Genomic DNA, 115,343 nt, shown 5'->3' with positions numbered 1-115,343 from the left:
GCTTTATAGTCGTAGTGCCATAAGCGATCACCACCACATCATCAAGAGATCCTGCTGTCTCATTCAAGATGATCTCAAGTGTTAATTTCGGTCCAAAGGGGATATTCGCAGTCTGGTAACCGACACTGCTTATCGTAAGGATTCCATTAAGTTTGTCAACCGTGAGGCTGAACTTCCCATCTTTATCCGTATAGGTTATCCTTTCTTTTTCAGCGGTTTTTATGGTTACGCCAGGAATAGGCTTCCCGGCTTTATCCCTTACGGTGCCGGAGAGTTTTATCGGAACAGTTTGTGCAGCAGCCCAAAAATTTAGGCATAGCAAAGCCATTACGACTATGTTTATCGTTTTTTTCATGAATTTAGTTTGTTGATTTAAGAAGAAATAATTCCGAAAGGATAAGCAAAAGTGAAGGCAGGGCACATTATAAAGAACCTATTTTACCATTATTACTTCCCGCCTTGATGAACAAAGCTATTCTGGTGCGCAGATCACCAAGGAAATAAGGTGATTGAAAAGGGTAGTTGATTTAAAATTCATGCTCGTATGGGCTTATACGAGTCTTGTTTAGATTGCTAATACCTGTGGGGGCCGCAAACCATCACCACTTAAAAGTTTCTGAGGCCTTATGTTGAAATGGAATTACAGCAGTCCCCACAGTTATTTCAATGTACAAATATAGTACATCCAAAACAAGCTGTGGGTATTAATCTGCTGTCTTGCTTCAACGGCCTCAGATTTTGTGGTTGCAAGACTCTTATTAATACCTAATTATAATAAACAAATATATTATTTTGACGTCAAAAAACAAATAATTATTTAATTATTGTCTCCAAAGTTATAATCTTTTTTGCTCTTAATGGACAATAAAGAATACACTTTGATTAAAAAGCAATTGACTTCCTTAATGGATCAATCAGATTTAACGATAAATGGCTTAGCAGAGGGAACAAACTTGTCATCAATGACTATCCGTAAAATATTGTTGCAACAAACGAAACCTTCAGTTCAAACTTTAGAAAAAATAACTGCGTTTTTTGAAATTACAATAGCACAGCTCTTTTCGGAAAAATTAATAAATATAAAACGGATTGAAGATATTGAAGCTTTAAAAGATTTTTATGAAGACAATAAGTCAAATCCAGAATATTTTAGTTCGCGTTCAAAAGAGGGAATTGCTACTTATTTTTTAAGGAATGTATTAATAAAGGACCAGTATTTTTCGGAACCTAGACGAGCAAAGGAGATTCATGTATATATAAAAGAAAACCCAAAGTACTCCAAAAATTTTAATCCAAAAGTTATTGCTAAAGTATTAGACAGGATGTATAATGAAGGAATTCTAAAACGAATGGATAAAACAGGTAAAAAATCGGTGTTTTATTATAGCGTTAATAGTTGAAATATCGATCAATAAAATGCCAATTATATTAACGATGCTTTTCATAAAGCATTCATATTGGATGACGCGATTGCTAACGCTCCTTAATCACAGTCTCACTTAGTGGATCACTAGCTAGCGATCCGATGAGTTTCGCTACATCCATGACGCCTTTTTACCGGTTAGAGAGGGCATAAGTGATATTAGCTTTTTAGCTCCTCTAAATCGTTCAAAAAATCCTGCTGATCTTAATGGAAGAGATAATGCCAATTCTGTTATGTTTGGTGCAAAACGGAAGTGAGTGAGATGGCGCTTTGAAACGAAGATTTCCGAGAGATAAATTTTTCGACCTTCTTCTTTTTTTGAGGGCTGCGGAATTTATTTCCGGGCAAAATCACTTTAGCATATCGTTATAAATCTTACAGACGACTTCCATCTTTGGAAGACAAAAAGAAAAAAATGCCAAGAGACGAATTTTCAAACACAACTAAAATTGCCCTCGCTCAGCGGGCTGGCTACCAATGCTCGATTTGTGGGCTGATCACTGTCGGACCTTCCCGGGAGGGACTGCAAGCTGTCAACCTGATTGGTGTAGCCGCCCACATTACGGCTGCTTCCAAGGGAGGTCGTCGTTACGATGAATCGATGAGCCCTGCCCAACGTTCAGGTATTGAAAACGGGATATGGTTGTGCAATAACCACGCGGATTATATTGATGGCGACAAAGATACATTTTCAGTGGCTGAACTTCAGAGCTTGAAGCGGGACCATGAGGAAAAGGTGCGGCTTCAGCAATCGGGTATCCGAACAGCCAATGGGGCGATTACCAGGATCGAGGTCAACAACGTTGGCTGGATATTGAACTCTTTTGATCTGAATTTGGCGGAACGGAACGTTATCATCGGCGAAAATGGGGCCGGCAAAACGCTGATCTGTGAATTCATCGCTTCGTTATCCAACCGGAAATACCTCAAACGCTGGGCCAGAAAGAACAGGCAAGGCCTGAGCGCATTTTGCAACATTTGGTTCTTTAAAAACCAGGCTGAAAAGTTTTCGATCCGGATAGATCCAAAGGGCATAATATCTTATGCATTAAACGACTTTACCATTCCCGTATTATTTCCGGCGATAAATGTATTTTACATGGATACCTTTTTCTGGGACTTTGTGAACTCGATGAAAGAAGAAAAGCGCGAAAAGAGTTCCAATGTAGAATTACTGGCTGGCTATTTCCGACTGACCAGGCATGAATTTATTTCGATTGTATCGAGCATCAACACGGACAGAAAATTTTTTGTCAATGACCTATCCTTCAGCGCTGACCAGAAAGATCTTCTGACGAAAGTAAGTGATTCCCCAACTGTGCCCAAAAGAAGGTTTAATGCATTATCAGGTGGGGAGCAGGATCGCGTAATGGTCGAAATTATGCTGAAGATCGCCACTTATTACGCTAAATTCAATTTTACCATTCTACTTCTGGAATACCATACTTTCAAAAGCATGGATGTAGCGGGAGTAAACAGGTTACTGGAGGTCATCAAAGAAGAAAACTTTGGATTCCAGACTATTTTCACCTCTACCGAGAATCCAAATTTGATCATTGAAGGTTACAAAGTCCATCAGCTGGAACTGAGGACCGGAAAAGCAACACAATGAACAGATTCAATTACGGTCCCTATAAATATCGTTATATTACCACCATAAACGCACCTCACATGATCTATAAAATTTTTATTTCCAGTAGGAACAATGATACCCTGAAACTGGATAAATCCCCTAGTTCCACACTGACGCAGCTCAGGTTGTTTTTAAAAGCAGAGCTTGAAAAAGAGCAGTTTCGGGGAAAGGATTTCCTGGAAATTTCCATCAACGAGAAATTTGTGACCGATGGCAGCGAAGACAGTTATAACCATTGCCTCAAGGAGATCCAAGATTCAGATCACTCCATTGCCTTTGTTTGGAGGAAGTTCCGGTTGGGCACCCTATAACATCGGTATCTGCCATGCGGAAGTTGCCCACGCACTGGAAATCAGCCAGCGGCAGGTCACTATTGTGGACATCTTTGAATTTGTATTATATCCTAGCCCCGTGCCGCTGCAAGCGGCCAGGGATGTAAATTTCAACAGCTACCTGTTGGAGCAGAACCGTTTTAACCATCCTTTTAAGCTGTATGATGTATTTGAATAAATTTATATTAGGATGTGACGTTCAAATAAATTACACCACAAAAGATGATCAAAAAAAAATATTTTAGCACAAGTCAGGAGTTCCTCAATGTAAATGCAAAAATAATTGACAAGAACTACTTTGCTTTTTATAGTAGTCTTATGAACATGCTAGCATCAAAACAATTGTTTCAGCTATGGGACATATATGATCGTGGGCAAGAAACCGCTTACTGTATGTGGTTTGACGAGAACATTGTAGTACACTCTTTTGGCTGGACGGATGAGACTTTGGAAGCAATTGAGAGGGATCTTGATTTCCCTACCCTAACAGGATATACGCTTTCAGGACAGCGAATTGTAATCACAGATCTTTTGGAGTTTAATGATGTTCCTTACGAAGTGATTAAAGACCGCATCGTATATTCCATTGATAATGTAAGTCCACAAGAATTTCCTGATCAGCAAATACAAAAGGCTTTTGTAGAAGATAAGTTGGAAATAGCTGAAATGTCCCATCAATATTATATGGAAGAATATCAGGGTAAAGGCCCTAGAACAGCAGAATACTTCTATGATATTACTAAGTCAGGCATCGAAAATGGCAATATATATAAATTGACAATTGACGGAAATATTTGTAGCATTGCTCAAGTTATCAGTGAAGAGAAATTTTATCCTCTCATTGGGCAATTCTTCACTAAATCTAAACTTCGTGGTAAAGGATATGGCTATTCACTATTAACTCAGCTCAGTTCACTCCTATTATCTAAGGGACACCTTAAGGTCGGTCTCCTTGCTGACAGGGCAAATCCTAGGTCAATTAAAATATTTGAGAGAGTTGGATATCTTCCTGTCTACGATCACCTAGCAGTGCTAATTAAATAGTTACAACACTAACTTTCGGAATGTTCTACAACATCAATTTGCATTATCCACATAAAATGCGGGAGCAAATTTTAATATTTCATTTTCAACAAATGCTATTCCTTCTTCTGTTAGCTGGCCAACTTTTTCAAAAGGTCGCCACTCAAGGCTCTTAAAAAGTGGATTCCCTACAATAAGGCTTCTATCAAAGTAAACCTTATAGTTCTTTCCATTAGCATCACTTTTTTCAAAATGATTTTCCTCTAATTCAATATTATTAAACCCTTTGGCATGCGTTATCATTGCTCCTACAAAATAATGAGCATCGTGTGGCTTAATAAAAACCATATAATGAGCTCTTCTACCACTTTTGTTTAGGTTATTGTCGCTCCAAAGAATATTTCCCTTTTGCGCTTCTTTATTTGGGTCATTCATAACATTAAAGTTATCTATATAAAACTAAAAGCCATAACAAATTATTTCATCATGGCTTAAGTAATCAAAATCATAAACTAGCCCTTTGGTGGATAAAGATCGTTACCATATGAATTACGGTCTCTAATCTGTCCATTAGGTCTATGGATTATAACTTCAGACCTTTGATTAATCGCAATCCCTCTAGCTATTTCCTGTGCTTGAGATTGTGTTGCGGCTATTCTGGTGACTCTTTCGTTCCCTGCACCGCGCACTGCCCAACTCCCGTTGTGCGGCACTACATGTTGATTTTTACTCATTTTCTTTTCGATTTTTTAACTGTTTGAACGTATGTTGTTTTTGGACTGCGCTTAACTTGTGCATTTGACACAAATCTTCCTGTAATAGCACTCTTATTAACCCTTACTGTTATCTTGCTCATTTAAAATACCTCCTTTCATATTTTTAGTTCTACTTAAATCCGAGAAATGAAAAAAAAGATTTCAAACTCCATTTTTTTGTTTTTCTATTTAGTTTAGTTCCAGGTTTTTCAAATTTAGGCTCTTGTGACTTTTCATCGTAGAAGCTTTTCTTGTTCATTTTATCTGCATCTCTTCCTTGTTGAACCTCTCTATCGTTCCAACTTTCGGCATGTTCAATCCGATTTCTAGTAATCCAATAATGAGACCTACATTTAAAACTCCAGCTCCCTATTGATGGATATATAGAAACACTATCTCCATAGAATCTTAAATGCCAATCTGTAGGAGAGAATGGAGTAATTACTTCATTTCCACATCCACAAACACACATATGAACTGCGGTTCTATATTCCATTGTGATATACAAAATGCCTTCATCCAGTACTTCAGGAATAAATTCCACGAACCTATGCTGTAGTGTCTCCATTTAAAAGTTGTGCTACGTTAATTGAATAAGTGGTTTGATGTTCTTCTACAAGATCTTGATAAAATGCACTGAGTTTTTTCCATTTAATCACTGCCATGATTGCGTTAAGTGTATTTAGGTCAGCAATTTGTATGTTTGTACGATACTCATTCCCTTCAGTTTCTTCAATAGGAATTCTTTTGGTTAAATGATCATTTTTTAAATCCGTTCCCGTTGTAGTTCTTACGATACCTATTAATTGATCATCTACCAATGTAACGCCGAGCCCTACATCGATGAAAGAAACCTTTAACTTAAGTAGCTCATCGATGATGCATTTCCTCGCGGAGTTGTTATCTATGCAAATGAAAACATAAGATGCATCTTTTAATAGCTGAACATTTTCTACCGTAATATATTCAACATGAGGAATAACACCTTTATGCATCTTCGAGTATATATCCGCAAAATATTCCGCTTTGCTTTTTTTCAAGTCCAATTCCTCGATAGAAGGAGCACCAGGTGAACGAAATGCATTGTGCTGAGAGAAAACATCAGCATCATATAAATGTATCTCCGCTACTGGAGTTTTAGCAACTTGGTCAAGAATATAAGAACCTGTACCGCCCAGGCCGATAATCACTATTTTCTGCCCACTCAGTTTGGCATTCACCTGAACTATGTTCGCCCTACTTGCGTTGGTATCAAAGTAATTGAAAGAACTATCTTCTATATCATCCCTGAAAGGATTAAATGGAGTTTCAGTTGCAGTCCCATCAATTGATTTTGCTGGTGCAGATATTAGGCTTGCATACCTCGTCAATTTATCATAAAAGTCATCATAATAACCACATGCAGGCTTGCTAGATAAGTAGTGATTACCTATATAGCCATCAACTAAGGGAGTCACTTGGCTATTATTTACAATGGATGTGTATGGGACACCATCTTTATGGCACGGCATTTCCCCCATAAAATATGCCGTATGGTCAGCAGGCTTGGAAATCGAAGTAGGAGAAGTTATGCTAAGGGCGCATATAAGCTTACCATATTTCACTTGCATTTCTGCATTAACATAAGGGATGTGGTGGATACAGACGTATCCACCTTTCACCTCTAGATCGTAACCCTCATCCCTGAGGCGTTTCAGATCGGGACTATGATTTATCAGTTGGTGTTGCATTGAAGATCATTTTATCGGTTACAAAAACAATATCACCTTTAGCCATTTCTCCCTCAGGATTCTGTTTTGGGCCCTTAAGGTACGTAACGGTGTAGGCTTTCTGCTCGTTATTGGCATTACCTTCCGCAAGGGAGACAACTTCCTCAAAAGAGATTTTTCTCTTGTTCCAAGTTCTTGGTTTACCATTCACAATGATTACTACTTCCCGATCAACCTCCTTTGAAAAAAAATGCTCAATCCCTGGTCTGGCAAGATCAACACTCGTCTCGTTCTCCACCAGCTCATTTTCCCAGGGCTTTTTAATACTCAAATAAAGCGCATCTTCTATTGGTATCTGTGCCAGAACCTTTAACTGTTTACCAGTGATATACTGTTCATACCATTTGTACTTTTTGTCGTTGATGGTAAGTAGAAGTATATCCTTAAAGAAAAACTTCTCAATTCCTGGTCTAGCCAAGTCAACCTTATCCTCATCAAGGATTAACTCATCTTCCCACGGCTTTTTGATAGCTAAGAAAAGTTCAACTTCCTCGGAGGCATTCACAAGGTCTCTTACTTGCCTGCCCGTAATGTACTGTTTACCCCAGTCGAAACTTTTAGTCCCAATGATTAGCGGTAAGCTCTTAATGGCAGTTGTAAGGTCTGCCCCCTTTTCTGTATCTTTCATAACTATATGATTTAATGATACAAACATACACAATATTGCTTGCTTGAGCAAGCAATGCTTGATAATAATTAAATATATTTATCAAGTGCTTGATAATGTGCTTGATAATTTTTATCTTGCTATACATACGCTTACTGAAATTAGCATTTGCTAATTAGAATAAGTCTACTTAACTTTGTACTGCTATGGAAACTGTAAACAAATCACTAGGAAAAATCCTAAAAGATGCACGAGAGCTAAAACAAATCTCATTAAGAGAGCTCGAAATTCAGTCAGGCATATCTAATGCCTATTTAAGTCAGTTAGAAAACGATAAGATAAAGAAGCCTTCTGCAAATACCTTATATAGATTATCAGAGCTGTTCAACATGAATTTTGATGATTTAATGGTTACTGCCGGAATAGTAGAAAAGAAAAAAGATTCAACTGTACAAACAGGAAGTTTTGCATTTTCTTCGGCAATGGGAGATTTGACAGATGAAGAAAGGGACAAAATTATTGAATACCTAAAATTTTTACGACATCAAACTAAAAAATGATAAGTGACAAGAAGAAATCGGACATTGAGAACATCGCGTTAGATGCTTTGTACAAAAGTAATTCACTGGGTGTTTTTCCCACGCCCGTGGATAAAATTCTTAAATATGCAGAATTGCGAGTTGATTCTTCTGTAGATTTAAGTAAAGCTCCGTCAAATTTCTTTTTGAAAAAAGGCCTAGCCCTAAAAAGTGGTTGGGCAAAGATAAGAGGGGTATTAGATCGCACTGAAAAGGTGATTTACCTAGATTTAAACCAACACGCTTCAAAGCAAAAATTTGTAAAATTGCATGAAGTTGGACATGAGCTTTGCGGATGGCAAAGCAATATGTTGAAATATTTGGATGATGATGAAACCTTAGATCCTGATATCAACGATATGTTTGAATCCGAGGCAAACTATTTTGCTTCTTCTGCATTATTTCAAGTGCAAATCTTCAATGAAAAAGTCGGCGAATATCCCCTTGAACTAGCAACTTGCCTTCAATTACAGAAATTATTCGGTGGTTCATTTCATGCTACAATAAGGAGATATGTTGAGCATTCAAAGAAAAGATGCGCTCTTCTAGTACTGAATAAGGAATCTAAATCACCATTTTCAACCGTAAATCTTTCACTGAGAAATTATTTTCAATCACCTTCTTTTACTAAGGAATTGGGACAAATTGAATGGGAAACAACCTTTGATTACGATGTGCCATTCGTACAAAACTACCTATCAAATAGGAGAATGATGAAAAGTGAACTTGTAATTGAATCGGGGGGAGGAGAAATTCCCTGCGATTATCATTACTTTGATAATAGCTATAATATATTTGTCTTCATGTTTCCAAAAGGTGAGCTCATAAAATCACGCACAAGCTTTGTGCTAACAAACTGAAACGGCTAAGCTGCCTTACCCTTACTTCTCACGATTTCGTATTTATTACCAAATTCCTTAAGGGTTTCTTTATATACATCTACTATATTATTTGAGTCTATGACTTCAATTATTACGGCGAAATCCTGCAAATACTTATTAGTTAAAATACCTCTGGTAAACAACCTTAATCTAAGTTCCCAATATCCACATGAAAACCCCCTGGTGAATTCTTTCTCGAATTGAAGAATTGGATTCCAAGGTAAATTATACTTTTGATCAGCATCCACGCTTATTTCCTTGAACTCTGTTCCCTGAGCTTTAAATAGGCTGGCACTTATCCTTGCCATACTATACTCTAGGTCGTTTACTGGATTTACAGATGGGTCAAAAACAACTGTTACCTTAACCTTTAGCTTAGTTGATGGGTTAGTCTTAAAAATACTCGGAATATGAAATCCGACATATTGATATTTTGTTTGATCAACCGAACCTTCAAAAAAGTAGCTAAATGCGTTTGGAGCGGAAGAAAGTGATTGTTCAATATCTGGTTCGCCGAAGCCCGTGTAGAAATTATGTGGGTTAATAATAGTGCTAGGTATCGAGCGTTTCTGAGCAAAATGATATAGTAATGCCTTTATGAGATTCATAGTTACTTCGGGAAATGCATCTATTAGGCGAATAACATATTGTGAAACAAGAGGTGCAGAAAAGCTGGTTCCAACATCTATTGCAAGTTCATTTCCAGTATTGTTAATTCCGTAACTCGAAGTACGAGCAGTTGCTTTGTATTTCTTATCTAAATTGCCACCATGCGTTACAATTTCAGGCTTCAAACCACCATCGGCACCTGGACCAATTCTAGAAAACGGCGAAATTTCATTTTTGATAGCTAAACAGTTCAAATTATCATATTTTGCAATGGATCCTACAGTAATTGCCAGTAAAGATTCAGCGGGCGAACCCAGCCTTGACCCATTATTCCCAAAATGATCATGTGGATAGACTCCTAATGGCACATCGATGTTGCCTGAGGCTATAATAAAAATTACGCCGTATGTTTTTGACAAGTAGTCAATTTGCTTAGCAACTTCTGAATAGTCAAAATCTTTTATAGGTTCAGGCTTACCCAAGGACAGATTATAAACTTTGATTTCTTTGTGATGTTTTTTGACAACTTCTCCGATTATATTCATAAGTGAAAAATCATCTGGACCTACGCTTTTCCCCAGTTTATCTTTGCCAAATACAGTTACATCCATAACTTTGCAATATGGTGTAAGAATATTGGAACTTAAACAACTATCAATTTCATCACCATACAGACATCGACTTGCCACGAAAGTCCCATGATCTTGATCAACATCAACTGCGGATTTTGGAAGATATCTTAAATTGGTGGTTACTAAGCTTCGAAAAGGAACAGAAGAAGATTCAATCCCCGAATCAATAATTGCTACAATGGAATTAGAAATAGGTGGATTTACTATCAGCATCGCTGGTAATTTGGAGGCTGGCAACGATCTTTTGATGTAAAATGAAGAGTTTAATTCGACCTTGTTAACAGTTGAATAAGATTTTATAACATGCTCGAGGACAGCATAGTCTGCTTTGCAAGATATGGCAGTAGTACCATTCGCAAAAACTTGGCTTTCGGTATCTATTGATAGTTTTTGAAATTCGGATTCTAGGTGATTTAATATAACAAATCTTTCTTTTTGGCTAAGTGAGTTATAAAGGTATATGATTACCGTCAAATCGTTTTGTAATTTCGCTAGACCAGAAAGCTTTTCCTCTGCCCCAACCTCCTCGATATCATCTAAAATTGCCAGATTGCTCTTCCCAGGATTGCCAATCTCGTTCGCATATCGTTGGATTTTATTTTCTAGTGCGTCAAAATTATCTTTTGAGATTTTCGCAAGACATACATTTTTATGAAATCTGTTTAAGCTTATTATCTCAAACCCCAACGCTTTTAACTTTGTCTTTTCACTTTTAATTACTGTAGACTGAGGGGATTTAATATTGAGATATAAGTGTTTACTCCAATTATAATCATCTTTTTGAGTAAGAGATGTTCTAACAAGCGAACTTCTCTCCAACAAATAATTTGCATGATCGGCATAGTCATTTCTTTTAAAAGACCGCCCTCCCTTAGGAGGCACAACTGCTTCAAAACGGACATTTTCATCCGGAATTCTATAGTGTTTTTTGGGAGTTTCGAGATCCAAGCGTAATTTGGTTTAAACGAATATAATTGTTTTTCCGAAGAATCTCATTATTAGTAATAATATAAAATAACTTATGCTTCCGCCACTACTTCACCTATGTACATTTTCGCAAAAGTTAATGCCCGCAAGGGCCTCCCGATATTTCTGTAATATCAGGCAACCCCTGCCAATGTTAAAATAATCGCTTAATTTAGCCCATTTACAACAATCCTCGCAAAATCACAGCACAAATCAATATAGCTTGTGCCTTTCCCGACATAATTGATATGAATTCTGTTCTTGTGGTCTGCGATATACAAAGCTCGAACCAGAAATAAGGCTATAAAATTCTCAATAACAGCAAGTTGGGTGTAATTTTCAGATTTGATTTTTCTTTGCACCGTCAGGGTACGCATACAGGGCTCGAAACCAAAATCCGTCCTTATCTATGTTATTCAACGATTTGAAAATAAGCTAAATTAAAAAAGCCCTCTAAGATATCTTAAAGGGCTAACGGGTCGCTGATGGGGCTCGACCCTTTCAGTGATCGTTCGCGCTTTTCCTTTTTTGGAGACTAGTTTTTCAACTATAACTTACTTAAATGTATAAATTAACAATGAATTTCTTTTGTATTATTAACCTGATTTCTTAAATTTGAGAGCTTACATTTGAGCTGTAAAAGGGTCATTTTGACAGTTAGTGAGTCGAAATTGTGTTTTTCAAGTATTTGATAGTCAGAAAGTTATTTAAATAAAACTTGTTCTGGTTTCGTCGGATTTTTCCATAAATTATTGATTTTCAGTTAATTGATGTCTTTATCTAAACAAAAAGATGATGTCATTTGTTTTGGTATAATGGCAAACTCTCCAATTGCTACATTTAGCTATAAATTATTTCTATAGTTATTAGTAAGATTATAGATGGCCTATTTTCAATTGTTAAAACATTTAATAAACATGACCTTTCAATACGCATCTGATTTACATTTAGAATTCCCTGAAAATTATGATTATCTGAATAAATTCCCAATTCAACCTAAGGCTGATGTATTGATTTTGGCTGGCGATATTGTAACTTTTAGCCAGCTTGAAAAACGCATGGATTTCTTCAATTATGTTTCAGATAATTTTGAGCAGGTATATTGGATCCCAGGTAATCATGAATACTATTACGGTGATATCGCCAGATGTACTGGCCCCCATCAAGAGCAGATCAAAAATAATGTTGAATTGGTCAACAACATTACGATCAAGGCTACAGATTACGATTTAATCTTTTCAACAATGTGGTCTCGCATTAGTCCTCCAAATGAGAGACAGATATTTGATGGGATGTCTGATTTTTACGTGATCCGGAATAACGGGCAAGTTTTCAGGCCAACTGATTACAATAGACTACATCAGGAAAGTTTAGACTTTATTCAGAGAGAAATATCAAATGAAAATGGACAGCAAAAGATTGTAGTTACTCATCATGTACCAACTTTAATGAACTATCCTTCCAGGTTTTTGGGAAGTATACTGAATGAAGCATTTGCTGTAGAATTAACTGAGATGATAGAAAAATATAATCCTCTTTATTGGATATATGGTCACCATCACCAAAACACCTCACCTTTTAAAATCGGTGAAACAATAATGCTTACCAACCAGCTTGGTTACGTAAGATCAGGAGAGCATACAAAGTTTGATTCAGCTAAATTACTCGATATTCTAGACTAGATTTTAAAGATCTGCTTGATTATGGGGCAGGAAATACTTGTATTTAGTGTATGAACTATTGTCCCGAGATAATCAGATAATTGTTCTTCAAGATTGTCTTTCCTGATTACAAGCCTTTCCAAATGTTTTAGAGATTAAGCCTAAAATTTAGTCAATTTTAAATCTTTGAAAAATTCGTGTAAACTTGCTAATCTAGATTTGTGTTTTGAACCAGGTTAGGTAATTCTCGATTTGAGATACCAGATAATAAGGGAGATTCAATAGTTTGTATTTCTTGCCACCGGGGGTAACGGCATCAGTAATGTGCAGCGAGCCTGCATAAAATCGGATGGCCATATTATGTGGGGACAGATCCATAAACATATGCAGAGATTTTAATTTACCTTCAGCTCCTGATTTCACTTCTACCGGAATTAGTTGCCCTTCAAAAGGTACAACGTAGTCCACCTCCGCACTTGAAGTAGTCTTCTCCCGTACCCAAAAATGGAGTGCACTTAAAGATTTAAACTGTGTGGCTAATAACTCTTGACCAACCAAGTGCTCAATTAAGGTCCCTTGATAGACTTTATTTAAATCATCGGTTCCTAAAATCTCGGTCTGTATACCAGCAAAATAATTAAGCATTCCAGTATCCAGCACCTGAAGCCTTGGAGATTTCCGATAGTCTGGCAGCAAAGGCAGTTTTACATCACTTGACGGGTAAATGAGCTCAATTAACAGGGCCTTTTCCAGCGTTCTTAATGCTTCTCCCATATCCCTGGACCGGTAGGGCGAATTTCCGAAACCTTCAAATTTAATACGCTGACCGGCCTGTCCAAATGATGCCCTTATTGCATGACCTATATGTAATGCCTGTGCATTTGTGCCAGCATATTTCTCAACATCGTCCATATATGCCGTAATCAACGAATCGAAGATTGCTGACAACTCCAGTAGATCTTTATTTTTACTATACTCTTTAATAACTTCTGGCATTCCCCCTATAAGTGCATAGGTATGAAATAGCTGCATGAGTTTATCATGTGTAAAGGTTGGTGCGGGTACCTGTTGTAAATAATTTATCGCTTCCCGCTCATCCATAGCACTCAAAAACTCGGGAAAAGAAACAGGTCTTAAAACCATATATTCCACTCTACCAACCGGAAAGCTAATGTTTTTATCAAATAAAGTTTCGAGCATACTGCCCGCGGCTATTACTGCAATCCCTGGTTGGTCTTCATAAAAATAACGTAGAATGTTTAAAGCCTCAGGCACTTCCTGTATTTCATCAATAAACAAAAGCGTATCGTTTCTTTGGGTAAGTGACTGATTTTTAATAAAAAACAAAGACTGCACGAGTAGTTCGATCGTTGTGAACTCTTCAAAAGGCTTTCTGTCAACAGCAAGCTCGAGATTGAGATAGATGTACTGCTTAAATTTTTTTGAAAATTGCCCAACAACGGTCGTCTTACCCACCTGTCTAGCGCCTCTTATCACTAATGGCTTACGATTTGATTTGGTAAGCCATTTTTCTAACTCTGTAAATATTATCCTATCGAACATTTAACAAACTTTAATTCCTAAACTACTTGTTGTTACAAAATTAGGGTTAATTAATTACTTTTCTGTCACAGAATTAGGGTGAATTTTATCAGTAATTGTAATAGAATTAGGGTAAATGCATGTGTTGTTGTTACTGAATGTTCGCGAAAATCATTTATTAATTTTCTTAATATTTTGTAGCTGGTTGTATTTAGATGATTTTTCTTGTGTTAAACGAATTCATTTCGTAAATTTGAGTGATAACATTTGAGCCCAATAACAGTCATTTTGGATCGTTAGTGAGTCGTAATCGTGTTTTGCAAGTAATTGTTAGTCAGTAGGTTGTTTAAATAAAGCTTGTTCTGGCTTCGTCGGGACCACAAAAATGACTTTCCAAATGTTAATTATGGGATAGAAATTGAAAAGCCTTTAGATGAAGATTTAAAGGCTTTTGTTATTTTGTGGAGTCCTAAAAAGGTTGATCAAATCTCAAAAAAGACTTCAAAAACTGCAGCTTCATTTCTTCGATAGCAACAATAAAATGCATGGCCTATTCAATTTTTCTCTGTGTTAATAAGCAATGGCCAATAATTTTAACTTGCTTATTCAAAATTGAATTTTACTTTTCTTACCACTTTCCAAACCTTTTTTATTTTTATTGGTTTATCTCCCAATATCTGGCTAAATATTGTCTTGTTAGTGCATGCGCTGCTTTCAACAGGCTTAGGTAGGTGCATTAAAATATCCCATAATACATTCGGCTTGGAAAAACAACAAAAATATGTATCGGAGAAAAGATCGCTTTTATCGAGATTGATGCTCATCCTTGCCCTAGGATTGCTGCTTTGTGCAGAGGGTTATTTTGGTTTTAGATTGCATCAGCTTTCTGATCAGCAGGAGCGTATAAAGGAGGATTACTCCAATATCAACAATATTACTTTCGGACTTTTTTCTGTGCAGCAATGGAAAGATAACGTTGCGAAAATAGTGCACCATCAGGTTGGAAATCTCAAGATGAGCCGCAAGCAGAAAAAAGTGCTACAGCACGAAGTAGAACAGGTTATTCTTGCTCTTATCAATAAGGCAGAGGCTTTGGTAAATAAACCTAAGAAGACTATCAGTGGGAAAATCCAGAAGTTTGCCATTCGAAACTTTGTTAATTCTGACAGCATTAGGGCGCAAGTTCCTGGCTTTGCCAAACAAATAATTGCCGAGGTAGACGATCCAAAAAATAAGCGGCAACTCAGCAAAATGGCCATTGGCGAGTTTAATGAGTTGGCTGCCGAAGAAAAAACAGACAGTGCTTTTTTGGCAAATAGTGGTGCCGTAAAGGCCATGTATGCCAAATATCAGGTGTCTTCTACTGAAGATCTTAATAGAAAGCTTAGGGCATCACTTGCAGAGATCCGTACGCAAACGTACAACTATTGTTTTGGAATGCTCGGCTGCGTAGTGGTTGTACTTGGCTTTTGGTGGGGGCTTCGTAAACGTCGTGATCTACATGTATCCCTCTTTGTTATGTCGTTACTTTTCGCTTTTATTCTTTTAGCCGTTGGGCTTACAGCTTCCATGATTGAGGTAGATGCCCGCATTCGCTCGCTCGATTTTGTACTGCTTGGTGAGCATGTGGTGTTTAAGGATCAGGTATTATTCTTTCAAAGCAAAAGTATCATGGATGTAGTAAGGGTGCTAATCAGTCAACCAGGAATTGATTCCATTTTGGTAGGGGCGTTGATTCTTGTATTCAGTATTTTATTTCCAGTGGTAAAACTAAGCTCAACAGGCTTTCACCTATTGGGCAATAAAAAATTAGCCGAGAACAGAGTGATTAAATACTTTGCATTTCAATCGGGAAAATGGAGTATGGCTGATGTAATCGTAATTGCCATTTTAATGGCTTTCATTGGGCTTAATGGATTGCTAGAGGGTCAACTTCAGGCACTAAATATCAAAAATGATTCGTTAACGATTCTCACTACCAATAATACCTCCTTGCAACCAGGTTATATCATCTTCATTAGTTTTGTGCTTTACGGCCTCATTCTTTCTACCATACTGAAGTTTATTACACCACATGATGCACACTAATCTTTTAGATTGAATTTATGGCAACTACAATAAATCATCCACACAATACATCAGTAGAAAAGAACAGATTCGCACCTACCGCATTGATTATTGGTCTTTCAATACTTCTATTGGTGGCTGCATATTTTGGATACAGCTTCCGTCAGCTTGCTTATGAGCAAAAGCGGATCAAGGAAGATTATAGCCTATCAAACAACATTACTTTTGGTATATTCTCAGTTGATAAATGGGGTGAAAAGATCTCTTCCGTGGTAGATCGTAGGGTGAAAGGCTTTAATTTAACGGCGAAGCAAAAGACCGAAATGCGCAAGCAGGTAGAAAAGGAATTGCATGGCTTGGTAAACAAGGCTGTAGCGGAAGTTACTAAACCACAGAAAAGCCTTGTTGGAAAGCTGAAGAAATTTGCCTTTAAAAGCTTTGTAGATGTGAGTGAACTGCATGCTCAAGTGCCATCATTTGCCAAAACTATTATTTTGAAGATAACCAGCCCAACCAGTTTAAAAAAAATTAAGGGCATTGCCTCTAGCAAGGTAGATGAGTTGGAGGCGCAGACTTACGATCGTACAGATACTACAATTACCACCGTAGAACGTAATATTTACCGAAAATATCATGTAGATAATGAAGCAAGTTTTGATCGAGTAGTGCAGGCAAGACTTGCAAAGATTAAAAAAGCAAGCCTTTCTTATGCATTGGGTATGCTTGGTTGTGTAACTATTGCATTAGTATTGTGGTTGTTTTTGAGAAAACAGGTTCAACTGCATGTAACGCTATTTATCATGTCAATACTATTTGCCATTATATTGCTTATTGTTGGGGTAACCTCACCAATTATAGAGGTTGATGCCCGTATGCAGTCGCTCGAATTTGCATTTTTAGGTGATAAAATCGCCTTTACCAACCAAGTTCTTTTCTTTCAGAGCAAAAGTATATTGGGTATTATTGGCACTTTGATTGAGCAACCTAAGCCTGATGCTGTGTTGGTAGGTGTATTACTGCTGATTTTTGTGGTTATACTGCCCTTACTTCGCTTAGTGGCGAGAGGGATTCATGTTTCTTGTAGTCACCTTTTTGGGAGTAGGACAGTGCTGCGGTTTATGGCCTTTGATTTGGGTAAATGGGATATGGCCGATGTAATGGTGGTTGGCATTGCCATGACCTATATCGGGTTGAATGGCATTTTAAAAAGCCAACTTTCTGGGCTGAATATGGAAAATGATACCTTAAAAACAGTTACGGCCAATAATTCTGCCCTGCAATTGGGGTTTTTTATATTTGTGATCTATGTGGTTTATTCCATCGTGCTCTCTTATATCTTAAAAAGAATTGATGAAAGGAATGGGCCATGTTAGGTATAAGATGACCTGATTTTGGCTGGATTACTGTGATCTTTGTAAACTATTTGTGAAGCTTGATACACTTTACTTCGAAGCCAAATTTATACCACTTTCTTAATTGGGTAGATGCAAAAAACCAAGTACACGGATTTGGTTTTTTAGATTTTTTTCTACCCTTAACTATGTCCCGTACCGCTAAAATTATCAGTTAATTCATTCGCAGCATTTATTTTTGGTACAGTTTCATGATAGGAAATTGAAACAAGTTCAAGGTATTCTTTCAGCTTGGCAAGCTTTTCATTTACAATACTTTGATCTTCAATACTGTGCTCTGGAGCACCATCCATCGATTTAATTACATCAAGGGCGTAATCCATAAAATCTTTTACATTTTCTGATAGGAGAGGTTTGGGAGTAATCATATTTTTTCAATAGTTAAATTTGTAAATAAGCAACAATATATAGGAACTAAAGTTTTGGGTTGATAAATAAAAGCAATTTATATATTGGCTATGAAACGGTAGGGTAGATTTCTTTACAGATGGTGGAACTAATCCTGCAGATACAAATTTAAGATTGTGGCCCTCATTGGTTTATATGCTTGATAAATACGGACACTTAGTAAATTAATTGCAATTTTAACTTTAACCTTCGTTATTCCGGTTGTTGATATTTAGATCGGTCGATTAAATCGTGGATGGTTTCTTTTTCAGCCTCACGATCGCCTAATTCCGTTTCATCGGCAATAGAATTTTGATCTTTGTTTTTTCGTTGATAAAACCTTTCCTGATCAAAGTGATGGTGACTATAAAATTGTGCCTGATCAAACTCGACAATGGTTTCTTCCATCCGCAAAGCAGCAGGACTGCCAATTACCGCCCAAACCTCTTCTTCTAAAGCTTGATTTACTGCCTCTAAGCTGTAATGTGGCAATTGCTTAAATTGGTCAATATGGATATTTGGTAAAATTACCTCATCTCTTTCATCGTGAAGGTGTGCTAAGCCAATTGGAATCATGACTATTTTGTTCGCTAAATCGACACCTAACTCATCAAGTACAATAAGTAAATATCTTACTGCGTTATTTGATGAATCGAACAATAACTCTTTAACTGTTCCAATTGCGGCATCAGCTTCATTTTTTACCGGCCAGCCAATAATATTTGCTTCCCCAGCAGTGAGCTTATATTCGCTATTCGATAGTTCCTGTAGGTTGCGATAAGTATTTCCTGCTTCTGTCATGTTGTTGCCAATTTTGATCTATATACTAAACAACAGAAACACAAGAACAATAGTTTTGAAAACGTTTTAAGCAATTTGTCCTGATTTTAAGTTAACGCTCCAGGTTACCTTTTTGAATTAAGAGTTTTAATTGTGAATTTTATTGAATCTCCTTACCTACAATTTTATTAATACCCTGCAGTTCAAATTCTATATTTTGACCCATTGAATTCATGGTTCCAACCAATTCAATACGTAAGTGACTATTTAAGATTAAGCCAGTTTTGATGTCAAGCTCAGCATCTCCAGAATTTGTACCAGTTAAATTGGTTTCCATTTTGTTTCCCATGGTTTCAAAATTGCCTTTAGAAATCAAGGTGCCACTTACACCTAAGTAAGCAATGCCATCCCTTACCTCCTTTAAGGTGTATTTCGTTATGGTTTCGATTGGCATAGTCATTTGCATTTTAGTATCAACAGTCCAACTATCACCAATTTTAACGGGTTTATCTGGATAGATTTTTAATGAAGATTCCATGGTTTGCTTCATCCCCTCCGAATTGAATTGCTTACTCAGCGATGCTTTAATATTTTGCATCATAACAGAATCCTTAGCCATTTTAGAAGCCATGTTAGTCAACATTTGTTCTATTCCAGTTAAAGATTTAATTGTGCCATTTGGCTCCATTACCATATTGAAGGTTGCGCCTTTTAAACCTTTAAATGGGTTCTGTTTGGTCGTATCCTGATCATCCGAATCCATCGTCATGGTATTTCCGCCAACTACAGATTTCATGTATATTCGGTTGTAAACTACTTCAATATCTTTTTCCAAATTATCGCCATTGCGGATTGCAAACGTATAATCAGTTCCAATATTTTGGGTGAGGTTAATTTTTTGCCCTCCTATTTTTTGGTTGATAATCTGGTCAGATATCATGGAAAAACCATACTTTTTTCCTATCGGCAGATTTTGCTTTAATACATAGCTTTTCTGTGCAAAAGTGCCAATCGAAATTAAGCAGGTGGTTAGGAGTAGAGTTATTTTTATTGATTTCATTGTTGAATGCAAAGTTGATTGTTGAATTTTGGTTATTAATATTTTGATTATTTCGATTTTGGGTATTCTTATCCCGCGGGTTGTTGAGAAAAAATCCGGCTCAATTGCTGATATAGATCTGGGTGTTTATCTTTTAACAGTTCTGGTTTCTCAAAAAAGTATTCTGATACTACGGCAAAAAACTCTGCTTGGTTGGTAATGGCATAAGGATTAATATCAGATTTATTATCCTCGATTTTTTCCATTTCTTCATGCATCATTTTAATCCAAGGTAAAGTGTATTCATGTGCCATTAAGTTCTCTGGAACGCCATCTGTTGCACCATCCGATTTATCTAGTAGATGTACAAACTCATGAATAGCCGTGTTTTCCTTACCTGCACTTTTCGAAAAACCAAGGCGCAAGGCAGATTGAGACAAGATCATTTGTCCGTTCATGTAACCACTTCCAACCATTCCCATAATATTTCTTTCGCCACCCTCAAATTGAAAATCCTTATTAAAAGTATCAGGGTACAAGAGTACGCTGGTAAGGTTTTTATATTGCCAATCGCCAAATCCAAAAATTGGAATCACAGCACTCGATGCAATAAGTAATTCATCCAAAGTGGTCATTTCCAGTCCCACAGGTTCAATTTTAACTGTACTAAAAAACTCGGCTACCTTATTTTCGAATTTCAGTTTATCAGTAGAATCTAAATTATGATAGTAGCCAACATAATCATCCAATATTTTCTTATCAGTATCTGTTAAAGGCTCTATTACTGGTTTCTTTTTCTTAAGAATAAGGTAAATAGCAATTAGAAAGATAGGGATAAGGTAAGCGAATGGTAATGCGTTCATAGATTATTAGTTAATGGTTTATCTTTGGTTAATTGGCAGATGGATTACAATATGGATTTAGATTATGAGACAAATTAATATTTGCCAAATCCCATATACCAATGGCCTAACTTTCCAAAATCTCTAACTGGGTTATAACATCTTCTCTTTTAACAGGATAAGGTTTTTTATCGATTAAGGCATCGTAAACGGCATCAAACAGCGGCAAATAACTTCCATTTTCGGATGAAATAATTTCTTCGCTTTTATTTCCATCTGTATCTATTGTAGTTAGCAGACCTTGTTTTCCATCAGGCTCAATTCCGTAGCCATTATCGGTTAACTTCATTCCTGCTAGTAATTGCTCCTCTTGAATATCTGCTCGTTGCTTAATGAAACTTCCATCAATACCATGTAATACAAATGCGGCTTGCGGATTTACCACCAACATGCTCGAGGTTACAAATACATTAATGCTATCGGGATAACTTAGCTGAATAGTGAAGTAGTCATCTACTTCTGTTCCTTTTCTATTTTTACCTAAAACTTTGTGAAAGCTTAGTGGCTTACCAAATAAGCTAATTACCTGATCTAAAAGGTGAGGACCTAAATCATACAAAAGGCCGCTTGCCTCAATTGCTTTTTCCTTAAAAGCCTTTGGCCCGATAACATTTCTATAGCGATCGTAACGCAAGTGCATTTCAATTAACTTACCAAGCTTACCATTAGCAAGCACTTTCTTAACCGATGTAAAATCACTATCCCAACGGCGGTTTTGATAGAAAAATATTTGCTTCCCAACTTCATCGGCCAGTTCGAAAAGTTCTTTGGCTTGTGAAGATGTGGCTGTAAATGGTTTCTCTACCAAGATATTTTTACCTTTATTTAAGGCTGCTTTTGAGTGCTCGTAGTGGAGGTTATTTGGTGTATTAATAACTACTAGCTCAATTTCGTTATCGTTTAAAAGTTCATCAACACTGTTATAGCTGATAATATTCGGGTAATCTTTTACAGCGTTTTTATTGCTACGTTCTACAACGGCCTTAAAATTAAATCCATCATGTGTATTTAAAAAAGGAGCGTGAAAAACCTTTCCAGACATTCCGTACGCCAGTAAACCTGCAATAAATATTTTATTCGAATTCGTATCCATAGATTATAAATGTAACCAAAAACACCTTTTGTGAAGCACTAAAAACAGCGAACATTTTATTTTTACCTTTTACAGTCAAAGTTTTTACATTCAGCTTTGATCTTTCAGCTTGATTCTTTTTAACACTATCTTTGCCGCATGAAACCGTCAGAGATTAACGCCAAGTGGAAAGTTTTACAGGAACGAATTGCAAAGGAATTTGACTCAGATTTTCCTGATCTGAAAGTGATGCTTTTTTTGATTGGCGTTCAGGAGTTAGGTAAAGGGGCTAAAAAATACAGCAAACGCCAGAAAGAAGAATTAATGCATATTGCAACTTGCAGACTTTTAAGTGAAATGGATTTTTACGAACTAGAGGGGGTAGACCAAGATGGTTGGCCACACTGGAAGTTGATTAAAGCGATACCACCTTATACCATGCTTGAACAGGAAATGTTAATGAAATCGTTGGTGGTTAGTTATTTTGAGGATATTTATTCTTGATATTTAAACACGAGAAGCAAAAATGATCTCAGAGCGTTCATAAATTCTGAACGGTTATTGTTGCTGACGACTGCATAGCCCATCAACAAGATTAAACCTTTGTTTTTTCTTGGCAAGTTGATAGTGTGCAATCGTTCCCGACATCGTTTGCGATGTTTATTGTTTACTTTTCTTCTTTCTGATGGATTTTAATGTTTAAAATTGTTCATCATATATTTTAAAACACGGCTGCGCTATAAAGTTTTATACTTTTGCGTGGCCGATTTTAATTTAAGCCTAACCAAATTGATATGAAAGCGATTATCTTATTCCTGCTCGTTGCATTTTCATTAACCGTAAATGCAATAGATGTTAAACCCGATTTTATTGTTGCTGCCGATGGAAGTGGAAACTTTAAAACCGTTCAGGAAGCGATTCATGCCGTACCCGATTTCAGGAACAAAACAACTACCATTTTCATCAAAAAAGGAATTTATAAAGAAAAATTGGTTTTAGCCGCATCAAAAAAGAATGTAAAGTTTATTGGCGAAAGCTTAAACGAAACCATTTTAACTTATGATGATTGGGCACAAAAGAAAAACACTTTTGGCGAGGAGAAAGGCACTTCAGGATCATCAAGTTTCTATATTTATGGTGAGGGATTTTCTGCGGAAAACATCACTTTCGAAAATTCATCAGGTCCGGTTGGGCAAGCTGTAGCCGTTTGGGCGGGTGGCGACAAACTAACTTTTACCAATTGCCGCTTTTTAGGTTTTCAGGATACACTTTATACTTACGGGGCAAGCAATCGCCAATATTACAAAAACTGTTATGTGGAAGGAACTGTCGATTTTATCTTCGGCGCATCTACCGCATGGTTCGAAAACTGCACTATCTTTTGTAAAAAGGCAGGTTACATCACGGCAGCATCAACTCCCGATACCACAAAATTTGGCTACGTTTTTAATAAATGTAAAATTATAGGCGATGCTCCTGCAAATAGCTTTTACCTCGGTCGACCATGGCGTCCATACGCAAAGGTTGTCTATTTAAACTGTAGTTTACCAGATCTGATTAAACCAGAGGGATGGAATAACTGGAGCAAGGAAAGTAATGAAAAAACAGCTTACTATGCTGAATACAAAAGTACCGGAAAGGGTGCTAATCCTCAAGATCGGGTAAAATGGTCACACCAACTCAGTGATGAAGAGTATAAAAGTTACATTTTGGAAAACGTTTTCCATGGATGGAATCCTGAGGGGAAATAAATCGGTCAAACACCTTAATATCAATCACTAAACACCCAAAACAGGTAGTTTTTTTTGGATTATTTCCGGCAACGTTTGCATAGATTTCTCTTCTCTTTTAGCGCCAAACAACGTACACTTGTTATTACAATAACCAAGTATAATTTAACAGCACAAATAATGAAACAAATTTCTGGTCGTTTATGCCGTATCAAATTAGCCCTCACATGTATCTTTTTAGCTTCTGCGGGTTCAATTATGGCTCAACAAAAGCAAACCTTACCCGTTATTCAGCAGGTTAAATTTAAAAAAGATACCACAAGCATCATCAGCTTTGGCGCAAAAGGCGATGGCGTAACTTTAAATACACAAAGCATTAATAAAGTAATTGCTGCTGTTAGTCAAAAAGGTGGTGGAGTAGTTTTAATTCCATCCGGATTATGGCTTACCGGTCCTATTGAGTTAAAAAGCAATGTAAATCTTCATTTAAAAAGAGATGCAATTCTTCAGTTTACTGATGATTTTAATCAATACAAATTAGTAGAGGGAAATTGGGAAGGACAGCCCGCTTGGCGAAATCAAAGTCCTATTTCTGGCTTAAACCTAGAGAATATTGCCATCACCGGAACAGGAATTATCGATGGAAATGGTGGTGCTTGGCGCATGGTTAAAAAAGATAAGCTCACCGAAACTCAGTGGAAAAAGTTAACGTCTTTTGGCGGCTTGGTTAGTGAAGATGGCAAAATGTGGTATCCATCAGAAAAAACGGTTAAAGGTTCGAAAACGAAAAATGCAGGTGTAATTGTAGCTGGAAAAACGGCTGCAGATTATGAGGATATTAAAGATTTTCTTCGTCCGAATTTATTGGTTTTAACCAATTGCAAGAAAATACTTCTAGAGGGTGTTACTTTTCAAAACTCAGCGGCATGGAATTTACATCCCTTGCTTTGCCAGGATTTAACTTTGAGAAATCTGCAGGTTAAAAACCCTTGGTTTGCACAAAATGGCGATGGTGTTGATGTAGAATCTTGCAAGAACGTACTCATTGAAGGCAGCACTTTCGATGTAGGTGATGATGGTATCTGCATCAAATCTGGTAGAGACGAGGCTGGTCGCAAACGTGGCGTTCCAACGGAAAATGTAATCATCAGAAATAATGTAGTTTACCATGCTCATGGTGGTTTTGTAATTGGCAGTGAAATGAGCGGTGGCGCTAAAAACATCTGGGTTTACGATTGCTCTTTCATTGGTACGGATATCGGTTTGCGTTTCAAAACCACTCGAGGTCGTGGTGGCATTGTAGAAAATATTTACATCAATAACATCAACATGATCGATATTCCTGGTGAAGCGATTTTGTTCGATATGTATTACGCCGCAGTTGATCCGGTTCCTTTAGCGGGCGAAAAACGTGACGCCATAAATACCATAACAGTGCCCGTTACGGAAGCTACACCGCAATTTAAAAATTTTTATATTAAAAATGTTGTAGCAAATGGCGCTGATAAAGCCATTTTCTTTAGGGGCTTACCAGAGATGAACATTAAGGATATCTACTTGGAAAATGTAACCATTCAAGCTAAAAAAGGAATAGAAATTATCGAGGCATCGGGCATTTTCCTTAAAAACGTAAATGTAATTACCGAGGATACCTCAACAATTGTAAACATCCAAAATAGCTCAAACATCAACATTAGCAACCTTACCTACCCCAATAATAGTCAGGTTTTATTTAACATTTCGGGAGAGAAAACAAAGGCTTTAAAAGTGAGTGGAACTGATGTTTCGAAAGCCAAGAAAACCTCGGCATTTAGCGAAGAAGTAAATAAATCAGTTTTAGAGATTTCAAAATAATGAGCATGAAGAAATCAATATTATATACAACCGCATTGCTCATCTGCCTTACGCTTTTATCGCAAAGCGGATTTGCGCAGAAGAAACTTTCAGAACAGTTAACCTTAACTGCGATGGAAAAATTATTTCAGGATACTATAGTTTTAAAAGGTGCCAAAGGACCAAAATGGAGCTACGACATGGGTGTTGTGCTCGAAGGTGCTGCAGCAGTGTGGCGCAACACTGGCGATGGAAAATATTTCAAATATATCCAAAGTTCTATGGATGCCTATTTAGATAAGGAGGGAAACATTACCACTTACAAAGGCGAAGATTACAATATCGACAATGTAAAAAATGGTCGTGCGCTCTTGCTTTTGTACAAAGTTACTGGTCAGCAGAAATATTTGTTAGCCGCAACCAAACTGTACGATCAATTGCAAAAACAACCTCGTACGGCTGAGGGTGGCTTTTGGCACAAGAAAATCTATCCAAACCAAATGTGGCTTGATGGTCTGTACATGGGCGAGCCGTTTTATGCAGAATACGCAAAGCTGATGAAAAAAGATGCGGCCTTTAATGATATCACAAAGCAATTTATCCTAATGGAAAAATATGCTCGTGATGCAAAAACTGGACTTCTTTATCACGGCTACGATGAAAGTAAAACTGAAAAATGGGCTGATAAAACCACCGGACGATCACCAAATTTTTGGGGTAGGGCAATGGGTTGGTACATGATGGCCTTGGTTGATGTGTTGGATAACTTTCCAGAAAATCATCCTCAACGAAAAGAATTACTGGCAATTTTAAATCGCACGGCAACGGCAACGGTAAAATACCAGGATGCAAAATCGGGTGTTTGGTTCGATATTATGGATATGCCGACCAGAAAAGGCAATTATCTAGAAAGTTCTGCATCGAGCATGTTTGTTTATGGCTTGGCCAAAGGCGTTCGCAAGGGTTGGTTGCCTCAATCTTTTAGGGCTGCTGCAAACAAAGGTTATGCTGGCTTAAAGAAAGAATTTATAGAATCTGCTGGCGATGAAAGGGTAAACCTCACTAAAACGGTTTCTGTTTCTGGCTTAGGTGGCAAGCCAAAATATCGCGATGGCAGTTTCGACTACTACATCAGTGAAAAAGTAATTACCAACGACCCAAAAGGGATGGGCGCATTTGTTTGTGCCGCTGCCGAAATGGAAATTGCAGCCTTACCAAAAGCAGGAAAAGGATTAACCGTTACTGTAGATAATTTCTTTAATAACGAATATATTGCTGGCCCAACTGGCGATAAAATTCCTTTCCATTATGTTTGGGAGGAAGATGATAACAATGGGTTTTCATTGTTGGGCAAGGTATTTAATGATGCTGGCGTGAAAACTGCCACATTAAAAACGGCTCCAACTGCAGCGAATTTAAAAGGTTCGAATATTTACATCATTGTAGATCCAGATACTGAAAAGGAAACGGCTAACCCCAATTTCATGACCGCTGAACACGCTAAGCAAGTGAGCGAGTGGGTGAAAAGCGGTGGTGTTTTGGTGCTGTTGTTAAATGATGTTGGCAATTGTGAACTCACCAAGTTTAACGTGTTGCCAGAAAGTTTCGGCATCCATTTTAATGAGGATAGTCGCAACAAGGTTCAAGGATCAAACTTTGAGCAAGGTGCGATAAAAATCCCCGATGGAAATTCAATTTTTAAAACAGCAAAGAAAGTTTACATCAAAGAGATTTCTACAATTGTAGCTAAAAGCCCAGCGGTTTCTGCATTAACAGATAAAAGCGATGTAGTTATCGCTACAGCAAAATATGGTAAGGGAACGGTTTTCGCAGTTGGCGATCCTTGGTTTTACAACGAATATATAGACGGCAGAAAGTTACCTTCAGAATTTGAAAATTACAAGGCCACGAATGATTTAGTGAACTGGTTGATTAAGCAGGTTCCGGGTAAGAAATAAAATTAACCACAGATAAACAGGATGAACACAGATAAAAAAAGATAAATGTTCCTTCTAATCGCCTCGGTTCGTGTCCTCACGAATCGAAAAAGTAAAAATGGTTCGTGAGACACAAACCATGGCTGTAGAATTTGAAAATTACAAGGCCACGAATGATTTAGTGAACTGGTTGATTAAGCAGGTTCCGGGTAAGAAATAAAATTAACCACAGATAAACAGGATGAACACAGATAAAAAAAGATAAATGTTCCTTCTAATCGCCTCGGTTCGTGTCCTCACGAATCGAAAAAGTAAAAATGGTTCGTGAGACACGAACCATGGCTGTATTAAAAACAATAATCAAGTGGAAAAATAAACATCCTAATCTGTGTTTATCGGTGTCCATCTGTGGTTAATTAAATTAGCAAACATGATGAAAATTAAAATATTATTATCAACCATCTGCAGCATTTTGCTAGCGTCTTGTTATGCACAAATGCCAACAGATTCTACAGCAGATAAAATGTTGGTTTACCAATTGGGCAATGGTGGTTGGCCAAAGCAACTGGAAGATAAAAGCGTAGTTAATTACGGTGCTACTTTAACGCCAGAACTGCTTGCAAAAATCAAAGCCACTAAAGATTTACATGCCACTTTCGATAATAAGGCAACGAGCAGGGAAGTGGTTTATTTGGTTAGCGCATACAAAAAAACGAAGAATAAAACTTATTTGACAGCGGCAGAAAAAGGCTTGGATTATATTTTAAGTGCTCAATATGCAAATGGTGGCTGGCCACAATATTACCCAGACAAATCATCTTATCGTTCAGAAATTACCTACAACGATGATGCAATGATTAACGTATTGAACATTTTGCTAGATATCGCTACGCAGAAAAATGATTTCGAGGTTGTAAATCCCGTTTATATTAAAAAAGCAGAAAATGCTATTACAAAAGGAACTGATTGTATTTTAAAAACGCAGGTAAAGCAAAAAGGGGAGCTAACCATTTGGGCGGCACAATATGATAAGGATTCGATGTTACCAGCAAAAGCAAGGGCATTTGAACCGGCTTCCTTGGCAACAAGTGAATCAGCAGGAATTGTTCGCTTCTTGATGAAGATTAAAAACCCATCTCCAGAAATTAAAACATCAATTTCATCAGCTTTAAAATGGTTCGATGCAAATAAAATAGCAGGTTATCGTTTCGATAGAGAGAAAGGTAAAACGGCAGCTTTGGTAGCCGATGAAACCAATATGTCTTGGGCTCGTTTTTACGATATCGACAAGAATGCGCCAATTTTTGGAGATCGAGATAATACCATCAAATCCAAATTGGAAGAGTTAAGTCCGGAAAGAAGAAACGGTTATGCTTGGTATGGCAACTGGGGGCAAAAATTAATAGAAAAAGAATATCCAAAGTGGTTAGCCACAGTTGGGAAGTAAATAATTATAAATCACACTTTGTGCCTCTGTGCCTTGGTGGTTAAATCTCACTAACATGATTTTAAACAAAGAAAACTTAAAGAACATTAGCGGTGAAAAGGTGGTAAAACCAACCGCCGAAATGCTGGAATTACCAGAAAAGGTAATTCAATTTGGAACAGGCGTTTTATTACGTGGTTTGCCAGATTATTTTATTGATAAAGCAAATCATCAAGGGATTTTCAATGGCAGAATCGTTGTGGTAAAAACTACTTCTAAAGCTGGCGTTGATGATTTTGCCGATCAGGACAATTTATACACACTTTGTGTAAAAGGAATTGAAGATGGTGTAACGGTTGAGGAAAATATGATAAATTCTTCAATCAGTCGTGTTTTATCAGCAACATCAGAATGGGCAGAGATTTTAAAAACAGCTCAGCAGCCAGAAATGAAAGTGGTAATTTCTAACACCACAGAAGTTGGCATTGTAAAAAGTGAGGATAAAATCACCGATAATCCACCACAATCATATCCAGGGAAATTATTGGCCTTTTTACATGAGCGTTATAAGGCTTTCAATGGTTCGGCAGAAAGTGGAATGGTTATCGTACCAACCGAATTAATTAGCGATAATGCCGATAAGTTAAAGGAAATCGTACTAGATCTTGCTGTACAAAATAAACTAGGCTGGGATTTCGAAAACTGGTTAAGAACGGCCAATTATTTTTGCAAAACCTTGGTCGATAGAATTGTGCCTGGAAGACTTCCAGCTACAGCTCAAAAATCAATTGAAGATGAGTTGGGGTACAGCGATGGCTTAATGATTATGGCAGAACCTTTCAGACTTTGGGCCATAGAATCGGCAAGTGAAAAAGTAAAAGAAGTTTTATCTTTTGCTAACGCCGATAAAGGAGTTTTCATCGTGCCATCTATCGAGAAATTTAAGGAATTAAAACTTCGTTTATTAAACGGTACACATACCATTAGCTGCGGATTAGCAATTTTAGCTGGCTTTCATACCGTTAAAGAAGCAATGGCAAACGAGGAATTTTCTAATCATGTTTTAAAACTGATGAAAGAGGAAATTGCGCCAGTAGTTGAGAACGAAGACATCACCAAAGATGAGGCCATTGCATTTGCCAAAAGTGTGATCGATCGTTTCAGCAATCCATCTTTAGAGCACCAATGGCATGCCATTACATTGAACTATACCCAAAAATTGCAGATGCGCAATATGCCTTTAATTAGAAAATATTACGCGTTGAAAAACGAAGTTCCGCAACTTACCGCTTTGGGTGTTGCCGCTTATATCGTTTTCATGAATACCACAAAAGATGGCGACAATTACATTTCACATGTAAACGGTAAGGATTTCCCTGCTCAAGATGAATTTGCTGAAGTGCTTCACAATTATTGGAAAAACCCCGAAACGGTTGTAGATAATACGCTAGGCGATAGACGCCTTTGGGATAAGAACCTGAACAATTATCCAGGTTTTAATGCCGCAGTAAAATCTTATGTCGAATCTTTACAAAACAAAGGTGCAAGGGAAACTTTGAGTAACTTGCACTCAGAAAGAACAAATTAAAATGGTTACTAGAATCTTAAAAATCCATCCGAATGATAATGTGCTTGTTGCCTTACAAAATTTGGCAAAAGGCGAAACCATTATCCATGATGGACACGAGTATGTTTTACAGGACGATATTACAGCCAAGCATAAGTTTTTTATGCAGGATATGAACGAAGGTGATCATATCATTATGTACGGTGTATTGGTTGGAAAAGCACAACATTTTATCCTAAAAGGTGGCTTGATGGATACTGAAAACACTAAACATGCTTCAGATCCTTATGAATTTAGGCCTTACCATTACGAATGGACTGCGCCAGATGTTTCGAAATTTGAAGGCAGAACTTTTAATGGTTACATTAGAAATGATGGACGTGTAGGAACGGCAAATTATTGGTTGTTCATCCCAACAGTTTTCTGTGAAAATCGTAACCTCGATGTCATCCGCGAAGCTTTGCACAATGAATTGGGCTATGCTGTAACCGATAAATATAAATCGTATGCGCACCATTTGGTAGAGGCTTATAAAAATGGAGAAATCCTTGCAGAGGCAGATCCAAGTTCAATCGGATTAGCAAATCCAGCTGCAAACCGTGTTTTCAAAAATGTGGATGGCATTAAATTTTTAAACCATCAGGGTGGATGTGGCGGTACCCGTCAAGATGCAGCAGTGTTGAGCAAACTTTTAGCGGCTTATGCCGATCATCCAAATGTTGCGGGTGTTACGGTTTTAAGTTTAGGCTGCCAGAATTTACAGGTTAAGGATTTTGTTGATGATTTGAAGCTTCGTTCACCAAACTTCGATAAACCTTTATTCATTTTTGAGCAACAACAATCGCAAAGCGAAGAGCAATTGGTTAAAGAAGCCATCAGAAAAACTTTTATTGGTTTAACCGAAATCAACAAATTCGAGCGTCAGCCTGCACCTTTAAGCAAACTGGTTTTAGGGGTTAAATGTGGCGGTAGCGATGGTTTTAGTGGTATCAGTGCAAACCCAGCGGTTGGTTATACTTCCGATTTATTAGTGGCTTTGGGCGGAACAGTTTTATTGGCCGAATTCCCTGAACTTTGTGGCGCCGAACAACAGTTAATCGACCGTACAAAAGATGAAACTGCAGCCCGTAAGTTTATCCAATTGATGACGGCTTACAACCAAGCGGCAGAAAATGTAGGATCTGGATTTTTCATGAATCCATCTCCAGGAAACATTAAGGATGGTTTAATTACCGATGCCATAAAAAGTACTGGTGCAGCTAAAAAAGGCGGAACATCGCCAGTGGAAGATGTTTTAGATTATACTGAACCTGCAACGAAGCCTGGTTTAAATTTAGTTTGTACTCCTGGTAATGATGTAGAAGCGACTACTGGAAAAGCAGCATCGGGCGCTACTTTAATTTTATTTACCACTGGTTTGGGTACACCAACAGGAAATCCGGTTTGCCCAACAATTAAGGTTTCTACAAACAATGCGTTAACAAAACGCATGGGCGATATCATCGATATTAACTGCGGACCAGTAATCGAAGGTGAAAAAACCATCGAACAAATGGGCGAAGACATTTTGGAATATTGCATTAAAGCGGCCAGCGGCGAAGTAATCCCGAAAGCTGTTTTACTGAATCAAGATGATTTTATTCCTTGGAAACGAGGGGTGAGTCTTTAAGTCTTGAGTTCGGAGTCAAGAGTCTTGAGTCTTGGGAGCAAAACTTAGCATGGCCTTAACGTAAGTCCAAGGTTGGTGGCGCACCAACCTTTAAAAACAAAAATCCGTGGTTTGTGTCCTCACAGACCACAATTAAAAATATGATATAAAAGATAGGCGTTTTGAAAAATCTCTTATCTAATGTCTCAAATCTCATTAAAATGAAACCTTTTTTAGACGAAAACTTTCTTTTGCAAACCAAAACAGCTGAAAAGTTGTACCACAATTTTGCGAAATCGTTACCAATTATTGATTACCACAATCACTTAATTCCAGAGCAAATTGCCAACAATACGCAGTTCGCAAATATTACTCAAGTTTGGTTAGCAGGCGACCACTACAAATGGAGAGCCATGCGTGCCAACGGTGTCGATGAAAAGTACATCACCGGATCTGCTTCTGATTTTGAAAAATTTGAGAAATGGGCCGAAACCGTTCCTTTTACTTTACGCAATCCCCTTTACCATTGGACGCACCTAGAATTACAGCGATATTTCGGTATTACCGAATTGCTTTCTGGCAAAACGGCACGTAAAATCTACGATGAATGTTCGGCAAAGCTGCAAACGCCAGAATATTCTGTTCGTGGTTTATTGGCAAAAATGAATGTGGAAGCTGTTTGCACCACTGATGATCCTTTGGATAGCTTAAACTTTCATCAACAATTGGCAAGAGAAGGAGCAAATTTGAAAATGTTGCCAGCTTTTCGTCCAGATAAGGCAATGAACAGCGATGATATTGCAGGATTAAACGAATACATTGATAAATTGGAAACTGTTGCTGCTAAAACAATTATCAGTTTTCAAGATTATATTGATGCTTTAAAAAGCCGTCACGATTACTTTGCCGAGAACGGGTGTTCAGTTTCCGATCACGGTTTAGAGCAAATTTATGCTGAAGATTATACCGATCAGGAAATCTCATCAATCTTTGATAAAATTCGCAGTAAGCAAAATATTTCTTACGAGGAAAACCTAAAATTCAAGTCAGCCATGCTGATCCATTTTGCGGAATGGGATCATGAAAAAGGTTGGGTTCAACAATATCATTTGGGTGCTTTGCGTAACAACAATGCCCGTATGTTGCGCCAATTAGGGCCTGATACAGGTTGGGATTCGATTGGTGATTTTAGTCAGGCGAGAATGCTTTCCAAATTCTTAAATCGATTAGATAATCAAGATCAATTGGCTAAAACCATCATCTACAATTTAAATCCTGCCGATAATGAGTTAATCGCAACGATGATTGGAAACTTCAATGATGGCTCAATTGCAGGAAAAGTTCAATTTGGTTCTGCTTGGTGGTTCTTAGATCAAAAAGACGGTATGATCAAACAGTTAAATGCATTATCAAACATGGGGCTTTTAAGTCGTTTGGTTGGTATGTTAACCGATTCACGCAGCTTCCTTTCTTTCCCTCGCCATGAGTATTTCCGCAGAATAGTTTGTAATCTTTTTGGAGATGATATTGAGAACGGAGAATTACCTAACGATTTGGAATGGGTAGGAAAAATAGTACAGGATATTTCGTATTTTAACGCAAAAAATTACTTTAAATTTTAATTCAGCACCTCGGTCTGTGTTCTCACAGACCGTAAATTGATTTAGATAAATGGTCTGTGAGGACACAGACCATGGAAAGAAAAAAAATAATGAGTGATCAGATATCATCCTTATCAAAAAAAGGAGAAAAAATTTTAAGTTTTGGAGAAATCCTTTTACGCATTTGTCCGGATATGGATGGGCAATGGCTTAAAGAAAGCAAGCTACCTTTTTATGTTGGTGGGGCAGAACTCAATGTGGCAACAGCTTTGGCACTTTGGAATGTGCCATCGGCTTATCTTTCGGCAATGCCAGATAATTCGGTCACCAGAGAAATTGAGGATTATTTAAAAGTTAGAAATATCGATACGTCGCCGATGGTTTTTCACGGCGATCGTTTGGGTTTATACTATCTTCCTAAAGGAAAAGATTTAAAAAATGCTGGTGTAATTTACGATAGGGCAAATTCATCTTATGCTGATTTAAAAGTTGGTCAGATTAATTGGGATGAAGTTTTTGATGGCGTAACCTGGTTTCATTTTAGTGCCATTTGCCCTGCGATTAATCAATCTATTGCCGATGTTTGCTTGGAAGCCTTGAAAGCAGCGCAAGTTAAAAACATTACCATTTCTCTGGATTTAAACTATAGAGCTAAGCTTTGGAAATATGGTAAAGATCCGATAGATATTCTACCTGAACTGGCTAAATATTGCACCTTAATTATGGGTAATGTTTGGGCCGCAAATAAAATGTTGGGTACAACGATTCATGAAGATTTACTACCAACTGAGGGCTATGCAAAGGAAACGTTACTGCAACAAGCATCCGATACCTCTAAAGAAATCTTAAGTTTGTTTCCAGCGTGTAAGGCTGTTGCCAATACTTTCAGGTTCGATCATGGAAAGGGAATTAGGTATTATACTGCAATTTACACTGAAGATAAGCTAACCGTATCTGAAGAATATGTTTCACAAGAAATTTTGGATAAGGTAGGTAGCGGAGATTGTTTCATGGCAGGATTGATTTACGGTTTTTATAACCATTTATCAGTTTCAGAAACCTTGAATTTTGCAACTGCAGCAGCTTATGATAAATTATACATTCCAAGCGATGCAACAACAAGCACCGTATCAGATATAGAAAAAAGAATTATACACCATGATTAGTAACAAGCACAAAATTTTAGATGCCATTTTAGAGCAAGGTATGTTGCCTCTTTTTTATCAAGATAGTGAAGAAGGTAGTGTAGAAATATTACGCACTTTGTACAAAGCTGGTGTTCGCGTTTTCGAATACACCAATCGTGGTAAATCGGCTTTGCCAAATTTCAAAAAGCTAAAAGAAGTTCGCGATGCAGAAATGCCCGATCTTTATTTGGGTATTGGAACCATCAAAACGCCTGCAGATGCTAATGCTTTTATCGAAGCTGGAACTGATTTTATTGTGGCGCCAATTGTTAATCCTGCTGTAGCAGAAATTGCCAATAAAATTGGTATGCTTTGGATCCCTGGTTGTATGACGCCAACCGAAATTAGCATCGCACAAGAGCACAAAGCAATGTTAATTAAGATTTTTCCAGCCAATATATTAGGTCCAGAATTTATTTCTTCAATTAAGGATTTATTTGCAGGCCAACTATTTATGCCAACAGGCGGTGTAGAGATTAATGCAGAAAATTTAAAAACTTGGTTTAAATCTGGCGTTTGTGCTGTTGGGATGGGAAGTAAATTAATTAGTAAGGATGTAATGAGCAAAGGTCTTTACGAGGAGTTATTCGATAACACAAAATTGGCGCTTGATTTAATTCAGCAAAGCAAATAAAACATAACACACCCTAACCAAAATGAACCAACCAAAAACAAGCAAATACAGATGGACGATATGTTTACTGCTGTTTCTTGCCACAACCATAAACTATTTAGATAGGCAGGTACTTTCCCTAACTTGGACCGATTTTATCAAACCAGAGTTCCATTGGGATAACAATGACTACGGAAATATTACGGCCTTATTCTCTATTTTCTACGCTGTATCCATGCTTTTTGCTGGAAGATTGGTTGATAAGTTAGATACCAAAAAAGGATTTTTATGGGCTATTGGCGTTTGGTCTGTTGGTGCATGTTTACATGCCTTTTGCGGTATTGCAACCTCAGGAATTATTTCTGGAAACTGGTTTGTAAACTTTGAGGGCGCTAAAGAAATCATCGAAAGAGTAAACGATACCGGAATGGTCGTTTCGGTCAGCGTAACCTTATTTATTTTCGCTCGTTTTGTTTTAGCCGTTGGAGAGGCGGGAAATTTTCCTGCAGCAATTAAAGCTACAGCAGAGTATTTCCCTAAAAAGGACAGGGCTTTTGCGACCAGTATTTTCAATGCTGGTGCAACTGTTGGGGCACTTGCTGCACCGATTACGATTCCTTTCATTGCGAGAGCTTATGGCTGGGAAATGTCTTTTATCATCATTGGCGCACTTGGTTTTGTATGGATGGGGCTTTGGATTTTTGTGTATAACAAACCAGAATCGCATAAAAGAGTGAGTGCTGAAGAATTAGCCTACATTCAACAAGATGTGATTAACGATCGAAAACTGGCAGATTACGTGGAAGAAACTAAAGAAAAAGTTTCTTTTATCGATTGCTTTAAATACAAACAAACCTGGGCTTTTGCTTTTGGTAAATTTATGACTGATGGTGTTTGGTGGTTTTTCTTATTCTGGACCCCAGCCTACCTAAAATCTGTTTATGGAATGGATTCTACGCAAAGTGCATTCCCCTTATTTGTACTTTATATGATCACTTTACTTTCCATCATTGGTGGTTGGTTGCCAACTTATTTTGTGGAGAAGAAAGGTATGAATCCTTATGAAGGTAGAATGAGGGCCATGTTAATTTTTGCATTTTTCCCGCTTTTGGCTTTAGCAGCCCAACCTTTAGGTCACATTACTTATTGGATTCCCGTAATTATTATCGGTATTGCAGGAGCAGCCCACCAAGCATGGTCGGCCAATATATTTTCTACCGTTGGCGATATGTTTCCTAAAAAAGCGATTGCCACCATTACCGGTATCGGCGGTATGGCTGGTGGTATTGGCTCTTTTTTCATCAATAAAGGATCAGGATTATTGTTCGATTATACGGGAAAGAATAAGGTCGTTTTTATGGGTTTTAAAGGAGAAGAAGCAGGTTATTTCATCATCTTTTCATTGTGTGCGGTTTGCTATTTAATTGGCTGGACGGTAATGAAAACCCTTGTTCCAAAATATAAAGTTATCGAACTAGCATAATCAATGCTGAAGCCGTTGAAACTGCTTCGGTTATTAAAACCATGGTTAATCTATACTTAAACCATAGATTAACAAATTATAAACCCTAACAAACAACCAAATTGAGCACAACTTTAAACCTCGAAAGTATTTTCGTTGAAGAAAGCCAGATTCCAGATGAATTTAGGCTCAAAGAAGAAATCAATCAAAAGGAGTTTCTTTCTAATGGAGAAATGAAACCTTGGAATGGACCATTTAACGAGGTTTTTTCTCCAGTATGCGTAAAAACGCCCGAAGGCTATAAAAGAAAACGCATTGGTAGTTTTCCTGTTTGTACAGAAAAGGAATCTACTGAAGCTTTGGATGCAGCCGTAGAAGCTTATGATAATGGCCGCGGACAATGGCCAACCATGAGTGTTGCCGATCGCATTACCTGCGTAGAAAACTTCACCCATAAAATGATTGAGCAAAAGGAAATTGTTGCAAAATTAATTATGTGGGAAATCGGTAAATCTTATGCCGATTCGGTCAAGGAATTCGATCGTACGGTTGAATATATTTACGCCACTATTGATGCCTTGAAAGATATCGACAGACAATCGTCTCGCTTTGAAATAGAGCAGGGAATTGTAGCACAGGTGCGTCGTTCTCCGCTTGGCGTTGTACTTTGTATGGGTCCGTTTAACTACCCTTTAAACGAAACTTTTACGACTTTAATTCCTGCCCTAATTATGGGCAACACGCTTTTGTTCAAACCTCCGAAACACGGTACTTTATTACATTATCCTTTGCTTGAGGCTTTCCGCTCGAGTTTTCCAAAAGGCGTAGTCAATACAATTTATGGACGAGGAAACACGATTGTACCAGGCTTAATGAAATCTGGAAAGATTAATGTGCTTACTTTAATTGGTTCGAGTAAGGTTGCTAATGAACTGAAAAAACTGCATCCAAAGGTAAATAGACTCAGGGCAATTTTAGGTCTAGATGCTAAGAATGCGGCAATTATTACCAAGGATGCCAATTTAGATTTAGCGGTTTCTGAAACTGTTTTGGGCTCATTATCTTTCAACGGACAACGTTGTACGGCGATAAAAATCGTTTATGTACACCGCAGCTTGGCGCAAGAATTCTTAAAACGTTTATCTGCAGAAGTAGAGAAATTAAAATTCGGTATGCCTTGGGAAAAAGGCGTTAACCTTACGCCACTTCCCGAGCTAAACAAACCAGAATATTTAAAGGAATGCATTGATGATGCGATTACTCACGGCGCAAAAGTGATCAACAAAAACGGCGGACAAACATTCGAAACTTTTGTTTACCCTGCCATTGTTTATCCCGTAAACAGCAACATGAAATTGTATCGTGAAGAGCAATTCGGCCCAATTGTTCCGGTTGTTCCCTTTGATGATTTGGAAGAGCCAATTGAGTACTTGATCGGTTCGCCACACGGACAACAAGTAAGTATTTTCAGCACCAATGCCGCTGTAATTTCTTCTTTAATCGATCCATTGGTTAATCAGGTAAGTCGTGTAAACATTAACTGCCAATGCCAACGCGGACCAGATGCTTTTCCTTTCACCGGACGTAAGGATAGTGCTGAAGGAACGCTCTCGGTTGTAGATGCGTTACGTTCATTCTCCATCCGTTCGTTAGTGGCGACTAAATTTACAGATGATAACAAGAAATTGTTAAATGAGATTGTTAATGGAAATGATTCTAATTTCTTAAGTACGAAGTATATTTTCTAGGACCAATTCAGTTTTAACAACTTTAATAAGCAATAAGCCTTAAAAGTTGTCAAAGCTTTTAAGCCGCAGATTCGCAGATTTTTATTCTGAGGATTTGCGGCTTTTTTGTTGGCATGTGTTAAATTTAAATCGGTCGTCTTTGCGAGGAACGAAGCAATCTTAATGCTTTGGGTTCTTAGCGATCGTTGTAAGTTTGCTTCGTGCCTCGCAATGACGTATTCGCTAAAATCTGCGGCCAAACCCTATTTCAATTTCTTTGCCAAACCCAAATTCGTTTCCTTAATTCCCTGCGCCACCAAACCTGCAATCTGCTTTGCGCCATCCGGACTTAAATGCGTATCATCTTTCTTTCCTTTCGGATAATTAACATTTCCAGAATCGACGTGATTAAAAAGTCTTATTGATTCTACATCGCCCAAACGGGTAAGTAAACTTTCGGTTTTAGCCAACATATCAATTAAAGGAACTTTTAAGGAATCAGCAACTTGTCTTGTAATGCGAGGGTAATCTCCATGAGAATCAACTAAAATTCCGTTTTTAAAACTTCTTCTAGAGATCGGTGTAAGCAGAATGGGAATTGCTTTTTTACTTCTCGTTTCATTAACATAATTAATCAGATTAATCTTAAAATCGGCTAAAGAAACGCCCACTGTTGGTTTATCAATTTTCTCGTCGTTATGCCCAAATTCGATAAAAACATAATCGCCAGCCTTTAAATTATCAAAAATTGGTTGCCACCGTTTTTCAGCACGAAAGGATTTCGTGCTTCTTCCATTTAAAGCTCTATTATCAACTTTAATATCTGCTTTGAAGAAAGATTGAAGTTCCATTCCCCAACCTGTTTCTGGATAAGCTTTCGCCTCTTTGTTCGCCGCTGTAGAATCGCCAATAATATAAAGTGTCGTTTGCTTTTGAATTATGGTAAATGCACTTAAAATAATTAAAATCCCGATAGGTAAAACCTTATAAAAATTTGTTCTCATATATTAATTTGTTTCCAACGGATTCCAATTATCGTTTCCGCCGAGGATATTTTTAATGGTATAATTCTTTGCCTCTTTATCAGTTAGCTGCTTACTCCAAGGTAATCTTGCTTTTGGTGAAGCACCGATCCCTACATTTTTATATTCAGCATACAAAACCGTTCTTTCCTTATCTGGAAACATTAAATCGCCTTTCCAAGGGTTCCATCCAACAGGTAAAATATGCTTACCTAAATCACAATTCAGGAAAACAGTTTTTGCATACGGACGCCATGGCCTGCCAAGAAATGCTTTTGTAATAGATGAATCGGCAATGAGTTTGCAATGTAAAAACACGAAGCCAAATTTTTGATTTTTAGAGGTGGAAGCAGCAGTGGTGTAAGAATCTGATAAGTTTTTAATGGTACAATTTTGAAATAAGGCGGTTGCAGTTCCGAAGATAAAATCTGTCGTTCCCTCAATTTCACAATGCTGATAAAACTGTCGACTGCTTTCTGTTGCCGCGTAAAGTGTATCTTGGTTACCCTTAAAATTACAATTTCTAGCTTGAAATCGATCTCCCTGTACATGTAAAGCAACGGCCTGTCCTACTCTTCCCGCAGCATTAACGATGGTTAAATTTTCTAATATAATGTCGTTTGCTTCAACTAATACAGTATAAGAAGTATAGGTGCTGAACTTTAAGTTTCCAAAAGCATCTTTTCCTGCAGGATTTAATTTTCCAGAATAATCATCGAAAGTGATCATCGTATTTTCCTTATTTTCTCCAATCAATTTAATCTTTGTTTTCCAAGATGGGATAATCAACTTCTCCTTGTAAACGCCATTTTTAATTAAGATTTTAACTTCCTTTTCACCCAAATCTCGAACTGCATTTACAGCTTCTTGAATGGTTTGATAATTCCCGCTTCCATCTTTAGCCACAGTTATTTCCGATGGATATTTTGGATCCTGAGCCTGAACAGTTAAAAAAGTAATCGAGGCTAAAAAAGTCAATAAAAATTTAAGGATGGATGATTTTGTCATTTACTAAAAATTAAAATCTATCGTATAAATTTCAACAAAAAAGGGCAGATAAAACTGCCCTTTTGAAAAAATTAACGGGAATTAGTATGTCCACCTTGGATCGCCAATAGGCCCTCCAGTAGTTCCTGCTGTTCTCAATGGAGAACCAACAGGCAAGGTGAAATTTGTTTCGGTTGCTGTCCAACCTAAATTTATAGTTTGATTACTGGTTAATGCTGCCGTTCCAAAAGTCAGTGCAGTTCCTGCGCTTAATGCGCTCGATAAATTAAAGTAGTTACTATTTGAAATGGTTAAAGTATTACCAGCAGCGGTAGCCCTTATTGCTGCAGCATTTACAGTTCCCGATTTTGGAGTATTCGCTAAAATACTGTTTTGAATCACAAATTTAATTGGATTGGCATTTGCATCCAATAATGCGTATTTCGCATTTCCGCCAAATCCATTAAATGTAGAATTTGTTACTGAAACAGATGGCACCACATCGCCCGCATAGGTTGTGCTTGCAGTAACTAAGCCCGGACCTGCATTGTAAAATGTAGATTTAGATACTGTAATTGTGTTAAACTGCATTTTGTTGACATGAAAAGTATAGTATGCAGAAGAACCATTTAAACCCATATCATAAACAACTGAATTATTAACGGTGATGTTGGTAATTTTAAAATCTCTTGCAGCAGCCCCCCTGTCTCCTCGTAGAAATGCTGTTGTAGATCCGTGGACGATACAATTATCAACCACAATATTAGTAAAAGTTGCTGCCGATCCATTAGCGGCTTGCGATCCAATAAAATTTAAGAAATAAAGTGATGCACCCGCTGTTCCATCAAACTCAATGCCTGATAAAGTTACGCCAGCGCCTGTTCCCTCAAGATCAATTTCTTTATAATTCACTTTTGTATCACTTGGATTACCCGATGTCGATTTAATCGTAATGGTTTTCTGTGTGATGAATGAGGTTGCTGCAAGCGTATAAGTTCCTGGGTTTAATCCGATAATGGCGCCATTGGCTGCACCGGTAATTGCAGTGGCTAAATCATCGCCTGGGTTTAATTTTACAGTAAAGGTAGTTAGTGAAAGGGTTGTAAAGGTTACGATTCCCTTACTCTTTGTTCCCTCGAAAAGTTCGGCTGTGTATAATGTGCCAGCTGTTAATCCTGTAATTGCCTTTAATCCCAATGTTGCATCTGCAGCACTAAGCGAAGTGGTAATTGCAGTACCTGCTGCTGGCGTTAAAACGATTGAACTTGAGCCAACAGTGGGCGTATAACGCAATGAAATACTGGTTTCTTTAATATCGTTATCTCTAACCGCTAAAAATAACTGTATGCCTGTTAGCTGAAATACGCTACTGCGAACATATTTAGATTCTGGCTGATCGGCAGTTGCATTTGCTTTAACCCTTGCATAATATTTTGTTCTAACTGCCAAGTTATCCTCTGTAACGGTTACTCCAGCAGTATCAGAAGTTGTTGTGTATTTTATTGTTGAAAACAACGAATCTGTAGAGAAATCGATACTATACTTTAGTGCCCTACTCGCAGCCATTAAGGGAACTCCCCAAGTAAGTTTCGCCTTGGTTTCACCAGCAGAAATTTTAACATCGCTTGGTTTAAATATTCTTGCGGGTTCTTCTGGTAAATCTTCTGATTTTTTACAAGCTGTTATTACCATAGCAATCAAAGCCAGCATAGCTAATTTTGAGCTTATTTGATATATAATTCTTTTCATTATTGATAAATCTATGGGTTAATAACCAAAATTTTGTACCATGTTCGTGTTTTCGATCAATGCCGTTTTCGGATATGGGAAAAGCTCTTTTTTGTTGGCCTCAAAGTAGTAAGCAATGCCTGTAGATGTACTAGTGATTGAATTTTCTTCTGTCACTGCTTTTCTCCAGTTTTTAGTAGTGTAACCCGATGGTGCGGTAGATACACCTAAGCCAGGTGAAACAAAAACATTGTTTGGCGTTCCGCCATATAGATCTAAAGTAGCAACCTCGTTTACGCTTGTACCCAAAAGGTAAGTTCCTTCTTTGGCGTAAATATAATCTGGAACACCAGCATAGGCACCAGTTCCTGCGATTAATGCCCTTATTTTAGTGCGTGTTTCATCAAATTTACTTCCCAATAAGTTCCATCTAATCAAATCATATTTTCTAATGGCTTCGCCCCCAAATTCTAATAATCGTTCTTTAACAATTGCATTAAAAAACCCAGTCTTATCAGCTGGAGCAACAGGAATTTGAGCCTCGAAACCAACGTATGCACGTTTTTGAACTTCTTGCAAAGCAGTTACAGCGGCTGCAGTTGGCGCACCATTTATTTCATTGCTGGCTTCTGCATACATTAACAAAACATCAGAGAAACGAAGTAGGGGCCAATTTACACCGAAAGTTTGTGCAGCTGAAGATCCGTTAAAGGTTGTCCATGATTTTCGGAATTTTCCATCAGTCATGTTGAATAGTGTATTGATGATTTTTTTCGATGTTCCAGTAATTTCAAACACACCAATGGTTACATCTCTGCGGCAATCTTTAGTTACATCGAAATCGTAAAAATAAGTAGGAATGGCATTCATACCACCACCACCTGTACCGAATGTAGATGCAGCATTGAAACGGATTCCATTGTAATACCCTAGCTTACTATCTGTTGATGCGTTGCTACCGAATGAGGCAACCTCAAAAATTAATTCATGAGCATCATCCAAACGTGGCCCATGCAATGTTTTAAATACATTTTCAAAGCTAGGATTTAAGTTATGTTCAGCCCTATTATTCATAATATCTAAACATTCATCCATCGCAATTTTATAGTAGGTTAAATAGTCGCTACTCCGAGTGGTTTGGCTTCCCTTTAAATAGTAACCGCCTCTTGCCAATGCAAGTCGAGCTCTCAAACCTTTAATTGCACCCTTGGTAAAACGAAAACTGCCATATTCAGTAATTCCACTTCTCCAGGGAACTAAATCTTCTGCAATTTTTAAATCAGCAATAATTCTATCGTAGGTTTTATTACGATCTACGTTTGGCCCATAAAGAGTTTCGGCATCTGCTGATGGAACAAAGGATGCTGGAACATCGCCCCAATTGCGAATTAGCTCATGAAGAAATTGTGCCCTCAGCGTTAATGCCTCACCATAATAACGTTTCATGATCGTCTTTTGATCCTCTGAGCCCTCATTGTATAATTTTGATGCTGGGATATATTTGATACAGATATTTGCCCGTTCTACCCCTTGGTACAGCTGAAGAAATGGGTTGATTAAATCTGTATTATCAGAACTTGCACCGTACATACTAATTCCACGACGATCTGATGAGCTATAACTTCCAGATGTTTTAAAATCATCAGCAGTTATACCAAACAAGGTAGAGATACGGCTACCATAACCGTTATCGCCACAAAGCCGATTATAAACACCAATTAAAGCGGCATTTGTATTTTCAGTGCTTTCAAAAACAACATCGGGCGATGATGTTGATGGCGACTGCACATCCAAATATTTTTTACAAGAACTTGTTATACTTAATGCTCCAACAGCAATTACCATCAAAGCCGATTTTATAAATTTATTGTTCATTTTCCTTAATGTTGATGTTAAAATACCATATTAATTCCAGCAAGAATGTATCTGCTACGTGGGTAAGCAGCATAATCTATACCTGGGGTAAGTGGATTTGATCTACGTGTATTTGCCTCTGGATCGTAACCGGTATAACCTGTAATTGTATAAAGATTATTCACCGTTCCGTAAACCCTCAGCTTTGAAATAAAACCCGTTTTTTTGATTAAGGTTTGTGGCAAGGTATAACCTAAGGTTACATTGCTTATTCTCAGGAATGAACCATTTTCTATAGCATACGAAGTTAGTGCATAATTACCAACACTAGGCGTCCACAGGGTTGTGTTTGCATTCATAGCTGTTAAAAGATTTGGATCGGTAACCTTAACACCATTGTCATTAAAGTTTTTCCAGCGATCGTTCATCGCCGAAAGTAAATTATTGTCTTTTACATTATACTGTGAAGTGAACTCAATTTTATTGGCATTGTAAACCTTGCTTCCAACACTAAAATTTACGAAAACAGTTAGGTCGAAGTTTTTGTAGGCAAACTGATTGTTAAAACCGCCAGTAAATTTGGGCTGTGAGGTTCCTAAAACAGTTCTATCATCATCTCCAATCATCATGCTGTTTGATGAAGAAAGTTTTCTAACTTTCATATCGCCTGGCTGAGGCTCGCGGTTTCCTAAAAGCACTCTGCTATTGGCTACCGTAGGTTTTAATGTGTAGCTATAAGCTCCTGTAGTTGTATTCTGAACGTAGGTAAAATCATCAACGGTATAGCGTCCATCAGAAATAAAGCCGTAAAACTGTCCTACAGGTTGGCCAACCTCCACTTTAAAATCGCCTAAGCTATTTACCCACCCCGATTGCGTTACATAAGAGTTTACACCATTTTGCAGCTCGACAATTTTATTATTATTAAATGAAATATTAAAGCTTGTGTTGTAGCTGAAATCCTTTGTTTTAACTGCCTGATAATTTAACTGCACCTCAAAACCTGTATTTTGCGTTTTACCAACATTTTGTTGCTGTGTAGCATAGCCGGTAGTTTGAGGAACGTTCGCATTCAAAAGCAAGTTCTTTGTTCGGTTATCGTAATAATCTAAATTAAGCGAAAGTTTACTTTTGAAAAGATCTATATCGAAACCAATATTTTTCGAAAGGTTGGTTTCCCAGGTAATGTTCGGGTTTGATAAAATATTTCCTGTTGCAGTACCAGAAATTAACCCAGGAACCACAACATTATCACCAGCTGCATAACCACCGCTTGTTGCCGTAGTATAAAATAGGGTCCTAAATAAATCCTGACCAATTCGGTTATTACCTGCAGCGCCATAACTTGCCCTAATTTTAAAATTACTGAGCCAACTTAAATCTAAATCCTTAACAAATTGCTCTTCAGTTACTCTCCACGCAAATTGAGCTGATGGAAAATATCCCCACTGTTTGCCTGCTGCAAATAAGGATGAAGCATCAGTTCTAAAGTTAAACGTTGCTAAATACTTGTTTTTAAAACCATAAGAAACCCTGCTGAATAAGGAAAATTGTCTGGTTCCCGATATTAATGATGTTGGCCTATCCTGAATAGTATTTGCTGGCGCTGGGCTATTAAAGGCTTCATCAGCAGAAATATTTACGGGGAAAAACTTTAGAGTTGTAGATCTTGCATCAATATCAACCATATTAATTTCTTGGCCAACTAAAATATCCAAATTATGGTCTTTACCAAGGTTAGGTTTGTAAGAGATGGTGTTGGTATTAATGAAAGATTTTTGCGAAACCGTATCTAATTGAGTCGCTGGTAAACCTGCATTATTCCTAGCTACGTTACTTACCGGGCCATTGAATGTATTAGTATGTCTGCTTAAACGATTATAGCCAACTGTACTTTTAATGGTAAGGTTTTTCAGAATTGAATACTGTACATAAGCACTGCTGATGAGATCATTTCTGTAATCGTATTTTAACTCTTGGTTGGCTAGGGTAATTGGATTTGATAAACCAGTAGTTAAGAAATCGGCATCAAATAAATCGCCAGCTTCTGTACCGCCAGAATAGGGTTGAAAACGGACAGCATTTCTTAAACGGTTTGTTCCCTGAGAACCTGTAGAGGTAGTACCAACACCGTCAACACGCTGACGACTGTAACGTAAATTTAATCCAGCTCTTAATTTATCGGTAAACTTATGGTCTAACCTCGTAGAAGCAAAAGTTCTTCTAAAGCCAGAGTTAAGCATAATTCCATCTTCCTTGGTATTATTTAAGGAAAAATTATATGTTGTTTTTTTGCTGCCGCCAGAGAGATTTAAAACTTCGGTATTGCTAAAAGCCTGGCGACCAAAAACCTTATCTTGCCAATCAATATTTTGAATGTTTTTATAAATATCTAAATCCTCAAAAGTGCCATATCTCTTGGTAAAGGTATCTTTCACATCTTGTGCGGTATTGTTATTGTATAGCTCGTATTGATATTTTACAAACTCGTAAGGATTCATTACATCAAGCTCGTTTACAATTTGTCTCACACCGGCATAAGCATCAAAGGAGATAACCATTTTACCAGGTTTGCCACTTTTTGTAGTAATGATAACAACACCATTTGCTCCACGGCTACCGTAGATAGAAGTTGATGCCACATCTTTTAACACATCTATCGACTGAATCTCATTTGGAGATAAAATTGACAAGGCATTTTCTACCTGAATTCCATCAACGATATAAAGTGGGGAATTGTCGCCAGTTAATGAACTGCCACCACGAACCTTAATCACAACCTCTGCACCTGGGCTTCCTTCGGTTGTAGTAACCGATACACCTGCAAGCTTTCCAGCAAGTGCCTGTGCGGCTGTACTCACAGGGAATTGATCTATATCTTTTCCTGTTATCGAAGATACGGAGCCTGTTAACGCTTCTTTTCTTACCGATCCATATCCAATATTTACCGTTACTTCCTGTAAGGTATTGGCGTCTTCTTCTAAAGTTACATCGAATTTCGATTGATCTGTAACACCTATACTTTTGGTTTTATATCCAATATAGGTAAATGTTAGGGTTGCACCCTTTGCCGGAATACTAATTTTGTAAACACCATTTGCATCGGTACTTGCTCCCATTTTAGAATCTTTAACCGTAACGCTAACGCCCACAAGAGGTTGGCCGTCAGCCTTATCTTTTACAGTTCCGGTAAGCTGCCTGGTTTGTGCCTGTGCTACGGATGATCCAAAAAAAGAGAGAAATGCAAAAAAGAGTAAAACTCTGCTCATAATTATTATTTATTTGAAAGTGATTTGGTTTTTCTGAGACTATGCAATCGCTTGCATGTAGAATATAATTCTATTTCGAAATGTTATTGTTTATTAATATTTGGTTACGTTGATCTAACAATTTTACAAACTAAAAATGGTATGAAACTAGTTTTAACTAAAAAAGTGTGCAAACGTTCCCAAAAACGTGTTTTAGACGTTTATTAATCGGATGTGCTAAACCCCTCGAAAGAGATATTTTTCGTAACTTGTTCGCAATACGAAAAATGAGATTTGAACCTTCTACCATAAAAGATATTGCTAAGGCTTTGGGCCTGTCCACTTCGACGGTTTCTAGGGCTTTAAGAGACCGTTACGAAATTAGTGAAGAGACTAAAAAACTTGTTTTAGCTTATGCTGAAAAGGTTAATTATCGTGCTAATCCCATTGCCAGAAGCTTAAAAGAACGCCGAAGTTATTCTATTGGTATTATTGTTAGCGAGATTGCAAACAACTTTTTCTCACAGGTAATTAATGGCATAGAATCGATTGCTTATGATAGAGATTACCATGTTATTATTTCCCAAAGCCATGAATCTTACAAGCAGGAAAAACTCAACGTAGAACATTTGGCCTCAAGATCTATCGATGGCTTGTTGATAGCACTTTCCTCAGAAACCCAAGATATTAGTTACCTCAGGGATTTATATTCCAAAGGCTTGCCAATAGTATTTTTCGATCGTGTTCCCGATGATTTTGAAACCCATAAGGTAATTGCCAATAATTTTAAAGGCGCTTTTGATGCTACTGAACATTTAATCTTATCAGGTAAAAAAGTAATAGCGCACTTAACAAATTCGGAGAATCTATCCATTACCAAAGAAAGACTAAAAGGTTATCAAGCAGCCTTGGCAAAATACCATATCGAGTTTAAACCAGAATTGGTAAAGTATTGCCAACATGGCGGTATGCACAGTGCAGAATTAGAACAAGCTGTGAAAGAACTTTTACCCTTAAAGCCCGACGGAATTTTTATTTCGAGCGATAGATTAACCACCGGCTGCATCATGGCCCTGAAAAAAACAAATCCAGAGGTTGCGCACAAAATTGCAATAGCCGGTTTTACAAACTCCAATTTGGTCGAGTTGTTCTCTCCATCGCTAACCTCTGTTAAGCAGCCAGCTTTCGAAATGGGCCAAGTTGCCACCGAATTATTAATTTCGATGATCGAAGCCAAGCGACCGATAACAGAATTTGAGACCAAGGTTTTAGATACCGAGCTGGTTAAGATGCAGAAAACAGTCGGTAACCGGTTTTTGTAGTTTACACAATAGGGAAAACGCATTAAAATTAAATTGATGTGGGTTGATAAAATTAAAATATGGGTGATTTTTTTGAAAATGAACGTTCGGCTTTTAATGGCAGCCAGCAGTCCCGCTCATAGCCCATAGTCCTCCCCGAAAAAACCTGTGAAACTGGCAAGCATACAATTAAAATAATAAACTGCAATGCTTAAATCGGGTCCGGGCTATTTGGCAATATCGGGTTTATTAAACACCGTTTCCTCCCATCTTAAGCATTAGCAGCCCCTCTATACAAAGCATCAGCCTAGGTTTATAAACCCGACATGCGTGTAAATCCTTTTTTGTTACGATTGATTCAATTACATTAAAAAGCCCCAAAAAAGATTGGAACATTGGCGGGACTGCAGAAGTTTTCGTTGCTTTCCTTTCATTTCCAAAACGAGATTACCTTAAAAGGGTAGTGTTTTTTGAGTTTTTAACTGTAGAAATAATGAAAATCGGGGGGGCTTTATTGGAAAAATAAACTGATTTTAATGCGTTTGCCATTGTTTACTCAATACTCACGACTTCAGACTCACGACTAATTTATTACCTTTGCACCATGGTAGAAATCTTCTTAAAAAAGGGCAAAGAGAAAGCGGCATTACAAAGGCACCCATGGGTATTTTCTGGAGCTTTAGAAAAAGTTAACGGAAAACCAGAAGATGGGGATGTTGTTAAGGTTTTTGCTTTTGATAAGGAATTTCTAGCTTACGGATATTACAACAGCAATTCTCGTGTAGCTGTTCGCCTTTTAGAGTGGGATGAAACACAAACCATAGACAAAAGTTGGTACGAAAACAGATTGAAACAAGCAATTGCTTCTCGCCAATTTATACTGAGTGATAAAACCAATACTTGCCGTTTAGTTTTCAGCGAGGCTGATTTTTTACCTGGATTAATCGTAGATAAATATGCTGATTTTCTTTCTCTACAGATCTTAAGTTCTGGAATTGAAAAGGTAAAAGATGATATCGTTGAAATATTAAAGGCAGAACTTCAGCCCAAAGGTATTTTTGATAAAAGCGATGCAACAGCTCGTACACACGAGGGTTTGCCTATTGAAAACGGATTACTTTGGGGCGAAAATCCTCCAGAATTTTTAGAGGTTAAAGAAAACGGGATTGCTTATAACATCAACATTGCCGAAGGACAGAAATCAGGCTTCTATTGCGACCAACGAGACAACAGGCATATCCTAGCTTCTTATACAAAAGGTAAAAAAGTTTTAGATTGCTTTAGCTATAGTGGAGGTTTTAGCCTAAACAGTTTGGCAAATGATGCCGCAACAATTACAAGCGTAGATAGTTCTAACTTGGCCATTGAAACCCTCAAGCAGAATGTAGTTTTGAATAAATTCGATGTGAAGAAAGTTACCACAATTCAATCCGACGTTAATAAGCAATTAAGAGTATTTAAGGAATCTGGAGAATTGTTCGATGTAATTATTCTTGATCCACCAAAATATGCACCATCTCGTTCTGCCTTAGACAGAGCGGCAAGAGCTTACAAGGACTTAAACCGCTTGGCGATGTTGTTGTTAGAAAAAGGCGGTTTATTGGCTACGTTTTCTTGTTCTGGCGCTGTTGATATCGAAACCTTTAAGCAAATTGTTGCATGGGCTGCACTAGATGCAGGTAAGGAAGTTCAAATTATTAAACAATTCTGCCAACCTGAAGATCATCCAGTTAGGATTTCTTTTCCTGAAGGCGAATATTTGAAAGGGTTATTGTTGCGGGTTTTATAGCGGTTCTTTGGCTATATTTATTTAAGTTTCTAATTGCCTATTCAGTGCTCAGGTTTTCTACACTTCTTGGAGGTATGGCTTTCTGCATCCTTTCATTATTATTAATCATCGATTGATTTTTAATTGATCCAAGACAATGGCAGATAGCTCGCTATCTAACTTTCTTAAATAGCAACTGCTTTTAATATTAAATACTGCCCGAAACCATTCAAATACTTAGTTAAAAGTTTCATTTACTAATTTGGTATTTTGTAAGCCAGCTTTTAAGCGGAGGTTTATGAAAAATTAAACATTATGAAAAAGATAATCTTCATATTTCTCAACTTAGTTATCGCTATATCTACAGTAACTGCACAAAAAGGCATAGATTTCAATAAAATATACCCCAGTGGCGGCAAACTACTTATGTGTGTAGATAGTTCAGCTAAAAACGTCTATTATTCCAATGTATTCCCCAATCAACCAAATACATCCTTTAGTTATTTGCCCGAAGTAAACAATATTAGTTTTCAAATTAATTTTAGAAAGAATATCAATATTGAGCATTATCGATACACCATTTTAGTGGACGATAAATCGATTGTGGTAAACAAGTCTATCAACAAAGCGCAACTAAAAGACACTCATGCGGGTGGAGATGACGAAGTATTCAGATCTACAACACTTGGTATTTTCCCAATAAAAGGCAAAATAATTACAATATTAGTTTATAGCATCCAAACACCCCTTGATATTTACAAATCTGTTTTTTATGGAAAATCTATTCCCAAAGCTAAAATCAAAGCCATTGGAAAGCGTTCTACAATTGAAAAGGGTGTTGACTACAGCTATATAATCGACCCAAAAGAAAAAATAAAACTTAATCTCACTAAAAAAGATGACGAACTAACCATTGTAAAAGACCGAACAGATATTGATTACATATATTACACCTCGATAAAAGACAAGCAAACAAATAAAATCATTTCCGAATCAACTTCCTGGCAATACGGTAGCCACATTGATGAAACACATCAGTTTTCACCATATTTAAAATTTGATAAAAGCATTTTCAAAAAATCGGGCGATTATGAAGTTATTATTCAGCCATCAGCATTTGGTAGATATAAAATGCTACCAAATGAGATGGAAAAATATACAGCCAGATATACGCTTTCTATAACTTTAGATGAAGTTAGGTTTACCAACCGCCAAATGCTGATTTTCGGAATCATTACTGCTCTGTTATTAGGTGCTATTTTCGGTGCCGCAGTTACCTATATCAAAAGGAAAGCATCCAAAAAACTTGCTCAACAATCTAAACAAAAAGAAATCGCTCAACTTCAACTCAATTCAGTCCGCTCTCAACTCAATCCGCACTTTTTATTTAATGCTCTGGCTGGCATCCAAAACCTGATGAACAAAAATGAAATAGATAACGCCAACCGATACCTCAGTAAGTTTGCCCGCCTCACACGAAATGTTTTAGATAGCAAAGAGCTCATCAGTTTAACTAAAGAAAAAACTTTGTTGGATGATTACCTGCAAATGGAGCAGTTACGTTTTGGCTTTCAATACAATTTAAGCGCTTCATCTGATTTGGATACAGAAAATATAGAAATCCCCTCAATGTTATTACAACCATTTGTAGAAAATGCGGTTAAACATGGCATTGCCGAAAAAGGAAAAGATGGTAAAATCACCGTTAGCTTTGAAAAGCAGACATCGAATTTAATTTTGAGCATTCAAGACAACGGTAAAGGCTTCGACACCACTCAAACATACAATGGTTTAGGTTTGGCGCTCAGCAAAAATCGAATATCTTTACTGAATACGATTTATAAAAACACACCTTTTGTTTTAGATATCCAATCTAATACAAACGGAACTGCGGTTACAATTACATTAACAGAATGGCTATAAAATGAGGGCGGTTTTAGTAGATGATGAGCTGGCAAATTTAGAAAACCTGCAGGTTTTGTTGGCCAAAAACTGCCCCGAGGTTAAGGTTGTGGCCATTGCCAGCAACATTGATGATGCCTTTGAGAAAGTGAATCTGCACCGCCCTGATTTACTTTTTCTCGATATTCAGATGGGAAAAACCACTGGTTTCGATTTGTTAAATAAGCTCTCCAAAAAATCTTTTGAAGTTATTTTTGTAACTGCTTACGATAATTACGGCATTCAGGCAGTAAAGTTTGCGGCCTTGGATTACCTGCTTAAACCAGTCGACCCTGATGAATTAATAACTGCTGTTTCGAAAGCGGAAGAACGAATTAAAGGCAAGATTAATGGTGAGCAATTAAATTTTTTGCTTAATCAAATTAAACAAACAGAGCCAAGCATTCCAAAAATCGCACTGCCCCAGCAACATGAAATACGCTATGTTTCGGTTGATGATATTGTGCGTTGCATGGCCGATAATACCTACACCTTTTTCTATTTATCAAGTGGAGAAAAAATCTTAATCTCTAAGCCATTAAAAGAATATTCAGATTTGTTGAAACCACAAGGTTTCGTTCGAGCACACCAAAGTCATTTGGTTAACCCGAAGTTCGTTAAAAGCTGGCTCAAGGAAGATGGCGGGATGTTGTTGATGAATAATGGCGATAAAATTCCCGTTTCGAAACCGAACAGAGAAATGGTAAAGTTGGTATTGGGGAAGTAGCACCATGCAAATTCGTTTTCATGGGGATAGTGATTCTCATTAATCTTCCGTTAATCCTCAGCGTAAGCCTCTACATACTCATTTGTTATTTCAAGTAATGTGGACTGCAGCTATTTTTACTGAATATTAAATGTTAGTATTATTATGAAAAAATTGCTACTCACTTTATTCTTCATTGTTTTTTATTCTGCGCAGGCATGTTTTGCTATGTCTATTGGTTTACCTGAAATATTTTTACTTGGTCTTGCCAGCTTTGTAGCAATAGGCTTTATTCTAGCATTAATTTATCTATGTTTATACCTATTAAAAAGATCTAAAACTTCTAGAAATGAGAAATAAAATCGTGGTGGGATTAATTTTCATAATAGCTTTCAATATTCAAATCGCAAACGCAGCTTTTATTGGCACTCCTGAACTCATTATTCTTTTAATCGTTGGCGTTTTTACCTTAGCTTTTTTTATTGGAATTCCCTTATTAATTTACACATTAGTAAAGCATAGAGGTATTAACCCTAATTCAGTAAAAATTAATATTACTCAACCAATTCCTTACAAAGAAACTTTTTCGACCACAGATACCGAATTTAGAAAAACGGATCAACAAAGTGCTAAAATTGCACTTCCTCTTCAATATGAGATTCGGTATGTTTCTGCAGATGAAATAATCAGATGTGAAGCCAATGATAATTACACAAATTTCCATCTAATTGACAGTGAGAAAATCTTAATCTCTAAGCCATTAAAAGAATATTCAGATTTGTTGAAACCACAAGGTTTCGTTCGGGCACACCAAAGTCATTTGGTTAACCCGAAGTTTGTTAAAAGCTCGCTCAAGGAAGATGGCGGGATGTTGTTGATGAATAACGGAGATAAAATTCCCGTTTCGAAACCGAACAGAGAAATGGTTAAGGCCGTTTTGGGAAAGTGATTTAAAGGAAGCCTGCATCAAGGCATTGGGAAATTATTGAAAATTGAACAAACGTTTGACTTAAATTCGTATTCTTTATTTTCATATTTTGCTGTGTTTAAACTTCTTCAATCACTCAAAATGAAAAATTGCTGTAAACTTTTTATTCTTCTATTGTTCCTAATTTGTAACCAGCAAATCAGCTTCGCTCAATTAAATATTATTCCCTTACCGGTAAATATTAAAGAAAACGGCAATAAATTTAAAATTGTTTCCGGTACAAAAATCTTCTACCAAAAAGGATTAAAAGAGCAGGCTTTATTACTTGCTTCCGCATTAAGTCCGGCAACAGGTTTCGATTTTGAAGTGAAAGAATCTGTAAATGCTGTAGCGGGAATCTTCCTGCATCTTGGCAAAAAAGATGGAAACAGAGAAAGGTATCAACTCACAGTAAATTCATCAAAAGTCAACATTAGCGGAAAAACCGGTGCCGGTGTTTTTTATGGCATACAAACCTTGTTGCAAATGCTGCCGCCAGAAATTTATAGTCAACAACGTAAAAGGAATAAGATTTGGGAATTGCCTGGTGTAGAAATTAGAGATGAACCATCTTATGTTTGGCGTGGAATGATGCTGGATGTTTCGAGATATTTTTTTAGTAAGGAATACGTATTGAGGTATATTGATATGATGGCAATGTATAAAATGAATACACTACATTTTCATTTAATTGATGATTCTGGCTGGAGATTGGAAATTAAAAAATACCCAAAATTAACATCAGTTGGCGCCTGGAGGGGTGAGGGAGCTGAACGTACAGGCGGCTATTACACACAAGAAGACATTAAGGAAATGGTGGCCTATGCTGCTTTGCGAAACGTAGAAATTATTCCCGAAATTGAGTTGCCCGCACACACCTTATCCGCATTGGCCGCTTACCCATATTTGGGCTGCATTGGTAAAAACTACGAAGTACAAACTCAACACTCCATAAGTAAAGAATTGTATTGTGTTGGGAAAGAAAGCACTTTCGAATTTTTAGAAGATGTATTTAAGGAAGCTGCAGCACTTTTCCCATCAAAATATGTCCATATTGGAGGAGACGAAGCCGTTTATACGCGTTGGGAAGCCTGCCCGTTCTGCCAAAAACGTAAGGCAGATTTAAAACTCGAAAAAGAAAGCCAACTGCAGGTTTACTTTAATAAAAGAGTACAAAAAATGCTGAATAAATACGGTAAAACTATTGTTGGCTGGGATGAAATTATTGATGACGGGCTCACTGAAAAGTCCGTGGGAATGATTTGGGCCAAGCCCGAAAGAACGCTTAAAGCAGTAGCGGCAGGGCACGATGTGGTCATATCCCTAACAAAATTTTTGTACTTCGATATGCCTGAGGCTTTTTTACCCGGCGAAGTTCAGGCAGCAAGCTGGGTGGGTGCTGTGCCCATGGAAAAAGTTTACCAGCTTAATCCTTTGGTAAATAATTTGGATGAAAAATATAGGTCGCAGATTTTGGGGGCATCAGGAACCATGTGGGCCGACCAGTTTATACACGGAACCAAATTGCCAGAAATGGCGCCTTTGAATGAAAATCGCTCGGAAAAATATTTTGATTATTTAACATTACCTCGTTTAAGTGCCTTGGCAGAAGTAGTTTGGACGCCTGCTGAAAAACAAAATTGGAACGACTTTCAAAACCGGATGCGTAGCCAATATAATAAATACCAGCAAGCAGGCTTTGGTTTCCGATTGCCTCAACCCAAAGTGATTAGTCAGCAAAAAATGGATGATGGTTATTTAGTTAAGGTAGAGAATTTGGTTGATGGAGCACAAATAAGATACACTAGTGATGGAACTTATCCAAATGCGTATTCTAATATTTACAGCGAAGCAGTTAAGGTTAAAAACTTGAGCGATTTTTATGCCATCACGGTTCTTAATCGTGACCAATATTCACTGCCCCTATTTTTCCCCGAAAATTACGACCGTTTTAAAAATCTGGGCTTATTGCTAACCGAGTGGAAATCAAACAAAATCGTAACGAATGAATCTGTTGTGCTGGATATGAATGCAACCGGTAAAATTGACCAAAATGGAAAATATACCATCACATTTCAACCTGTTTCTGGGAACTCATCACTTGAAATTCAGTCTGTTGCTATTTATAAAAACGGGATTAAAATTTCTGAAGACAATACAAAAAGTAGCGCAGGATTGCAGAAAACCTCATCTTATCATTTTCAAATTGATAATTACGAAACAGGAGCAGAATTCAGAATTAAGGTTGGCTTAAAAGGTATTGATGGCAACGATACTAATGGCGCTGTTTTTATTAGAAGAGAATAATGATTCGTTTTTTTGTTATCTGTTCTGTTTTCGTCATTGCAATTACGACCGCTTTTATCTTTGTGCTCTTCGTGTCTTGGTGGTAAAACATCTCTGTGGTTAATAAACCTTTTTGTACTTTTGCGGCTATGTCAGTTATTAAACCCTCATTAGCAAAAGGTACACGCGATTTTACGCCTGTTGAAATGGTGAAACGCAACTTTATTTACGATACCATTAAATCGGTTTTCAGGAAATATGGTTATGCAGAAATTCAAACACCAAGTTTTGAAAACCTTTCTACCTTAACGGGAAAGTATGGTGATGAGGGCGATAAATTGATTTTCAAAATTTTGAATAGTGGGGAATATTTGAAAGACGCTAAAAAGAAATCTTTCGACTTTGCTGAGGAAGAAAACAGTAATAAACTAATTCCATTAATCTCTGAAAAAGCCCTCCGCTACGACCTAACCGTTCCTTTCGCTCGTTACGTAGTCATGCACCAAAACGAAATCACTTTGCCTTTTAAGCGTTTCCAGGTTCAGCCAGTATGGAGAGCCGACAGACCGCAGAAAGGTAGATACCGTGAGTTTTACCAATGCGATGTTGATGTGGTAGGTTCAGCAAGTTTATTAAATGAGGCAGAATTTATCCTGATTTACAATGAAGCTTTGGCCAAATTGGGTTTAAAAGATTTCACTGTAAAAATTAATAATAGAAAAATTCTATCGGGCATCGCCGAGATTATAGGTAAACCTGATTTGATTATTGACATGACTGTTGCCATCGATAAATTGGATAAAATTGGTTTGGACGGCGTGAGTAAAGAATTATTAGATCGTGGTTTTACAGAGGATGATTTAGAAAAACTTCGTCCTGTAATTTTGTTGGAGGGAACCAATGAAGAAAAACTGGCAAGCTTAAAAGAAGTTTTAACAACATCAGAAACTGGTTTAAAAGGCATTGCCGAAATTGAGCAGGTTTTCGAATATGTAGAAAGTTTGATTTCCTACGGTTTACCACTTACAGCAAAACTCGAGTTAGATATCACACTGGCTCGCGGCTTAAACTATTACACAGGTTGTATTTTTGAAGTTAAAACCAATGAAGTTGCGATGGGCAGCATCGGCGGCGGCGGTCGTTATGATGATTTAACAGGCATGTTCGGCTTAAAAGATTTAACAGGAGTAGGTGTTTCTTTTGGAGCAGATCGTATTTACGATGTGCTGGAAGAACTGAATCTTTTCCCTTCATCAGCAGAAATCGGAACGAAAGTTTTAATCAGTAATTTCGATGCGGATGCAGAAAAATATGCATTACCAATCTTGCAGCAATTCAGAAATGCAGGCATTGCAGCAGAGCTTTATCCATCATCAGCGAAGCTGAAAAAGCAAATGGCTTATGCCGATGCGAAGAATATTCCTTATGTAATTTTAATCGGCGACGATGAAATTGCAACCGGCGAACTAACATTAAAAGATATGCAAAGCGGCGAGCAGAAAAAACTGACGGTTTTAGGTATTCTGGATTTGTTGAAATAATATTAACCGCAAAGAGCGCCAAGTTTTTCGCAAAGAAACGCAAAGCTGGGAGCATTAATTAAGCACCTAACTTTGCGTTTCTTTGCGGTTTTTCTTCTTTTCCTTTGCGGTTAAACCCTACTTCCCAATCCGTAACAAAATCGGGAAGTGCACATCCTTAACTGCATCATCTCCCCAAGCTTCTTTCAGTTCCGTAAACATATATTCAAGTGGGTTTCTATCATTCGCTTTTTTATAATGTTGCAATGATGACCAGGTATTCAAATAGCCAATCATCTGGTTGAAACTCCACGAAGTTTTAATCTGGAAATGCGGTGCAATAATTTCCTCAAAAGGAAAAGGAATCGTTTTATAGCCCTCTTCGATATACCTGCGTTCGCTGTCCCAGTATTTCCCAAGGATATCTTCGTATAATTTATGAATCGCCTTATCTACCTTTTTATCAATAAACATTACACCGTAACCAATAACTGCCAAAATTCCATCAGGCTTTAAAGTTCTTTTTACTTCAGCATAAAAAGCATCGAAGTTAAACCAATGGATGGCTTGGGCAACTGTAATTAAATCAAAACTATTATTTGGAACATTGGCTTTATCTGAAGATTCTACCTGATAAACTACATTTGGCAGTTTCAGCGCTTGGCTTAATTGTTTCTCGCTGATATCGGTCGCGTAAACACTTTGAAAATGTTGCGCTAAAACTCTTGCAACTTGTCCGTTTCCTGTAGCGCAATCCCAGGCCGCCTCCTTATTTTTAACCAATGTGAAAAGGTAATCATAAAGTTCTTGCGGATAGGTTGGGCGATAAATTGCGTATTCGGCTGCCTGGGTAGAGAAATTATCTTTCATGTTCTAATGACTGAGTTTTGAATGAGAGAATGAGTGATTTTTCATTATGTTCTTGTAAATTCCCAATTCACCCACTATATTACAATCAACCAATTTAAATATTTTAAACAATACAAGGGCGATTTGTTTTGATTCATTCATTCAAAATTCACTCAACCAAGCATCTCATTTATCATGAATCAATCCGCAAACGATTTTACGCCAAAAGAAATAGATGAAGTAAAGTACAGGCTCAAATCTATTTTTGGCGGTTCGGTTGGTAATCTTGTAGAATGGTACGATTGGTACACTTATTCGGCTTTTGCTTTATATTTCTCGCCAGCTTTTTTCCCGAACAGTAATCCCACAGCCCAGCTTTTGGATACCGCAGGGATTTTTGCTGTAGGCTTTTTAATGCGCCCGATTGGCGGTTGGCTTTTTGGAAGCATTGCTGATAAAATGGGAAGAAAAAAATCGATGACACTTTCCGTTTTGATTATGGCGATTGGTTCGCTAATTATTGGTTTAACGCCAGGATATAACCAAATTGGTGTTTTTGCACCACTGCTATTGGTTTTTGCTCGATTAATTCAGGGTTTGAGTACAGGAGGTGAGTACGGAACTTCGGCCACTTATCTGAGTGAAATGGCAACCAAAAAACATCGTGGTTTTTATTCGAGCTTTCAATATGTAACCTTAATCGGCGGACAATTACTGGCGCTTGGCATTCAGTTAATTTTACAAAACTGGCTTTTAACACCAGCCGAACTTCACGATTGGGGTTGGCGAATTCCATTTTTTATTGGTGCAATTCTTTCCTTTATTGCCCTTTATTTACGAAGACATATCGATGAAACCGCTGCATTTAAGAGTAAAAATAAGGATGAAAAAAAGGGAGGAATTAAAGTACTGCTAACCTATCCAAAAGAGGTTTTTACTGTTGTAGGTTTAACTTTGGGTGGAACAATTGCTTTTTACACTTTCAGTACCTACATGCAAAAGTTTCTGGTAAATACGGTTCACCTCAGCAAAGAAACCTCAACAACATTATCTTTTATTTCACTTTTGGTTTTCGCAATTATGCAGCCTTTATTTGGTTTATTATCTGATAAAATTGGAAGAAAACCCTTGTTAATTGGCTTTGGTGTTTTAGGAACTTTATGTACGGTTCCAATTCTAACAGGCTTGGCGAGCGAAACGAATACCACGATTATTTTCTTGTTGATGATTGGCGCACTCATCATCGTTAGTGGTTACACAAGTATTAATGCTGTGGTTAAAGCGGAGCTATTTCCAGCAGAAATCAGGGCTCTGGGAGTGGGTTTGCCTTACGCTTTAACTGTTGCCATTTTCGGCGGAACTGCAGAATATTTAGCATTGTGGTTTAAGAATATCGGTCACGAAAATTACTTTTATTGGTATGTTACAGCTTGTATTTTGATTTCACTCGTTTTATATACTACAATGAAAGACACGAAACACCATTCGAAAATAGAGGACTAACCTAGCTAGATTTTTGCTCTTAGGTTATGCGATATATAATTCCCCTCTTTTAGAGGGGTGTCCGCAGGACGGGGTGTTTATTTGTCCTGGCCTGACAGCTTTTTCTTTTGACAACAAAAGACATACGAAGCAAGCTTGAACACCGCTGAAAAAATATAAGCAAGTGAAAACACAAAATTGCCTGCTTAAATTTTTTGTATTTAAGTCAGTGGATTGGATTAGATAATGCAACCCAAAAAATTTGTTAGGCAGGGATTGAGCTGAACGAAGATTTAGTACTAGGGCTTAGCTGGATGAAAATGCGTAGAGCAATAAATTTTGATTAGCAGTCAGTTACAAATAATTACTTACCTCAATCAAATTGCAATCAGGGTCGCGGAGGTAAACAGAAACAATCTTGCCGTTTGCACCTGTTCGTTCAACAGGGCCCTGTTCAATTTCAATTCCGTTTTGGTTTAATTCATTAATAACATCCTTAATCGGAAAATCCGTAATAAAGCATAAATCGGCCGTGCCTGGCATAGGCTTGTATGCTTTAGGTTCAATTTCATTTCCAAATTGATGCAGATTGATTTTTTGATTACCAAACTTCAATGCTTTTCGGTTTTCGCCAAATCCGATTATTTCCATGCCCAGCGCATTTTTATAAAATTTGCAGGTGTTTTCAATATTTGCAACAGTAAGTACAAGGTGGTCTAAATTTTTAATTTCCATAGCTTTATAGAACTAAGCTTTTAACTAATTGTTTTAGTTTGGATTATTGTTCGAAATTGAGTTTTCGATATTTGGTTAGTATCAACAATCTTCCTCCAAAATAACCATTTTTTATATATTTACCATTATGCAAAACCAAGCACCATTAGCCGAAAGAATGCGCCCCCAAAATTTAGATGAATATGTGGGGCAAAAACATTTGGTTGGTGTGGGGGCGGTGTTGCGCAAGGCGATAGAAAGCAGTCAGCTGCCATCGATGATTTTCTGGGGACCGCCAGGTGTTGGAAAAACTACATTGGCGTACATTATTTCTCAAACTTTAGACAGACCCTTTTTTAACTTGAGCGCCATTAACAGCGGCGTAAAAGATATCCGTGAGGTAATTGATAAGGCTGCGGCTTTAAAAGATAGTTTCTTGGGTTTGCCCATTTTGTTTATTGATGAGATTCACCGTTTCAGTAAATCGCAGCAAGATAGTTTGCTTGGTGCGGTAGAACGTGGTTTGGTAACGCTCATTGGTGCCACTACAGAAAATCCATCATTCGAAGTGATTTCCGCTTTACTTTCCCGTTGCCAGGTTTATATTTTAAAATCTCTAACCGAACAAGAGCTTGCGGGTTTATTAAAAACGGCGATTAAAAAAGATGCAGTCCTTGCTGAAAAAAATATCACCATTAAAGAACACGAAGCTTTAATCCGCCTTTCAGGAGGCGATGCCCGCAAACTTTTGAATGTTTTAGAAATTGCGGTTAACGGAATTGGTGGCGAAAAAATCACTTTGACCAATGAGAACGTTCTCGCTCATGCACAGCAAAATTTAGCACTTTACGACAAGGCTGGCGAGCAACACTACGATATTATTTCTGCTTTTATTAAATCCATCCGCGGTAGCGACCCAAATGCTGCGGTTTATTGGCTGGCCAGAATGATAGAGGGTGGCGAAGACCCTTTATTTATTGCCCGAAGACTATTGATTTTATCATCTGAGGATATTGGGAATGCCAATCCAAATGCGCTGCTGCTTGCCAACAATTGTTTTACCGCAGTTAATGTAATCGGTTATCCTGAAGCACGGATTATTCTATCGCAATGCGTAACTTACTTGGCGAGTTCAGCAAAAAGCAACGCGTCTTACGAAGCCATAAATCAAGCACAGGCTTTAGTAAAGCAGACAGGAAACTTGCCCGTGCCATTGCACATTCGTAATGCGCCAACAAAGTTGATGAAGAATATTGGTTACGGAAAAGATTATAAATATTCGCATGGTTATGAGGGGAATTTCGAGGCGCAAGAGTATTTTCCCGATGAGTTGAGCGGAACCAAACTTTACGACCCTGGTAAAAATCCTGCAGAGGAAAAGCTTCGTGAAAAATTAAAACAAAATTGGAAAGATAAATACAATTATTAGTGTAACAATTCATCCCCACTGGCAACTAATTAAAAGAACTAAAACCTAAAACTACATATGCTGAGTACATTTTTAAGCCATCAAAGGAAATCTTTTTGGCGATCGCGAAACAGAGGTGGTAGCATTGCTGCCCAGGTTGTGCTGGGTTTTTTCATGCTTTATTTCTTAGCTGTTGCTGTTGGAGTTGGTTTTGGAATGACCATTTTCCTGCCAAAGATCTTTCCAAATCAAGATATTCTTAAAAGCTTCAACGGAATTATCCTTTATTATTTTGCACTCGATTTTTTAATGCGATTGCAACTGCAAGAATTGCCAACGCTAAGTGTTATCCCATATTTGCATTTAAGGATTCCCAAAAGTAAAATCATCAACTTCTTAAACGTTAAGGCACTTTTTTCTGCATTTAACCTTTGGCCGTTTTTCTTATTTTTTCCTTTCATTTTTATCGAAATTGCAGATGAGTATGGTGCCTTTGCCACAATAATGTACGTCGTTTCTATACTTTCCATAACCGTTTTTAACAACTATTTAATTCTTTACATCAAAAGGAAATCGATAACCAATGTACTTTACAGTTTAGGTGGCCTAATCCTAATTGCAGTTTTTGCTGCGTTAGAATATTATAAGATTATTTCGTTAATGTCTGCTTCTGATTATGTTTTCAGGGCCATTGCCGAGCGACCATATTTGGGTTTTGGTTTCACTTTGGCAACGGTGGCAGTATTTTATATTAACTCAAATTTTTTAACTAGCAATTTATATATTGAGGAGCTTGGATCTAAACAAGAGAAAAAAGTGAGTACAGACTACGCTTTTTTAAATCGTTTTGGAAAAGTTGGAGAGCTTGCCGCCTTGGAATTAAAGTTGATTATTCGCCACAAACGACCACGAAACTCGGTTTTAATGGGTTTTATCTTCCTTTTTTATGGCTTCCTTTTTTACAAGCAGCCAATGATAGATTCTGATTCTTTTGGAAGAATGATTTTTGCAGCGATTTTCATGACGGGAATTTCAATTATTACTTATGGACAGTTTATGTTTGGGTGGCAAAGTGCGCATTTCGATGGGTTGTTAACCAATAAAATAAACCCCAAGGATTTTATAAAAGCAAAGTTTCTGCTCTTTACCATTGCCTCAATTGTAATCACTTTATTGGCGAGTTTCTATGGTTTTATGAGTCCGAAGTTGCTGCTATTGCACTTGGCGGCCTTTTTGTACAACATTGGTTTTGGAACAGTGATGGTTTTATACTTCGCTACTTTAAATTATAAACGGTTGGAGATCAACAAAAGCGCCAGCTTTAACTGGCAAGGTGTGGGCGCAACACAATGGATCTTGGGTTTTCCTTTCATTCTGCTTCCAATTTTAGTTTACGTGCCTTTTGGTATTATGGATAAACCATACTGGGGCTTATTTGCCGTTGGATTATTTGGTTTGATAAACTTACTGATGCGTGGTTTCTGGGTTAATTTCATCACAAAAAGATTTGAACAACAACGTTATAAAATAGCCGAAGGCTTTAGAGAATAATTATGATTTTAGAAGTAAAAAATTTGAAAAAGGTTTATGGCGACAAAACTGTTGTAAACATTGAGCACATCCAAATAGAGCAAGGCGAAACCATTGGTTTAGTTGGTAATAATGGCGCTGGTAAAACCACGTTCTTTCGTATGATTTTAGATTTAATTCGCCCAACAGAGGGTGAGATTTTATCCAAGGGAGAGAATGTAATGCAAAGTGATAATTGGAAAAATTATACTGCATCATTTTTGGATGAGGGTTTTTTGATTGATTATTTAACACCGGAGGAATATTTCACCTTTATTGGAAGCTTAAATAATTTAGGTGTTGCAGATGTTGCTAATTATTTAACCCAATATGGGGAATTTTTTAATGGGGAAATTTTAACTAGTGGAAAATATATCCGGGATTTTAGTAAGGGAAACCAGAATAAGGTTGGTATAGCTGCAGCGCTGATGCAAAAACCAGAGTTATTAATATTAGATGAGCCATTTGCCAACCTCGATCCAACTACTCAAATTCGTTTGAAAAAACTTTTAAAGGAATTTCCTGGCAACATGACCACTTTTATCTCAAGTCACGATTTAAACCATGTTACCGATGTTTGTAGTCGCATTATTTTGGTGGAAAAGGGAAAAGTAATTAAGGATTTCAAGACCGATGAAAATACACTAAAAGAGTTGGAGAGTTACTTCTCAGCCTAGTTTTTGTACTAAGAATGATACATTTAAAGCGCTCGGTTTTCTCTGAGCGCTTTTTTTTTGATCAAAAAATATTCTTTTTAGCGCTAAACAGTGAAAATTTCAAGAAAATCGTTTTTCAATCTTTTTTGGCATCGTGTTTGAATACGAACGGTAGAATTATAAATCTAGATTATTATGAGTATTTCAAAAGTAAGAATAGCAACATTAAGTATAGGATTAGCGGTAGGTTCAATGGCATTCCAAAGTTGTGATAGTTTAACTAAAACACAAAAAGGTGCTGGTATTGGTGCTGCTGCCGGTGGTGTAATTGGTGCATTAATTGGCAAAAAAGCTGGTAACACAGCAGTTGGTGCTTTAATTGGTGGCGCTATTGGTGGTACGGCTGGAGCTTTTATTGGTCGTAGGATGGATAGACAAGCAGCCGAAATTCAGAAAGCAATTCCAAATGCAGAGGTTATTCGTGAGGGTGAAGGTATTATTGTAAAATTTGATAGTGGTATTTTATTCGATTTCGATAAAACCGCATTGAAAGATGCCGCTAAAACAAACGTTCAGAGTTTAGCTTCATCATTAAACCAATATCCAGATACAGATATCAAGATTATTGGTCATACTGATAGCCGTGGTACAGAACAATATAATATGGGTTTATCTGAAAGAAGAGCAGCAGCTGTTAAAGCTTATGCGGTTTCTCAAGGTGTACCAGCATCAAGATTGGTAACTATTGGTAAAGGTTTTGCCGAGCCAATTGCAGATAACGAAACTGACGCAGGTCGTACAGCTAACCGTCGTGTAGAAATTGTAATTGTTGCTAACGATGCATTAAAAGCTTCAGCACAAAAACAAGGATAGTATTCACAAATTCCCTCTACCTATGAGGTCATTATATGTCCAACCCCGATGCGAAACATCGGGGTTTTTTGGTTATATTTCCATTGCAATGGCGGGTAGGCTATTCCAAGCAAATATTATATAAAAATGAAATTTATATTCCATTCTATTCTCGTCTGTAGCCTTTGCCTAAACAGCTTTGCTCAAGCGCCAAAAACAAATTATATATCTAAGGTTTGGGTTGCCGATCAAGGCAATGGAACTTATAAAAACCCAATAATTAATGCCGATTATTCAGATCCTGATGCCATTCGTGTAGGCGATGATTTTTATATGATTGCATCCAGTTTCGATGCCATTCCAGGCTTGCCAATTCTGCATTCAAAAGATTTAGTGAACTGGAAAATAATCGGTCATGCGTTAAAACGTCAGCCACCATTTGATCATTTTGAGAAAACACAACATGGAAATGGCGTTTGGGCACCCTCAATCCGTTACCGAAACGGTGAGTTTTATATTTATTATCCAGATCCTGATTTCGGAATTTACCTTACCAAAGCAAAAACAATTACTGGCGAATGGTCTGCACCGAAATTAGTTGCGGCAGGCAAAGGCTTAATTGATCCTTGTCCGTTTTGGGATGAGGATGGAAAAGCTTATTTGGCTTATGCTTACGCTGGTAGCAGGGCTGGAATTAAAAGTGTTTTGGCCGTTATGCCACTTACAGCTGATGGTTCGAGAGCGACTGAAACGGGAAGAATAGTTTATGATGGCCATGAATTAGACCCAACAATTGAGGGGCCAAAAGTATATAAGCGAAATGGTTATTATTATCTATTTGCGCCAGCGGGAGGAGTTTCTACAGGCTGGCAACTGATATTAAGAAGTAAGAATATTTACGGCCCTTATGAAAGAAAAGTGGCGATGGATCAGGGGAAATCGACTATAAACGGGCCTCATCAAGGCGCTTGGGTAAACACACAAAATGGCGAAGATTGGTTTTTGCACTTTCAAGATAAGGATGCTTATGGAAGAGTGGTGCATTTGCAGCCAATGAAGTGGATAAACAATTGGCCAGTTATTGGCATTGATAAAGATGGCGATGGCATCGGCGAACCCGTTATCACTTTTAAAAAACCGAATGTTGGCAAGGTTTATCCGATAGAGACAGCTGTTGAAAGTGACGAATTTGGAGCTGCTGATTTAGGTTTGCAATGGCAATGGCAAGCAAATCCGCAACCCACGTGGCTATTTACAGATGCCAATAAAAGCGTATTAAAACTTTATACCACCAAAATGCCCGACGATGCTAAAAACCTGTGGGATGTACAGAATCTATTGATGCAAAAATTTCCTGATGATGAATTTACGGCGACAACCAAGGTTACTTTTAAGCCTAATCCTAAATTAGAAAATGAGCAAATAGGTTTGGTGGTGATGGGTAGGAGTTATGCGAAAATCAGTATCAAAAGTAAAAAGGACGGATTGTATATTGTTTATGGGGTTTGCCAAGGTGCCGACAAAGGCAAAGCGGAAAATGAGAAAGAGATCAATAAGCTTAAATCAGGAACCATTCAATTGAGGGTTAAGGTTTCCGAAGGTGCAAAATGCCAATTCAGTTTTAGTGAGGATGGAATAAATTTCACCAATGTAGGCGATGAATTTCAAGCTACAGCGGGGCAATGGATTGGTGCAAAAGTCGGGATTTTCGCAATAAGAGATACGCAAACCAATGATTCTGGTATTGCAGAATATGATTGGTTTAGAATTGACAAATAATTTTTTCTATTAGGTTATAAATTAAACCTATCGGTTGGTGTCTCAGCGACCGAAACTATAATACATTATCAAGACCAGAATAACATAAACTTGGTTGGTGAGACACCAACCAATAGAAATAAATTATGAAAAAACACAAATTTACTATCGCAATATTTGGCATCGCTATATTATTGATGTCATTCATCTTCAAACCAAAACCAGTTAACGTTTACCTTATTGGCGATTCTACGGTTGCAGATTACACTCTCGAAAAGGATTACATGCAAAAGAAATATCCTATTACAGGCTGGGGACAGGTTTTTCAACAATTTCTAAAAAAGGAAAATCTTAAAAATCTGCATAAACTTATAAAAAGCGATAGTGCTTTAGTGATCGATAAAGCAAAAGGAGGTAGAAGTACGCGGTCTTTTTTTGAGGAAGGAAGATGGAAAGAGGTTTTGGAAACATTAACGAAAAATGATTTGGTGCTGATCCAATTCGGGCATAATGATGCCGCAAAAGATAAACCCGAGCGTTATGTTGACATTCCTGGTTATAAAGATTTTTTAAGGATGTACGTTAAGGAAACTAGGGCAAAAGGTGCTATCCCGATTTTGATTACACCTGTAACCAGAAATTATCCTTGGAAAGATGGGAAATTGGGCAGTGCGCATGGTGAATATCCACAGGCAGTTAAAGATGTAGCCAAAGAAATGAGTGTTCCAATTATTGATTTGACATCGCTTTCTGCAGCATTCTTTACCTCAAAAGGAAATGAATTCGTTACTAAAAATTATTTCATGAATTTAGATTCTGCTAAATACGAAGCTTATCCCAAAGGACAAAAAGACAACACTCATTTCCAGCCAGACGGCGCTAAGGAAGTCGCGAGAATAATTTACGACGAGTTAAAGAAAATCAACAAGTCATATTAAAAATAACAAAGGCACTAATTTATTCTTGGCGATCTTAGTGCCTTTATGATCAAGTTTATCCAACCATTACTTTTGCGGTAATTGCAAGTCTGTTCCAAGCATTAATGGTTACAATAGCCATAATAATTTGTGATAATTCCTGTTCATTGAAAAAGCTCGACGCTGTTTTATAAGTCGCATCAGAAACATGGTTTGTAATTTGGGTTACTTCTTCTGTTAATGCTAAAATGGCTTTCTCTTCTTCTGTAAATAAGGTTGTTTCTCTCCATGCATTTAAAAGGTAAAGACGTTGTTCCGTTTCACCCATTTTACGGGCGTCAGTTGAGTGCATGTTTAGGCAAAAGGCACAGCCGTTAATCTGTGAGGCTCGCATTTTTATTAGCTCTAAAAGGATTGGATCTACCTTACTAGTCGAAAGATATTTTTCTAAACCATACATGGCTTGATAAGCTGCAGGTTCTACTTTTTGAATGTTAATTCTACTTTCCATGTTATTGTTTTTTGATTACGATATAAAGGTCGGGATACGATGGAGCAAAAAACTTAATGTAGATTAAGAAAAGGTTTTAACTGTTAATGTTTTTGGGCACCTTGCTGTATAAGGCGATCGTCATTGCGAGAAACTATTCTTCATAGTTTCGTGGCAACCTCATTGCGGCTATCATTGTTTACAAATAGGAGGTTGCCACAATCATTACCGATGAAAGATCGGAGAATGATTTCGCAATGACGACCGACTTATTGCAATTGTAAACTTGTATGTGTGTAAAATTTGATGTTCTATTTCTTCGCCCTAATCTTACTCAGAAACTCTGGCGTAAAACCCAAATACGAAGCAAGCATATATTGCGGAATCCGTTGCACAAACTCTGGAAATAAACTATTAAAATGGCGGTATCTTTCCTCAGCAGTAAAGCTGTACAAAAACATAATTCTCCGTTGCGAAGCTTGATGGTTTTTTTGTAAAATCAATCGGAAATATTTTTCAATTTTTGGGAGCCTCTCAAACATTTCGTCATAGCGGTGTTGCTCAATGGCAATCACTCGCGTGTCTTCTGCAGCTTGCACAAAAAAATCTGACGGCTTTTGAAATAGGAAACTTGTAAGATCGGTTATCCACCAATTTTCAATGGCAAATTGAGTAGTTTGTTCTACGCCTTTAATATCGATAAAGTATAGCCTTAAACAGCCTTTAACAACAAAATAATTGGATCGGCAAATCTGCCCTTGTTCTAATAAAAAAGCTTTCTTCTTAAATAAAAAAGATTTGAGCATCGATGCAAGAATTTCTCGTTCATCGTTACTCAAATCTACAAATGTATTAATGTGGTTGTAAAGTGCGGTATACATTCAAATTTTATAACTAAGCTAAATTAAGCATAATTATAATAATGAAATGGTTACAAGGAAAATGCTTTAAAAATTGGATGTGCATATTCTCCCCAGTTTTTCATTGCCGAAAGAAGGATCGCTTTTAAACCTTTATTATCTGTCGGTTTTCCTTTAATTGGAGCTGCTAAATCTTTTTCTGGCACTGTAGTTTCGGTTACCTTTGTAGCGAACCAAGTCACATTTTCGTGCGGTAGCGCCACGCCTAAAATCATTCCGGGCAAACCCGTGAAAGATTCCGGACCACCTGAAATGGCAATTTGATTGGAGTAATAGGCAACCACATAAACCGAATCCATAATAATGGCATTTGCCCTGCGGCATTCGTAACCAGCAATATCACGGGTTTCGTCGGTTATTTTCCAATTTATTTTGCGTACGCTATCCTTAACCAGATAGGTATCTTCATAAACATTTTTTTGGGTAACACTACTTTGCGTATCGAAATTAGTTGCAATAGTATTTTTTAAGTCTCCTAAAACATCGGTACTTAACCAATTGTTGCTCATAGTTTCCTCAACAGTTGGCCATTTATATAAACTTTTATCTTGATTAAAATTCAAGGTACTTTTGGATACTTTAAACTGTGGATTATTTTTCTTGTACTGATCAAAAGCCTGATTCATGTAAGTTTCATTATCCTTATTGATCTTTTTCTTAATCAAGGCATACATGTTTGATCTTTTTTCAAATTCGATAACACCATTTTGTATGAAGTGAACGTTTTGCGCTTGCAAGCTTTTGCTGATGAAAATAACAGCAAATAGGGTAATATATTTAAATGTAGTTTTCATGATCATTATTTTGAAGTTTTAAGTCCGCCGCCCATTTTGTTAAAATCCCAAATTACCGAGAACATAAAGTAGCGCATAATTGTGGTGTAGCTACTTTGCGTGATATTTCCGTTGTATGCTGTCCGATCGAAACCAACATTTTGATTTAAAATATCATTTACCGTGAGCATGAGTTTAAGGTTGTCTGATTTTAAAAACTTTTTTGTTAACGATGTATTCCAAAGCAAACGTTCAAAAGTTTCGTTAAAGGTTTGCGTTTTCCCTCTAAATTCGTATTGGGCGTCAGTTGATAGCGAGAATTTACCAGGAAGTTGAACATTTCCAGAAGCATAACCATTCCAACCCCAGCCATCACTATTACCAAAGTTACCAATACTCGCCCTTGAAACATTATAGGTTGGGCCAGAATTGATGTAGAAGCTGTATTTTTTCTCCACGTATTTATTTAAATCTATACCAAGATTATAGCTATAGTTTTTGGTATTATTTAATTCGTTGTTGATATAATTGTATGATGAATTACCATTGGTGCTCAAATTAAGACCTGCATTTAAATCAATAACATTTATCTTTCTGCTGGATTGTGCATATACAGAGAAGCTTTTAGCCATCCTGTCGTTAATGTTCACTGATTTATAACTGCTTCTGCCGGTTGAAGCATCGGTGATTACATCACTCACAATCGGATTGGCTGTAAAACTATATGATCCACTCAACCAGATGGATTGATTCGTTAATACTTTGTATGAATTGTAGTTCGCGTTGAAATTACTTCTGAATGATGGTCTTAAATCTGGATTACCCAATGAAATATTCAATGGATCTGTATTTACTCGAATCGGTTGAACTTGATCTAATGATGGTTGATTTGTATTGCCATTATAACTGATTCTAAAAGATTTTTGTTGAGAGAATCGATATTGATACGAAGCCTGTGGCATATAATTCACAAATTTTCGGTCGTAGGTTTTGTTATTGTACAAATCGGTTTGTTTGAAATTTACGCCGCTAAATTTTGAACCGAAATTGATCACGGTTTTGCCTTTTTTATAGTTAAAAATAGCTCCACCCTGATTGATAACCTGATCCAATTCATAATCATTACTAAATTCTCTATCTAAAATATCGTAGTTTCCATTCGCTGATTTATTAAATGATTTACGATCTGATTTGCCATTCATCAAACTCAGGCCGTAGTTTACAATAACGGTCATTGTTTTGGTTAATGGTTCAGTATAAGCCAAATTTGATTTAAAAGCGTTGTTGGTAATATCATTAACTTTATATTGATTGATTAAACTATCTCTTCTGCCTGTCGTTTCATAAAAGCTGTTCTCTGAATTTAAATAGCCATCACTATTACTTTTTGTAATGGCCTGATTTAGGTTTAAAGATAAAGTACGGCCTTTTTTCTGAAATCTCTTGCTAAGCAAAGCATTCGCATTAAACATTTGTTCATCCACTTTATTAATTAGCGTTCTTTTGGTGGTATTTAATAAGCTATCACGTCCATCTTTACTTGAGGTAGTATAGTCATTAAATGTATTGCTATTTTTCAAGGTTCCATCAACATTTACTTTTAAGGTAAGTGTCGAATCTAGTTTTACTTCATAAGTAGCATCCAACTTTTGCCTAAACATATCATTATCATTATACTGATCAGATACGTTATTGATTACGCCAGAACTCAAGTTGTTTTGGCTGATGGTATTTCGATCGCCTTTAACCCTAATAGAACCTATTTTATAATTGGTGTTTAGCGATTCTTTGTCTTTATTCCATTTGCTGTCGAAATGTAAACCACCAGTTCGGGCAACAGGAATTCCTTGACCGTTGTATTGACCATCATAACTATCGAAATCATCGGAGCCACTATTGCTGAAATACATTCCGCCATCGTCCGTCATGGTCATGTTACCAGAACCACCGTATTTATCTCTATCATCCCAACCTAAACCTACGGTTCCGTTATTGCCTAAGATGCCATAAGCAGAGAATTTTTTCTTGCCCCAAAATTTGTTGAACATGAATTGGCCGTTATAATAATCGTCAGTTCCATAACCGCCTTGCGCTTTTCCGAAATAGCCGTTCTTTTTATCTTCTTTTAATTTTACGTTAAGGGTTTTGGTTTTTTCGCCATCATCAATCCCGGTAAAACTCGCCTGATCGCTTGCTTTATCGTAAAGCTGAACAGATTCTACCATATCAGCACGTAGGTTTTTGGTTACCAAAGTTGGATCATCTCCAAAAAATTCCTCTCCATCAACCAATACCTTTTGCACAGCTTTGCCCTGTGCAGTAATTTTTCCATCTTTATCCACTTGGATACCCGGAAACTGCTTAATTAAATCTTCCACTTTTGAGTTGGGCTCAATATTAAAAGCTTTCGGATCAAATTCAGTAGTGTCGCCTTTAATTTTGATAGCATTTCGGTTTCCTTTGACGATAACATCGGCAAGGATTTTTGCCATTCCAGTTAAGTTAACCTTTCCAAAATCCTTAACCTGAGTGGTAGAATCTAAAGTAAAATGATCAACAAAATCCGCATATTTTGGATAGGAAACCAACAAGATGTATTTTCCATTTTTAATTCCATTAATCTCAAAAGCTCCATTTTCTGCAGCTCTGGTGAACTTTACCAACGTAGAATCTTTTGCATTTAAAACAGCAATAGAAGTTCCCGCCAACAGGGTTGTAGAAGTGGTATCTATCGTTCTACCTTTAATAATATGCGGTGTTTGCGCCTTCACGTTAGCCGAGATGAAGATTAGAAAGCACACTGAGAGTAGTAGTCTTTTCATGAAATAGGATTTGGTTTTGTTTGCCTCTAATATAAAACTAATATTTTAGTTGCTTAAGGTTTTAACTTTATTTAACAAAATTGTTATGTTCAGGTACAAACTTGATTATGTAAAAAAAGCCTATATATTTAAGAAAAAATACGCTTATGAAGCTACCATCAGTACAGCATCTTTACCAAGGATTAATCACCGTAATTAAGCGCTTTCCGGTTCAATCGATATTTATTCTTTTAGCAACTTTATCTTGGGGTTATTACATTAATATCAGCGATTACGATGATAATATCAATAACCAAAGCCTTCAGGATTTGCTGATTAAGATTGTGGTTATCTGTAACCTGGGCTTAACTTTAACGCTGGCTTTAGATTTGTTAGCAGAAAAACGCGGATTTAAAACCTCTAAAAAGTGGATAATGAGATTGCTGTCGGTATTTTTTTGCCTATTGCTTTTCTTCCTACTTAACCCAACCGAATACTTTTCAGATGCGGTAAAAATTGCCTTGCTTGCTTTTGCCTTTCATTTATTTGTGGCCTTTTCTCCATTTATGGATCATGGGAATGTGAATGGGTTTTGGCAATTTAATAAGGTTTTATTTTTACGGTTTTTAACCGCGGCACTTTATTCAGTTGCCTTGTATGCTGGTTTGGCCATTGCTTTGGTAGCTATTGATGGTTTATTCGGGGTAGAAATTCGTTGGAAAGTTTACGTAACGGTGTTCGCTGTTATTGCTGCAGGTTTTAGTCCGATATTCTTTTTGGCAGGCGTACCAGCAAACTTTGTTCAACTCGAAGAAGATTCGACTTATCCGAAAGGGTTAAAAATATTTACCCAGTTTGTGCTCATTCCATTAATGACCATCTACCTGGCCATTTTATTATTTTATGAGGTTAAAATCATCGCCATTTGGTCGCTTCCAAAAGGCCTGGTCTCGAGCCTAATTATTGGTTATTCGGTGTTCGGCATTTTATCATTGCTGCTAATCTACCCCATGAAAGAAAAGGAGGGAAATAGCTGGATAAAATTATTTTCACGGTTTTTCTACATCATGCTTTTCCCCTTAATCGCATTACTTTTATTGGCTGTTTGGAAACGTATTGGCCCTTATGGAATAACAGAAAGCAGGTATATATTAGTTGTAGTAGCACTTTGGCTGTTGGGAATAACCTGTTATTTTCTAATCAGTAAAAAACAGAACATTAAAATTATCCCGATTAGTTTGGCCATTTTATCATTGCTTGCAGTTTATGGTCCACAAAGTGCATCGACTGTTTCTAAATATTCGCAATTAGCAAGATTAAAGAAGGTTTTTAATTCTAAGAAAGTAGAAGACTTGAAAGAAAAACCATTAATCGTTAGGTATTTGGTATCTAGACATGGACTAAAAACGCTTCAAGGTTTTACAAACAGAGATTTAAAAATGGTGGAGTTAAACATCAACAGTAAGAAGAATCTCTATCGATATTCAAGAAATGAAGCAAAAGTAGATTCTGCACTTTCCATTTTAAAAGTTAAAGAAAATGGCGACTATCAAAGAGAGGTTCAATATACTTTTGTTACATCGAACGGTGAACTGGTCAATATAAAAGGATATGATTTTTTGCTAGCGCTTAATGGATATGAAAGCCTTACCGAGCAAACATTCGAAGGAATAAAGATTAAGATTGAAAAGATTGAGGACAACAAAAATATTGCAATTAACATCGATAATAAAAATGTAATCAAAATTGATATAGTACAGGCTTTCGATGAAATGGTAATCCTGGCAAAAGCCAATAAATTAAAAACTTCATCAAAAAATAATGAATATGTTTTGCCTGAGAATAAGCTCTCTTTCTCTAAAACTATAGGTAAATATGAATTTACCTACTTGGCAAATCGAATCACTGGTAATGATAAAAGAACGGAATCACGCTATAGATGGCTAAATGCAGATGGTTTTTTACTAATTAGAAAGCTTTAATTGCTAATTTTTTACACAATATGGAGGATGTTTTCGAAAGAGAACATCCTTTTTTTATGGAGTTACAAAATATGAAACATTTTTGGTCTAGATTAAATTGGCGTTCGTCTAGCATAATCTTGGTATGGTATAATACAGCGTTTTCCGCTGAAACGTTTTTGATGTCTTATCGTCTTAATTACAAAACAACCTAATAATTAGGGATTTAAAAAAAAGATTTATAAAACATAAAATATTAAGATCATGAAAAATTCTATCAAAAATTTATTCGCAGCAGCATTAGTAATGGTTACTTTAAGCAGCGCAACAGCAGTAGCAAATGCATCAGAAAACAATGCAAGCTATACCACTTTAACTCAAGTTAAAAACATCAATAAAATTGTAGTTAGTGGAAATGTTAAACTTATCTTGGTTCAAGATGCAAAGGAAAGTGTTGAGGTTTATAATGCCTACTACGCCAAAAATGCTTTGGTGCAACAACAAGGTTCGGAGCTTCGCATCAGTTCTTATGATAAAAACACTTTAACAGTAATTGCTCACGTGAATAATATCTCAAATATAGAAGCTTCAAATACCGCAACCGTTACAACAGCTGGAAACTTTAATCTTTTAAACTTAAACGTGGTTTTGAACGATCAAGCATCAGCAGATATTAAAGCAAATACAGTTAATTTATTTGCCAGTGTAAACGATTCTGCAAGCTTAAATTTAGCTGGAACAACAGAAAGCCACACCGCTATAGTGGGAAGTCAATCTAAAATGAAAATGGGTGATTTCACTGCTAAAGAAAGCAACATTAAAACTGCTGCCAAAACAGTTTTAGCTAGCAATAATAAATCTCGTTACGATGATTTAAACTCCGACTTATTAGAGAAACTTTTCTAATAATCCACTATATATCTTTCCTAATTCATATAGAGTTACCAACTTTTAAAAAGTTAGTAACTCTTTTTTATTTATGGATTGGTCGACCAAAGGCCGGCATCTTTTACAAAAACCCTACGGCTTAATTTTAATTGAGAAACAATCAAATCTGCCAAATCTTCGGGTTGCATTACCTTATCAGGATTACCATCCGTCAATTTTAATTCGATTGCCATATCGGTGGCCGTAGTGCTTGGTGTTAGTGAAGTAACGCGAATATTGTGTTTGCGCATTTCCTGCATCAACGAGGTTGATAAAGCAATTAAGCCCGCTTTTGATGCAGAATATGCACTGGTTACCGCCGCAGGACTAAGCGCCGAAGAACTCGAAATGTTAATAATATCACCTGTTTGTTTTTCGATCATTTGCGGCACAACCGCTCGAGTAACATAATACGGTCCGAGGAGATTAATCTTGATAATTTCTTCCCAAGATGCTGGTTCCATCTCTAAAAACTTGGCAAACTTCCCTATACCTGCATTATTAATTAAAATGTCTATAAAGCCAAGTTCTGCCTGAACAGTTGCAACGGCTTTATTTACCGATTCAATATCGCTCACATCAACAGTAGTTACCGAAATTTTAACATTAAATTGCTTGAGTTCTTCTGCAAGTTTTTCTAAATCGCTTTGTGTTCTGGCCACCAAACCAACATTTACGCCCTCTTTTGCCAAAGCAATGGCGATTGCCTTTCCAATACCTTTACCTGCACCTGTGATGAGTGCGTTTTTTCCTGATATATTTTCCATTGTTTGCTATTACTTTTACCACAAAGACACGGAGGACACAAAGAACGATCTTGGGGTACTTTGTGTGTTTGTGGTTGTTAATTTCTTACAAATCAAACTTTATTCCTTGCGCCAATGGCAAGGTGTTCGAATAATTAATCGTGTTGGTTTGCCTGCGCATGTATGCTCTCCAAGCATCAGAACCACTTTCTCTACCGCCACCGGTTTCTTTCTCGCCACCAAAAGCACCACCAATCTCTGCTCCAGATGTACCGATATTTACGTTGGCGATGCCACAATCAGAACCTTTTACAGATAAGAAATGCTCTGCTTCTCTCAAATTCAAAGTCATGATTGCTGATGATAAACCTTGAGGGACACCGTTTTGCAAAGCGATGGCTTCTTCCAAAGTTTTGTATTTGATTAGATATAAAATTGGTGCAAAAGTTTCATGCTGTACAATTGCAAATTCATTTTTAACCTCGGCAATGCAGGGTTTAACATAACATCCGCTTGAATATTCATCGCCAGATAAAACGCCACCCTCAACCACAAAATTTCCGCCCTCAGCCTTACATTTTTCTATGGAATCTAAGTAAGCCGCAACTGCATCTTGATCAATCAGTGGCCCAACATGGTTGTTTTGATCCAATGGATCGCCAATACCCAGCTGACCATAAGCCTTAACCAATTTTGCAGTAAATGCATCATAAACATTTTCATGAATAATCAATCTTCTGGTCGATGTACAACGTTGTCCGGCGGTACCAACAGCACCAAAAACAGCACCGATTAAGCTCATATCTAAATCTGCATGTTCTGAAATGATGATGGCATTATTTCCACCCAATTCTAACAAGCTTTTTCCTAAACGAGCACCAACTGCGGCACCTACAGCCTTACCCATTCGGGTAGATCCTGTTGCAGAAATTAAAGCAACCCGACTGTCATTCGTCATCAATTCTCCAACTGTTCTGTCGCCTAAAATTAAATTACAAACCCCTTCGGCAACATCGTTGGCTTTAAAAACCGTTGCAATAATATGCTGACAAGCAATTGCTGTTAAAGGTGTTTTCTCAGATGGTTTCCAAATGCAAACATTTCCACAAACCAGAGCCAATGCAGTATTCCAAGCCCAAACCGCAACCGGGAAATTAAAGGCAGAAATAATGCCTACAATTCCTAACGGATGCCATTGCTCGTACATTCGGTGGTTTGGACGTTCGCTGTGCATCGTTAAACCGTAAAGCTGTCGAGATAATCCCACGGCAAAATCGCAGATATCGATCATTTCCTGCACTTCACCAAAACCCTCTTGCAAGCTTTTGCCCATCTCATAAGAAACCAAAGTGCCAAGAGCATCTTTATTTTCACGCAAAGCATCACCAAACTGACGAACAATATCGCCTCTTTTTGGTGCAGGAATCGTGCGCCATTCTGTAAAAGCAGCTTGTGCTTTCGCGATTACATGATCGTAATCTGAAGCGCTTGCAACTTTGGTGGCAGCTATTAATTTTCCATCAACAGGCGAAAAACTTTCTAACCTTTCGGAGTTCAATTCGCCACCCCAAACGCTACCTGTACTAAAAGCCGCATTGATTGCCTTTACCCCTAATTTATTTAAAATGGATTGAATATCTGTGTTCATATATCTAACGATTTACACAAAAAAACAAAAAATTAACAGAAAGCAGGTTACATTTGGGTCTTTACTTTATCACAATTCTCAATATGTTGTTTTAAAGTTATCTGGCTTATTAAATCTTAAAAAATGAATAAAAAATTTCTGACTTGTAGCTTGGTTGTGGCAGCTGTTTTTACAGCAAGCACAATTTTTGCTCAAGAAAAAATCGAGGAAAAATCTCCTAATCTTTCTGTTTATCACGTCACTGCGCCAAAAATAAACGACCTTATTCATACCAAGCTCGATGTATCTTTTGATTATGCAAAGCGATATTTGTATGGCAAGGAATGGGTTACCTTAAAGCCTCATTTTTACGCTACAGACTCCTTAACCTTGGATGCGCAAGGGATGGATATAAAAACTGTTGCTTTGGTTGGCGTAAAGGGAAATACGCCTTTGAAATATGTTTACAACGATAATAAGTTGTACATCACCCTAAATAAAAAATATACTAACACAGAAAAATATACCGTTTATATTGCTTACACGGCAAAGCCGGATGAATTGAAAGTAAAGGGCAGCGCTGCGATAACCGATGCAAAAGGCTTGTATTTTATTAATCCAGATGGAACGGATAAAAACAAACCGACACAAATTTGGACTCAAGGTGAAACCGAATCTTCATCGGCTTGGTTTCCAACAATAGACAAACCAGATCAGAAAACAACCGAAGAAATTTCGATGACGGTTCAGTCGAAATATACCACCCTTTCTAACGGAAAATTGATCAGTCAGAAAGCCAATGCCAACGGAACCAGAACCGATACTTGGAAAATGGATTTACCACATTCGCCATATTTATTTATGATGGCGGTTGGCGATTTCAAGATCACTAAAGATACTTACAAAGGCAAGGAAGTAAATTATTATCTAGAGCCGAAATTTGCACCTTATGCCAAACAAATTTTTGGCAAAACACCAGATATGATTAAATTCTACAGTGATCTTTTAGGTGTTGATTATCCTTGGAACAAATATTCGCAAGTGGTTGCCAGAGATTACGTTTCTGGAGCAATGGAAAATACCACAGCTACTTTACATGGCGAGCAAGTTCAAAAAACAGATCGTGAATTGTTAGATGGAAACGAAGAGGGCGTAATTGCTCACGAGCTTTTTCACCAATGGTTTGGCGATTATGTTACGGCAGAATCATGGTCTAACATTACCATGAACGAATCTTTTGCCACTTTTGGTGAAGTGGTTTGGCATGGCCATGATGCAGGAAAAGATGCTGAAGATAAATCTCGTTTCGAGAAATTGCAATCCTATATCAGCTCTACAAAAAATGGCGAAAGTCCGATTTTAGCTCGTTTTTATTATAACGACAAAGAAGATTTATTTGATAACATCAGCTATGCAAAAGGATCGGTTATTTTATATGCGATGAAAAACCAAATGGGCGATGCTGCATTTTATAAAGGTTTGAACAAGTATTTAGCCACTAACGCTTTTAAAAACGGCGAAACTCACCAATTGCGTTTGGCCATGGAAGAAGTTACGGGTCAAGATTGGAGTCCGTATTTTAACCAATGGTATTACAGTGGTGGGCATCCGATTCTAGCTGTTGATTATGGTTACGAAAACGGAAAGGCAATCATAAAAGTAAAACAAACTCAAGATTCAAGTGTACAAACTTTTATCCTACCGGTTAAGGTTGATATCTATGCTGGCGGGAAGAAAATTAGTAAGGAAATATTAATCAATAGTCGCGAGCAGCGTTTTAGTTTTGATGTAGCGCCTAAGCCAGATTTAATCGATTTTGATGTAGATAAAATTATTGTTGGTGAAACGAATGACAATAAAACGGCAGAGAATTATTATTTCCAATATAAGAATGCGCCAAGTTACGCGAATAGAATTGAGGCTTTACAATTCATTATGCAAAGTAAGGCAAAGAGCGGTCAGCAGGTTTTATTAGATGGATTAAAAGATAAATCGGGAGATTTGCGTGCTTTAAGTATTGAGGGTTTAAACCTCGAAGATGCTCAAATCAAAGCTGCGGCTTTACCGGTTTTATTTCAATTGGCAAAAACTGATAAGGATACAGAAGTGAGGTCTGCTGCAATTTCTAAGTTGGCAGAAACTGGCGATCAAACTTATAAAACATTGTTAATGGATGGTGTTAAAGATAGATCGTATAAAGTAATTGCTGCCTCTGTTGCTGGATTAACTAAACTTGCGCCACAAGATGGTTTAACAGCGCTTTCTGGTTTGGATCAAGATACGAAAGATCATATTGCTTCATCTATTGCAGAGCTTTATATTAGCGACCCGAAAGATGAGCATCAAGCATTTTATGAAAATATTATGGTTAACGGTGATAGGAATAAAATCTTTTCTGTTATCGGTCAATATTTTCAATATTTAAGAGCGAATACAAATCCATCAATTACAGAAAAAGGCATTAAAAATATTAGCGATGCAATTGAAAGATTGAAGTTGCAGTCTTTTTTAAATAAGCAATTATCGAGCGCTTACACGGCGACTGCCCAAGGTAAATCTAAACAGGCATCGTCTGCAAGTGGAACGGTTAAGACAAACTTAAATAAGCAAGCCGAAATATTCACAAAAGCAGCAGCAGATTTAGGAAAGGAATAAAGGTTCAGTTATAATATTGAGGGCATCACGGATTTATAATTTGTGGTGCCTTTTTTATGGATGGTGATAAAGACACAAAACGTTCCTACGGAACGAAAAAAGATGACCAATTGTTTTTTTACCCATGAGTCGTCCCGCTGGGACGAGAGTATAAATAAATGTGATAAGATTGTGCACCAAGTTTGGGAAGATGCTCATTCCATGGTCTGTGGCTCACAGACCATTAGTGCTATTTTGATCAAAGCACAAAAAGAAGTTAAATTTCCAATTCGTCCCATCGGGACGATTAATGGGTAGCAAAAATAATTTATTTTGGCAATTCGTTGATTGGGAACGTTTCATGATAGGATAATTGCCAAGAAATAATCGTAACAAGCTCTATAATGGCTAATCTTTTCATGACTTCTTAATTACGTTACTAATATAAATTTATATTATTTTTGTAAAAGGAGGGAAAAGGAACCGCGGTGTTGAAAAAATCATCTGATTATCCACAGGTAATATTCACAACAATAAGCTTTATATTCAGGTATTTACATCGTTATTAACAGTTGATGTTAATAATTTTTTTAAAAACGAATAATATAATATTGTAAACTTATAATGTGTTTTCTGCTTATTTGCACGGTTCTTTAATTTTATAAGATATGGAAGAAGAATTCTTTTTTGAATCCAATGAAGACGCACAACGCTCTGTAGAACGTTATGAAGAGATGCTCCGTAATCAGGATCAATATTTCTTCGATGCTGGCGCATTCGAATACATTGTAGATTTTTACATCGAGAAAAATGATCCAGTTAAGGCTTTACAGGTGGTTGATTTTGCCGTTAGCCAACATCCTTACGCAACGGTTTTTCTAATAAAACAGGCTCATCTTTACATTTTAACCAACAACAATGAACAAGCTTTTATATCACTTCAAAAGGCAGAATTGTTGGAGCCATCAGAACCAGATATTTATTTATTGAGGGGAAATATTTTTCAAAATACCGAGCGTTTTAGCGAGGCCCTGGAAAATTATGAGAAAGCATTGGGATTGGCAGAAACAACTGATGAAGTTTTATTACAGATGGCTTATGTTTACCAAAGCATGTCTGATTATGAAAGTGCCATCACCTACATTAAGTTAAGTTTAGAACAGAATATGGAAAACCAAGACGGCTTGTATGAGTTGGCTTTCTGTTATGATGTTTTGGACAAGCAAGAGGAAAGCATCAAATTTTATCAGCAATACATCGATACTGATCCTTACTCTTATGCGGCTTGGTATAACTTGGGCAATAGTTTTCATAAATTAAATCTTTTTGAGAAAGCTATCGATGCTTATGATTATGCTATTCTAATTAAGGAGGATTTCAGCTCTGCATACTTCAATAAAGGAAATGCCTTGGTGCAACTAGATAAGTATGATGAGGCCATCGAGGTGTACAAACATACTTTTGAGTACGAGCAACCAAATGCCGATACTTATTGTGCTATTGGAGAATGTTATGAGAAGTTGGAGAAAATGGATGAGGCACGTTCTTACTATAAAAAGTCGGTAAAAATGGACCCTAAAATGGGTGATGCCTGGTTTGGGATTGGCGTAACCTTAAACCATGAGGAACGTTATTTTGAATCCTTACATTTTTATAAAAAGGCAATTGATCTAGAGGCTGAAAATCCTGATTTCTGGTTCGCTATGGCCGATGCTTATTACAAGCTAGGGCAAATTGATGAATCGATTGAAGCTTACGAGAAAGTTTTGGAATACAATCCGCTAGATATTGAAGCTTGGTTGGATTTTAGTACAGTGCTTTACGAGCAGGGAAAACTGCTAGAGGCATCAGAAACTATGGCCGAAGCCATTAAGAATAATCCCGAAGCTGCAGAATTGTATTACCGAATGGTTGCTTATCTGTTTGCCTTGGGAAGTCATGCCGATGCACTTGGTTATTTGGAAACGGCTTTAACAACTGATCCAGAAAAGCATTATATATTATTCGAATATTTGCCGCAGTTGCAAGATAACAGCGCCATTATCAACGTTATAAACAAATATATTAGGTAAGAGCCTTGTGAGAAAAATTTAACAAATAATTCTCAAAATTTTTTTCACTTTTGTACCCATATGAATTACCCATTATTAAACGTTCCTGAACGTCCAGCTAAACCACGCCAAAGCGGTTATACCATGGTTATGGATAAGGGATTAAGCCTACGCCAGGTTGAAGATTTTATTGAAGTTGCTGGCGTATATACAGACATCGTAAAATTAGGTTGGGCAACATCACACGTTACCCCAAATCTTAAAGAAAAATTAGCCTTATATAAAAGTGCAGGCATTCCAACTTATTTTGGTGGAACCTTATTTGAAGCATTCATTATACGTAACCAATTTTCCGATTACCAACGCATTTTAGACCAATACGGAATGGAATATGCTGAAGTTTCTGATGGGTCTATCGAGATTGAACACGACTTAAAGTGTGGTTTTATTAGAGAGTTATCTAAACAGGTAACTGTAATTTCTGAAGTTGGAAGTAAGGATGCAGCGAAAATTTTCGCTCCTTATAAATGGATCAAATTAATGAAAGCCGAGATCGAAGCTGGTTCTTGGAAAGTAATTGCCGAGGCTCGTGAAGGTGGAAATGTTGGTATTTACCGTGGCAGTGGAGAAGTTCGCGAGGGATTAGTTGATGAAATTTTAACACAAATACCAGAAGAAACCATTATTTGGGAAGCTCCACAAAAGGAACAACAAGTTTGGTTTATCAAATTAATTGGAACCAATGTAAATCTTGGTAACATTGCGCCTGCTGAAGTTATTCCTTTAGAAACCATTCGTTTAGGTTTACGTGGAGATACTTTTGATTATTTCCTGAATCAATCTAAATAAATTACATCGTCATTGCGAGACACGAAGCAATCTATTCTTGTAGATAATTCAATCACGTTGTGGTTACTTCATGTCTCACAAAAGGCGGCTTCATCGTAGAGATGATTAATACTTGCTATGAAAACTTACGGCTTAATTGGATATCCCTTATCTCATTCTTTCTCTAAAAAATATTTTACCGAAAAGTTTTTAAATGAGGGAATAGCTGATCATCAATATGAGCTTTTTCCAATAGAAGATGTTAAATCGCTTCCTGATTTATTAATCGAAAACCCATCTCTTTGTGGCTTAAACGTAACTATTCCGCATAAGGTTAATGTACTTTGTTACTTAAATGAGATAGAAGAAGCTGCAGAAAAGATTGGGGCGGTTAATTGCATCTCGATAAAAAGCCTTGATGGTGAAAACTATTTAAAGGGTTACAATACCGATGCTTATGGATTTGAGGTATCTTTAACACCACTCCTGACAGACCAAAATATAAAAGCTTTGGTTTTTGGCGATGGCGGTGCGGCAAAAGCCGTTAAATATGTGCTGGAGAAATTAAATATCGAATATCAAGTAGTTGTTCGCAAGGCGATAAACGGGGCTATCTTATATTCGGAGGTAACCCCAGAGATTTTGGTGTCGCATAAATTGTTAATCAACACAACACCCTTGGGTATGTCGCCAAATGTTGATACCTTTCCTGAAATAGATTACTCCCAAATTGGCAAGGAACATTTAGCTTACGATTTGGTTTACAATCCATTAGAAACAGTATTTTTAGCTAAAGCGGCTCAACATGGTGCAGCAATTAAAAATGGACTAGAAATGCTCTACAAACAAGCTGAAAAAGCTTGGGAGATATGGAATAAATAAAATAATAAGTCGTTATTAGCCTAAGTTTGACTGATAGAGAATAATAAAAATAACTTTTTAAGATTTGATAGCGTTAACGATAGAAGCGGCATCTCCGGATTTTCATAGGGAATATAGCGGAGAGCGTGTTAAACCGAGGCTTTGCTGAGCTCATTGATGCCAAAAAACAGAAACTTATCAATAAACGCCCAATATTAATTTACACACAGTTTTAACCGAACGAAGATTAGCAATAATACAAAGTGATTATGAAATTAAAACAGCTCATCATTCTTTCCTTTGTTTTGCTTATCAGCTTTACAGCTTGTCAAAATCACGATTATAGTCCGAAACCAAAAGCCTACTTCCGTATTGAATTTCCAAAGAAAGAATATGTTTCCTTTAATAAACCCGTTCCTTTCAGCTTCGATTATCCAACTTATGCATTTGTAGAACAAGATAAAAGTCGTGATGCAGCAAAGGATTGGTATAACTTACATTTCAAACAATTTAATGGTTTTTTGCATTTAACCTATTATGATATTTCTGGCAAAGGAGAATATGATGAAATGGTTGAAGATGCGAGAAAGCTTGCTTTCAAGCACACCATTAAGGCAAGTGCCATCGATCAAAAACTCATTAATTATCCCGATAGGAAAGTTTATGGAGTTTATTACGCCATTGAAGGTAATACGGCTTCGTCAGTCCAGTTTTTTTTAACAGATAGTACCAAGCATTATTTTAGGGGCGCACTTTATTTCAACGAACGGCCACAATACGATTCAATAGCTCCTGTAATAAATTTCATCAAAAAGGATATCGATACTTTGATTGCTACCTTTAAATGGAAAAACTAAATCGCCGAAAATTTATTTTTTAATTCATCAATCTTAATGCTTTTGCATTATTTCATCTAAAATTATGATTACCGTAAAAATATTTACATTCAACGCTTATAGCGAAAATACCTACGTACTCTACGATGAAACAAAAGAGTGTGTAATTGTCGATCCAGGTATGTATGAGGGTTTCGAGCAAAATGAACTTGCTGCTTTTATTAAGCAAGAAAACTTAAAACCTGTTATACTATTGAATACGCACTGCCATATCGATCATGTTTTTGGTAATAAGTTCATTTTTGATACCTACGGATTAAAGCCTCAGTTTCATGCAGGTGAATTACCGGTTTTAAATGCAGTACCTAGTTATGCGCCGTCTATGGGATTTACGCATTATGAGGTTTCTCCGCTGCCCGATACCTTTCTACCAGAAACTGGAACAATAACTTTTGGCAATAGTACATTAGATTTAATTTTTGCGCCAGGCCATTCGCCAGCCCATTTATGTTTTTACAGTAAGGCCGACAATATTTTAATCGGCGGTGATGTACTGTTTCGAGGAAGCATTGGCCGCTCTGATTTGCCCGGTGGGAATCATGAGCAACTAATTCAAAACATTTCAGATAAGCTATTTGTCTTACCAGATGAAACCACAGTTTATCCCGGCCATGGACCAGAAACAACTATCGGTTTTGAAAAACAGCATAATCCGTTTTTTTAAATGTAAAACCTAAGATGGATATGTGAAAAGGGTTTACAACATTTCGCCCTTTGCCATTAAAGCCTCAACCTTTTAATTATCTTTACCATCGTGAATACGTCGTTCTATATCGCTAAAAGGTATTTGTTTGCCAAGAAATCAACAAATGCCATTAACCTAATCTCCGGAATATCTATGGTTGGGGTAATGGTTGGTAGTGCGGCATTAATTATTATTCTTTCGGTATTTAACGGATTGGAAACCGTGGTTTTGGGTATGTTCGATACCATTACTCCGCAAATTCAAATTACACCAGCAAAGGGAAAAACCTTTGATCCCAATACTGCCTATTTTTCTTCACTTAGGCAAAATAAGGATGTTTATGCGTTCTCCGAAGTGCTACAAGAAAATGCCTTGCTTAAGTATAACGACAAACAGGCCGTTGGAATGGTTAAGGGCGTAAGTCCCGATTACCTCAAAAACGCAAAATTAGATAGCACCATTAAAGAAGGTAGGTTTGTGCTTCATAATAAAAGCGGCGATAATGCAGTAATCGGTACCGGCTTACAGAGTTATCTCGCGGTAAATACATTAGACCCTTTTACTGAGCTAGAAATTTATTCTCCAAAGAAAACCATGGCAGTAAACTCATTAAATCCAACTGATGATTTTATTGTAAAAAGCATTCGGGTTAGCGGTGTTTTTGAGGTTCAGCAGGAATTTGATAGCGGTATAATCGTTCCCCTTTCCTTTGCGAGAGAACTGCTCGATGAAAGTAAAAATGTTTCCTCCATCGAAATAGATTTTAATCCACAGGTAGATATAGACCAATATAAAGAAGACATTGCCGAAAAATTGGGAAAGGATTATGTTGTTCAAAATCGGGCCGAGCAAAATAGTTCCTTGCACCACATTTTCAATTCAGAAAAAAGCATGGTATATATCATTCTAACTTTCATTTTAATAATTGCTATATTTAATGTGGTCGGCTCGTTAACTATGTTGGTAATTGATAAGGTTAAGGATATCGCTATTCTGAGCAGCCTCGGTGCTGGTAGAAAATTAATTAAGCGGATATTTTTATTAGAAGGAATGATGATTACGATGTCGGGCTGTGTGCTCGGCTTGGTCATTGGCCTCCTTTTTTATTATGTGCAACACACGTATGGCTTAATTAAAATGGGCGAAGGAACACTGGTAAGTTCTTACCCAATTGGATTAAAATGGAAAGATTTCATTTTAGTTTTTGTAACCGTTGGAATATTCTCATTTTTGGCATCCGCTTTGTCATCAAACTTAAGTGTTAAGAAGATAGATCAAATTAATCAAACTATATAAGATGAAATTATTTAAACAAGCATTTGTATTTGTTGTGCTCCTTGGCGTGGCTGCTACCGCTTGTAATAGAACGGATAAAGCCGAGGGAGAGAAAAGTAATTTTAAAACCGTTAAAGGTCTGTATAGTTTCGGTCCGGAGATGAAATCTTTTACCCTTTGTGAGGATGGCAGGGAATATTGGGTAACCGATAGCGTAAAGAATTTAGAGCTTCAATACAGTAATTTGGGCTTTGAAAAACCTTATGAGCCTGTTTATGTAGAGTTACAGGGTTACTTTGCTAAATCTGACACGGCAACCGTATCTGCCGATTTCGATTCGACATTAGTGGTTACCAAAGTGCTTAAAATTAGCAAGGAAATTCCCGATGGACCTTGTGCACAATAATCTATCATTCTCCAGGAACCGTTACCCACCATGTATTTCCCCAAGCATCGGTAAAACCAGCGCTTAAACCATATTCTCTTTCATCAGGTTCTTGAGCAGATGTTGCACCATTGGCCATTGCCTTATCGTAAAATGCCATTGCCCTAGGTGAGAAGATAAACATGCCTGCAGGAAAAGGAGGATAATCATCACTGGCATCGGTAAACATAATCGTTCCCTTATCAATTGTTGCTTCTGCATGCATAATCGTTCCGTCTGCTCTGGGAACAACTAATTTTATGTCAGCATCAAAAACTTCTTTTATAAATTCGATAAATTTCGCTGCATCCTTAACTACAAGGTATGGCATGATTGGCTGGTAATATTCAGGTGCTTTCATGGTTTTAATTCGAATTAATATTAAATGAGCGCTAATCGTAAAAGATGCTGAACCAATTTCAGCATGACGAAAACGTTTAAACTCTTAAATTAAAATTACGAATTCTATTGAACAAAAAAAGCTTTCCGGTTTCCCAGAAAGCTTTAAATAATATTGATAATCAAAAGATTCTACCAGTAAATACCGTAAAGTGCTACTAATAATCCGATGATAATTAATGCACCAACAGCAAAACCTGTGGTGGTCTTAAACATTTTAGAATCGATCTCCAATCCTTTTGGATTAACACCATTTCTATTTTCGAACAAGCTAATAATCACCATACCGATAATACAGAAAACAAACACAAAGCCCATTCTATCTAAGAACGGAATTTCATAAATGCCAGCTGCAGTTTTCACTGAGAAGCCCATTCCCGATAACCACGATAGATCTGTCATTCCTGGAAGGAACTTTAATAAAAGCGATAAGCCGAAACCACCAATGGTTGCAAAAAGCGCTGCGTTTGATGTTGCTCTTTTCCAAAAGAAACCTAAAATAAACATAGCGAAGATACCTGGTGATACAAAGCCTGTATATTCTTGAATGTACTGGAAACCACCTTTTTTATCGATACCCAAGTGAGGTGCAATCACAACACCTAAAATCATGGCAACTACCACGGCAATTTTACCTGTGTTTACCAAGTTCTTTTCAGAAGCATCAACCTTTAATACTTTTTTATAAATATCAAGAGTAAATATGGTTGCTATACTATTCGCTTTACCAGCTAATGAGGCTACTACGGCTGCGGTTAAAGCTGCAAATGATAATCCCTTTAATCCTGCTGGTAATAAGTTTAACAATACCGGATAGGCACGATCTGGATTAACAGATCCATCTTGCAACATTTCCGACTGAAAAGCACCATCTTTATAAAGTACGTAAGCTGCAATACCGGGAAGTACCACAATAATCGGCATTAATAATTTCAAGAATGCGGCGAAGAGAATACCACTACGAGCGGTTTTTAAATCTGCGCCTAAAGCACGTTGTGTGATGTATTGGTTACAACCCCAGTAATTTAAGTTCACAATCCACATCCCGCCAACAAGAACACTTAGGCCCGGCAAGTCGATATAATTCTCATTTTCAGGTTTTAAGATCATGTGAAAATGCTCTGATGCTTTTGAGGTCATCAAACTATATCCCTCGAAAATACCCGATGTTCCATAATGTGTAGAAACCAGATTTAATGCTAAATAAGTTGTTGCTAAACCACCTAATATTAAAAAGAATACCTGTATAACATCTGTATAACCAATCACTTTCATTCCACCAAGTGTAATAATGATTGCAAAAGCTGCAATGGCGTACATACATAAATCGAGGTTGAAGCCGGAAATACTACTTACGGCTAAAGCACCCAAATAAAGGATAGACGTTAAGTTTACAACCACATAAAGTAACAACCAAAACACCGCCATAATCATCGCAACTGTTCCATTGTAACGTTGATGAAGGAATTGTGGCATGGTGGCAATTTTGTTCTTCAGGTAAACCGGAATGAAGAAAACGGCAACGATAACCAACGTAAGTGCAGCCATCCATTCATAAGTTGCAATGGCAAGTCCCATCTTAAATCCCGATCCACTCATGCCAATAAACTGCTCGGCAGAGATGTTGGATGCGATTAATGACGCACCAATTGCCCACCATGTAAGTGAGCCTTCTGCCAAGAAATAGTCTTTTGAGCCAGTAGAGGCGGATTTTTTCTTATTGTAGATGTACAGCCCGTAAGCAGCTACAATAACGAAGTAGATTGCAAATACAATGTAATCCTTCGTGTCCAGTAAGTTTTGTTTCATTAATGTCTTAAGTGTTATTTGGTTTAGAAATCTAAATGTAATAAAATCATAAATTAATATTCACTTTTTTTTAAATTAAAAAGTGTTAAAACGACGTTTATTATTTTAGATCTTACTCGAAATCAGAAATTAAATAGAGTTTGGTTTGATAATGATAAAATAGAGGTGCGTAAACCAACGCACCTCCAAATAAAATTTTCAGAAGGTATTAAATATATCTGTTGATGATATTCTCAAGGTATTCTTGCTTTCCACTACGCGTTTCTGGCTCGCCATTTTCTGCCGCGTAGTTTCTTAAGTCTTCCAAGGTTAATTTGCCATGCTCAAATTCGGCACCTTTGCCACTATCGAAAGAAGAATAACGATCTGTTCTTACTTTTTTGTAATCTGATTTTTGTAGAATGGCATCTGCAGTAACCAAAGCCCTTGCAAAAATATCCATTCCGCCAACATGTGCATAAAATAAATCAGCTTGATCAGTAGAATTACGACGGATCTTAGCATCGAAATTAACACCTCCACCTTGTAAGCCACCGCCCTCTAAAATTACCAACATCGATTCTGTTAGTTCGTTAATATCATTTGGAAATTGATCGGTATCCCAGCCATTTTGATAGTCACCACGATTTGCATCGATTGATCCCAATAGGCCATTATCAACTGCCACTTGTAATTCATGTTGGAAAGTATGGCCAGCCAAGGTTGCGTGGTTTACCTCTAAGTTTAATTTAAAATCCTGTAATAAATCATATTCCTGCAAAAAGCTTTTTACTGTAGCAGCATCATAATCATACTGATGTTTCGATGGCTCACATGGTTTTGGTTCAATAAAGAAAGTTCCTTTAAAACCTTGACTACGAGCATAATCTTTAGCCGTATGTAAAAATTTCGCCAAGTGCTCTTGCTCACGTTTCATGTTAGTATTCAGTAAGCTCATGTAACCTTCTCTTCCACCCCAAAACACATAGTTTTCGCCCCCTAATGCAATTGTAGCATCCAAAGCTGCCTTAACTTGTGCAGCACCGTGTGCCAAAACATGAAAATCAGGGTTGGTAGAAGCGCCATTCATATAACGTTTATGGCTGAATAAATTTGCAGTTCCCCAAAGTAGTTTTACGCCACTATCTGCTTGTTTTTGCTTTGCATACTCTACTAAAGCCTGTAATCTGCGCTCGTTTTCAACTACATTATCGCCATAATCAACCACATCCACATCGTGGAAACAATAATAAGGCAACTGCATTTTTGTAATGAATTCGAAAGCTGCGTCCATTTTGTCTTTCGCTCTTTCTACGGCATCCTTTTTTTCATCCCACGGGAAAATATGCGTTGCTCCACCAAAAGGATCTGCACCATTTCCATTAAATGAATGCCAATATGCACATGCAAATTTAAAATGCTCGTTCATGGTTTTGCCAGCAACTACCTTGTTGGCATCGTACCACCTAAATGCTAATGGATTATCGCTTTCTAAGCCCTCAAATTGAATTTGATCTATACCTTTGAAAAATTCCTTTGCTCCTGTTACTACTTTTGTCATTGTGTTTTTGGTTAATTTTGTTGATAGTCAATAGTCTATGGTTAAATTCGTTAAGCTTTCCGACTACTAACTACATTCTATTCACTAATTAATTGTTTCTCTAATATTTCTTTCCATTCTTGATAAATGGGTTCGTATGCCTCGGCATGTTTTGGGATTAAGGTTTTTATGACCTCATGTTGTGTAAATGCTTCTTCAGCGGTTTTAAAAATTTCTGCACCAATTCCAGCGCCTAAGGCTGCGCCAACGCTGCCGTCGTTTTCATATAATTCTACCGGAACACCAGTAACATCTACAAAGGTTTGAGCAAAAACATCACTTAAAAAAAGGTTTGCTCTGCCAGCTCGAATAACTTTAGGCTTCATTCCATTTTCTCGCATAATATCTAATCCGTACCTAAAAGAGAATGCTATTCCCTCTTGCACGGCCCTAAAAATATCAGATTGATGATGGATGTTTAAATCAATACCCAATATTTGAGCACCAGTATATTTATTATTGAGAATTCGCTCGGCCCCATTTCCAAAAGGCAAAACCTTTAAACCCTTACTTCCAATTGGAGATTTAGTCGCTAGATTATTGAGTTCTGGATAGGAAGATTTCGGAGCGAAATTGTGTTTCGCCCAACGATACATACTTCCCGTTCCATTTATGCATAATAAAACACCTGTATTTTTCTTTTCTTGGGAATAGGTTACATGAGCGAAAGTATTTATTCGCGATTGCTTGTCATAGGTAAGACTATCGCTTACACCATAAATTACGCCTGATGTTCCAGCTGTTGCAGCTACTTCGCCAGGTTTTAAAACATTTAAGGATAAAGCATTATTTGGCTGATCACCTGATTTATACGAAATTGGAATCTCTGCTGTTAATCCAAGTAATTCAGCAACGTCAGTTTTTAGTTTGCCGTGTGATGAAAACAAGGCTTTAACTGTGGGTATAAAATTATCGTTTAAGCCATAGTATTCCATTACGTCTTTCGATAACTCATCTTTTTGGAAATCCCAAAAAATCCCTTCTGATAGTGCAGATATGCTTGTTGTAATTTCGCCTGTAAGTTTCATTGCGATGAAATCACCAGGCAACATTATCTTATCAATGTTCTGATAAATTTCTGGCTCGTTTTCTTTAATCCAGGCCAGTTTTGATGCCGTAAAATTTCCCGGAGAATTAAGTAAGTTCTTCAATGCCTTTTCATGACCAATTGAATCGAAAGCTTTTTCTCCCAATACTACAGCTCGGCTATCACACCAAATGATGCTATCGCGAAGTACATCTTGATCTTTATCTACCACAACCAAGCCATGCATTTGATAAGCAATTCCAATTGCTTTGATTTCTTTCGGATCGAAAAGATTTGTTGCACAAAGTTTCAGAATCGCTTGCTGCGTGTTCTGCCACCAATCTAACGGAGACTGCTCTGCCCAACCTGGTTTTACAGATTTAATTTCTGTTTCTTGCTCTGGGTATTGAGCAGTTGCTACGCTTTTCTGCGTACGAACATCAACTACTGCAACTTTTATAGACGAAGTGCCTACATCAATACCTAATAAATACATCTGTTATCGCTAAAATTAATATCTGGTTATGCAAACGGTTGCATAAAGATAGTCGTAAAATTATAAAACGCAAATTTTTTATAAAATCTACGTAAAAAAAATTGAACTCAAAATAATTAAAACGATTAACTAGATGCCGTACGCTATGCAACCGTTTGAATTATTTTAGGTTTTTATAGTATTAAGACTTAAACATTAATGCAATAATCTTTAGTTTTGCTGGAGATTAAATGAACAATTAAACTTATGCAACAAATTACTTGGGATGATTTTGAAAAGGTTGAGTTAAGGATTGGAACAATTTTAGAAGCACTTGAGTTTCCAGAGGCAAGAAAACCTGCCTTTAAATTGAAAGTTGATTTTGGGGGCCTAGGTGTTAAAACAAGTAGTGCACAAATTACAAAACATTATACGTTAAAAGAGTTGCCAGGCAAACAGATAGTTGGAGTGGTTAACTTTCCTAAAAAGCAGATAGGTAAATTTATGTCTGAATTTTTGGTTACGGGTTTCGCCGATGAAAATGGTGACATTGTTTTAACCGCTGTAGATAAGAAAGTGCCGAATGGAAGTAAGTTGATTTAATTTCTTAACAATTCTCTCGCAGATTTAAAATGATAAATAACGCAGATGCTCCTAGAACGACTTTGCGTGTTCCTAAATTCTTTGCTCCTTAATTTTGAGGATTTGAGGGATACTGACACTTGTTTATTGTACAAAATTTATTTTTAGCCCTGATTGAAATGGCAGCCCCTGATTTTTCTCGGGGCTAAAATGAAAAGCAGGACGAAAGAAACCGATGCGCACTGGTATTGCGCTCCAAAATCTTAAAAACTAAGCCCAACGGCCAAGTTTAATTATATTTGCCACATGAGTTTTTATAATTTCGAAAATACCAATCCAGAAGCAGAAGATATTCATTACATGAAATTGGCACTTGAAGAGGCCAAAAAGGCCTTAACTGAGGATGAAATTCCGATTGGTGCAATTGTGGTAAGTAAGAATAGGATAATTGGAAGAGGCTATAATTTAACAGAGAAATTTAATGATGTTACCGCCCATGCAGAAATGCAGGCTTTTACTTCGGCAGCACAAACCATTGGTGGTAAATACTTAAGGGATTGCACATTATATGTTACCATCGAACCTTGTGTAATGTGTGCTGGCGCTAGCTATTGGACTCAAATCAGCAGAATTGTTTATGGAGCGAGGGAAGAAAAACGCGGCTTCATCTCTAAAAATGCTAATCTTTTGCATCCTAAAACTATCTTAAAAGGAGGCGTTATGGCTGATGAATGCGCAACGCTAATGAAAAAATTTTTTGAAAAGAAAAGGTAACAATCTTCGCTAAAATAAGATTTGATGATATTTACATGAACAATTCTTAACCTACGAATGTTATATTTGCTACAAGAAACATTTTAAAATCTAAAAACATAATACTATGGCTTTTGAATTACCTGCGTTACATTACGCAACCGATGCATTAGAACCGCATATTGATAAAACTACCATGGAAATTCACCATGACAAGCATCACCAAGCTTATGTTACCAACTTAAATAAAGCAGTAGAAGGTAAGCCTGAGGCAAGTTTAAGCATCGAGGAAATTGTAAAAAACATTTCAAAATACCCTGCTGCAGTTAGAAACAATGGCGGTGGACATTATAATCACTCTTTGTTTTGGAACGTTTTAGGTCCAAACAAAGGTGGCGAACCAACTGGCGATTTAGCAAAGGCAATTAATGAAACTTTCGGTTCATTTGCCGAGTTGAAAACTAAAATGCAAGAAGCTGGCGCAACGCGTTTTGGTTCTGGATGGGCTTGGTTATCGGTTAGTGCCGATAAAAAACTGCAAGTATCTTCTACGCCAAACCAAGACAGTCCTTTAATGGATGTTGCTGAGGTAAAAGGTACTCCAATTTTCGGAATCGATGTTTGGGAGCACGCGTATTACTTAAAATACCAAAACAAACGCCCAGATTATTTAGCGGCAATTTGGAATGTGGTAAATTGGGATGCAGTTGCAGAACTTTACAAAAAAGCTTTGTAAGCATCAAATCAATAAAAATTTTGAAAGTCTCGATGCAAATCGAGACTTTCTTGTTTTAAGATAAATAAGTAACTTCGCATATATTAAAATGTTCAAAATGAAGAAGATTATATTTTTATTTTTAATCGTGATTGGGATAAGTGGATTGGCAAATGCGCAGCAAAACAAAATGCCAACACCAGATGAGATTGCTAAAAAAAATGTTGAGGATTTGGATAAAAGGTTAAAACTTAACGCTACGCAGAAAAGTGTGATCTATCGTTTCACTTTCAGTCAGGCAAAAGAACAAGCCGATTTAATAAAAAGACAACAAGCCGGAACTTCTCGAGATGAGGATGTGGACATTTTTTATAAACTGCAGAACGAAACCTCTAAAAATATTCGTAATGTTTTAAAAGGCGAGCAACAAGCAGAATACGATAAAATTATCGAGGAGCGCTTGAGTGGCAAATCAGCAAAAGCCAAAAACAAGAAAAAGAAAAAAGGCGAAGAAGAAGAAGTTGAAAGTGATATAAAAGGCTTGCTTTCTGCACCGCCTTTAGAAAAGCAAAATCAGTAGTGCTTGGTTTAAGATAGTCCTGCTGTACGTTTTAGTCCCAGTTATTGGTAGTGCATAATTAAGGTTCGTACATCTGGGGCTATCACTTCCATCAGGTTTATTACACTTGGGCCTCTGCTAAAACCCACAATTAACAGCTAATGCCAGAAATAATAGTTGGCAGCATCGTGCTCGCCTTATTGTTATCTCCACAGTTGTTGGCTGGTTTCCTCGCCAAACGAACTGGTAGAAATTTTTGGTTCTGGTTTTTTATATCGTTTTTAATACCCATCATTTCATTAATTATCCTGATCTTTTTAGAGGATAAAAATCCAAATTCTTCTAGCTATAAATTGGCAGATCATGTAGATAAAGATCTTGAGCTAAATTAGAATAACTCACGAAATTTTAGAGGCTGTGCTGGTGGGAGAATTTCGTAAATCTTTTTGGGTACTCTTTGCAAAACTGACGAAGTTTTCTCTCGCTCTTGACCGTTGAAGCTTGGTAAGTTTTTAAATTCCAACAATATCTTTCTTTTTCTTCTGCTTCATTGTTTTTGGAATAACGGCTAAAATTTCATCTTTTAAAGCATTGAGCATTCTCTTTTTGATGAAATTCTTATGCGTAACCAAACTGATTTCCCTTACAGGTTCAGGCGATTTAAAGTGACGGATTTTGGTTATTTGTTTTGCACTTAAATCGGTAATTGCCAATTCTGGAAGTAAGGTTGCACCACCATTTAAATCTACCATTCTTACCAGCGTTTCTACACTGCCGGTATTATATTCCAAACCTTGTAATCTGTTGTTTTTGGTAGAACGGCAAATATTTAAAACCTGATTCCGCATACAATGCCCTTCATTTAAAAGCCAAATGTTTTCATCGTTTAAGTCTTCGGCATCTACCGCTTTCTTTTTAAACAACTTGCTATTTTTACTGATGTAGCTTACAAAATTCTCATAATATAAAGGCATCTCTGTAATGTTCACATCTGTTAAAGGCGTTGCCAATATCCCACAGTCTAAAACCCCAGTTTTTAAATGGTGGATAATATCCTCTGTTGTATATTCCCAGATAACCAATTTCAGTTCAGGGTATTTTTCGAGCATTGCCGAAATAACCTCTGGTAGCAAATAGGGTGCAACGGTAGGTATCACACCAATTCTTAGCTCACCTAAAACATCTTGCTGCTGACTGCTAATTAGTTCTTTTATCTTTCCGCTTTCTTGTAAAATAACTCTAGCCTGGGCAATGATTTGAGCGCCAATTTCTGTAGGCGTTACAGGTTGTTTGCTTCTATCGAAAATTTTTACGCTTATTAATTCTTCCAACTTTTGAACTTGCATACTTAATGTAGGTTGGGTTACGAAACATTTATCTGCTGCCGTTACAAAACTTCTGTAAGTATCTACTGCAACAATATATTCAAGCTGAACTAAAGTCATATAGGTATAATTGATTTATATTTTCAAATGTATCAATTTTAACTATGTATTTTTTCCTTTAGATTTTATTTTTTCTAACAATTATCCTCAATACATAGACTAAATTTATGCTACATCGCAAATGCTACTGGTTACAAAGATTGGAGATGGTAAAAAACAGAAATTGGTAATTGATTTAATTGTAAATTTGCCGAAAAAAAACTTTTGGGTAAAGATAAACTTAGGCGATTTGCAGAAATAGAGACTTTTGCAAACGTATATCAATTAGAAGAAGGAAAAGCCTTAAAAGGCAATTGGGCTGCTGAGCATTTTAAAAACACAAATCCTGTTGTATTGGAATTGGCTTGTGGTAAGGGCGAATATACCGTGAACCTGGCCACATTATTCCCAGATAAAAATTTCATTGGCGTAGATTATAAGGGCAATCGCATTTGGCGTGGCGCAAAAACCGCCATCGAAGATGGCATTAATAATGTTGCTTTTTTAAGGATTCAAATAGAGAACCTGTTAGATTATTTTGCTGATGGGGAGATCGATGAAATTTGGATCACTTTCCCTGACCCACAACCACAAGATAGTCGAGAAAAGAAACGGTTAACTTTTCCAGCTTTTTTAAATCGATATCAAGCTGTTTTAAAATCAGGTGGTAACGTAAATCTTAAAACGGATAACGATCAACTGTATGCATACACTTGCGAAAAAGTAGCGGAACTTGGTTTGATAGTTCATAAAAATACCGATCATTTATATACATCTGATTTGGTGGATAACGTTTTATCGATCAAAACTTATTACGAAAAAAAATATTTACTTCACGATAAGAACATCAATTACATTCAGTTTTCTTTTGAATAATGAACACCAACTTTTACGAACAGGTTTATGAGATTGCCCGATTAATTCCGAAAGGGCGGGTAACTTCTTATGGCGCCATTGCTAAAAGTTTGGGTGCTGCAAAATCATCCAGAATGGTTGGTTATGCCATGAGGTATGCCGAAGCTGCCCACCCGAAAGTACCAGCGCATCGCGTAGTAAATAGCAGTGGTTTGCTCACCGGAAAATTCCACTTCAATCCACCAGAGAGAATGGAGGAGCAACTTTTCAATGAAGGTGTAGTGGTCAAGGACAATAAAGTTGTCAACTTTAAAAAGGTGTTTTGGAATCCAATGGAGGAGATTTTTTAGTTTGGAGTTTTAAGTTCTGAGTTTTGGGCGGCTGTTAAATTGCTATATTGTTTCTATATTTAGTTATGGGAACACTAAAGGATTTACTAGCTTATCAAAAAGGTTTTGATCTTTCGCTGCAGATTTTTCAACTATCCATTTCCATCAGAAGAAAAATATAGCTTAACCGATCAGATAAGGAGATGTTCTAGAAGTGTTGGTGCAAACCTTGCCGAAGCTTACCGAAAACGTAAGTATCCAAACCATTTTATTAGTAAACTTTCTGATTCTGACACCGAAATTGGTGAGACACAAACATGGTTAGAGTTTGCTCTAGCCTGTGAGTACATTTCTAATGATGAATTTCAAAAACTAAATAATCAAGCAGAAGAAATAGCTAAATTACTGGTTTATATGATGAATAATCCTGAAAAATTTCTCATCAAAACTTAAAGACATTAAATTTCCATCATGCAGACTCCAAACTCCCAACTATACACTCCAAGCTCACAAGCCCGCTGCACTTGGGCTGGTTCCGATCCGCTTTACATTAAATACCACGATGAGGAATGGGGAAAGCCAGTATTTGATGATAAAATTTTATTCGAGTTTTTAATTTTGGAGGGTGCTCAAGCGGGTTTAAGTTGGATCACCATTCTTCGTAAAAGAGAAAGCTATAGAAAAGCTTTTGCCAACTTTAACGTGAAGAAAGTTGCTGCATTTGATGAAAATGATTTCGAAAGATTAATTCAAGATGCAGGCATTATTCGGAATAAATTAAAGATTAATGGCGCCATCACTAATGCAAAATTGTTCATCAAAATTCAGGAAGAGTTTGGCAGTTTTGCCAAATACATTTGGGGTTTTATGCCAGATGAGAAACCTCTGCAAAATAAAATAGAAAGCATGAGCGACGTGCCACCAAGAACGGAATTATCAGATCAAATTAGCAAGGACATGAAAAAGCGTGGCTTTAAGTTTTTCGGTACTACCATTTGTTATGCTTTTATGCAAGCTACAGGAATGGTAAATGATCATTTGGTAAATTGTTGTGCAAGGTAATGGATGTTTTCCCAAAATTAGTTACAGAAAGACTGATATTGAGACAGTTTCAAGACGATGATCTGGAAAATGTTTACCAAGGTTTGTCTCACCCAAATGTTGTTAAGTATTATGCAGTAAGTTATAATACTTTAGAAGCTACCCGAAATCAGCTTGCTTGGTTCAAAGCGCTGGAAAAAGAAAAAAATGGCATTTGGTGGGCAGTTTGCGATAAGGAAACTAAAGAATTTCTGGGCGCTATCGGGCTTAACAATATGACTCAAATTTATCAGAAAGCAGAAATTGGCTTTTGGCTATTACCAAATTATTGGGCATCAGGAATTATAGTTGAAGCTGCCAAATCAGTTTGCGATTATGCATTTAGCCAATTGAAATTAAACAGAATTGAAGCTTTTGTGGAATCCGCAAACGAAAATAGCAAAAAGGTTTTAAGTAAACTTTCCTTTAATCACGAAGGCACAATGAACAATTGCGAGATTAAAAATAATCAATTTGTCAGTCTAGCAATTTATGCCAAACTTAATTCCCATTAATTTGGCACCTTACTTTTCAGTAAACGGATCTTAAAAATCCTTGTTTAATTTTTTTTAAGGTTTACTCTAGCACCAACTAATTAAGGAGTTATCTTTTATCCCCATCGATCTTAAAATCCTTAAATCCTGAAAAATCCTGATCTATTTTGAATTATACGCCTTAACCAACTCTATCACATCCCTGCTGTTGAACTCCGCACTGTTTTCAACTTTCACTTTTAAATCTGGCTGATCGCCTAATTTTTGAAGAAGAATTGTCCTAACACTTGCTTTTTTATCCTCATCAGTGATGGCTTTCATTGGCACTTCTTGCAAAGGCCCAGCTCCTGGTTTCTCGATAAAGTAACGAACAACTGGTGCACCAGCAGGAAGCTCTGGCCCCGAATTTCTACCTCCGCCACCAATACTAACTCCGCCGCCCATCCCTATACCACCATAACCTCCGGTTCCAGTTCCTATCCCGATTGATGGCCTGAATTTTACTTTCTTTTCTTTTGAAGCTGGCATCAAAGTTCCACCTCCAAATGAATATAAGTTAACGGCGCCCATTTCAATTACTTTTACAAAGCGATATTCGAAATTTCTACCATTTGCAAAACCCTTACTTAAAAAGCTATTTCCATTCCAAAAGAAGTTTTTTACATCTTTTGCAGGCAAAATCACGTCGGCTTGGTCATTTTCGCTAATGTAAACAGAGAAATAATCCGTTCCTTTTATGGTTCCACGAACGACGTCTTCATTATTTTTAACAATAAAATCTTGTGCAAAAAGTGTATTTGTTGCGAATAGAAATATTATAATAAAAAGGTTAAAAATCTTCATAAGTTAGCAATATTAATAAATAACGTAACTAAACCATAATTCATATATGATTGAAACGCTCTCGTTATTTTGGCAGTTCTTAAAAAAGCCAAAACTCTTAAAGCTCAGTAAAGATAATAAAAGTCTTCATAGAGATTTCCTTTGGATATTAGTTCTCGATATATTGTTCGCTGGGTTAATCATGAGCATCTATTACTTATTGTTGCATTTTCAAGTAATAAAAGAATACTATGAAAAAGTCGATGTTCTCAAAAAATATGGTATTTATGCAATGCTGTTTTTGGGATGTTTAGTAGCTCCATTTATCGAAGAATCGATGTTTAGATGGCATCTACGTAAAAAATATGCAACCATTTATTTTATATGCTTTAGTTTGGCCATTATTTCTGCTTACTTTTTAAATAGTAATTACCTCTATTTTCCCATATTTACCTTTTTTCTAATTATCGCTCTAATTCTTCACAGTTATTTTAAAAGAATTAGCACCACTCGAAAACAATTGTTTTGGCGAAAAGCCTACCCTTTCATTTTTTATTATTCTGGAGTTTTGTTTGGATTAGTTCATTACACCAATATGAAAGATTTAACATTAGATAATCCTGTTTTTCTGATTTTTGTTTCTTCTCAGGCATTCGGTGGCCTATCTATGGGTTATCTGCGAATAAAATATGGCTTTTGGTATTCAGTTTTGTTTCATTGTTGCTTCAATTTTATTGCAATTATGTTGGAGTTCTTTTTGAGTAAAATCTAAAATAATCTTATGTAAACCTTTAACTTTGGTTACTTTTATCATCTGATAAATCAAATTATCAGATGAATTAATAATCTGTGTAATCACATGAACAATAAAAAACTCTTTCTCCTGGATGGTATGGCGCTGATGTACCGAGCGCATTTTGCTTTGAGTAAAAACCCACGTTTTACGTCGTCAGGCATCAATACATCGGCAGTAATGGGTTTCACCAATACGCTACTGGATGTTTTGAAGAAAGAAAAACCTACTCACATTGCAGTAGTTTTCGATACCGAAGCACCAACAGAAAGGCATACTTCTTTCGAAGCATACAAAGCGCATCGCCAAGCCATGCCCGAAGATTTGGCAGCAGCAATGCCTTATGTGATCAAGCTAATTACTGGGTTTAATATTCCCGTAATTACATCTGATGGTTACGAAGCAGATGATATTATTGGTACGCTGGCGAAAAAGGCGGAATTGAAAGGTTATCAGGTTTTTTGCATGACACCAGATAAGGATTTTGCGCAATTGGTTTCTGAAAATATCTTCATTTACAAGCCCGCTCGTATGGGCAATGGAATGGAAATTTTGGGTGTAAAAGAAATTTTGGCAAAATGGGAGATAGAAAATGTACTTCAGGTTATTGATATTTTAGGTTTATGGGGCGATGCTGTAGATAATATTCCAGGTATTCCAGGAATTGGTGAGAAAACGGCTAAATTATTAATCAAGCAATATGGCTCGATGGAGAACATTATTGCACATTCACATGAGTTAAAAGGTAAACAGCGTGAAAACGTAGAAAATTTTGCTGAGCAAGGATTAATCTCTAAAAAACTGGCTACTATTTTATTAGATGTTCCAGTAGAACTGGATGAGGAAAGTCTGGAACTTTGCGATCCGAGCAAGGATTTATTGGAGCCACTCTTTACCGAATTAGAGTTTAGAACATTAGGTCGCCGTGTTTTTGGCGATGAGTTTTCGGTAACCACCGCAAAATTTCAGGAAGGTACGCAAACCGATCTTTTTGGAAATCATCCTGGGGAAGCCATTCAATATACCAATACTTTAGAGGAGGAGCCAGTTGAGAAACTTCCGGCTAAAACTATAGAAAATACAGAACACGAATATATTTTAATTGAAACAGACGAGCAACGTGCTGATTTGATCAAGCTTTTACTAGAACAAGAAAGAATTTCATTCGATACCGAAACCACCGGAACGGATGCAAATATGGCCGATTTGGTCGGTTTATCATTCTCCATAAAACCGGGAACGGGCTATTACATTCCTGTTTCTGAAGTTAGGGAAGAAGCACAAGCAATTGTTGATGAATTTAGGGTGGTGCTGGAGAATGATAAAATTGGAAAGATTGGGCAAAACACCAAATACGATATTTTAGTTTTAAAATGGTATGGTGTTCAGGTGAGCGGAAAGATTTTCGATACCATGCTCGCCCATTACTTAATTGATCCTGATACCAGACATGGAATGGATATTTTAGCTGAAAATTATTTAGGTTATTCTCCAATATCGATTACAAAATTAATTGGCGCAAAAGGTAAAAACCAAGGAACCATGCGTGATGTTCCGGTAATTGATGTGGTTGATTATGCAGCTGAAGATGCCGATGTTACCTTACAATTGGCCCATATTTTTGAACCAAAGTTAATGGAATTAAATGCCGCTAAACTAGCCGAGGAAATTGAAAATCCATTAGTTTATGTGTTAGCTGATATAGAAAAAGAAGGGGTTAGAATTGATATTGAAACTTTACAAGCTTACTCAAAGGAACTCGAAAAGGATATCATAAAATTCGAGCAAAACGTTTACGACAAAGCAGGAATCAAGTTTAATCTGGCGTCGCCAAAGCAATTGGGTGAAGTTTTGTTTGATAAACTTCAGTTAGATCCAAAGGCGAAAAAGACCAAAACGGGTCAGTACCAAACTGGTGAAGATGTTTTGATGGCATTAGCAAGCAAAAGTGATATCGTTCAGGATATTTTAGATTTCCGTCAATTGCAGAAATTGAAATCTACCTATGTTGATGCTTTGCCTTTAATGGTAAATTCAAAGACGGGTCGTGTACACACGTCTTACAATCAAGCGGTTGCCGCCACAGGACGATTAAGTTCTAACAATCCTAATTTGCAAAATATTCCAATTCGAACAGAACGCGGCAGAGAAGTACGTAAGGCTTTTATTCCGAGGGATGAAAATCATATCCTACTTTCTGCCGATTATTCGCAGATTGAGCTTCGCATTATTGCCGAAATTAGCAAAGAAGAAAATATGCTCGATGCTTTTAGTAAAGGCATTGATATTCATACAGCCACCGCCGCAAAAGTATATGGAATAAGTATTGAGGAAGTGGATGGAACACAACGTAGGAATGCAAAAGCGGTTAACTTTGGTATTATTTACGGACAATCAGCTTTCGGATTATCACAGAACTTAGGTATTCCACGTAAAGAGGCTGCAGAAATTATCGAACAATACTTTGCGCAATATCCAGGCATCAAACGTTACATGAGCGATACCATGAATTTCGCCAGAGAAAATGGATTCGTGGAAACGATCATGGGTAGAAGGCGCTATTTACGAGATATCAATTCTGCGAATCAAACCGTACGTGGTTTTGCTGAACGAAATGCGATAAATGCACCCATTCAAGGTTCTGCTGCAGATATGATCAAGATTGCGATGATTAATATTCATAAGGAAATGAAAGCACAAAATCTACAATCAACCATGACTATGCAGGTGCATGATGAGTTGGTTTTCGATGCATTAAGATCAGAGAAAGAAGCAATGAAAGCCATTATTCAAGATAAAATGACCAATGCAATTAAGCTTACTGTTCCAATTGTCGTAGAAATTGGTGAGGGTGATAATTGGTTGGCAGCGCATTAAAAAATATTTTCCTTATCTTCATTAAAACTTCATCCCGATTAATCAATTTTATATCAACAAATAAACGAGTAAAACAAAAAATTAAGAACATGAAACCTCGGAGTGAAACGAAGAAGCTTCATGGCAATTAAAAAAACAAATCGAAAAAGTATGAAAAAATTATTGAGTTTAATCGCAATCGCAGCATTTGGTTTAACCACAGCATTTGCTCAAACACCAGCTACTGCACCAGCAAAAAAAGTTGTAAAAAAAGAAGTTAAAACTGCAACAGCACCTGCAAAGGCAGGCGTTAAAATGGAAGCTAAAAAAGTAGAGACTAAAACTACTACAACAGCAGCTAAGGTAAAGGCAGATGGAACGCCAGATATGCGTTTTAAGGAAAATAAAACAAAAGCAGTAACTAAAGTTGTTGGACCTACCAAAAAAGACGGAACAGCAGATATGCGTTACAAAGCAAATAAAACAACAACTAAGGTTGTAAAAAAGAACTAGGTTTAGGTGGTTTATAATTGAAAAAGTCCCGATGCGAGTCGGGACTTTTTTTATTTATAGTGTTATTGTTTCGCCAATCTTGGGCAGCAACAAAGTTTTGTTTTCTCGTTTAAATTTATCTAAAGCTATATTGGTATCAATCTCAATTACAGGAAAAGTATTGTAGTGTACGCCAATAACCTTGTCGCAATCAAAATATTTTGTAGCAACCAAGGCATCATCAACATCCATTGTGTAATTACCACCGATTGGTAGAATGGCATAATCCAAATTGTAGATGTCTGCCAATACTTTCATTTCAATTGCTAATCCAGTATCGCCGGCAAAATAAATTTGCTTTCCATCAACTTCGAGTACAAAACCTGCAGGATTGCCACCGTAGCTGCCATCCGGTAAGCCAGCAGAATGTGTAGCTGGCACCATTCTCACAGTACCCCAATCGAAAGTAAACTTACCGAAATTCATTGGGTGCACTTTTTCAATTCCTTGTTTTTGTGCCCAATCTATTACCTCAGGCATGGCGATAACGGTAGCGCCAGTCTGTTTTGCCAACTCAACTAAATCAGCAACATGGTCGCCATGGCCATGACTTACCAAAATATAATCGGCCTCTATTGCTTTAATATCTATAGCCTTAGCTAAAGGATTGTGCGTGATAAACGGATCGAATAAAAGTTTTTGGCTCTCTGTTTCCAATAAGAAACAAGATTGCCCATAGTAAGTATATTTCATAATTGTTGTATTAGGATAAATTCAATTAATTAAAAGCAGGAAGATTTTTTACTGACTTAATTACTGTCCAAACATTCCGCCTAATCCACCGAGCATATCTTGAGCCGATGCTTGCATTTCTGCAGCGCTTACTTCCTCTGCACTTGCCATAGCTTTGTTTATAGCTGTTAAAAGCAATTCCTCTAGCTCTTCCTTATCAGCGGTTTTCAAAAATTCTTCATCAATCGCAACGCCAGTAATGGCTTTGTTAGCCGTTGCAGTAATTTTGATTGCGCCATTTTCAACTTCGCCAAACACCGAAATGGTATCTAAGCGTTTCTTAATCTCTTCGGCCTTTTGTTGCGCCGCGAATAATTTATCGAACATAATCTGTTGTTTTAATATAAAAGAAAAAATATAACGATTTGGTTTTAGTTATTTTTTTGAAAAGCAGTCGCAGCAAAAATATCGATGTCAGTCCCGCTTTCGTTCCAATCTTTTGTGAATGTTAGCGGGGTTATTAAAGCATGTACATCAAAAGGATTTCCACACCAATCGGGTTTAATTTACCTCATGTTGTACATTAAACTTAAACCTGCTCCTATATAAAGCCAAGTATTTCCGCCGAAAACGGTCTGTTGTTTATAAACCCGACAGGCGCAAATATCCTTTTTGTTGCAGCTACCCAGAAAGTAATGTCATGCTAAGGCACGAAGCATCTGCAAACGATTAAACAGCTTCTTCGTTTAGATTATTGTTCTCAAAGGAATTCTTGCTTGCTTCGCAGGTCTTCATTCCTTGTATTGATGTTCTAATGCTCTCATCATTGCGAGAAGATTCATCGATTTCTCATCGGTAATATTTGTGGCAATTTCCTACTTGTTTTGAAATGTGCAAGCTGCAATGAGGTTGCCACGAAACAATGAAAAATTGTTTCTCGCAATGACGCCGCCCTAGACCTCGCTAATATTGACTTTATTCTTTTGAAGATAATCTAATCTTCGTCGCTGCCTGGCAAGCTGCCATTTCCATGATAAGCGCCTTTGCGAATAATTGGCATATCGAGGTGTTTATACAAATCATCTAAGTGCATTAAACTTCCATTGGTTAAGTTGCCCAAGAAAATTACGATAATGTTCTTATTCAAATCGCGAACGTAAATATGGCGGAAACCATGCCACCAACCCGTGTGGTAAACTACCTTATCCATCTTTTCGCCATCAAACATTCTCCAGCCATAACCATAATTGAAATGGCCGTTGATGGGCTTATTGCGGCCAACGTACGATGAGTCGGTACTGGCTTTGCTAATAAAGCGACCGTTTTTTAGGTATTTATCATACAGAACTAAGTCGTGAACGGTACTATAAATGCCTTTATCGCCAACAGGGCCATCTAAAAAGTTTTGAGCAACTGAATATCTAAAGCTATTGCGGTCATGGCCAACCACATCAACAGGAATTTTTTCGTATTCCGTAGTGCTGTAAACGTGGGTATGTTTCATTCCGGCAGGTTTAAAGATATGCTCCATCATGTACTGAGAATAACGTTGGCCGGTTACTTTCTCGATGATGGCTCCTAAAACCATAAAGTTTGAGTTGTTGTAATGAAAACGGTTATCAGGCTTAACATAAGGATTGGGTTTGCGCTCTGCAATTACGTTCATTACCTCTTGGTTGGTAACGCCTTTTTTCATGTTTCGCTTTTCCTTGCGCCAAATATCATCGATAAAGTAAACGTAATTCATCATTCCGCTGCGGTGAGTAAGCAAGAGCTTAACCGTAATTCCCTCATACGGAAAATTTGGGAAAAATTTCTTAACGTTATCGTTTAATGAAAGCTTTTTAGCCTCAACCAATTGCATAATTGCAGTGCCGGTAAACGTTTTGGTAATGGAGGCAAGTTCGAATTCTGAATTAATTTTTAAGCTATCGCGATGTAAATAATCGGCCCAACCAATGGCTTTTTCGTAAAGGATTTTGCCATCCTTTGCTACAAGCATATTTCCATTGAAGCTGTATTTCTTATGCAGATTATCTACAAAGTCAGCTATCCATTTATCGCCTTTTGAAGGGTTATAAGCAATTAATGAACTATCTGCCTTGTCATCTTCTTTTGTTCGGATTTTGGCATCAGCTGCTTTTTTCTCTTCTGATTTTTTACTGTTACAGGCTGTTAATAATGTTACCGAGAGGGCTAATGCTGAACATATATATCTAAAATTCATTTATAATTTAGGTAGTGTATTTAAAACACGAAAATTAAAGAATTTTAGACTGTTAAACGGAAAGAGTTTTAAACATTTGCGCAATTTTGGTTGTACCAGCACTCGAATAAATGGCCTTTTGTTCCATAAACAGGATCATTATCTGGATTTTTTACCTTGGCAATGTCTTCATCAGCCTCTGGGCGTTCTTCTGGCTTACCATATTTCATGTTATATTCAGCTCCGTTAGGATAAGCACCAACTACTGTAAAGTCTTCGGTAGAATTTAATTTCATGTGAGCAACTCCAACTGGAATTACGACCACATCGCCCTTATCTAATTCTATACAAACACCATGTTCGCCCCCAAATTGAACATCGGCCTTTCCGCAAAATACGCCCATTACTTCATGGGTATTGCTATGGTAATGTTGATAATCGAATATGCCATCAACCCAAGCATTGGTGTAGCCATTTTTGGCGAAGACTTTTTTAATAACATCTGCAGTATCATCAGGATGAATTAAAAGTGCTCCTTTGTAAATCATCAATGGGAAATTTGGGTTGTTAGGGAAATTGCCGTTCTCTTCGATTTTATGTGAAACTAAATAAGCTTCTTGTATCAGTTTTTCTTTGTCCATGATAAAGGTGTTTATTAATTAACAAAGTAAGGCGACTTAGGTTTGCTGCAGATTCGCAGATTGTATTTAGTTTTTAGCGCTATTTGTTTTTTAGATTCACTTGCAACGTACATGGGCTAATTTTGATGATTTTTGTCCACATAAATAATAACGTGAGTCAATTTTTTAATTATCGGCCCACGTTATTTTAGAGAAGATTTTTATGATATATATTTATTTCTGCGCCTCTGCCCAAACATCCATTTTCGATTCAAAAACCGATAACGGAAGTGATCCATCTTTTAAAACCGCCGTATGGAACGCGGAAAGTTTAAATTTGGCACCTAACTCTTTTTCATATTTTATTCTCAATTCTCTAATTTTCATAGCGCCAGTTTTATAACCAAGTGCCTGTGCTGGAATGCCCATGTAACGTTCTATTTCTGCAGTTGCACCTTCAGTGCTGATGGCCTCATTGTCGGTCATATATTTAATGGCTTGTTCTCTGCTCATATTTTTGGTATGAATAGCCACATCAACAACTAAACGGATAGCTCTGTGCATTTCATCGCCTAAAGCACCCATGTGCTGATATGGATCTTGATACAAACCAAGCTCTTTTCCTAAAGATTCGCAATAGAGCGCCCAGCCCTCTACATAAGCATTATGGCCACCGAAGCGACGGAAATTAGGCAACGAAGTGTTTTCTTGAGTTAAAGAAATTTGATAATGATGACCCGGAATGGCTTCGTGTAAGAAAAGAGATTCCATGCCCGAAGTGGTATTGAAAGTCTTAGCATCTAAAATCGGCACATAAAATATCCCTGGTCGTTTACCATCTGCCGAACCTTGATTATATTCTGCACTCGCCGATGCGGCCCTGAATGCTTCGGTTTGGCGAATTTCGAAAGGTGTTTTAGGTTCCTTTTCGAACATCTTTTTTAAATTTGGTTTCATGCGTTGATGAATATTTTCAAAAGCAGCCAAAATCTCTTGAGGCGTTTTAAAAGGCATGAATTTCTTGTCTGTTTTCATGTATTCAAAAAAAGCTTTTAGGTCTCCTTTAAAGCCTACCAAATTCTTAATGCTATCCATTTGCCCTTTAATGCGGGCAACCTCTTTTAAACCTGTTTGATAAATCTTTTCAGGCGTTTTATTGGTAGTGGTTTGTTGCTTTACCAAGTAGGTGTACCAAGCTAAGCCGCCTGGCATAGCAGAATAACCAGAAGTGGTTCTAGCTTTTGGCAAATATTCGTTTTGCAAATAATCGCCCAATTTTTTATAGGTTGGAACTATTAAGGTGCTTATTGCCTTGCGATATTCTTCTGTAATTTTTTGTTTTTCAGCAGCAGAAAAACTTGCTGGCATTAGTTTTATTGGGCCATAAAACAGACTTTGTTCTGGCGAAGCCACCACCATACTTTGCATCTGAGGAATCATTTTCACCACTAATGCCTTTGGAAGAATAATACCTGCACTTGCACCTTTTTTGAAATTTGCAATTGCAGTATCTGCCCAAATTGAAAATGCATTGACTCTCTTTAGCCAATCCTCGTAATTCTTAACTGTTTTAAAAGGCTGTGCCCCCGTGCCCGAACCCAGCTGACCGATTGTTAAAGGCAAAGCAAACATTTGGTTAAATGGTAAATATTCTTGATGATATTTTAATCCCTCAATATTAATTGATAATTGATCTTTTAAGTAATCATAAGATAATTGATCATTTGCATTTAGGCTTTCCCTATTGTAGTTGCCTAAACTATCTAGGTAACGCTCATTGAAGCTTTTATTTTCTTTTATGTAGGCTTGCGATCCATCATTTGGTAAGAGATCATTGTAGCGTTCATCACCAATGTAGGTGGCGTTAATTGGATTTAATTTTAATCCATCTTGGTAGTATTGTTCGCATAAGGCAGCAAAGGCTTTGTTCTCTGCGTTATTGTCCAAGTTGCTTTTTTGTTTACAGCCGAAAATTGCAATAGTGCATACTGCAAAAAGAAGTATTTTCTTCATTTGGTTTGATTAAGGTTCTAATCAAAAATAGTAATTAATGTTTCAATTTACGATAAAGCAAAAAAGCTACCTTTTTGAGGTAGCTTTTAATATTAACTTTCCAGCGCACTTGTTAAATACTTTCAAAACTCTATTTCATTTGAATTATTGTAAAAAGGAACTCCTGTAATTTTGTATTTGTCTGTTTCTATATTTATGATTCTATTTTGGTCTCTAATTTCAATAAGAAAATCTTCTTTCCATTTATCATAAAGTGCTAAATGACCTCCCTTTGGTTCAATAAAAACTTGATATGTTAATTCTTCGCCGTCTTTTTGTTTACAAAATAGAATAAAATCTGGCTCAAAGGCACGACCGAACTTATCTATAATTTTAACTTCTCTTTCGTTTCTAATCAGATAAATGTTTTTAAATTTCTGGTTCAGATTTGCAAAACGACTTGCAAACATTTCCACAAAAGCTTTCTCTTCGCTTGTTCCGTAATTTGCATTATAAACATACCAAGGCTGATTAAGAAGTAAAGATTCTTGCCCATCTGCTCTTTCGCTATCTTTATATACTTTAATTTCTTTGTCCTTAAACACTTTGTGAATATATTCTTTCTTATAATCGGAGCCTTCAAATTCCGTAAGATTGGATTTTTGTTGCTGGTAAATATAGTTTTTAAACGGGTATAAAAAAGGCTTACAGGTTGCCGAAAGCCTTAAATAATTATTTATAATGTGGACAAAAATTGCTTTTTTTTGTCCCTATCAAAATAACGCGGGCTAATTTTTCGATTTTTGGCCCACGTTAGAGTTTACTATTTTCGGTTACAATACTAATTTGCTCACCTTCTTCTTTTTTTAAGCTACTTACATTTATTAGAAATTCAATTAAATCATTATTAAAATAGTAATTTTCCTTTCCAATTTTATTTTTCGTTATCAACCCTGTTTCACAAAGCTGATCAAGATGCCTACCCGCTGTTTTTCTGGCTATTCGAAGATCGTTTTTTATAAATTCTATTTTCGTATAAGGATGTTTAAAAAGGCTATTAATTAAATCTTGCGAATAAATTTTGGGCAATTCAGAACGGATTTTTTGTTTGTGAATTACCATTAACTTTTTAATTTCCCTGATAATAAATGAAGTTTGTACTGCTGTTTCTTCTACAGCATCGAGCATATAGAGTATCCAAGGTTCCCAGTTATTGGTATCTCTTGTTTGTTGCAACAAGCGATAATAAGTTGATTTATTTTGGTTGATGTACCTACTTAAATAAAGTATAGGCAATTTTAGCAGATTTTCTTTAACTAAATAAAGAATATTAATTATACGACCTGTTCTTCCATTTCCATCATAAAAAGGGTGTATGCTTTCAAACTGATGATGAATAATTGCCATTTTTACAACAGGATCTAAATCTGTAAGTTCTCCATCATTAATAAAAGTTTCAAGATTGCTCATTAACTCAATAATTTTATCAAACTCTTGCGGAGGGGTATATACGGTTTCGCCTGTTTGGTCATTCTTCAATGCGGTGCCGGGTACTTTTCTAAACCCAGCATCATTTTCTTCAAGCAACTCTTGTAGATTAAGAATATGATTTACCGTAATTAGTCCACTCTCTTTTACTTGTCTAAACCCCTCCAAAAGAGCCTGTGCATAATTATAAACTTCTTTGGCTGCATGACTCGTGAACTGACGGGTTATAGTATCACTAGTATAAAGCTCATCGTGAGTAGTAACAATATTTTCAATTGCAGAACTGTCTTTAGCTTCTTGTAACGAAAGTGTATTGAGTATAATTCTTTCATTTGGTATGCTTTCCGCAACTCCATTTAACCCCTCCAAAGCTGCACGAACAGCATTAAGCCTTTTTAATACTGCCTTTGTTTCCACATCTTGCTTTAATGGCAACATTGGTATTTGATGCACTTTGGCCATTTACTTCTCGATTAAAATATTACGTGGGCTAATTTAGGCTTTTTTTGTCCACATCAAAATAACGTGGGTCAATTTTTTGATTTTTAGCCCACGTTGTTAGGAATACTTAAAAATTTATTACAGAATTTGCCTTCTAAACCCGATTGAGCGATTAGCCCACAGGCGAAGTAAAACGGAGCCGAGAACTATAAGCGAAAGCGGGACAAACATTAATAGTTGCAGCAATAGGCTTTTCTAAAAACAAAAAAAGCTACCCTTTTGAGATAGCTTTAATTTTATTTATGAGATCCCTCGACAAGCTACCGATATAAAATCGGCACATGTCAGGATGACAAATTATTATGCTAATAATCTGATTGGCTCTTCTAATAAACCTTTTAGTGTTTGCAAAAACTGCGCTCCGGTTGCACCATCAACCACACGGTGATCGCAACCTAAAGTCAATTTCATTACATTACCGGGAACAACAGCACCATTTTTAACAACAGGAACCTGTTGAATTGCACCAACCGACAGAATTGCGCCATCAGGAGAGTTGATGATTGATGTAAACTCATCAATACCAAACATACCTAAGTTAGAAACCGTGAATGTCGAACCTTCCCAATCTGCTGGTTGTAATTTTTTAGATTTAGCTTTTGCACCGAAATCTTTCACTTCTGCAGAGATGTGTGATAAAGATTTACCATCAGCAAAACGAACAACTGGTACTAATAAGCCATCTTCAACAGCCATAGCAACACCAATGTTAGTATGCTCATTGAAACGGATTTTATCGCCACCCCATGATGAATTAACTGCTGGGTGTTTTTTCAAGGCAACAGCAACCGCTTTAATTACGATATCGTTGAATGAAACTTTAACCGGAGCAACTGCATTGATTGCTGTACGAGCAGCCATTGCGTTATCCATATCGATACTAACAGTTAAATAAAAATGCGGCGCCGTAAATAAACTTTCTGCTAAACGTTTTGCAATGATTTTACGCATTTGCGAAACAGGCTGTTCTGTAAATTTAACCTCACCAACGAATGTTGGAATAGCAGGAGCAGCAGCTTGAGTTTTCTCAGCCGTTGCGCTTTCAGCTTTAGTCTTTCCGCTTTCGGCTTGTGCAGCAGGTTTAAAGTTTTCGATATCTTTCTTAATGATACGGCCACCTTCTGCACTACCAGCAACTTGAGCTAAATCGATTCCTTTATCTTTTGCAATTTTCTTAGCAAGAGGAGAGGCTTTAACGCGACTATCTGATGAAGAACTTTCTGCAACAGGAGCCGAACCAGCATCAGCAGTTGTAGCTTGTTTTTCTTCTTTCGGAGCATCTTCAGATTTCGGACTTGCCGACTCCTGACTTTCGGACTTTTTAGGAGCAGCTCCTCCCGCTAAAATCCCGCTAACATCAGTTCCTTCCGGACCAACAATAGCGATAATTCCGTTTACTTTTGCAGCAGCACCTTTTTCTACACCAATGTGTAATAAAGTTCCAGTTGCGTAACCCATAACTTCCATAGTTGCCTTATCGGTTTCTACATCAGCCAAAACATCATCATCCTTAACTTTATCGCCAACTTTTTTATGCCATTCAGCAATTACGCCTTCAGTCATGGTATCGCTTAACAAAGGCATACGAATTACTGTAATACCTTTTGCTGTTAATTCTTCTTCACTTAAAGCACCACCTTGAGCAGGAGCAGCTTCTTCTTTTTTCTCTTCAGCTTTTGGAGCCTCTTCGCTTTCAGCTTTGGTCTTTTCGCCTTCTGCTTTCTCTGCGCCTCCAGCAGCATCAATAGCTGCTTGGAAATCTTCTCCTTCCTTTCCAATTACTGCAATAATTGCATCAATAGGAACGCCTTTACCTTCTTCAACACCAATATGTAATAAAGTACCTTCCTCGTAAGATTCCAGATCCATAGTTGCCTTATCGGTTTCTACTTCGGCAAGTACATCGCCACTTTTTACTTTATCGCCAACTTTAACATGCCATTTTGCTAATACCCCTTCAGTCATGGTATCGCTCATTTTGGGCATTCTAACTACTTCAGCCATTATATATTATTAATTGAAAATCTTAAATTTATTAGTCCATTACGTAAGGATAATCCTTCTGCATATATACGTCTTTGTATAATTCAGAAGCATCAGGCCAAGGAGACTCTTCAGCAAATTTCACTGCATGATCTACAATGCCTTTTACCTCAGCTTCAACACCTTCTATCCAAGCTTGATCTGCGTATTTTTCTTTAAGAATGGTTTCCCTAACATGCTCAACCGGATCTTTTGCTTTATACTCTTCTAATTCTTCTTTAGTACGGTATTTTGCTGGATCAGACATCGAGTGACCGCGGTAACGGTAAGTTCTCATTTCTAAGAAAGTAGGTCCTTCACCTTTACGAGCACGTTGAATAGCTTCGTCCATCGCGTTATGCACAGCAACCGGATCCATACCATCAACTGGTCCACATGGCATATCGAAACCTAAACCAATTTTATAAATATCGGTCATGTTTGTAGTACGTTGTACCGAAGTACCCATTGCATAACCATTGTTTTCGCAAACAAAAACTACAGGT

Annotated in this window: 100 protein-coding genes (2 of these 100 running past the window's edge); 59 read left to right on the top strand and 41 right to left on the bottom strand. The window is 37.1% G+C overall.

Features of this window, described 5'->3' with window-relative positions; translation table 11 throughout:
• On the bottom strand, window positions 1–322 hold the 5' portion of the coding sequence (locus EZ449_RS02720) for a SusC/RagA family TonB-linked outer membrane protein (RefSeq protein ID WP_165499673.1). The gene continues 2,642 nt to the left of window position 1, outside the view; 322 of the gene's 2,964 nt are visible here — the first part of the coding sequence; its start codon is at window positions 320–322; its stop codon lies beyond the left edge, outside the window.
• Window positions 323–857: 535 nt separating this feature from the next.
• Here EZ449_RS02720 and EZ449_RS02715 point away from each other — a divergent pair.
• The 4 genes from EZ449_RS02715 (at window position 858) to EZ449_RS02700 (ending at window position 4,432) form a co-directional block, all read left to right on the top strand.
• Window positions 858–1,400 carry a helix-turn-helix domain-containing protein gene (locus tag EZ449_RS02715; RefSeq protein WP_131556409.1) on the top strand — a complete coding sequence of 181 codons (543 nt, stop codon included), beginning with the start codon at window positions 858–860 and terminating at the stop codon, window positions 1,398–1,400.
• A 438-nt stretch (window positions 1,401–1,838) separates the two neighbouring features.
• Window positions 1,839–3,035 (top strand): P-loop NTPase family protein, encoded by a 1,197-nt coding sequence (locus tag EZ449_RS02710; protein WP_131556408.1) that lies wholly within the window; start codon window positions 1,839–1,841, stop codon window positions 3,033–3,035.
• 231 nt (window positions 3,036–3,266) lie between these two features.
• Window positions 3,267–3,566, top strand: coding sequence for a hypothetical protein (locus EZ449_RS02705; RefSeq protein WP_131556407.1), 300 nt, complete (start codon window positions 3,267–3,269; stop codon window positions 3,564–3,566).
• 44 nt (window positions 3,567–3,610) lie between these two features.
• Window positions 3,611–4,432 (top strand): GNAT family N-acetyltransferase, encoded by an 822-nt coding sequence (locus tag EZ449_RS02700; protein WP_131556406.1) that lies wholly within the window; start codon window positions 3,611–3,613, stop codon window positions 4,430–4,432.
• Between the two features lie 33 nt (window positions 4,433–4,465).
• Here EZ449_RS02700 and EZ449_RS02695 read toward each other — a convergent pair whose 3' ends face one another.
• The 5 genes from EZ449_RS02695 to EZ449_RS02675 all read right to left on the bottom strand — a co-directional run bounded on the left by EZ449_RS02695 (window position 4,466) and on the right by EZ449_RS02675 (window position 7,563).
• The gene (locus EZ449_RS02695) at window positions 4,466–4,846 is read right to left on the bottom strand and encodes a hypothetical protein (RefSeq protein ID WP_131556405.1); all 381 of its coding nucleotides are present in this window, start codon (window positions 4,844–4,846) and stop codon (window positions 4,466–4,468) included.
• 77 nt (window positions 4,847–4,923) lie between these two features.
• On the bottom strand, window positions 4,924–5,145 hold the full coding sequence (locus EZ449_RS02690) for a DUF2188 domain-containing protein (RefSeq protein WP_131556404.1): 222 nt from the start codon (window positions 5,143–5,145) through the stop codon (window positions 4,924–4,926).
• A 151-nt stretch (window positions 5,146–5,296) separates the two neighbouring features.
• Entirely contained in the window at window positions 5,297–5,734 is a 438-nt protein-coding gene (locus EZ449_RS02685; protein WP_131556403.1) for a DUF6527 family protein, read from the bottom strand.
• A complete protein-coding gene (locus tag EZ449_RS02680) occupies window positions 5,715–6,896 on the bottom strand; it encodes a ThiF family adenylyltransferase (RefSeq protein WP_131556402.1) in 1,182 nt (393 codons plus the stop codon). The genes EZ449_RS02685 and EZ449_RS02680 overlap by 20 nt, the downstream gene beginning before the upstream one ends.
• A complete protein-coding gene (locus EZ449_RS02675) occupies window positions 6,871–7,563 on the bottom strand; it encodes a multiubiquitin domain-containing protein (RefSeq protein WP_131556401.1) in 693 nt (230 codons plus the stop codon). Before EZ449_RS02675 ends, EZ449_RS02680 begins: the two co-directional genes overlap by 26 nt.
• 185 nt (window positions 7,564–7,748) lie before the next feature.
• On the opposite strand from EZ449_RS02675, the gene EZ449_RS02670 reads away from it, so the two are divergent.
• Window positions 7,749–8,102, top strand: a complete 354-nt coding sequence (locus tag EZ449_RS02670; protein ID WP_131556400.1) for a helix-turn-helix domain-containing protein — start codon at window positions 7,749–7,751, stop codon at window positions 8,100–8,102.
• Window positions 8,099–8,980, top strand: coding sequence for an ImmA/IrrE family metallo-endopeptidase (locus tag EZ449_RS02665; protein WP_131556399.1), 882 nt, complete (start codon window positions 8,099–8,101; stop codon window positions 8,978–8,980). The genes EZ449_RS02670 and EZ449_RS02665 overlap by 4 nt, the downstream gene beginning before the upstream one ends.
• 5 nt (window positions 8,981–8,985) lie before the next feature.
• On the opposite strand, the gene EZ449_RS02660 is transcribed toward EZ449_RS02665, so the two are convergent.
• Complete coding sequence (locus EZ449_RS02660; RefSeq protein WP_131556398.1) at window positions 8,986–11,190, bottom strand: S8 family peptidase; 2,205 nt, start codon at window positions 11,188–11,190, stop codon at window positions 8,986–8,988.
• A gap of 935 nt (window positions 11,191–12,125) precedes the next feature.
• Here EZ449_RS02660 and EZ449_RS02655 point away from each other — a divergent pair.
• The gene (locus tag EZ449_RS02655) at window positions 12,126–12,890 is read left to right on the top strand and encodes a metallophosphoesterase (protein WP_131556397.1); all 765 of its coding nucleotides are present in this window, start codon (window positions 12,126–12,128) and stop codon (window positions 12,888–12,890) included.
• A gap of 192 nt (window positions 12,891–13,082) precedes the next feature.
• Here EZ449_RS02655 and EZ449_RS02650 read toward each other — a convergent pair whose 3' ends face one another.
• Entirely contained in the window at window positions 13,083–14,432 is a 1,350-nt protein-coding gene (locus EZ449_RS02650) for an ATP-binding protein (protein WP_131556396.1), read from the bottom strand.
• 741 nt (window positions 14,433–15,173) lie between these two features.
• On the opposite strand from EZ449_RS02650, the gene EZ449_RS02645 reads away from it, so the two are divergent.
• Window positions 15,174–16,499: a paraquat-inducible protein A gene (locus EZ449_RS02645; RefSeq protein WP_225872207.1), complete on the top strand. Its 1,326-nt coding sequence runs from the start codon at window positions 15,174–15,176 to the stop codon at window positions 16,497–16,499.
• Between the two features lie 17 nt (window positions 16,500–16,516).
• Window positions 16,517–17,851 carry a paraquat-inducible protein A gene (locus tag EZ449_RS02640; protein WP_131556395.1) on the top strand — a complete coding sequence of 445 codons (1,335 nt, stop codon included), beginning with the start codon at window positions 16,517–16,519 and terminating at the stop codon, window positions 17,849–17,851.
• Window positions 17,852–18,012: 161 nt separating this feature from the next.
• Here the strand turns inward: EZ449_RS02640 and EZ449_RS02635 are convergent, their stop codons facing one another.
• The 5 genes from EZ449_RS02635 to EZ449_RS02615 all read right to left on the bottom strand — a co-directional run bounded on the left by EZ449_RS02635 (window position 18,013) and on the right by EZ449_RS02615 (window position 22,091).
• Window positions 18,013–18,258, bottom strand: coding sequence for a hypothetical protein (locus tag EZ449_RS02635; protein ID WP_131556394.1), 246 nt, complete (start codon window positions 18,256–18,258; stop codon window positions 18,013–18,015).
• Window positions 18,259–18,490: 232 nt separating this feature from the next.
• Entirely contained in the window at window positions 18,491–19,078 is a 588-nt protein-coding gene (locus EZ449_RS02630; protein ID WP_131556393.1) for a PRC-barrel domain-containing protein, read from the bottom strand.
• A 139-nt stretch (window positions 19,079–19,217) separates the two neighbouring features.
• Window positions 19,218–20,117: a DUF6263 family protein gene (locus EZ449_RS02625; RefSeq protein ID WP_131556392.1), complete on the bottom strand. Its 900-nt coding sequence runs from the start codon at window positions 20,115–20,117 to the stop codon at window positions 19,218–19,220.
• Window positions 20,118–20,185: 68 nt separating this feature from the next.
• The gene (locus EZ449_RS02620) at window positions 20,186–20,959 is read right to left on the bottom strand and encodes a M90 family metallopeptidase (RefSeq protein ID WP_131556391.1); all 774 of its coding nucleotides are present in this window, start codon (window positions 20,957–20,959) and stop codon (window positions 20,186–20,188) included.
• A gap of 106 nt (window positions 20,960–21,065) precedes the next feature.
• Window positions 21,066–22,091, bottom strand: a complete 1,026-nt coding sequence (locus EZ449_RS02615; protein WP_131556390.1) for a Gfo/Idh/MocA family oxidoreductase — start codon at window positions 22,089–22,091, stop codon at window positions 21,066–21,068.
• 138 nt (window positions 22,092–22,229) lie between these two features.
• Here EZ449_RS02615 and EZ449_RS02610 point away from each other — a divergent pair, with 138 nt between their 5' ends.
• From EZ449_RS02610 to EZ449_RS02555, 13 genes are all read left to right on the top strand, one after another.
• Window positions 22,230–22,574, top strand: a complete 345-nt coding sequence (locus EZ449_RS02610; protein WP_131556389.1) for a hypothetical protein — start codon at window positions 22,230–22,232, stop codon at window positions 22,572–22,574.
• 290 nt (window positions 22,575–22,864) lie between these two features.
• Window positions 22,865–23,821 (top strand): pectinesterase family protein, encoded by a 957-nt coding sequence (locus EZ449_RS02605; protein WP_131556388.1) that lies wholly within the window; start codon window positions 22,865–22,867, stop codon window positions 23,819–23,821.
• Window positions 23,822–23,980: 159 nt separating this feature from the next.
• Window positions 23,981–25,654, top strand: coding sequence for a glycoside hydrolase family 28 protein (locus EZ449_RS02600; RefSeq protein WP_131556387.1), 1,674 nt, complete (start codon window positions 23,981–23,983; stop codon window positions 25,652–25,654).
• A gap of 5 nt (window positions 25,655–25,659) precedes the next feature.
• The gene (locus EZ449_RS02595) at window positions 25,660–27,591 is read left to right on the top strand and encodes a glycoside hydrolase family 88 protein (protein ID WP_131556386.1); all 1,932 of its coding nucleotides are present in this window, start codon (window positions 25,660–25,662) and stop codon (window positions 27,589–27,591) included.
• A 70-nt stretch (window positions 27,592–27,661) separates the two neighbouring features.
• Complete coding sequence (locus tag EZ449_RS23250; protein ID WP_262711098.1) at window positions 27,662–27,790, top strand: hypothetical protein; 129 nt, start codon at window positions 27,662–27,664, stop codon at window positions 27,788–27,790.
• 210 nt (window positions 27,791–28,000) lie between these two features.
• Window positions 28,001–29,017, top strand: a complete 1,017-nt coding sequence (gene pelA, locus EZ449_RS02590; RefSeq protein ID WP_131556385.1) for a pectate lyase — start codon at window positions 28,001–28,003, stop codon at window positions 29,015–29,017.
• Window positions 29,018–29,072: 55 nt separating this feature from the next.
• Window positions 29,073–30,584, top strand: a complete 1,512-nt coding sequence (locus EZ449_RS02585; RefSeq protein WP_131556384.1) for a tagaturonate reductase — start codon at window positions 29,073–29,075, stop codon at window positions 30,582–30,584.
• Between the two features lies 1 nt (window position 30,585).
• Window positions 30,586–32,232: a UxaA family hydrolase gene (locus tag EZ449_RS02580; protein WP_131556383.1), complete on the top strand. Its 1,647-nt coding sequence runs from the start codon at window positions 30,586–30,588 to the stop codon at window positions 32,230–32,232.
• A 200-nt stretch (window positions 32,233–32,432) separates the two neighbouring features.
• Window positions 32,433–33,833 carry a glucuronate isomerase gene (uxaC, locus tag EZ449_RS02575; protein WP_131556382.1) on the top strand — a complete coding sequence of 467 codons (1,401 nt, stop codon included), beginning with the start codon at window positions 32,433–32,435 and terminating at the stop codon, window positions 33,831–33,833.
• A gap of 89 nt (window positions 33,834–33,922) precedes the next feature.
• The gene (locus tag EZ449_RS02570; RefSeq protein WP_131556381.1) at window positions 33,923–34,978 is read left to right on the top strand and encodes a sugar kinase; all 1,056 of its coding nucleotides are present in this window, start codon (window positions 33,923–33,925) and stop codon (window positions 34,976–34,978) included.
• Window positions 34,971–35,633 (top strand): bifunctional 4-hydroxy-2-oxoglutarate aldolase/2-dehydro-3-deoxy-phosphogluconate aldolase, encoded by a 663-nt coding sequence (locus tag EZ449_RS02565; protein ID WP_205942924.1) that lies wholly within the window; start codon window positions 34,971–34,973, stop codon window positions 35,631–35,633. The genes EZ449_RS02570 and EZ449_RS02565 overlap by 8 nt, the downstream gene beginning before the upstream one ends.
• A gap of 22 nt (window positions 35,634–35,655) precedes the next feature.
• Window positions 35,656–37,095, top strand: coding sequence for an MFS transporter (locus tag EZ449_RS02560; RefSeq protein WP_131556380.1), 1,440 nt, complete (start codon window positions 35,656–35,658; stop codon window positions 37,093–37,095).
• A gap of 101 nt (window positions 37,096–37,196) precedes the next feature.
• Window positions 37,197–38,822 (top strand): NADP-dependent glyceraldehyde-3-phosphate dehydrogenase, encoded by a 1,626-nt coding sequence (locus EZ449_RS02555; protein WP_131556379.1) that lies wholly within the window; start codon window positions 37,197–37,199, stop codon window positions 38,820–38,822.
• Between the two features lie 242 nt (window positions 38,823–39,064).
• On the opposite strand, the gene EZ449_RS02550 is transcribed toward EZ449_RS02555, so the two are convergent.
• The 5 genes from EZ449_RS02550 to EZ449_RS02530 all read right to left on the bottom strand — a co-directional run bounded on the left by EZ449_RS02550 (window position 39,065) and on the right by EZ449_RS02530 (window position 47,661).
• Window positions 39,065–39,805: a rhamnogalacturonan acetylesterase gene (locus EZ449_RS02550; protein WP_131556378.1), complete on the bottom strand. Its 741-nt coding sequence runs from the start codon at window positions 39,803–39,805 to the stop codon at window positions 39,065–39,067.
• A gap of 3 nt (window positions 39,806–39,808) precedes the next feature.
• The gene (locus tag EZ449_RS02545; RefSeq protein WP_131556377.1) at window positions 39,809–40,831 is read right to left on the bottom strand and encodes a pectinesterase family protein; all 1,023 of its coding nucleotides are present in this window, start codon (window positions 40,829–40,831) and stop codon (window positions 39,809–39,811) included.
• An 81-nt stretch (window positions 40,832–40,912) separates the two neighbouring features.
• The gene (locus tag EZ449_RS02540) at window positions 40,913–42,559 is read right to left on the bottom strand and encodes a DUF4957 domain-containing protein (RefSeq protein ID WP_131556376.1); all 1,647 of its coding nucleotides are present in this window, start codon (window positions 42,557–42,559) and stop codon (window positions 40,913–40,915) included.
• Window positions 42,560–42,577: 18 nt separating this feature from the next.
• On the bottom strand, window positions 42,578–44,413 hold the full coding sequence (locus tag EZ449_RS02535; RefSeq protein ID WP_131556375.1) for a RagB/SusD family nutrient uptake outer membrane protein: 1,836 nt from the start codon (window positions 44,411–44,413) through the stop codon (window positions 42,578–42,580).
• 17 nt (window positions 44,414–44,430) lie between these two features.
• The gene (locus EZ449_RS02530; protein ID WP_131556374.1) at window positions 44,431–47,661 is read right to left on the bottom strand and encodes a SusC/RagA family TonB-linked outer membrane protein; all 3,231 of its coding nucleotides are present in this window, start codon (window positions 47,659–47,661) and stop codon (window positions 44,431–44,433) included.
• A gap of 266 nt (window positions 47,662–47,927) precedes the next feature.
• Here EZ449_RS02530 and EZ449_RS02525 point away from each other — a divergent pair, with 266 nt between their 5' ends.
• The 7 genes from EZ449_RS02525 (at window position 47,928) to hisS (ending at window position 58,150) form a co-directional block, all read left to right on the top strand.
• Window positions 47,928–48,962, top strand: a complete 1,035-nt coding sequence (locus EZ449_RS02525; RefSeq protein ID WP_131556373.1) for a LacI family DNA-binding transcriptional regulator — start codon at window positions 47,928–47,930, stop codon at window positions 48,960–48,962.
• A 583-nt stretch (window positions 48,963–49,545) separates the two neighbouring features.
• A complete protein-coding gene (locus tag EZ449_RS02520; protein WP_131556372.1) occupies window positions 49,546–50,730 on the top strand; it encodes a class I SAM-dependent rRNA methyltransferase in 1,185 nt (394 codons plus the stop codon).
• Between the two features lie 294 nt (window positions 50,731–51,024).
• On the top strand, window positions 51,025–52,632 hold the full coding sequence (locus EZ449_RS02515) for a sensor histidine kinase (RefSeq protein ID WP_131556371.1): 1,608 nt from the start codon (window positions 51,025–51,027) through the stop codon (window positions 52,630–52,632).
• 1 nt (window position 52,633) lies between these two features.
• Window positions 52,634–53,377 (top strand): LytR/AlgR family response regulator transcription factor, encoded by a 744-nt coding sequence (locus tag EZ449_RS02510; protein WP_131556370.1) that lies wholly within the window; start codon window positions 52,634–52,636, stop codon window positions 53,375–53,377.
• 328 nt (window positions 53,378–53,705) lie between these two features.
• Entirely contained in the window at window positions 53,706–54,305 is a 600-nt protein-coding gene (locus EZ449_RS02505) for a LytR/AlgR family response regulator transcription factor (protein WP_131556369.1), read from the top strand.
• A 120-nt stretch (window positions 54,306–54,425) separates the two neighbouring features.
• Window positions 54,426–56,630 carry a beta-N-acetylhexosaminidase gene (locus EZ449_RS02500; RefSeq protein WP_131556368.1) on the top strand — a complete coding sequence of 735 codons (2,205 nt, stop codon included), beginning with the start codon at window positions 54,426–54,428 and terminating at the stop codon, window positions 56,628–56,630.
• Window positions 56,631–56,758: 128 nt separating this feature from the next.
• On the top strand, window positions 56,759–58,150 hold the full coding sequence (gene hisS, locus EZ449_RS02495) for a histidine--tRNA ligase (RefSeq protein WP_131556367.1): 1,392 nt from the start codon (window positions 56,759–56,761) through the stop codon (window positions 58,148–58,150).
• 117 nt (window positions 58,151–58,267) lie between these two features.
• Here the strand turns inward: hisS and EZ449_RS02490 are convergent, their stop codons facing one another.
• A complete protein-coding gene (locus EZ449_RS02490; protein ID WP_131556366.1) occupies window positions 58,268–58,999 on the bottom strand; it encodes a class I SAM-dependent methyltransferase in 732 nt (243 codons plus the stop codon).
• 174 nt (window positions 59,000–59,173) lie between these two features.
• Here EZ449_RS02490 and EZ449_RS02485 point away from each other — a divergent pair, with 174 nt between their 5' ends.
• Window positions 59,174–60,481, top strand: a complete 1,308-nt coding sequence (locus tag EZ449_RS02485; protein ID WP_131556365.1) for an MFS transporter — start codon at window positions 59,174–59,176, stop codon at window positions 60,479–60,481.
• Between the two features lie 333 nt (window positions 60,482–60,814).
• On the opposite strand, the gene EZ449_RS02480 is transcribed toward EZ449_RS02485, so the two are convergent.
• A complete protein-coding gene (locus EZ449_RS02480) occupies window positions 60,815–61,195 on the bottom strand; it encodes a VOC family protein (RefSeq protein WP_131556364.1) in 381 nt (126 codons plus the stop codon).
• A gap of 127 nt (window positions 61,196–61,322) precedes the next feature.
• Here EZ449_RS02480 and EZ449_RS02475 point away from each other — a divergent pair, with 127 nt between their 5' ends.
• From EZ449_RS02475 to EZ449_RS02450, 6 genes are all read left to right on the top strand, one after another.
• Complete coding sequence (locus EZ449_RS02475; RefSeq protein ID WP_131556363.1) at window positions 61,323–62,603, top strand: replication-associated recombination protein A; 1,281 nt, start codon at window positions 61,323–61,325, stop codon at window positions 62,601–62,603.
• Window positions 62,604–62,660: 57 nt separating this feature from the next.
• A complete protein-coding gene (locus tag EZ449_RS02470) occupies window positions 62,661–64,133 on the top strand; it encodes a DUF5687 family protein (protein ID WP_131556362.1) in 1,473 nt (490 codons plus the stop codon).
• Window positions 64,134–64,135: 2 nt separating this feature from the next.
• Window positions 64,136–64,828, top strand: coding sequence for an ABC transporter ATP-binding protein (locus EZ449_RS02465; RefSeq protein WP_131556361.1), 693 nt, complete (start codon window positions 64,136–64,138; stop codon window positions 64,826–64,828).
• 174 nt (window positions 64,829–65,002) lie between these two features.
• Window positions 65,003–65,680, top strand: coding sequence for an OmpA family protein (locus tag EZ449_RS02460; RefSeq protein WP_205942923.1), 678 nt, complete (start codon window positions 65,003–65,005; stop codon window positions 65,678–65,680).
• 126 nt (window positions 65,681–65,806) lie between these two features.
• Complete coding sequence (locus tag EZ449_RS02455) at window positions 65,807–67,438, top strand: glycoside hydrolase family 43 protein (protein WP_131556359.1); 1,632 nt, start codon at window positions 65,807–65,809, stop codon at window positions 67,436–67,438.
• Between the two features lie 125 nt (window positions 67,439–67,563).
• On the top strand, window positions 67,564–68,355 hold the full coding sequence (locus EZ449_RS02450) for a rhamnogalacturonan acetylesterase (RefSeq protein WP_131556358.1): 792 nt from the start codon (window positions 67,564–67,566) through the stop codon (window positions 68,353–68,355).
• Between the two features lie 55 nt (window positions 68,356–68,410).
• On the opposite strand, the gene EZ449_RS02445 is transcribed toward EZ449_RS02450, so the two are convergent.
• From EZ449_RS02445 to EZ449_RS02430, 4 genes are all read right to left on the bottom strand, one after another.
• Window positions 68,411–68,845 carry a carboxymuconolactone decarboxylase family protein gene (locus EZ449_RS02445; protein WP_131556357.1) on the bottom strand — a complete coding sequence of 145 codons (435 nt, stop codon included), beginning with the start codon at window positions 68,843–68,845 and terminating at the stop codon, window positions 68,411–68,413.
• A gap of 290 nt (window positions 68,846–69,135) precedes the next feature.
• Window positions 69,136–69,705, bottom strand: a complete 570-nt coding sequence (locus EZ449_RS02440) for a Crp/Fnr family transcriptional regulator (protein WP_131556356.1) — start codon at window positions 69,703–69,705, stop codon at window positions 69,136–69,138.
• A gap of 50 nt (window positions 69,706–69,755) precedes the next feature.
• Window positions 69,756–70,538, bottom strand: a complete 783-nt coding sequence (locus EZ449_RS02435) for a GLPGLI family protein (protein ID WP_131556355.1) — start codon at window positions 70,536–70,538, stop codon at window positions 69,756–69,758.
• Window positions 70,539–70,543: 5 nt separating this feature from the next.
• Window positions 70,544–73,339, bottom strand: coding sequence for an outer membrane beta-barrel family protein (locus EZ449_RS02430; RefSeq protein WP_131556354.1), 2,796 nt, complete (start codon window positions 73,337–73,339; stop codon window positions 70,544–70,546).
• A 146-nt stretch (window positions 73,340–73,485) separates the two neighbouring features.
• Between EZ449_RS02430 and EZ449_RS02425 the strand changes: the two genes are divergently transcribed.
• Together EZ449_RS02425 and EZ449_RS02420 are read left to right on the top strand one after the other, a co-directional pair.
• Complete coding sequence (locus EZ449_RS02425) at window positions 73,486–75,300, top strand: DUF4153 domain-containing protein (RefSeq protein WP_131556353.1); 1,815 nt, start codon at window positions 73,486–73,488, stop codon at window positions 75,298–75,300.
• 243 nt (window positions 75,301–75,543) lie between these two features.
• Window positions 75,544–76,185 carry a GIN domain-containing protein gene (locus tag EZ449_RS02420; protein WP_131556352.1) on the top strand — a complete coding sequence of 214 codons (642 nt, stop codon included), beginning with the start codon at window positions 75,544–75,546 and terminating at the stop codon, window positions 76,183–76,185.
• Between the two features lie 71 nt (window positions 76,186–76,256).
• Here the strand turns inward: EZ449_RS02420 and EZ449_RS02415 are convergent, their stop codons facing one another.
• Together EZ449_RS02415 and amaB are read right to left on the bottom strand one after the other, a co-directional pair.
• Window positions 76,257–76,973, bottom strand: coding sequence for a 3-ketoacyl-ACP reductase (locus EZ449_RS02415; RefSeq protein ID WP_131556351.1), 717 nt, complete (start codon window positions 76,971–76,973; stop codon window positions 76,257–76,259).
• 85 nt (window positions 76,974–77,058) lie between these two features.
• Window positions 77,059–78,600 carry an L-piperidine-6-carboxylate dehydrogenase gene (amaB, locus tag EZ449_RS02410; protein WP_131556350.1) on the bottom strand — a complete coding sequence of 514 codons (1,542 nt, stop codon included), beginning with the start codon at window positions 78,598–78,600 and terminating at the stop codon, window positions 77,059–77,061.
• 123 nt (window positions 78,601–78,723) lie between these two features.
• Between amaB and EZ449_RS02405 the strand changes: the two genes are divergently transcribed.
• The 8 genes from EZ449_RS02405 to EZ449_RS02370 all read left to right on the top strand — a co-directional run bounded on the left by EZ449_RS02405 (window position 78,724) and on the right by EZ449_RS02370 (window position 88,215).
• A complete protein-coding gene (locus EZ449_RS02405; RefSeq protein ID WP_131556349.1) occupies window positions 78,724–81,234 on the top strand; it encodes a M1 family metallopeptidase in 2,511 nt (836 codons plus the stop codon).
• A gap of 647 nt (window positions 81,235–81,881) precedes the next feature.
• Entirely contained in the window at window positions 81,882–83,285 is a 1,404-nt protein-coding gene (locus tag EZ449_RS02400; RefSeq protein ID WP_131556348.1) for a tetratricopeptide repeat protein, read from the top strand.
• A gap of 60 nt (window positions 83,286–83,345) precedes the next feature.
• Complete coding sequence (locus EZ449_RS02395) at window positions 83,346–84,113, top strand: phosphosulfolactate synthase (RefSeq protein WP_131556347.1); 768 nt, start codon at window positions 83,346–83,348, stop codon at window positions 84,111–84,113.
• 117 nt (window positions 84,114–84,230) lie between these two features.
• On the top strand, window positions 84,231–84,974 hold the full coding sequence (locus EZ449_RS02390; protein ID WP_131556346.1) for a shikimate dehydrogenase family protein: 744 nt from the start codon (window positions 84,231–84,233) through the stop codon (window positions 84,972–84,974).
• Between the two features lie 248 nt (window positions 84,975–85,222).
• Complete coding sequence (gene gldD / locus EZ449_RS02385) at window positions 85,223–85,810, top strand: gliding motility lipoprotein GldD (protein ID WP_131556345.1); 588 nt, start codon at window positions 85,223–85,225, stop codon at window positions 85,808–85,810.
• 64 nt (window positions 85,811–85,874) lie between these two features.
• Complete coding sequence (locus EZ449_RS02380; RefSeq protein WP_131556344.1) at window positions 85,875–86,513, top strand: MBL fold metallo-hydrolase; 639 nt, start codon at window positions 85,875–85,877, stop codon at window positions 86,511–86,513.
• Window positions 86,514–86,603: 90 nt separating this feature from the next.
• The gene (locus EZ449_RS02375) at window positions 86,604–87,830 is read left to right on the top strand and encodes an ABC transporter permease (RefSeq protein WP_225872206.1); all 1,227 of its coding nucleotides are present in this window, start codon (window positions 86,604–86,606) and stop codon (window positions 87,828–87,830) included.
• A gap of 1 nt (window position 87,831) precedes the next feature.
• Window positions 87,832–88,215: a hypothetical protein gene (locus EZ449_RS02370; RefSeq protein ID WP_131556343.1), complete on the top strand. Its 384-nt coding sequence runs from the start codon at window positions 87,832–87,834 to the stop codon at window positions 88,213–88,215.
• Window positions 88,216–88,219: 4 nt separating this feature from the next.
• Here the strand turns inward: EZ449_RS02370 and EZ449_RS02365 are convergent, their stop codons facing one another.
• From EZ449_RS02365 to EZ449_RS02350, 4 genes are all read right to left on the bottom strand, one after another.
• Window positions 88,220–88,594, bottom strand: a complete 375-nt coding sequence (locus tag EZ449_RS02365) for a VOC family protein (protein ID WP_131556342.1) — start codon at window positions 88,592–88,594, stop codon at window positions 88,220–88,222.
• Window positions 88,595–88,764: 170 nt separating this feature from the next.
• The gene (locus EZ449_RS02360; RefSeq protein WP_131556341.1) at window positions 88,765–90,441 is read right to left on the bottom strand and encodes a sodium/sugar symporter; all 1,677 of its coding nucleotides are present in this window, start codon (window positions 90,439–90,441) and stop codon (window positions 88,765–88,767) included.
• A gap of 208 nt (window positions 90,442–90,649) precedes the next feature.
• Window positions 90,650–91,981, bottom strand: a complete 1,332-nt coding sequence (xylA, locus tag EZ449_RS02355) for a xylose isomerase (protein ID WP_131556340.1) — start codon at window positions 91,979–91,981, stop codon at window positions 90,650–90,652.
• Between the two features lie 77 nt (window positions 91,982–92,058).
• Window positions 92,059–93,543, bottom strand: coding sequence for a xylulokinase (locus EZ449_RS02350; protein ID WP_131556339.1), 1,485 nt, complete (start codon window positions 93,541–93,543; stop codon window positions 92,059–92,061).
• A 246-nt stretch (window positions 93,544–93,789) separates the two neighbouring features.
• On the opposite strand from EZ449_RS02350, the gene EZ449_RS02345 reads away from it, so the two are divergent.
• The 5 genes from EZ449_RS02345 (at window position 93,790) to EZ449_RS02325 (ending at window position 96,523) form a co-directional block, all read left to right on the top strand.
• Complete coding sequence (locus EZ449_RS02345) at window positions 93,790–94,125, top strand: tRNA-binding protein (RefSeq protein WP_131556338.1); 336 nt, start codon at window positions 93,790–93,792, stop codon at window positions 94,123–94,125.
• A 285-nt stretch (window positions 94,126–94,410) separates the two neighbouring features.
• On the top strand, window positions 94,411–94,878 hold the full coding sequence (locus EZ449_RS02340; RefSeq protein WP_131556337.1) for a nucleoside deaminase: 468 nt from the start codon (window positions 94,411–94,413) through the stop codon (window positions 94,876–94,878).
• Between the two features lie 106 nt (window positions 94,879–94,984).
• A complete protein-coding gene (locus EZ449_RS02335) occupies window positions 94,985–95,593 on the top strand; it encodes a superoxide dismutase (protein WP_131556336.1) in 609 nt (202 codons plus the stop codon).
• Window positions 95,594–95,690: 97 nt separating this feature from the next.
• Window positions 95,691–96,152, top strand: a complete 462-nt coding sequence (locus EZ449_RS02330) for a hypothetical protein (protein WP_131556335.1) — start codon at window positions 95,691–95,693, stop codon at window positions 96,150–96,152.
• A 140-nt stretch (window positions 96,153–96,292) separates the two neighbouring features.
• Entirely contained in the window at window positions 96,293–96,523 is a 231-nt protein-coding gene (locus EZ449_RS02325) for a hypothetical protein (RefSeq protein ID WP_131556334.1), read from the top strand.
• A 120-nt stretch (window positions 96,524–96,643) separates the two neighbouring features.
• Here the strand turns inward: EZ449_RS02325 and EZ449_RS02320 are convergent, their stop codons facing one another.
• Entirely contained in the window at window positions 96,644–97,576 is a 933-nt protein-coding gene (locus EZ449_RS02320) for a hydrogen peroxide-inducible genes activator (protein ID WP_131556333.1), read from the bottom strand.
• 204 nt (window positions 97,577–97,780) lie between these two features.
• Between EZ449_RS02320 and trmB the strand changes: the two genes are divergently transcribed.
• The 5 genes from trmB to EZ449_RS02295 all read left to right on the top strand — a co-directional run bounded on the left by trmB (window position 97,781) and on the right by EZ449_RS02295 (window position 100,334).
• Window positions 97,781–98,431, top strand: coding sequence for a tRNA (guanosine(46)-N7)-methyltransferase TrmB (gene trmB / locus EZ449_RS02315; RefSeq protein ID WP_131556332.1), 651 nt, complete (start codon window positions 97,781–97,783; stop codon window positions 98,429–98,431).
• On the top strand, window positions 98,431–98,760 hold the full coding sequence (locus EZ449_RS02310) for an MGMT family protein (RefSeq protein ID WP_205942922.1): 330 nt from the start codon (window positions 98,431–98,433) through the stop codon (window positions 98,758–98,760). The genes trmB and EZ449_RS02310 overlap by 1 nt, the downstream gene beginning before the upstream one ends.
• Before the next feature lie 105 nt (window positions 98,761–98,865).
• Window positions 98,866–99,192, top strand: coding sequence for a four helix bundle protein (locus tag EZ449_RS02305; protein WP_225872205.1), 327 nt, complete (start codon window positions 98,866–98,868; stop codon window positions 99,190–99,192).
• An 18-nt stretch (window positions 99,193–99,210) separates the two neighbouring features.
• Window positions 99,211–99,801 carry a DNA-3-methyladenine glycosylase I gene (locus EZ449_RS02300; RefSeq protein WP_131556330.1) on the top strand — a complete coding sequence of 197 codons (591 nt, stop codon included), beginning with the start codon at window positions 99,211–99,213 and terminating at the stop codon, window positions 99,799–99,801.
• The gene (locus tag EZ449_RS02295; RefSeq protein WP_131556329.1) at window positions 99,801–100,334 is read left to right on the top strand and encodes a GNAT family N-acetyltransferase; all 534 of its coding nucleotides are present in this window, start codon (window positions 99,801–99,803) and stop codon (window positions 100,332–100,334) included. Before EZ449_RS02300 ends, EZ449_RS02295 begins: the two co-directional genes overlap by 1 nt.
• Window positions 100,335–100,475: 141 nt before the next feature.
• Here the strand turns inward: EZ449_RS02295 and EZ449_RS02290 are convergent, their stop codons facing one another.
• On the bottom strand, window positions 100,476–101,156 hold the full coding sequence (locus tag EZ449_RS02290) for a hypothetical protein (RefSeq protein ID WP_131556328.1): 681 nt from the start codon (window positions 101,154–101,156) through the stop codon (window positions 100,476–100,478).
• A gap of 181 nt (window positions 101,157–101,337) precedes the next feature.
• Between EZ449_RS02290 and EZ449_RS02285 the strand changes: the two genes are divergently transcribed.
• The 3 genes from EZ449_RS02285 (at window position 101,338) to EZ449_RS02275 (ending at window position 105,297) form a co-directional block, all read left to right on the top strand.
• A complete protein-coding gene (locus EZ449_RS02285; protein ID WP_165499672.1) occupies window positions 101,338–101,907 on the top strand; it encodes a CPBP family glutamic-type intramembrane protease in 570 nt (189 codons plus the stop codon).
• An 87-nt stretch (window positions 101,908–101,994) separates the two neighbouring features.
• On the top strand, window positions 101,995–104,805 hold the full coding sequence (gene polA, locus EZ449_RS02280; RefSeq protein ID WP_131556326.1) for a DNA polymerase I: 2,811 nt from the start codon (window positions 101,995–101,997) through the stop codon (window positions 104,803–104,805).
• A 150-nt stretch (window positions 104,806–104,955) separates the two neighbouring features.
• Window positions 104,956–105,297, top strand: a complete 342-nt coding sequence (locus tag EZ449_RS02275) for a hypothetical protein (protein WP_131556325.1) — start codon at window positions 104,956–104,958, stop codon at window positions 105,295–105,297.
• Between the two features lie 54 nt (window positions 105,298–105,351).
• Here the strand turns inward: EZ449_RS02275 and EZ449_RS02270 are convergent, their stop codons facing one another.
• From EZ449_RS02270 to pdhA, 9 genes are all read right to left on the bottom strand, one after another.
• Window positions 105,352–106,029: a metal-dependent hydrolase gene (locus tag EZ449_RS02270; RefSeq protein ID WP_131556324.1), complete on the bottom strand. Its 678-nt coding sequence runs from the start codon at window positions 106,027–106,029 to the stop codon at window positions 105,352–105,354.
• Window positions 106,030–106,089: 60 nt separating this feature from the next.
• Window positions 106,090–106,395, bottom strand: coding sequence for a YbaB/EbfC family nucleoid-associated protein (locus tag EZ449_RS02265; protein WP_131556323.1), 306 nt, complete (start codon window positions 106,393–106,395; stop codon window positions 106,090–106,092).
• A gap of 607 nt (window positions 106,396–107,002) precedes the next feature.
• A complete protein-coding gene (locus tag EZ449_RS02260) occupies window positions 107,003–108,235 on the bottom strand; it encodes a serine hydrolase domain-containing protein (protein ID WP_131556322.1) in 1,233 nt (410 codons plus the stop codon).
• 68 nt (window positions 108,236–108,303) lie between these two features.
• A complete protein-coding gene (locus EZ449_RS02255; protein WP_131556321.1) occupies window positions 108,304–108,855 on the bottom strand; it encodes a cupin domain-containing protein in 552 nt (183 codons plus the stop codon).
• A 213-nt stretch (window positions 108,856–109,068) separates the two neighbouring features.
• The gene (locus EZ449_RS02250) at window positions 109,069–110,847 is read right to left on the bottom strand and encodes a DUF885 domain-containing protein (RefSeq protein ID WP_131556320.1); all 1,779 of its coding nucleotides are present in this window, start codon (window positions 110,845–110,847) and stop codon (window positions 109,069–109,071) included.
• A gap of 122 nt (window positions 110,848–110,969) precedes the next feature.
• A complete protein-coding gene (locus tag EZ449_RS02245) occupies window positions 110,970–111,431 on the bottom strand; it encodes a hypothetical protein (RefSeq protein WP_205942921.1) in 462 nt (153 codons plus the stop codon).
• A 208-nt stretch (window positions 111,432–111,639) separates the two neighbouring features.
• Window positions 111,640–112,752: a Fic family protein gene (locus EZ449_RS02240; RefSeq protein WP_225872204.1), complete on the bottom strand. Its 1,113-nt coding sequence runs from the start codon at window positions 112,750–112,752 to the stop codon at window positions 111,640–111,642.
• A 363-nt stretch (window positions 112,753–113,115) separates the two neighbouring features.
• A complete protein-coding gene (locus EZ449_RS02235) occupies window positions 113,116–114,819 on the bottom strand; it encodes a dihydrolipoamide acetyltransferase family protein (protein ID WP_131556318.1) in 1,704 nt (567 codons plus the stop codon).
• A 31-nt stretch (window positions 114,820–114,850) separates the two neighbouring features.
• Window positions 114,851–115,343, bottom strand: the 3' end of a protein-coding gene (gene pdhA / locus EZ449_RS02230) for a pyruvate dehydrogenase (acetyl-transferring) E1 component subunit alpha (RefSeq protein ID WP_131556317.1). It continues 503 nt past the right edge of the window; 493 of the gene's 996 nt are visible here — the last part of the coding sequence; its start codon lies beyond the right edge, outside the window — the gene reads right to left on this strand; the stop codon is at window positions 114,851–114,853.

The organism is Pedobacter frigidisoli (assembly GCF_004331675.1).
GTDB classification, from domain to species: domain Bacteria; phylum Bacteroidota; class Bacteroidia; order Sphingobacteriales; family Sphingobacteriaceae; genus Pedobacter; species Pedobacter frigidisoli.
The sequence above is the reverse complement of the archived record's forward strand: the minus strand, read 5'-3'. Positions and strand labels throughout refer to the sequence as shown.

Excerpts from the sequence above, each read along its gene's own strand:
- pelA (WP_131556385.1), top strand. The coding sequence starts at position 28,001 with ATGATGAAAATTAAAATATTATTATCAACCATCTGCAGCATTTTGCTA.
- EZ449_RS02395 (WP_131556347.1), top strand. The coding sequence starts at position 83,346 with ATGAATTACCCATTATTAAACGTTCCTGAACGTCCAGCTAAACCACGC.
- EZ449_RS02320 (WP_131556333.1), bottom strand. The coding sequence starts at position 97,576 with ATGACTTTAGTTCAGCTTGAATATATTGTTGCAGTAGATACTTACAGA.
- EZ449_RS02710 (WP_131556408.1), top strand. The coding sequence starts at position 1,839 with ATGCCAAGAGACGAATTTTCAAACACAACTAAAATTGCCCTCGCTCAG.
- EZ449_RS02350 (WP_131556339.1), bottom strand. The coding sequence starts at position 93,543 with ATGTATTTATTAGGTATTGATGTAGGCACTTCGTCTATAAAAGTTGCA.
- EZ449_RS02285 (WP_165499672.1), top strand. The coding sequence starts at position 101,338 with ATGAGCATCTATTACTTATTGTTGCATTTTCAAGTAATAAAAGAATAC.
- EZ449_RS02665 (WP_131556399.1), top strand. The coding sequence starts at position 8,099 with ATGATAAGTGACAAGAAGAAATCGGACATTGAGAACATCGCGTTAGAT.
- EZ449_RS02380 (WP_131556344.1), top strand. The coding sequence starts at position 85,875 with ATGATTACCGTAAAAATATTTACATTCAACGCTTATAGCGAAAATACC.
- amaB (WP_131556350.1), bottom strand. The coding sequence starts at position 78,600 with ATGAACACAGATATTCAATCCATTTTAAATAAATTAGGGGTAAAGGCA.
- uxaC (WP_131556382.1), top strand. The coding sequence starts at position 32,433 with ATGAAACCTTTTTTAGACGAAAACTTTCTTTTGCAAACCAAAACAGCT.
- gldD (WP_131556345.1), top strand. The coding sequence starts at position 85,223 with ATGAAATTAAAACAGCTCATCATTCTTTCCTTTGTTTTGCTTATCAGC.
- EZ449_RS02690 (WP_131556404.1), bottom strand. The coding sequence starts at position 5,145 with ATGAGTAAAAATCAACATGTAGTGCCGCACAACGGGAGTTGGGCAGTG.
- EZ449_RS02415 (WP_131556351.1), bottom strand. The coding sequence starts at position 76,973 with ATGGAAAATATATCAGGAAAAAACGCACTCATCACAGGTGCAGGTAAA.
- EZ449_RS02655 (WP_131556397.1), top strand. The coding sequence starts at position 12,126 with ATGACCTTTCAATACGCATCTGATTTACATTTAGAATTCCCTGAAAAT.
- EZ449_RS02390 (WP_131556346.1), top strand. The coding sequence starts at position 84,231 with ATGAAAACTTACGGCTTAATTGGATATCCCTTATCTCATTCTTTCTCT.
- EZ449_RS02435 (WP_131556355.1), bottom strand. The coding sequence starts at position 70,538 with ATGAAAACTACATTTAAATATATTACCCTATTTGCTGTTATTTTCATC.
- EZ449_RS02675 (WP_131556401.1), bottom strand. The coding sequence starts at position 7,563 with ATGAAAGATACAGAAAAGGGGGCAGACCTTACAACTGCCATTAAGAGC.
- EZ449_RS02465 (WP_131556361.1), top strand. The coding sequence starts at position 64,136 with ATGATTTTAGAAGTAAAAAATTTGAAAAAGGTTTATGGCGACAAAACT.
- EZ449_RS02310 (WP_205942922.1), top strand. The coding sequence starts at position 98,431 with ATGAACACCAACTTTTACGAACAGGTTTATGAGATTGCCCGATTAATT.
- EZ449_RS02700 (WP_131556406.1), top strand. The coding sequence starts at position 3,611 with ATGATCAAAAAAAAATATTTTAGCACAAGTCAGGAGTTCCTCAATGTA.
- EZ449_RS02255 (WP_131556321.1), bottom strand. The coding sequence starts at position 108,855 with ATGGACAAAGAAAAACTGATACAAGAAGCTTATTTAGTTTCACATAAA.
- EZ449_RS02475 (WP_131556363.1), top strand. The coding sequence starts at position 61,323 with ATGCAAAACCAAGCACCATTAGCCGAAAGAATGCGCCCCCAAAATTTA.
- EZ449_RS02325 (WP_131556334.1), top strand. The coding sequence starts at position 96,293 with ATGCCAGAAATAATAGTTGGCAGCATCGTGCTCGCCTTATTGTTATCT.
- EZ449_RS02235 (WP_131556318.1), bottom strand. The coding sequence starts at position 114,819 with ATGGCTGAAGTAGTTAGAATGCCCAAAATGAGCGATACCATGACTGAA.
- xylA (WP_131556340.1), bottom strand. The coding sequence starts at position 91,981 with ATGACAAAAGTAGTAACAGGAGCAAAGGAATTTTTCAAAGGTATAGAT.
- EZ449_RS02290 (WP_131556328.1), bottom strand. The coding sequence starts at position 101,156 with ATGAAGATTTTTAACCTTTTTATTATAATATTTCTATTCGCAACAAAT.
- EZ449_RS02560 (WP_131556380.1), top strand. The coding sequence starts at position 35,656 with ATGAACCAACCAAAAACAAGCAAATACAGATGGACGATATGTTTACTG.
- EZ449_RS02445 (WP_131556357.1), bottom strand. The coding sequence starts at position 68,845 with ATGGAAAGTAGAATTAACATTCAAAAAGTAGAACCTGCAGCTTATCAA.
- EZ449_RS02345 (WP_131556338.1), top strand. The coding sequence starts at position 93,790 with ATGCAACAAATTACTTGGGATGATTTTGAAAAGGTTGAGTTAAGGATT.
- EZ449_RS02635 (WP_131556394.1), bottom strand. The coding sequence starts at position 18,258 with ATGATTACTCCCAAACCTCTCCTATCAGAAAATGTAAAAGATTTTATG.
- EZ449_RS02360 (WP_131556341.1), bottom strand. The coding sequence starts at position 90,441 with ATGAAACAAAACTTACTGGACACGAAGGATTACATTGTATTTGCAATC.
- EZ449_RS02270 (WP_131556324.1), bottom strand. The coding sequence starts at position 106,029 with ATGAAATATACTTACTATGGGCAATCTTGTTTCTTATTGGAAACAGAG.
- EZ449_RS02440 (WP_131556356.1), bottom strand. The coding sequence starts at position 69,705 with ATGTATACCGCACTTTACAACCACATTAATACATTTGTAGATTTGAGT.
- EZ449_RS02490 (WP_131556366.1), bottom strand. The coding sequence starts at position 58,999 with ATGAAAGATAATTTCTCTACCCAGGCAGCCGAATACGCAATTTATCGC.
- EZ449_RS02510 (WP_131556370.1), top strand. The coding sequence starts at position 52,634 with ATGAGGGCGGTTTTAGTAGATGATGAGCTGGCAAATTTAGAAAACCTG.
- EZ449_RS02550 (WP_131556378.1), bottom strand. The coding sequence starts at position 39,805 with ATGAGAACAAATTTTTATAAGGTTTTACCTATCGGGATTTTAATTATT.
- EZ449_RS02625 (WP_131556392.1), bottom strand. The coding sequence starts at position 20,117 with ATGAAATCAATAAAAATAACTCTACTCCTAACCACCTGCTTAATTTCG.
- EZ449_RS02610 (WP_131556389.1), top strand. The coding sequence starts at position 22,230 with ATGAAACCGTCAGAGATTAACGCCAAGTGGAAAGTTTTACAGGAACGA.
- EZ449_RS02330 (WP_131556335.1), top strand. The coding sequence starts at position 95,691 with ATGAAGAAGATTATATTTTTATTTTTAATCGTGATTGGGATAAGTGGA.
- EZ449_RS02500 (WP_131556368.1), top strand. The coding sequence starts at position 54,426 with ATGAAAAATTGCTGTAAACTTTTTATTCTTCTATTGTTCCTAATTTGT.
- EZ449_RS02485 (WP_131556365.1), top strand. The coding sequence starts at position 59,174 with ATGAATCAATCCGCAAACGATTTTACGCCAAAAGAAATAGATGAAGTA.
- EZ449_RS02605 (WP_131556388.1), top strand. The coding sequence starts at position 22,865 with ATGAAAGCGATTATCTTATTCCTGCTCGTTGCATTTTCATTAACCGTA.
- EZ449_RS02525 (WP_131556373.1), top strand. The coding sequence starts at position 47,928 with ATGAGATTTGAACCTTCTACCATAAAAGATATTGCTAAGGCTTTGGGC.
- EZ449_RS02695 (WP_131556405.1), bottom strand. The coding sequence starts at position 4,846 with ATGAATGACCCAAATAAAGAAGCGCAAAAGGGAAATATTCTTTGGAGC.
- EZ449_RS02425 (WP_131556353.1), top strand. The coding sequence starts at position 73,486 with ATGAAGCTACCATCAGTACAGCATCTTTACCAAGGATTAATCACCGTA.
- EZ449_RS02265 (WP_131556323.1), bottom strand. The coding sequence starts at position 106,395 with ATGTTCGATAAATTATTCGCGGCGCAACAAAAGGCCGAAGAGATTAAG.
- EZ449_RS02260 (WP_131556322.1), bottom strand. The coding sequence starts at position 108,235 with ATGAATTTTAGATATATATGTTCAGCATTAGCCCTCTCGGTAACATTA.
- EZ449_RS02250 (WP_131556320.1), bottom strand. The coding sequence starts at position 110,847 with ATGAAGAAAATACTTCTTTTTGCAGTATGCACTATTGCAATTTTCGGC.
- EZ449_RS02365 (WP_131556342.1), bottom strand. The coding sequence starts at position 88,594 with ATGAAAGCACCTGAATATTACCAGCCAATCATGCCATACCTTGTAGTT.
- EZ449_RS02335 (WP_131556336.1), top strand. The coding sequence starts at position 94,985 with ATGGCTTTTGAATTACCTGCGTTACATTACGCAACCGATGCATTAGAA.
- EZ449_RS02630 (WP_131556393.1), bottom strand. The coding sequence starts at position 19,078 with ATGACAGAAGCAGGAAATACTTATCGCAACCTACAGGAACTATCGAAT.
- EZ449_RS02595 (WP_131556386.1), top strand. The coding sequence starts at position 25,660 with ATGAAGAAATCAATATTATATACAACCGCATTGCTCATCTGCCTTACG.
- EZ449_RS02295 (WP_131556329.1), top strand. The coding sequence starts at position 99,801 with ATGGATGTTTTCCCAAAATTAGTTACAGAAAGACTGATATTGAGACAG.
- EZ449_RS02370 (WP_131556343.1), top strand. The coding sequence starts at position 87,832 with ATGAAATTATTTAAACAAGCATTTGTATTTGTTGTGCTCCTTGGCGTG.
- EZ449_RS02680 (WP_131556402.1), bottom strand. The coding sequence starts at position 6,896 with ATGCAACACCAACTGATAAATCATAGTCCCGATCTGAAACGCCTCAGG.
- EZ449_RS02650 (WP_131556396.1), bottom strand. The coding sequence starts at position 14,432 with ATGTTCGATAGGATAATATTTACAGAGTTAGAAAAATGGCTTACCAAA.
- EZ449_RS02715 (WP_131556409.1), top strand. The coding sequence starts at position 858 with ATGGACAATAAAGAATACACTTTGATTAAAAAGCAATTGACTTCCTTA.
- EZ449_RS02340 (WP_131556337.1), top strand. The coding sequence starts at position 94,411 with ATGAGTTTTTATAATTTCGAAAATACCAATCCAGAAGCAGAAGATATT.
- EZ449_RS02670 (WP_131556400.1), top strand. The coding sequence starts at position 7,749 with ATGGAAACTGTAAACAAATCACTAGGAAAAATCCTAAAAGATGCACGA.
- EZ449_RS02480 (WP_131556364.1), bottom strand. The coding sequence starts at position 61,195 with ATGGAAATTAAAAATTTAGACCACCTTGTACTTACTGTTGCAAATATT.
- EZ449_RS02540 (WP_131556376.1), bottom strand. The coding sequence starts at position 42,559 with ATGAAAAGAATTATATATCAAATAAGCTCAAAATTAGCTATGCTGGCT.
- polA (WP_131556326.1), top strand. The coding sequence starts at position 101,995 with ATGAACAATAAAAAACTCTTTCTCCTGGATGGTATGGCGCTGATGTAC.
- EZ449_RS02240 (WP_225872204.1), bottom strand. The coding sequence starts at position 112,752 with ATGTTGCCATTAAAGCAAGATGTGGAAACAAAGGCAGTATTAAAAAGG.
- EZ449_RS02275 (WP_131556325.1), top strand. The coding sequence starts at position 104,956 with ATGAAAAAATTATTGAGTTTAATCGCAATCGCAGCATTTGGTTTAACC.
- EZ449_RS02705 (WP_131556407.1), top strand. The coding sequence starts at position 3,267 with ATGGCAGCGAAGACAGTTATAACCATTGCCTCAAGGAGATCCAAGATT.
- EZ449_RS02535 (WP_131556375.1), bottom strand. The coding sequence starts at position 44,413 with ATGAACAATAAATTTATAAAATCGGCTTTGATGGTAATTGCTGTTGGA.
- EZ449_RS02580 (WP_131556383.1), top strand. The coding sequence starts at position 30,586 with ATGGTTACTAGAATCTTAAAAATCCATCCGAATGATAATGTGCTTGTT.
- EZ449_RS02600 (WP_131556387.1), top strand. The coding sequence starts at position 23,981 with ATGAAACAAATTTCTGGTCGTTTATGCCGTATCAAATTAGCCCTCACA.
- EZ449_RS02585 (WP_131556384.1), top strand. The coding sequence starts at position 29,073 with ATGATTTTAAACAAAGAAAACTTAAAGAACATTAGCGGTGAAAAGGTG.
- EZ449_RS02450 (WP_131556358.1), top strand. The coding sequence starts at position 67,564 with ATGAAAAAACACAAATTTACTATCGCAATATTTGGCATCGCTATATTA.
- EZ449_RS02460 (WP_205942923.1), top strand. The coding sequence starts at position 65,003 with ATGAGTATTTCAAAAGTAAGAATAGCAACATTAAGTATAGGATTAGCG.
- EZ449_RS02420 (WP_131556352.1), top strand. The coding sequence starts at position 75,544 with ATGAAAAATTCTATCAAAAATTTATTCGCAGCAGCATTAGTAATGGTT.
- EZ449_RS02405 (WP_131556349.1), top strand. The coding sequence starts at position 78,724 with ATGAATAAAAAATTTCTGACTTGTAGCTTGGTTGTGGCAGCTGTTTTT.
- EZ449_RS02430 (WP_131556354.1), bottom strand. The coding sequence starts at position 73,339 with ATGAAAAGACTACTACTCTCAGTGTGCTTTCTAATCTTCATCTCGGCT.
- EZ449_RS02520 (WP_131556372.1), top strand. The coding sequence starts at position 49,546 with ATGGTAGAAATCTTCTTAAAAAAGGGCAAAGAGAAAGCGGCATTACAA.
- EZ449_RS02620 (WP_131556391.1), bottom strand. The coding sequence starts at position 20,959 with ATGAACGCATTACCATTCGCTTACCTTATCCCTATCTTTCTAATTGCT.
- EZ449_RS02515 (WP_131556371.1), top strand. The coding sequence starts at position 51,025 with ATGAAAAAGATAATCTTCATATTTCTCAACTTAGTTATCGCTATATCT.
- EZ449_RS02400 (WP_131556348.1), top strand. The coding sequence starts at position 81,882 with ATGGAAGAAGAATTCTTTTTTGAATCCAATGAAGACGCACAACGCTCT.
- EZ449_RS02685 (WP_131556403.1), bottom strand. The coding sequence starts at position 5,734 with ATGGAGACACTACAGCATAGGTTCGTGGAATTTATTCCTGAAGTACTG.
- EZ449_RS02455 (WP_131556359.1), top strand. The coding sequence starts at position 65,807 with ATGAAATTTATATTCCATTCTATTCTCGTCTGTAGCCTTTGCCTAAAC.
- EZ449_RS02640 (WP_131556395.1), top strand. The coding sequence starts at position 16,517 with ATGGCAACTACAATAAATCATCCACACAATACATCAGTAGAAAAGAAC.
- EZ449_RS02565 (WP_205942924.1), top strand. The coding sequence starts at position 34,971 with ATGATTAGTAACAAGCACAAAATTTTAGATGCCATTTTAGAGCAAGGT.
- hisS (WP_131556367.1), top strand. The coding sequence starts at position 56,759 with ATGTCAGTTATTAAACCCTCATTAGCAAAAGGTACACGCGATTTTACG.
- EZ449_RS02300 (WP_131556330.1), top strand. The coding sequence starts at position 99,211 with ATGCAGACTCCAAACTCCCAACTATACACTCCAAGCTCACAAGCCCGC.
- EZ449_RS02530 (WP_131556374.1), bottom strand. The coding sequence starts at position 47,661 with ATGAGCAGAGTTTTACTCTTTTTTGCATTTCTCTCTTTTTTTGGATCA.
- EZ449_RS02505 (WP_131556369.1), top strand. The coding sequence starts at position 53,706 with ATGAGAAATAAAATCGTGGTGGGATTAATTTTCATAATAGCTTTCAAT.
- EZ449_RS02470 (WP_131556362.1), top strand. The coding sequence starts at position 62,661 with ATGCTGAGTACATTTTTAAGCCATCAAAGGAAATCTTTTTGGCGATCG.
- EZ449_RS02545 (WP_131556377.1), bottom strand. The coding sequence starts at position 40,831 with ATGACAAAATCATCCATCCTTAAATTTTTATTGACTTTTTTAGCCTCG.
- EZ449_RS02615 (WP_131556390.1), bottom strand. The coding sequence starts at position 22,091 with ATGGATACGAATTCGAATAAAATATTTATTGCAGGTTTACTGGCGTAC.
- EZ449_RS02570 (WP_131556381.1), top strand. The coding sequence starts at position 33,923 with ATGAGTGATCAGATATCATCCTTATCAAAAAAAGGAGAAAAAATTTTA.